Annotated in this window: 70 protein-coding genes and 1 tRNA gene; 62 read left to right on the forward strand and 9 right to left on the reverse strand. The window is 50.1% G+C overall.

Features of this window, described 5'->3' with window-relative positions; all coding sequences use genetic code 11:
- The first annotated feature begins 197 nt into the window (after positions 1 to 197).
- From KK083_RS20210 to KK083_RS20310, 21 genes are all read left to right on the forward strand, one after another.
- Complete coding sequence (locus tag KK083_RS20210) at positions 198 to 1,337, forward strand: AEC family transporter (protein WP_254167002.1); 1,140 nt, start codon at positions 198 to 200, stop codon at positions 1,335 to 1,337.
- A 324-nt stretch (positions 1,338 to 1,661) separates the two neighbouring features.
- Positions 1,662 to 2,003, forward strand: coding sequence for a PadR family transcriptional regulator (locus KK083_RS20215; RefSeq protein ID WP_254167004.1), 342 nt, complete (start codon positions 1,662 to 1,664; stop codon positions 2,001 to 2,003).
- 6 nt (positions 2,004 to 2,009) lie between these two features.
- Positions 2,010 to 4,688: an ABC transporter permease gene (locus tag KK083_RS20220; RefSeq protein WP_254167006.1), complete on the forward strand. Its 2,679-nt coding sequence runs from the start codon at positions 2,010 to 2,012 to the stop codon at positions 4,686 to 4,688.
- Positions 4,689 to 5,119: 431 nt separating this feature from the next.
- Positions 5,120 to 7,459, forward strand: coding sequence for a TonB-dependent receptor (locus KK083_RS20225; RefSeq protein ID WP_254167008.1), 2,340 nt, complete (start codon positions 5,120 to 5,122; stop codon positions 7,457 to 7,459).
- 10 nt (positions 7,460 to 7,469) lie between these two features.
- A complete protein-coding gene (locus tag KK083_RS20230; RefSeq protein ID WP_254167010.1) occupies positions 7,470 to 8,504 on the forward strand; it encodes a PepSY-associated TM helix domain-containing protein in 1,035 nt (344 codons plus the stop codon).
- Between the two features lie 163 nt (positions 8,505 to 8,667).
- Positions 8,668 to 9,813, forward strand: a complete 1,146-nt coding sequence (locus KK083_RS20235; RefSeq protein ID WP_254167012.1) for a hypothetical protein — start codon at positions 8,668 to 8,670, stop codon at positions 9,811 to 9,813.
- 704 nt (positions 9,814 to 10,517) lie between these two features.
- Positions 10,518 to 14,174, forward strand: a complete 3,657-nt coding sequence (locus KK083_RS20240) for a hypothetical protein (protein WP_254167014.1) — start codon at positions 10,518 to 10,520, stop codon at positions 14,172 to 14,174.
- 25 nt (positions 14,175 to 14,199) lie between these two features.
- On the forward strand, positions 14,200 to 16,827 hold the full coding sequence (locus tag KK083_RS20245; RefSeq protein ID WP_254167016.1) for a DUF8696 domain-containing protein: 2,628 nt from the start codon (positions 14,200 to 14,202) through the stop codon (positions 16,825 to 16,827).
- Positions 16,828 to 16,834: 7 nt separating this feature from the next.
- Positions 16,835 to 17,233 (forward strand): hypothetical protein, encoded by a 399-nt coding sequence (locus tag KK083_RS20250; RefSeq protein WP_254167018.1) that lies wholly within the window; start codon positions 16,835 to 16,837, stop codon positions 17,231 to 17,233.
- A gap of 8 nt (positions 17,234 to 17,241) precedes the next feature.
- Positions 17,242 to 22,407, forward strand: a complete 5,166-nt coding sequence (locus KK083_RS20255; protein WP_254167020.1) for a leucine-rich repeat domain-containing protein — start codon at positions 17,242 to 17,244, stop codon at positions 22,405 to 22,407.
- 4 nt (positions 22,408 to 22,411) lie between these two features.
- Complete coding sequence (locus tag KK083_RS20260; protein ID WP_254167022.1) at positions 22,412 to 23,095, forward strand: hypothetical protein; 684 nt, start codon at positions 22,412 to 22,414, stop codon at positions 23,093 to 23,095.
- A gap of 197 nt (positions 23,096 to 23,292) precedes the next feature.
- A complete protein-coding gene (locus KK083_RS20265) occupies positions 23,293 to 24,864 on the forward strand; it encodes an RHS repeat-associated core domain-containing protein (protein ID WP_254167024.1) in 1,572 nt (523 codons plus the stop codon).
- Positions 24,865 to 24,947: 83 nt separating this feature from the next.
- Positions 24,948 to 25,475 carry a hypothetical protein gene (locus KK083_RS20270; protein ID WP_254167026.1) on the forward strand — a complete coding sequence of 176 codons (528 nt, stop codon included), beginning with the start codon at positions 24,948 to 24,950 and terminating at the stop codon, positions 25,473 to 25,475.
- Positions 25,476 to 26,130: 655 nt separating this feature from the next.
- Positions 26,131 to 26,583, forward strand: coding sequence for an SUKH-3 domain-containing protein (locus KK083_RS20275; protein ID WP_254167028.1), 453 nt, complete (start codon positions 26,131 to 26,133; stop codon positions 26,581 to 26,583).
- 352 nt (positions 26,584 to 26,935) lie between these two features.
- Positions 26,936 to 27,088 carry a hypothetical protein gene (locus KK083_RS20280; protein ID WP_254167030.1) on the forward strand — a complete coding sequence of 51 codons (153 nt, stop codon included), beginning with the start codon at positions 26,936 to 26,938 and terminating at the stop codon, positions 27,086 to 27,088.
- Complete coding sequence (locus tag KK083_RS20285) at positions 27,088 to 27,516, forward strand: hypothetical protein (RefSeq protein WP_254167033.1); 429 nt, start codon at positions 27,088 to 27,090, stop codon at positions 27,514 to 27,516. Before KK083_RS20280 ends, KK083_RS20285 begins: the two co-directional genes overlap by 1 nt.
- Before the next feature lie 598 nt (positions 27,517 to 28,114).
- Entirely contained in the window at positions 28,115 to 28,393 is a 279-nt protein-coding gene (locus tag KK083_RS20290) for a hypothetical protein (RefSeq protein WP_254167035.1), read from the forward strand.
- Between the two features lie 5 nt (positions 28,394 to 28,398).
- A complete protein-coding gene (locus KK083_RS20295) occupies positions 28,399 to 28,842 on the forward strand; it encodes a hypothetical protein (RefSeq protein WP_254167037.1) in 444 nt (147 codons plus the stop codon).
- A 419-nt stretch (positions 28,843 to 29,261) separates the two neighbouring features.
- Complete coding sequence (locus tag KK083_RS20300) at positions 29,262 to 29,471, forward strand: hypothetical protein (RefSeq protein ID WP_254167039.1); 210 nt, start codon at positions 29,262 to 29,264, stop codon at positions 29,469 to 29,471.
- Positions 29,472 to 29,503: 32 nt separating this feature from the next.
- On the forward strand, positions 29,504 to 31,090 hold the full coding sequence (locus KK083_RS20305) for an RHS repeat-associated core domain-containing protein (protein ID WP_254167041.1): 1,587 nt from the start codon (positions 29,504 to 29,506) through the stop codon (positions 31,088 to 31,090).
- Positions 31,068 to 31,724, forward strand: a complete 657-nt coding sequence (locus tag KK083_RS20310; RefSeq protein ID WP_254167043.1) for a hypothetical protein — start codon at positions 31,068 to 31,070, stop codon at positions 31,722 to 31,724. Before KK083_RS20305 ends, KK083_RS20310 begins: the two co-directional genes overlap by 23 nt.
- A 169-nt stretch (positions 31,725 to 31,893) precedes the next feature.
- On the opposite strand, the gene KK083_RS20315 is transcribed toward KK083_RS20310, so the two are convergent.
- Entirely contained in the window at positions 31,894 to 32,286 is a 393-nt protein-coding gene (locus KK083_RS20315) for a winged helix-turn-helix transcriptional regulator (RefSeq protein ID WP_254167045.1), read from the reverse strand.
- A gap of 115 nt (positions 32,287 to 32,401) precedes the next feature.
- On the opposite strand from KK083_RS20315, the gene KK083_RS20320 reads away from it, so the two are divergent.
- The 17 genes from KK083_RS20320 (at position 32,402) to KK083_RS20400 (ending at position 71,471) form a co-directional block, all read left to right on the forward strand.
- Positions 32,402 to 32,863, forward strand: a complete 462-nt coding sequence (locus KK083_RS20320; RefSeq protein ID WP_254167047.1) for a hypothetical protein — start codon at positions 32,402 to 32,404, stop codon at positions 32,861 to 32,863.
- A 580-nt stretch (positions 32,864 to 33,443) separates the two neighbouring features.
- Complete coding sequence (locus KK083_RS20325) at positions 33,444 to 34,082, forward strand: TetR/AcrR family transcriptional regulator (protein WP_254167049.1); 639 nt, start codon at positions 33,444 to 33,446, stop codon at positions 34,080 to 34,082.
- 24 nt (positions 34,083 to 34,106) lie between these two features.
- A complete protein-coding gene (locus KK083_RS20330) occupies positions 34,107 to 35,444 on the forward strand; it encodes a TolC family protein (RefSeq protein ID WP_254167051.1) in 1,338 nt (445 codons plus the stop codon).
- Positions 35,445 to 35,462: 18 nt separating this feature from the next.
- On the forward strand, positions 35,463 to 36,593 hold the full coding sequence (locus tag KK083_RS20335) for an efflux RND transporter periplasmic adaptor subunit (RefSeq protein WP_254167053.1): 1,131 nt from the start codon (positions 35,463 to 35,465) through the stop codon (positions 36,591 to 36,593).
- Between the two features lie 32 nt (positions 36,594 to 36,625).
- Positions 36,626 to 39,775, forward strand: a complete 3,150-nt coding sequence (locus tag KK083_RS20340; RefSeq protein WP_254167055.1) for an efflux RND transporter permease subunit — start codon at positions 36,626 to 36,628, stop codon at positions 39,773 to 39,775.
- Positions 39,776 to 40,143: 368 nt separating this feature from the next.
- Complete coding sequence (locus tag KK083_RS20345; protein ID WP_254167057.1) at positions 40,144 to 40,440, forward strand: hypothetical protein; 297 nt, start codon at positions 40,144 to 40,146, stop codon at positions 40,438 to 40,440.
- Between the two features lie 690 nt (positions 40,441 to 41,130).
- A complete protein-coding gene (locus tag KK083_RS20350) occupies positions 41,131 to 48,639 on the forward strand; it encodes a beta strand repeat-containing protein (protein WP_254167059.1) in 7,509 nt (2,502 codons plus the stop codon).
- Between the two features lie 33 nt (positions 48,640 to 48,672).
- A complete protein-coding gene (locus KK083_RS20355) occupies positions 48,673 to 53,493 on the forward strand; it encodes a beta strand repeat-containing protein (protein WP_254167061.1) in 4,821 nt (1,606 codons plus the stop codon).
- Positions 53,494 to 53,794: 301 nt separating this feature from the next.
- Positions 53,795 to 60,214: a DUF8696 domain-containing protein gene (locus tag KK083_RS20360; RefSeq protein WP_254167063.1), complete on the forward strand. Its 6,420-nt coding sequence runs from the start codon at positions 53,795 to 53,797 to the stop codon at positions 60,212 to 60,214.
- Positions 60,215 to 60,217: 3 nt separating this feature from the next.
- Complete coding sequence (locus KK083_RS20365) at positions 60,218 to 61,153, forward strand: PorP/SprF family type IX secretion system membrane protein (protein WP_254167065.1); 936 nt, start codon at positions 60,218 to 60,220, stop codon at positions 61,151 to 61,153.
- A 6-nt stretch (positions 61,154 to 61,159) separates the two neighbouring features.
- On the forward strand, positions 61,160 to 62,800 hold the full coding sequence (locus tag KK083_RS20370; protein ID WP_254167067.1) for a tetratricopeptide repeat protein: 1,641 nt from the start codon (positions 61,160 to 61,162) through the stop codon (positions 62,798 to 62,800).
- 420 nt (positions 62,801 to 63,220) lie between these two features.
- Positions 63,221 to 63,502 (forward strand): hypothetical protein, encoded by a 282-nt coding sequence (locus tag KK083_RS20375; protein WP_254167069.1) that lies wholly within the window; start codon positions 63,221 to 63,223, stop codon positions 63,500 to 63,502.
- Between the two features lie 299 nt (positions 63,503 to 63,801).
- A complete protein-coding gene (locus KK083_RS20380; RefSeq protein ID WP_254167070.1) occupies positions 63,802 to 65,580 on the forward strand; it encodes a tetratricopeptide repeat protein in 1,779 nt (592 codons plus the stop codon).
- Positions 65,581 to 66,292: 712 nt separating this feature from the next.
- Entirely contained in the window at positions 66,293 to 66,997 is a 705-nt protein-coding gene (locus KK083_RS20385) for a DUF4114 domain-containing protein (protein WP_254167071.1), read from the forward strand.
- A gap of 98 nt (positions 66,998 to 67,095) precedes the next feature.
- Entirely contained in the window at positions 67,096 to 68,508 is a 1,413-nt protein-coding gene (locus KK083_RS20390; RefSeq protein WP_254167072.1) for an arylsulfatase, read from the forward strand.
- A 349-nt stretch (positions 68,509 to 68,857) separates the two neighbouring features.
- On the forward strand, positions 68,858 to 70,156 hold the full coding sequence (locus KK083_RS20395; RefSeq protein WP_254167073.1) for a PQQ-dependent sugar dehydrogenase: 1,299 nt from the start codon (positions 68,858 to 68,860) through the stop codon (positions 70,154 to 70,156).
- 271 nt (positions 70,157 to 70,427) lie between these two features.
- Positions 70,428 to 71,471: a 2-hydroxyacid dehydrogenase gene (locus KK083_RS20400; RefSeq protein ID WP_254167074.1), complete on the forward strand. Its 1,044-nt coding sequence runs from the start codon at positions 70,428 to 70,430 to the stop codon at positions 71,469 to 71,471.
- Positions 71,472 to 71,504: 33 nt separating this feature from the next.
- On the opposite strand, the gene KK083_RS20405 is transcribed toward KK083_RS20400, so the two are convergent.
- A complete protein-coding gene (locus KK083_RS20405) occupies positions 71,505 to 71,954 on the reverse strand; it encodes a pyridoxamine 5'-phosphate oxidase family protein (RefSeq protein ID WP_254167075.1) in 450 nt (149 codons plus the stop codon).
- Between the two features lie 97 nt (positions 71,955 to 72,051).
- Positions 72,052 to 73,449 (reverse strand): MBL fold metallo-hydrolase RNA specificity domain-containing protein, encoded by a 1,398-nt coding sequence (locus tag KK083_RS20410; RefSeq protein ID WP_254167077.1) that lies wholly within the window; start codon positions 73,447 to 73,449, stop codon positions 72,052 to 72,054.
- A gap of 123 nt (positions 73,450 to 73,572) precedes the next feature.
- Between KK083_RS20410 and KK083_RS20415 the strand changes: the two genes are divergently transcribed.
- From KK083_RS20415 to KK083_RS20485, 15 genes are all read left to right on the forward strand, one after another.
- A complete protein-coding gene (locus tag KK083_RS20415; protein WP_254167079.1) occupies positions 73,573 to 74,433 on the forward strand; it encodes a universal stress protein in 861 nt (286 codons plus the stop codon).
- 127 nt (positions 74,434 to 74,560) lie between these two features.
- Positions 74,561 to 75,694 carry a hypothetical protein gene (locus tag KK083_RS20420; RefSeq protein ID WP_254167081.1) on the forward strand — a complete coding sequence of 378 codons (1,134 nt, stop codon included), beginning with the start codon at positions 74,561 to 74,563 and terminating at the stop codon, positions 75,692 to 75,694.
- 268 nt (positions 75,695 to 75,962) lie between these two features.
- Complete coding sequence (locus KK083_RS20425; RefSeq protein ID WP_254167083.1) at positions 75,963 to 77,090, forward strand: hypothetical protein; 1,128 nt, start codon at positions 75,963 to 75,965, stop codon at positions 77,088 to 77,090.
- 296 nt (positions 77,091 to 77,386) lie between these two features.
- Positions 77,387 to 79,633: a heavy metal translocating P-type ATPase gene (locus KK083_RS20430; protein WP_254167085.1), complete on the forward strand. Its 2,247-nt coding sequence runs from the start codon at positions 77,387 to 77,389 to the stop codon at positions 79,631 to 79,633.
- A 249-nt stretch (positions 79,634 to 79,882) separates the two neighbouring features.
- The gene (locus KK083_RS20435) at positions 79,883 to 80,089 is read left to right on the forward strand and encodes a heavy-metal-associated domain-containing protein (protein WP_254167087.1); all 207 of its coding nucleotides are present in this window, start codon (positions 79,883 to 79,885) and stop codon (positions 80,087 to 80,089) included.
- Between the two features lie 141 nt (positions 80,090 to 80,230).
- Positions 80,231 to 80,638, forward strand: a complete 408-nt coding sequence (locus KK083_RS20440; RefSeq protein ID WP_254167089.1) for an HYC_CC_PP family protein — start codon at positions 80,231 to 80,233, stop codon at positions 80,636 to 80,638.
- A 94-nt stretch (positions 80,639 to 80,732) separates the two neighbouring features.
- Positions 80,733 to 82,016, forward strand: coding sequence for an efflux RND transporter permease subunit (locus tag KK083_RS20445; RefSeq protein ID WP_254167091.1), 1,284 nt, complete (start codon positions 80,733 to 80,735; stop codon positions 82,014 to 82,016).
- Positions 82,017 to 82,018: 2 nt separating this feature from the next.
- Positions 82,019 to 83,944 (forward strand): efflux RND transporter permease subunit, encoded by a 1,926-nt coding sequence (locus tag KK083_RS20450; RefSeq protein WP_254167093.1) that lies wholly within the window; start codon positions 82,019 to 82,021, stop codon positions 83,942 to 83,944.
- Entirely contained in the window at positions 83,928 to 85,181 is a 1,254-nt protein-coding gene (locus tag KK083_RS20455) for a TolC family protein (protein ID WP_254167095.1), read from the forward strand. Before KK083_RS20450 ends, KK083_RS20455 begins: the two co-directional genes overlap by 17 nt.
- Positions 85,159 to 86,463, forward strand: a complete 1,305-nt coding sequence (locus KK083_RS20460; RefSeq protein ID WP_254167097.1) for a heavy metal-binding domain-containing protein — start codon at positions 85,159 to 85,161, stop codon at positions 86,461 to 86,463. Before KK083_RS20455 ends, KK083_RS20460 begins: the two co-directional genes overlap by 23 nt.
- 2 nt (positions 86,464 to 86,465) lie before the next feature.
- Positions 86,466 to 87,689: an efflux RND transporter periplasmic adaptor subunit gene (locus KK083_RS20465; RefSeq protein ID WP_254167099.1), complete on the forward strand. Its 1,224-nt coding sequence runs from the start codon at positions 86,466 to 86,468 to the stop codon at positions 87,687 to 87,689.
- A 39-nt stretch (positions 87,690 to 87,728) separates the two neighbouring features.
- Positions 87,729 to 88,355: a DUF3347 domain-containing protein gene (locus tag KK083_RS20470; RefSeq protein ID WP_254167102.1), complete on the forward strand. Its 627-nt coding sequence runs from the start codon at positions 87,729 to 87,731 to the stop codon at positions 88,353 to 88,355.
- A complete protein-coding gene (locus tag KK083_RS20475; protein WP_254167104.1) occupies positions 88,352 to 89,818 on the forward strand; it encodes a multicopper oxidase family protein in 1,467 nt (488 codons plus the stop codon). Before KK083_RS20470 ends, KK083_RS20475 begins: the two co-directional genes overlap by 4 nt.
- A gap of 67 nt (positions 89,819 to 89,885) precedes the next feature.
- Positions 89,886 to 90,467 (forward strand): DUF2911 domain-containing protein, encoded by a 582-nt coding sequence (locus tag KK083_RS20480; protein WP_254167105.1) that lies wholly within the window; start codon positions 89,886 to 89,888, stop codon positions 90,465 to 90,467.
- A 2-nt stretch (positions 90,468 to 90,469) separates the two neighbouring features.
- Positions 90,470 to 92,620, forward strand: coding sequence for a copper-translocating P-type ATPase (locus KK083_RS20485; protein WP_254167106.1), 2,151 nt, complete (start codon positions 90,470 to 90,472; stop codon positions 92,618 to 92,620).
- 110 nt (positions 92,621 to 92,730) lie between these two features.
- Here KK083_RS20485 and KK083_RS20490 read toward each other — a convergent pair whose 3' ends face one another.
- The 3 genes from KK083_RS20490 to KK083_RS20500 all read right to left on the reverse strand — a co-directional run bounded on the left by KK083_RS20490 (position 92,731) and on the right by KK083_RS20500 (position 94,424).
- Entirely contained in the window at positions 92,731 to 92,991 is a 261-nt protein-coding gene (locus KK083_RS20490) for a hypothetical protein (protein ID WP_254167107.1), read from the reverse strand.
- Between the two features lie 205 nt (positions 92,992 to 93,196).
- Complete coding sequence (locus KK083_RS20495) at positions 93,197 to 93,709, reverse strand: hypothetical protein (protein WP_254167108.1); 513 nt, start codon at positions 93,707 to 93,709, stop codon at positions 93,197 to 93,199.
- 633 nt (positions 93,710 to 94,342) lie between these two features.
- Positions 94,343 to 94,424 (reverse strand) — tRNA-Leu (locus tag KK083_RS20500).
- Between the two features lie 289 nt (positions 94,425 to 94,713).
- Here KK083_RS20500 and solA point away from each other — a divergent pair.
- The 3 genes from solA to KK083_RS20515 all read left to right on the forward strand — a co-directional run bounded on the left by solA (position 94,714) and on the right by KK083_RS20515 (position 97,649).
- Positions 94,714 to 95,871: an N-methyl-L-tryptophan oxidase gene (solA, locus tag KK083_RS20505; RefSeq protein ID WP_254167109.1), complete on the forward strand. Its 1,158-nt coding sequence runs from the start codon at positions 94,714 to 94,716 to the stop codon at positions 95,869 to 95,871.
- A 97-nt stretch (positions 95,872 to 95,968) separates the two neighbouring features.
- Entirely contained in the window at positions 95,969 to 96,196 is a 228-nt protein-coding gene (locus KK083_RS20510) for a hypothetical protein (RefSeq protein ID WP_254167110.1), read from the forward strand.
- A 10-nt stretch (positions 96,197 to 96,206) separates the two neighbouring features.
- Positions 96,207 to 97,649: an FAD-binding oxidoreductase gene (locus KK083_RS20515; protein ID WP_254167112.1), complete on the forward strand. Its 1,443-nt coding sequence runs from the start codon at positions 96,207 to 96,209 to the stop codon at positions 97,647 to 97,649.
- Here the strand turns inward: KK083_RS20515 and KK083_RS20520 are convergent.
- Positions 97,646 to 97,939 carry a putative quinol monooxygenase gene (locus KK083_RS20520; protein WP_262899577.1) on the reverse strand — a complete coding sequence of 98 codons (294 nt, stop codon included), beginning with the start codon at positions 97,937 to 97,939 and terminating at the stop codon, positions 97,646 to 97,648. The genes KK083_RS20515 and KK083_RS20520 overlap by 4 nt on opposite strands.
- A gap of 151 nt (positions 97,940 to 98,090) precedes the next feature.
- Complete coding sequence (locus tag KK083_RS20525; protein ID WP_262899578.1) at positions 98,091 to 98,864, reverse strand: SAM hydrolase/SAM-dependent halogenase family protein; 774 nt, start codon at positions 98,862 to 98,864, stop codon at positions 98,091 to 98,093.
- A gap of 120 nt (positions 98,865 to 98,984) precedes the next feature.
- Between KK083_RS20525 and KK083_RS20530 the strand changes: the two genes are divergently transcribed.
- The 4 genes from KK083_RS20530 to KK083_RS20545 all read left to right on the forward strand — a co-directional run bounded on the left by KK083_RS20530 (position 98,985) and on the right by KK083_RS20545 (position 104,010).
- Positions 98,985 to 99,962 (forward strand): PhoH family protein, encoded by a 978-nt coding sequence (locus KK083_RS20530; RefSeq protein ID WP_254167118.1) that lies wholly within the window; start codon positions 98,985 to 98,987, stop codon positions 99,960 to 99,962.
- 143 nt (positions 99,963 to 100,105) lie between these two features.
- Positions 100,106 to 102,232 (forward strand): ComEC/Rec2 family competence protein, encoded by a 2,127-nt coding sequence (locus tag KK083_RS20535; RefSeq protein ID WP_254167120.1) that lies wholly within the window; start codon positions 100,106 to 100,108, stop codon positions 102,230 to 102,232.
- 92 nt (positions 102,233 to 102,324) lie between these two features.
- A complete protein-coding gene (locus KK083_RS20540) occupies positions 102,325 to 103,098 on the forward strand; it encodes an enoyl-CoA hydratase/isomerase family protein (RefSeq protein ID WP_254167131.1) in 774 nt (257 codons plus the stop codon).
- Positions 103,099 to 103,155: 57 nt separating this feature from the next.
- On the forward strand, positions 103,156 to 104,010 hold the full coding sequence (locus tag KK083_RS20545; protein WP_254167122.1) for a substrate-binding periplasmic protein: 855 nt from the start codon (positions 103,156 to 103,158) through the stop codon (positions 104,008 to 104,010).
- 52 nt (positions 104,011 to 104,062) lie between these two features.
- On the opposite strand, the gene KK083_RS20550 is transcribed toward KK083_RS20545, so the two are convergent.
- Positions 104,063 to 105,316 carry a hypothetical protein gene (locus tag KK083_RS20550; RefSeq protein ID WP_254167125.1) on the reverse strand — a complete coding sequence of 418 codons (1,254 nt, stop codon included), beginning with the start codon at positions 105,314 to 105,316 and terminating at the stop codon, positions 104,063 to 104,065.
- Positions 105,317 to 105,547: 231 nt separating this feature from the next.
- On the opposite strand from KK083_RS20550, the gene KK083_RS20555 reads away from it, so the two are divergent.
- Together KK083_RS20555 and KK083_RS20560 are read left to right on the forward strand one after the other, a co-directional pair.
- The gene (locus tag KK083_RS20555) at positions 105,548 to 106,042 is read left to right on the forward strand and encodes a hypothetical protein (RefSeq protein ID WP_254167127.1); all 495 of its coding nucleotides are present in this window, start codon (positions 105,548 to 105,550) and stop codon (positions 106,040 to 106,042) included.
- Positions 106,043 to 106,134: 92 nt separating this feature from the next.
- Positions 106,135 to 106,617, forward strand: a complete 483-nt coding sequence (locus tag KK083_RS20560; RefSeq protein ID WP_254167129.1) for a YqhA family protein — start codon at positions 106,135 to 106,137, stop codon at positions 106,615 to 106,617.
- The last annotated feature ends 200 nt before the right edge of the window (positions 106,618 to 106,817 follow it).

Genomic DNA, 106,817 nt, shown 5'->3' on the forward strand with positions numbered 1-106,817 from the left:
TCAATTCATTCACTCCGATCTTGCTTGTTTGAGGGGCCCCCGGTCCAATGGCGACGGTCCACTGCCGGTGATGGTAGGGGGCAGACGCTGGAATGCGCCAGGGTGGTGGTCCGACGACTAAACCCGGTCCGGCCGTGGACTGTGGTCTGTCGACCGTGGACTCTTTCCCTCTCAAGTCTCATATCTCAAATCTATCCATGACCTCAGCCATTACAAAAACAATATCACTGCTGCTGCTCATACTGATCGGCTACCTCTTCCGGAAAAAGATCGCAGGTAAAGATCAGCGGGAGGGAATAAAGACCCTGATCCTGAGCCTTGCGCTTCCGGCTACGATCCTGATCGCGCTGCTGCAGATCGATTTTGAGTCAGACCTGATCATCATTCCCGTGATGTCGCTCGGATTCAACATCATCATGCACCTGCTGATGGACAGGCTGCCGCTGCAACCGATCTTCAACATACCGGTGAACCAGTACCGTACACTGATCATGCTGATACCGTCCCTTGCGCCCGGGTTGTCGTGCTTTCCTTTCATTATGGAATACAGTGGGCAGGGACCGCTCGCCATGGCCGCGCTTGCCGACGTGGGCAACAAGATCTTTGTGCTGATCATTTCCTACACCATTGCCATGAAGTGGTACTACGAAGTGAATCGTGAAAATGCGCCCGGTGGTAAGACCAAGATCAAAGATCTGCTGATGGCCATGGTGAATGAGCCTGTGAACATCGTGATCGTGGTGGCCATCGTCATGCTCTCCCTGGGGCTTAACTACAAGGCGTTCCCCGAAGCGCTCACGCTCAGCATCGATCGCCTCAGCATCATGATGACACCGCTGATCCTGCTGTTCATCGGCCTGTCCATACGCCTTACGTGGGACCAGGTGCGCACCATCTTTTCGTTCCTTTTCTTCCGGTCAGGCATCGCCTTCGGTCTCAGCGGACTGGTGCTGCTGTTCTTTCCCGTAACAGACATCCCTACCATTTTGCTCATGATCGTTTTTCCACAGAGTGCCTGTAGCTTCTGGCCATACGCGCATATGGCAGCCGTTGGACAGATCGAGAACAAATTGCCGGGGGAGAAGCGGATCAGAACGTTCGACCAGGATTTTGCCATGAACGTGCTGGCCTGCTCCATGCCATTTTCCGTGATCCTGATCATGATCATCTATGCCTCCGGCGATGTGTTTGCGAAGACCACACCCGTGTTCATGTGCTCCGGCCTTTTCCTCCTGGCCGCTGCCGGCATCGTGCTGTTCTCGTCGAAGCTCTTGTCGGTTTATAAGGCTGATCCTATAGAGATGCCGGAGATAGGGGCGGAGAAACAGGCGTCGTAAGGAGATTAGTCCACGGTCCACAGACGACAGACCACAGCATTTCCCCTTCGAACTTCCTAACAACCCTTCCAGCGCTTTTCAAGAAGCACCGCTCTATAGAGCTTTGCTGCACTTGCATAACCTGGAAGGGTTTCTCTCTCGAACCAGTCACCCAGAGACCCACGCCGTACTGCTGTGGACCGTGGGCTGTCGACTGACCTGTCCGCATTTCTGTTCAGTTCTGAACAATCCGAAATAACACAGCACGCTTTTTCATCCGCCTGGTACTGTTTTCCACACTGGCATGATTATTAATACTACATTTAGGAATTAATTATTTGCCCTATGAAGAAATATCAGTTAGGTGAGTTCGAAGAGGTGGTGATGCTCACGGTGGGCATCCTGTACAACGAAGCTTACGGTATTTCCATCAAGAAAGAAATTGAAAAAAGACTTTCGCGCAAGGTGAGTGTGGGTGCGTTGCAGTCGGCGCTGAAGCGGTTGGAGGAGAAGGGATACCTGAAGTCGCGCGAAGGTGAATCCACGCAGGAGCGGGCAGGGCGGCCCAAACGTTACTTTACCATCACGGCGTATGGAAAGAAAGCCATGGAATATACCCGCAGCACACGCAATACGCTCTGGGATGCCATTCCCAGGATCGCGCTGGAATTAAAAACTGTTGGGTAGCCGCGTATGAAAAGAACAGACCAATCACCCCCGAGGTCCTTTCTCCGATTCTTCCGGTGGTTCTGTCACCCGGAGCTTCGTAACTACATCGAGGGCGACCTCGTGGAGCTGTACCGCGAAAGGCTCATGACGTCGGGCAAAAGAAAGGCCGACTGGCAATTTGTCTTCGACGTTGTGCTGCTCTTCAGGCCGTCGATCATCCGCCCCATGCAACCATCTCATTCATTCAACCAATTCACCATGTTCAGAAATTATTTCAAGGTAGGTGTCAGGAACATCCTCAAGTATAAGGTGTTCTCCTTTATCAATGTGTTCGGGCTCGCTGTGGCCATGTCGCTCTGCATGCTCATCGTGCTGATGCTGGCCGAGCAGAAAAGTTACGATCAGTTCCATGAAAAGAAGGAACGCATCTATCGCATTCTTTCTGACCGCGAGCATTCCAAAGCACCCTCAGCCACAACACCTTTTCCACTGCCCATGGCATTAATAACCAACTACCCGGCCGTGGAAGAAGTAACCCAGCTCACCCGCGGTGTAGGCGGCGATGCAACGTACAACCAGCGTGTGGTACAGATGCGCGGCTACTTCGCCGACGCATCCTTTTTCCGCGTGTTCGGCTATGCGCTCGCCAAAGGAAATAAGAATGTTGCCTTGTCGGCGCCCAACAGCATGGTGATCACCGCCGCGTATGCACGTCAGCTGTTTGGTGATGACGATCCGGTAGGCAAGACCGTTGACTTCACCAACCGTGGGTTGCCCAACGTAGGGGATGGAGAAGGCGGTGAGGCCACACCGTGGGGCAGCTTCACCGTTACGGGTGTCATCGCTGATGTGCCATACAAGTCGCACCTGAAGTTTGATGTGCTGGTATCGTCATCTTCCATGAAGGTGCTGTATGACTCCAAAAAGCTGGCAGACCTCAGGGATGACTGGAAGTTCAACTACAGCAGCTACACATACGTGGTGCTAGCGGCAAACAAAAGTGCAGAAGACCTGGAGGCTGCGCTGACCGACCTCACCTGGCGCAAAAAAGAAAACCTCGATGGCCTGAAGGGTTTTAAGCTGTCGGCCCAAAAGCTTACCGGCATCACACCGGGTATACTGGTGAGCAACGAGCCTACACAGCGCCTGCCCATGATGGTGTATTATTTCCTGTGGTTCCTGGCGGCGGTGGTGATGATCTCGGCTTGCCTTAACTATACCAACCTGTCAACAGCCCGCGCGTTGAGCAGGGCTAAAGAGATCGGCGTGCGCAAGGTGACCGGTGCTTATCGCAGCAACCTCGTGTATCAGTTCCTGAGCGAATCGGTGCTCACGGCGCTGCTGGCTTTGGTGCTGGCCACGTTGCTGATCGTGTTCATGAGGCCGGCCGTGACAGGGCTCTGGATCAACCAGTACCTGAACTTCGATCTGCAAGGCAACGTGCCGGTGTACCTGGTCTTTGTAGCATTCGCGTTGTTCGTCGGTATGCTCGCGGGCATTTACCCTGCGCTGCACCTCTCGAAGGCACAGCCCGTGAAAGCGCTGAAGAACAGCGAGGGCTCGCGGTCAGGAAAAATGGGGCTGCGCAAGGTGCTGAGCGTTTCGCAGTTTGTGATCTCCCTGTTCTTTATCACCACTGCCATTCTTATCTATAACCAGTTCAGGCATTACCTCGAATTTGAGTATGGGTTCAGCGCAGAGAACGTGGTGAACATTCCGCTGCAGGGCAACGATCATCATAAGGTGGCAAACGCTTTCGCGATGGTGCCGGGGGTGGTAGACGTGTCGGCGTCAGACATCGTTCCTTCCACGGGCACCGAGAACGGCATGAGCATCCGGATCGCCGGCACGGAAGATGAATATAAAAAGTTCGGCGTGCTGCAAACCGATGAACATTTTACAGGCAACCTCGGGATCAGCATCGTTGCCGGAGAGAACCTGCCAGCCGAAGACACTGCCGCGGGAGATTTTATCCTGGTGAACGAGGCAGCGGTGAAAGCATTGGGTTATACGAATCCAAACGAAATGGTAGGGCAGGTGCTCGACCCGGGGTGGGGCGGATCAACGTTAAGGGTGATCGGCGTCATCAAAGATTTTCGCTTTACCACACCGGCCAACGGTGACGGTATTGGCCCGCTGGCCATTCGCAACAACCCTTCCAGCTTCAGCTTTGTGAATGTTAAGATCGCCCAGGGTGATCTGTCCGGCACGGTGCAGCAACTGGAGAAGGCCTGGAAGCGTGTGGACCCGGTGCATGCTTTCAAATACGAGTTCTACGATGACCAGCTTGCGTCTGTATACCGGGGCTTCCTGGATGTGGTCACCATCCTTGGCTTCATCGCTTTCCTCGCCATTGTTATTGCCTGCCTCGGACTGCTGGGCATGACCACCTATGCTGCCGAAACACGCAAGAAGGAGGTAGGCATCCGCAAGGTGCTGGGCGCGGGCGATCTCGGCATTGCGCTGCTGCTCTCGCGAACGTTCCTGAAGATCCTTGCCATTGCTATATTCATCGGCGCACCGCTCAGCTACGCCGTCAACAACCTGTGGCTGCAGAAGCTGCCCAACCGTGTGGACTTCGGTTTCGGAACGGTGTTCGTATCGGTGCTCATCCTGCTGGCGCTGGGGTTGCTGACCATTGGCTCGCAAACACTGCGCGCGTCGAGGAGCAATCCTGTTAAGGTGCTGAAGAGTGATGGGTGAGTCCACAGTCCACAGCACGTCTCCCTCGAAGATCGTCATCCGGCTTTGGGGAGAACCAACCCTTTGAGGGCTTTTCAAAAGGCAGTGCTTATTTTAAAATAGCGCATCACTTTGTATAACCCTCAAAGGTTTGTGCGGCGGGGCAGTGGTGGTGTGAGAACGTCAAAATAACCCGGGCCGGAAATGCCGTGGACCGTGGACTGTTGACCGTGGACTCTTTATAACCATACCCTTCATAAGGTATACGCGCCCCTATCTACCCATAAAAATTTACCTATAAACTCACTCCCCGGCATTGCTCCTTGCAATAATTGATTACTTTCGCGCCGTGGATTGGTTATTTTTAATCAATCTAAATAACAATAACAGCAAATAAGTATCACCCCATGAGCTCCTGGTTTGCCCTGATTGGCAGCAAAAACACCGTTTTTTTGGCTTTCAGCCTCCTTTTATCCCTATTTATTGTCACAAGCTCCGTTTCTGCGGCTGCCCATAATGATAAGGGTACGGGAATCAGCGGCGTGATCATGACCAGCGATGGCCAGCCCGCTCCAGGGGTATCGGTGTACCTGCAGGAATTGCAGAAGGGTACGCAGACCAGCACCAGTGGCGAGTTTAATTTCAGGAACATTGCCCCCGGCGAGTATCACCTGGAGGTATCGATGATGGGTTTTGAAAAAATAAGCCAGACCGTGAGCGTCACCCAGGGTAATGTGACGCAGCTGACCATAACGCTGCAGGAGAGCTCGCTTACGCTGGATGAAGTAACCATCACCGGTGGCGGCAACCGGTTCGCCAAAAAAGAAAGCGACGATGTTTCAAAGATGGCGCTTCGCAACATGGAAAACCCCCAGGTATATACGGTGGTGAGCAAGGAGCTGATGAAAGAGCAGGTGGTCACGGATTATAACAGCGCCTTCAAGAACGTGCCGGGCGCAGGCGTCTCTGAGGTGAGGAACCAGGGAAGGTCCAGCAACATCTCCCGCGGTTTTGCCACACCTCAACTGGTGCGCAACGGCGTGGGTAGCTTCACCTTCACCACCATTGATCCTGCTAATCTTGAACGCATCGAAGTGATCAAAGGCCCTTCCGCTACTTTGTTCGGCAGCACGCTCTCGTCCTTTGGCGGCTTGTTCAACCGTGTTACCAAAAAACCTTTCGATACCTTTAAAGGTGAGGTGTCTTACTCGGCGGGAAGCTGGGACCTGAACCGCCTTACCTTCGACGTGAACTCACCGCTTACAGATGACAAGAAAGCATTGCTGCGGGTGAACGGCGCGCTGCACAGTGAGCGCAGCTTCCAGGACGCCGGCTTCAACCGGAACTTCCTCATCGCGCCAAGCTTTTCTTATGCCGCCAGCGACAGGCTCACGCTCATGCTCGATGTTGAGATGAGCGCTTACAAGGCAACATCGCCCATGCGGGTAGCGCCTTCCGTTAATGGCACCAAACATAACGTGCGCGACCTCGGCATGCCTTACAAGCTGTCATTCGCCAACAACACCATTGCCTACACCAGTCAGCAATACAATATTTTCGGCCAGGCCCGCTACAAGATCTCCGATAGCTGGACCTCACAGACCGTGCTCTCACGCACCCGCTCATCGTCAGACGGGTATGTGGTAGCCCTTACCATACTTACCGACAGCACGCTGCGGCAGACGGTAACGAGCCAGGAGTTCCCTTATTATGGAACCGACCTCCAGCAGAATTTTATTGGCGACTTCAAGATCGGCAACATGCGCAACAGGGTGGTAGCCGGTGTTGACATCTATAGCCTGCGCGGCAGCCGCAACGACGCATCCGTGAACATGCCCGCGCTCAAATTCAAAAAACCTGGTAAAGCCTACAACAACTTCACGCTCGAGAAAGTATCGCCCATGTTCGCATCGGTCACCTTCACCAACTTCGTGTCGGTGCGCGAAAATACCTACAGCGCCTATGTATCAGATGTGCTCAACATCACTGACCGGTTACTGGTCATGGCGAGCCTGCGCGTTGACCGCTATATGAACAAAGGCACCTACTATCCCAACCTGGACTCCATCGCCGGTAACTTCAACCAGACTGCGCTGTCGCCCAAATTCGGTGCGGTATACCAGGTGCTCAAAGACGAGGTGTCGATCTTCGCCAACTACATGAATGGTTTCAGCAATGTGAGTGGCGCTGATTTTTATGGCAACACTTTTAAACCTAACCAGGCCAATCAGCTCGAAGGTGGCGTGAAGGTAGACTGGAGCATGGTAACCGCCACGTTCAGCTACTACAACATTGAGGTGACCAACGTAACACGCGATGATCCCGAGCATCCCAACTACGCATTGCAGGATGGCACACAACACAGCAGGGGCTTCGAGGCCGAGCTGATCGCCAACCCCGTACAGGGATTGAACATCGTGGCAGGGTATGTTTACAACGATAGCCGGTACACGCGGGCCAACCCTTCTGTTGAAGGATTGCGTCCTACAACGGCGGGCCCTCCGCGCATGGCCAACCTCTGGGTAAGCTATCGCTTCAGCCGCGGTGCTGCACAGGGTCTGGGTATCGGCTTCGGCGGCATCTATGGCAGCGAGTCGTATCAGAGCAACACAGAAACATTTACGTTCATGATCCCGTCATACACCGTGCTCGATGCTTCCGTGTTCTACGATCAGCCCCGCTACCGTCTCGGCCTCAAAGCCGATAACCTTACCAGCGAAAAATACTGGTCGTACAGGCTGGCGGCGCAGAACCCGCTGCGGGTCACGGCCAACGTAACCTTTAAGTTCTGATCCTGCTTTTATGACCGTTCGCAAACTGATCCTGCGCATACACCTCTGGTTAGGTTTTACCTGCGGCACCCTGCTTTTTTTTGTTGCTCTTACGGGATGTGTGCTGGCCTTTGAAGACGAGCTCCGTTACGCCACGCAGCATCACCTGCTCTATGTTAATGCAGAGGACCAGCCGCGGCTCAGTGTGCAGCAGGTCATCGATGTGGTGAAAGCTGACAACCCCAAAGCAAAGCTCAGCCAGATCCGGTTCTATGGCGACCCATCGCGCACGGTACATTGTTATACCCGCGATAAAAAGATCGTATCGGTGAATCCTTACAACGGAAATATTACCGGCGTTCGCGACAACGAAAAAGACTGGCTCTCGCTGGTGTTGTCTTTTCACCGTACGCTGCTGCTGGGCGACATCGGTGAGCACATCATCCAGTGGAACGTGTGGATTTTTTTGGTGATGCTGTTATCCGGGCTGGTGTTGTGGCTTCCGCCGAAGTTCAAACTGTGGAAGCAGAACCTGGTCATCAAACGTGGACTGGCGCCGAAGAAACGTAACTATGACCTGCATCGCATTCTCGGTGTTTACGCATGGCTGCCATTGCTGCTCATTGCCATCACAGGTATCAGCATGAGCAGTGGCGGTGGAGAGAAAGGCCCTAAGCTGAAGTCGCTGTTCACCGCCAGCGCGCCGGATGCCGGCATCTATGACCATGTAGTAAATCAGATCGATCACCAGGAGCCCATCGATGTGCTGCGCGTCACCTTCCCGCAGGACAGCACCGGGGTGATCACCATCGGCGTCCGTTACGTCACCAGCAGCTTCAGAAAACAAAGCAGCTTCATGTTCGATCGGTATTCCGGCAAGCTGCTTAAGACAGAACTATATCAGCAAAAGTCATTCTGGCAACGTTTCTTCGGCTCGAGCTACGAGCTGCACACAGGCCGCATTCTCGGGATTCCCGGCAAGATCATCATGTTCTTTGCCGGCCTCATTGCATTGAGTCTGCCCATTACAGGTTTTTTGATCTGGTGGAACAAGCGGGGCAGGTGATCTGGCTCCCACTGGAACTGTAGCACAGCGTATTGGTAGTTAACCTAAAAATTCTATATTAGAGTCTGGAGCCCATCCGGTCACTGAAAGAATGTGATCGCTGGGCTTGTTTATTATACGGTAGCTACGACTGGCTATCTGCATCAGTGTCAAAATTCAAAAAATGATCTCAGGCGTTATTTTAATCATTGCAAGTACGGCAATCACACTGCTAAGCCTTTGGGAGAGCGAGTTTTCAAAAACAAAAACGAAGATCCCGGAAAATGAAACGGAAGAAGAGAAGCGGACCAGGCTGGAGGAGAAGTTACAACAAGCACGTACCATTCGCGTAAAGATCATTAGTTCTGTCTTCGTAGTGATCACCCTTGTTTTGATGTTGTGGGAGCTCGATGCGGCCGAAGATGAGAAAGAGCTGCAGCACCTGCAGGACGCCCAACGATATTCGAGGGATTCCCTGATCCATGTCAGTGAACGCGCCGCGGATTCAGCGGAATGGAAGAACTATGTAAATGAGCTGCGCTCGCGTTTCACCAATGAAGAGTCGAATTTTACCGTTGTCAATCAAAGCCTGGTAAAGAAGTCGAGGAGCGATTCAGCGCATTATAAAAAGCAGCAGGAGCTGTCTGATAAATTGATCAAAACGCAGGAGGTACTGATCGACTCGATGGTCGATCACTTTAATCAATTGAACTTACCCCTGTCACCCATGGAGCTCTCATACCAGATCCGGTTTGACGGAAAGCAACTGGGTAACAATTTTGCAAAGATTAAACGGCGGGCCCTGCAAATCGTTGATCAACATGCCAGGAATAATAAACAGCAGGATGGCACGCATACCGTAATAGAAGAATATGACAAATCATTCACCGTGATGTTTGAGTCTGCCGATGTTCTGGATTCAGTGATGGGCGTTACCTATGTTGACATGAGACTGTATCAAAAGCTGGATTACGGAGAGAGGATCCTCGATTTTTGTATGAACAGGCCAGGTTACCGCGCTACCTTCACAAACAAATATCCACACTGGACTATCAATACAAAAACGGATGAAGTCATTGTCAACTTTACTACCAGTAAGGAAGATTACATCACCACTGTCAATGGCATGTCATCCATCGGGCAGCTTCCAGGCTCATTTCTTTCTTTTGATTTCGAGGCACTTGAAAAATTCGAGCTTCACTCTATTGCCGTGATCTCCGGCGACACAAAGCGTGTTTTCTGCAAGCTTGAACTGGAGGCTTTTTATAATGATCCGGTTGTGAAGGAGTGTGGTGGACAATGGTATAAGATCAAGGGTATAGGTGAGTAGGGCAGACCTGGCAGTGGTGTTATTATGTTTTAGCTTCTCCAGAGGATTGATTTTTTGCAGGTCATAATATTCCATTCCGGAACGCGAATGCCAGTAATGCGGCGCTGTTCGGTACAACCGGCTCATGGCTGGGTGTGCCGCACATGGACTTGATTTTTTGATCCTCAGCTAAGCCTCAGGCAATCCTTAGGCAATCCTTAGAGAATGTTTGCCACCGTTTTGACCGTTTTCGACCGGGGATGGACTATCCTATTATTTATTGTTTCAAGATTGATATTGTTTGCCTACGGAGCTCTACAAGTGCAAATTCAAAAAAAACTTGTGTGTATTTCTGTTATGGAATTTAACATGTAATGTCATCATTGGAGCAAAGCCTTAGCGGATTTTGATTTTGCGCTTTAGTAAAAAAAATCTGACACAGATCGTTTATTGACAAAAGTTGTCAGTGTCTGGAGAATAATTTTATGACGTGATGAAGAAAATAAATTTCGGACAGATGCGGGCAGAGAGATCAGCGGGAGTGCCGTTCATCTCTGGTTGAATTTGAAGTCAAGTTCACAAAAGCCTGTTTTTACAACGTTTGCAGCATCCGGTATTTTTATTTTCTCTTAAATGAGAAAGCCGTTTGTTTTCTTGGTAAGTTTATCCCCCAATTTCAGTGACCACTTTTTTTTGGTGAAGTTCACTGCTATGAAACCACTAGTATGTCTAAGTATTGCTTTATTCTTCTCGCTCTCAGCTGCATAGTTGGTACGCTGAAAGCGCAGGGTACAGACCCTGTTCAACACGCTGCCAACATGCTTCCACCATCGCCTACGGCCAGTGAGCTCGGAAAATACGGGCTGGTGCCGGTGGGCCTGTCAACAGGTACTCCCAATGTGGAGATCCCGCTTCATACGTTCACTTCGCGGTACCTGTCAGTGCCGATATCATTGAGCTACAATGCCAATGGTATCAAGGTAGATCAGATCGCAACGTGGGTAGGTATGGCGTGGTCGCTGAATGCAGGTGGTGTTGTTACGCGCACCATCAGGGACGAAGCCGATCAGCCTGATCCGGTGCCTTATCCTGAGAATTTCAGCCAGACCAATCCTGAAGGTATCAAGTACCTCGAGTATGCAGGTAACAATGATTCGTTTGATTCAGAGCCAGACCTGTACGCCTTCAACTTCATGGGCTACAGCGGCAAGTTCATCTATGACCGTTCGGGAACACCCATTGTGATGCCTCACCAGAACATCAAAATTGAGCGTGTGATGGACTCGTCGCCCACCAACGGGTATTTCATGATCACCACGCCCGACGGCATCAAGTATACTTTTGGCGCGCCTGAACGATCAAAATCATACAGCATCGGTTGTGGTAAAACATTTGACAACCTGAAAGAAACTTCATGGTACCTGACCAGTATTGAACATCCCGCCGGTGATGTCATTCACTTCGAATACGAGGGCACCACCAGCACCAATACCGTGGAATACTACTACGCTGCTTCCATAACCCAGTCGGTAATGAAGAAGATCGGTGAAGAGGCCGGGTGCGAAGCTTCGGCTTCCGGTTGTGCGGAGTTTGAGACGCAGACCTGCAAGACGGTATTGTTAGTAAGGGGTGTTCGCCTGAAAAGGATCTATGCTAGCAACTTTGGTGAGGTGGAATTTCTGGCCACCAAAGACCGGCTTGACCTTGACGACTATAAGCTCAACGAAATAAAGGTTAAGGACAATAGCGGCGCATTGGCGAAGAGCTTTCAGTTCAGTTATACTTTTGCAACGGCTGCAACAGGTTATGGCAATGAGCTCACCAATCTCGATGATGAACCGCAGCTGGCGCGCAGAATGTTCCTGACCGGACTTTCCGAAAAGAGTAAAACTGGTATCATTGAAAAAACGCATGGTTTTGAATATGACGATATGAATGGCCTGCCGGTAAGGCTGTCATACGCACAGGATCACTGGGGATATTTTAACGGTGCACACAATACTTATTTTGTGCCTGTTGACAAACAGCGCATCGAAGACCAGAACGGAAGAAAGGTTTTCGAAAATATCGGTGGCAACCGCGAAGCGAACAGCGCTTTCAGCACGAAAGGCTTGCTGAAAAAGATCACCTATCCGACCGGCGGATCATCGGAGCTCTTTTTCGAACCTAATACATACTGGGATTACGCAACCGTCACCCCGCCGCCAACGCCCATCGATCTCTCCATCAGCGCCCAGTCCAACCACCAGGTGATGACATCCATGGATCTGCTCAACATTTACGAACAAGAGATCCAGATCACCACGCGTGCCATACACAATGCCAATTACGAGGAAGGTGATGACGACCAGGATCAGACCCACTATAAAGTTCAGGTATCTGTGATAGACATTACCACAGACAATCCGGTGTACAACAACTACGACATCCAACTGGGCACCGTGGCAACGGCTTACATCAAACTGGCAAAGGATCATCGGTACCGGATCATATTGATGGCTTCCGGAAGGATCGTAAAAGGAATACTTTCTTCGGCGTATATAAATGAACTGCCCTCGACCATGCAGATGAACCTTGAGACCGGTGGCCTGCGGGTTTCGAAGATCAAAAACTATGATCCGGTAACTTCAAAGTTCGAAGAGACGAACTATACCTATGCCAAGGTAGGAACAAGTTCGTCCGGTGTTGCACGTTCAATACCGCAGTACTATGGCCGGAGCTCCATCCTGACCACGATTCAATGCACGGGAACAAATGGGTCTTTTGATAGACAGAAGTTTTGTTATTACGGAACCCTGTATTCCTCCAGCCAGAGCACTTTGTATCCGGTAAACGGAAATAATGTCTATTACCAGTATGTGGTAGTAAGCCGTGGAAGCAATCACACCTACGGCGCCGAAGAGCATGAGTTTATGGTTCAGTTCGATGCGCCAGGCGCCCAGGTCTGGGGTGATGAAGACATCTTAAGCGCTCCTTACACCAACCTGGGTTGGAGCAACGGGCTTGAGAAATCGGCGAAATATTTTAAACGCTCCGGAAAATCGCTGGTATTGATCAAACAGATCGACAACCATTACGTTACCGATATACGGAATGAAAAAGAAACCAAGGGCCTGGTGGTGCGAAAAAAATACAACCCGGTATACACCATGGAGTCAACAATCCCCTGCAACGCTGAGAACAGGACAAAAACGTATGGCAGATATACGTGCCTCAATGAGAACGAAGATCATTTTCATATATGGCTTATTGGAGGGATTCCTTTTTTTGGAAACGGTAAAATTAAATGCATCGCTCCAAACGCTATCAACGGAATACGTGAGACAAGCCAACATCCCTGCTATCAAAAAAACGTCGAGTCTGTCGCGGTACCCATGGCACTCGACTACCTCGATGCCATTGAGTACAGGAACATCGCCTATTGGTTCTACATGGATTATTCCACCGAAACCAACTACGACGAGAACGGCCAGAATCCCGTAACCACAAAAAGAGAATTTTTCTATGACAATCCTGGCCATGCGCAGTTATCGCGGATCAAAACACAACGCAGCGACGGAAGATACGCGGAAAGCGCTATGAAGTATGTGGACGACTACACAGCGTTTCAGAATCTGGCAGCCCTCCAGGAGAAACACATTGTAAATGTTCCTATAAAAACGGAAAATAGCGTTGACGGCATGCTGACCGATGGGCAGGTGATCCAGCTCAATGACAAGGGACAGGCCCTGGAAGTATACCAGTATGAATCCGCTATACTGAAAGCTTCTCCGGTACATAACGGAGCGCAGCTTATACCCTCGGCGGATTACAAGCTCAAGGCCACGCTCACCTATGACGCGAGCGCCAATGTTTCAGAAGTGCAGACCACCAACCAGCCAAAGATCAGCTACAAGTGGGGGCACAGCGCAACGCGGGTGATCGCAAAAATTTCAGGTGCTGCTGCCGCGGATGTCTTTCATACAAGCTTTGAGGAAGATGGCGTAGCAGGAGCGGCCAGGACCGGCGAGCGCTTTCTGAACAGCGGCACTTATACCATCACCACGCAGGCTTTCAATCCTGTATCCACTACCGGCCTTGTGCTGTCGTACTGGTACTGGAACAACAACCAGTGGGTTTACAGCGGTGAATTACCTTTTACCCGCAACATCACGGCCGGCACACGGCTCGATGAGATCAGGGTTTATCCGAAAGGATCGCAGCTGACAACCATCACCTACAACACGCTGTACAATACCGTGAAGACGATGACCGATCACAACAACATCACTACCAGCTATGAGTATGACAACCTGGGCAGGCTGTTGCGGGTGCGTGACGACAAGCAGAATATTGTGACAGAACAGAAGTATCATTTTTATAACAATACATCCAATGAATAAGGCCGTAAAACTATTGTCTCTGGTTATGCTGGTAGTCTTTTACGGCCAGCAGTCGAAAGCCGATTGTATTAGTGGAAATCTTACGGCGTGCAGGGTGTTGGTGCCCGGGCAGGAGCAGAAACCCTACGCGGAAACCTACACGCTCAATCCCGGCGACTTCTCCAAGAAGTCATGGAGCTATTCGGGGGGAAGCAGGGCAGGTGGCGGAACGCAAACAGCCGACTTCATTACGATAGAATGGACCGAACCCGGCTGGCACTCGCTGACGGTTGCAGAGCTGGATCCCAACAATCCCAGGGAGCCTTGTACGATCACCATCTTCGTAAAAGAGGTTGCAGGCGGAACACTTTCCAATAGTACTGAGATCTGCCAGGGAAGCAGCACAACGTTAACTCTAACTGGTTACTCCGGCCTCATACAACAGTGGGAAAAAACCACGGATGGCTCGACGTGGGAAGTGATCAGCCATACCGGGGCATCTTATAACACCGGTGCGCTTTCCGCCGCCACCAGCTACAGGGTGCTGGTGAGCGAATGCGCGGAGAGCGTTTATTCGAATACCTCAGACATAACGATATCTGTTCCTACCCCAGGGAATGTTTCCGGTGATACTAATTTCTGTACAGGAGAATTGGCGAATGGCACAGCTTCTATAGCAAACTATGGAGGGTTTATTATGACCTGGGAGATGAGTGAATATTCGAACGGTACGTGGGGCGAATGGGTCGGTACGGGAAGCTTGCACGGTATCGAGTCCTACAATTACTCGGTTTCGGTACAAACCCGTTTTCGTGCAAAGATCTCGGCCGGGACCTGTGGTACCATTTATAGCGAAAACGTTGAGGTCATGGAGACGGCACCCGCGGAGGCGGGTTATATTTCAGGCCCATCGGAAGTGTGCTCCGGAGCGCCTTTTTCTCTTTCACTTGTGGGCGCCTCGGGCGTAGCAGAATGGTATATGAAAGACGCTCAGCATGACTATGGACCTATTGGCTCACCCACTGGCATCACCATTACGCGTCCTTACTGGTTTAAAGCCGTTGTTCGGGATGCGGGATGTAACCTTCCCGACGAAGCTGAGTTCTATGTCGCCGTAAAACCAACGCTGTTCGTTTCCGTCGGTCCCGCGTATCAGGAAATATGCCCCGGTGCCGCAGTAAATCTTATAACGCTTGAATCGTCAGGACTGCCTGTCAAGTGGGAGCGGAAAGATGAAAGCTCTTCCAGTTGGTCCACGGTGGCAACAGGCATTGCGCCCGGGTCATTCAAATTTTCCCCGGTAAATGTTTCGGGGCTGTGGCGTGCTGCAGTAACCAACGGATGCGGCGATATACCTTCCAACACTGTTGAAGTAAAGGTGCTGGATGCCATTCCTACACCACAGATCACGAATGTTTCGGTTTGTCCAGGAGAAACCGCCTTGCTCAGCGTAGGTAATCCGCAGCCTGCACCCACGCGGTATGTATGGTATTCCTTTTCAAATGGCCAGCACACTGTATTGACAACTACGGCACTGAATGAGTACCGGATCCCTGACCCAACAAACGCAACGTATTCAGTGGCTTTTGAAAGGGTGGGATGCATAGGCCCAAAAAGTTCTGTGCAGGTGGCCCTGCACAATAGCGCGCTGGTTCCTGCGGCACCGTATATAAACGTTACTACAACCCCGGTGTACAATGTGAAGATCTATAAAAATAATACTTCAGCGGGAGGTGTTTCCTACTACTGGCAAACGCAATCTGATGTAATAGATGTGACTAACCAGGCCGATGTGATCGACATGCCTGCCTCAGGCTTGTATTATGTCAGGTCCATGAATGCATCCGGATGCTGGAGCGGAGTCAGTGAACCCGTGGAAGTTGTTAACCATGTTCCATCACAAACCCAATACGCAGCTGCGCAGATCAACTATGCGCGAACCTATACCTTCCTTGAGCCTTCAACAGAAACGACATACCCGGCTGACCTCGACACCGAAAGTGATCCTTCGAAAATAGGCATCAACTCTACTTATATCGATGGCTTGGGCAGGCCCGTACAAAGCGTGCAGAAAAAAGCATCGCCCACCGGAAACGATCAGGTCACCGTGCTGGAGTACGACGAAGCCGGAAGAAAAGTGAGGGATTATCTCCCGTACATTTCAACGGAGGGAAGTGGCGACCTGAAGACAGCACCCTTCCCGCAACAGCGGAATTTTTATGGTACCGGCGGAGAAGTAGCAGCGTCTTATTTCCCGTTTTTGTATCAGCAGACAGAGCGCTCTCCTTTGGATCGTGCCCAGGCCTCTTATTCTCCCGGCGACGACTGGGCTGGCCTTGTGGGCAGCGCTCAAAGCAAAAAAGTAGCGCATCATTACCTGTCGAACACTACGGCAGACAGCGTGTGGCTCTGGCGGGTGGATGCACAAGCGGTGCCTTTTACGAACTCAAACTATACCGAGGGATTTCTTTTTCTCAATGAGACCCTCGATGAACATGGTTTCAGGGTGCGGGAATTCAAAACAAAAGAAGATAAGCTTGTATTGAAACGGGTGCAGGTGGCATCAGACACCTGGGCGGATACTTATTACATCTACGATGACTTCGGAAACCTGGTAGCAGTGCTTCCTCCTGAAGCTGTCAAGAAAATGAAGGCCATCATCAACGGGAATTAAGACATTCATGAAAACCATACTATTGATCACAAGTCTTTGCGCGGCAGCAATGTCATCTCATGCGCAAAACATCAGGACCTCTGCTATCTCATGGCACATCACACAGGCCTTTGATATCAACACGGGCACGACCACCGATGTTACTGACACCATCATTTCTATAAGCACCAGCCAGCTGCAATGGCAGACCAATGGCAGCACGAAGACCTTCGCCGTGAGTGAAGTGATCGGCCAATGGACAGACATAGACAACAACGGCGAGATCGTCTATGAGGCCGGCAATGAAAGCATGCGTGGTACCGTAACCTTTATACGTGCTGGCGGCGCAATGCGGATCAGGCTTATGATGACCGGCGAAACACTCATCGCCTATGAATTTACAATATCAGCGTACCAGGTTCAATGAAGCATAACATGAAAAGATTTATAAGGCATAGCGTTGTTGTTTTGGTGTTTGGCTTTTCGCTTTGCACAGGTATGAACAGCTTTGCGCAGACCAACCTGGTGCCTGATGACCAGGAGTTCCAGGCGCTGAAAGCATTATACGACAGTCTCGGTGGCCCCAACTGGACCAACAAGACCAATTGGCCTACGCCTGGCAACTGGCCGGCTACTGCCACCGCTGCCCAGATGGGAACGTGGTTCGGCGTTACTGTGCAGAGTGGCGACATCTTTAAAGTGATCCTGTCTGGCAACAACCTTACGGGTAAGGTGCCTGTGGCCATCTCGCTGATGTCGCAGGTAACACAGATCCAGCTCAACGCTAACCACCTGAGCGGTTCTCTTCCATCTTCACTGGGCTCATTGAGCAAATTGCTCTGGCTGAGGTTTGACACCAACCAGCTGACCGGTACGGTTCCCGCGAGCCTTGGCAACCTGCCAATGATACAACATCTGTATTTTGATGGAAACGCTTTAACGGGAACAATTCCTCCTGCGCTGGGTAACCTGAGCAGCCTGCTGGTGCTCTCGTTAAGCAACAACCAGTTTACCGGATCGATCCCCTCATCATTTGGTGGCCTTCAGAATCTGACAAGTCTTTACCTGCATGGCAATCAGCTCACGGGATCTGTGCCTGAATCATTGGGGAATCTTACGAACCTCAATAACCTGTATCTTCGTAATAATCAGCTGAGTGGTCCGTTGCCAGCTTCGTTGGGGAATCTTACCAAGTTGAAGGCGTTCTTCGCGAATGTAAACGCGTTGACCGGATCGATCCCTGCTTCGCTGGGAAACCTTACGGATCTTGAATATCTTCACCTGCAACAGAACCAGCTTACCGGCGCAATTCCTTCGCAGCTCGGCAACCTGTCAAAGCTACTGCAGCTTTATGTAAACCAGAACAAGCTTACCGGCGAGCTGCCTGCTTCCCTGGGCAGCCTGACCAAGCTTCAATATCTGAACACGTTCTCTAACCAGCTCACCGGTGCGGTGCCTTCTTCGTTCTCTGGCCTTACGAACCTGGTCTATTTAAACCTTTCAACGAACAAGCTCTCAGGCGATCTTCCTGACATGTTCGGGGCCATGACCAAGCTTGCGAACGTTGATCTTTCAGGAAATTATTTCACCGGTGCGTTTCCATCATCCATTGGCAGCTGCGCGCTGCTTACGTTTGTGAGTGTTAACACCAACAGGATCACAAGCTTTCCTGCGTCGGCATTAACGCTTCCAGTGCTGAACCTGGTCAATTTAGAGAACAATGAAGTAAGCGCCATACCTAATTTTTCCACGCACACCAATAAGGCGAACCTGAGCGTATGGCTCCGCAATAACAGGCTGGATTTTTCACAACTCGAGCCGCTGATCAACGCAGGCATTGCCGGTGTGGTCTATAACCCTCAGAAACCGATCAACGATGTAGTAACCCAGCCGTTGATCCAGGGGAGTGCCCTCGTGCTCACGGCACGGCCTGCCGGCGCGTTCAGCTCCGTGACCTGGGAGAAACAAAACCCCAACACTACCTGGGCAACACTGACCAACGATGAGGATACCAATCCCCTGACCTACACCCGCACAACGGCAACCCTGGCCGACGAAGGGGCGTATCGCTGGCGCGCAACCAATACAAAAATGCCTGGCGTAAGCGTTCAAAGCGAGCCCATGAACGTAAAAATACCGGCCCGCTTTGTGCTTGACGACCTGGCGTTCCAGTACAAGTACGATGCCCGCAGGCGCATGACCCATAAAAAAGTACCCGGTGCCGACTGGGTGTATATGGTGTATGATGACCGCGACAGGCTGGTGATGACCCAGGATGCCGAGCAGCGTAAGACCAACAAGTGGAGCTATACCAAATACGATGCGCTCAACAGGCCCGTGATGACGGGTGTCTATACACATAGTGCGTTTGTAGATCAGGCAGGTATGAGCGGGTTGATCAGCACCACTAATTTTATTGAAACGTACAATGGTGCGTCAGCCACACACGGTTATAGCAACGTTGTATTTCCAACTACAGGCACCGAAGTGCTCACCGTAACTTATTATGATGACTATGCCTTCAGGTCACTGATTGCCGGTGGTGGATTCGACTACAGGAAGAACGAGCTGGAAGGCCAATACCAGAATCCTGACAATGCCGCCACGGTAGCTTTTGAACGCGTGACGGGACAGGTTACCGGAACCAAAATAAAAGTACTGGGAACCACCACCTACCTTTGGCAGGCGAACTATTATGACGACCGGTATCGTGTTGTTCAAACCATTGCCAGCAATGATAAATCAGGGACCGACTGTATCACCAACATTTATGATTTTACAGGACAGGTGCTGAAAACACAGTCCAGGCACACCGCACCGAACATCGCGGCCGTAGGCACAGAAGGAATTAAGATCCTCCGCACGTTTAAATATGATCACGCAGGCAGGTTGCTCAAAACGTGGCACAAGACCGGAAACGGAGCTGACGTTCTGCTGGCCCAAAACGAATACAACGAGCTCGGCCAGCTGGTGACCAAAAACCTGTACAACACAGACCCGGTATCCGCGCCTGACGCAAGCCGCGCCTTCAAACAACAGCTCGACTATCGCTACAACATCCGTGGCTGGCTCACGCGCATGAACAACAGCGATGTTTCCATAACCGAGAACGGCCCCCGTGACTACTTTGGCATGAACCTCTTCTATAATGAGTCCGTTCCTGAACTCGCCGGCTATCAGCCGCAGTTCAACGGAAACATTTCTGCCATGAAGTGGAGCACCAACCTGGGTCTTGGCGCCAGCGTATCCTCGCTGGAAATCGATGCGTCGAAAGAAAACGCCTACGCGTTCCGTTACGACACCCTGAACAGACTGAAATCCGCGGCCTTTCACAAGAAGCCATCCACTGGCTGGACTGCATCAACAGCGTATCATGAAGATAACCTGAAATATGACCACAATGGAAACATCAAAGGCCTGAACCGCACCACAACAGAAGGCGCTCCGATGGACCGGCTCACATATGCGTATAGCGGCAACCAGCTGCTGAAAGTGAGCGACGCCTCAGACAAAACAAAAGGATTTGTTGACGGTCCCAGCCCCGATAACGACTACACCTACGACGCCAACGGCAACATGACGCTGGACAGGAACAAGGACATCACGGCCATCACCTACAACCACCTGAACCTGCCTGATAAGGTCACGAAAAGCACGGGTGACTACGTAAAATACACATATGATGCTACGGGCCGAAAGCTGAGCCAGGGTGTTTACAATGCCAGCAATGTATTGAAGAAAAAATCGGATTATGCAGGTGAGTTCTTTTATGAGAATGATACGCTGAAATTCATCAATCATGAAGAGGGTAGGGTAGTGATGGCCGGTACTGTGCAGGAGTATCAGTATCATTTGAAAGATCATTTGGGGAATGTGCGGATGACGTTCACTACGAAGGATGAATCGCAAACAGCGACCGCGACGATGGAACAAGCCAATGCGGCTAACGAGCAAAGTGAGTTCATCTATTACAACGAAGCTGTAAAAGTTTATTCGAAAATCTTTGACCACACCAATAACGGTCAGGTTGACAACGACGGCTATGCAATCAGGCTGACGGGAGGTAACACAAGCAAGATTTACGGCCTCGCCAAATCACTCAGTGTAATGCCCGGCGATACCATAAAAATGGACGTCTTTGCCAAATACGTAACAGGAACACCGTCCAGCAACACATGGGCAGGAGACCTGTTGAGCACGATGACAGCCATCAGCGCCAACGCCCCTGGTGTGGTGGTTGACGGTGGGCTGGCCGGAAGCATCGGCGGACAGAGCTTCCCGATGGAGGGCTACATGACCAGGAGTGCGGAAAATGAAACCGCTCCAAAAGCTTACCTGAACTGGCTTGTGTTCAACAGGCAAGACAGCCTGGTAGATTTCGGCTACATCCGTCTGACAACAGCTGCGCTGGAAAACGGATCCAACGGAGCACACGAGCACCTGGAAAAAGGTGACTTGTTGATCCGTGAGCCTGGATATGTGTATATTTACCTCAGCAACGAGAATGAAAACCCCGTTGAGGTGTTCTTTGATGATTTTGGGGTGGAGCATGTGAAGAGCCCTGTTATACAGATGGATGATTATTATCCGTTTGGATTGACGGCAAGCACCAGTCAGCGTGAGAACTCGCTCAAAAATAATTTTCTTTACAGTGGAAAGGAAAGGCAAGATGAACTTGACCTTGGCTGGCTCGATTATGGTGCTCGAATGTTTCAGCCGGAAATTGGACGATGGGGCACAATTGACCCTTTGTCCGGGAGTATGGAGGCCATAAGCCCATATGGTTTCGCTCTAAACAATCCTGCTACTCTAGTTGATGTTCTAGGGCTCGCGCCAGTATATAATTGGGAGAAAGAGATATATGAAGAAAATGGTAAGGAGGTTAGTTGGGATAAGGTTCAAAAAACACTCAATACCGACAAATCTGCCAATGTTCTCTTGATGTCAAACGATTTATCCAAAGACCCCGGCGGAGCGTTGCAAACTATGGTGGATGCTGCTAACGAAAATGGAAGTATAACGGTGATGAGAGTGTCTAATACCAAAGATGCCGCAGATCAGCTTGAAAAGTTGGGCGCCACGATCGACAACTTGTTTATAGGCAGTCATGGAAGTTATAGGACTGCTTCTTTTTCTATTGGAGTGACAAACTATAGTGGAGACAACCTTAGTAAGATAAAGAACGACAAAAATCTCTCTCGCATATCAAAATTGATGAGCGAAAATAGTCAGATAATTATACAAGCATGTCATGCTGGAAATCCGCAAAACAAAGGTGTTGAACTTCTCACATCACTGGCTGTAAAAATGAGGACAACCGTTTTAGGCAATCAGAGTTGGGGTCTGACAAGTCCTAATATGTTTGGCGGCTATTTCTTTGGAGCAATTCCGTACTATCAAGAAGCAGGCGATTCCCCGGGGAAACCATGTCAAGGTGGTAGTTGTGACACATATTCATATGAACAAAGAGCAAGAGCATTTGACGCCGCTGGCAAGTGGACAAAGGTCACATATTCGAACGGGCAATCGAAAGTCACAACCATCAACAACGTTTATTATACACGTTCGGGAGGCATAAGCTACAGCGAAGGTAATCAATAAAGTCATGAAGAAATTTACATTTATCATGGTCGTTTGGCTAAACTTTTTATCGTGTCGGCCGTCTGATGGCTCACCATCGAGTGATACAAGATTTTATTCTGATATTGAATTGTTTACGCTCGAAGGCGTCAATGAGATGCTACCCTCAGAATTGAAATATCCATATATTCAGATCGACTTCATTAGTGAAAATAAAAGAGATATTACTTATTACTTTGACAAGAATACAGTATACAGTAGAAAATACGAGCGGAGGGATTCTATATGGTCTTCGTTACATAAAGTAATCGACGCTGAAGAGGGTGCGACGTTTTATTTTTATGAGTATATCAGTGCTAATTGGAGGATGGTATTGGAATACAAAAATGATCCAAGGAAAAATGGATCGCTCAGTACTCTAACTTTACTTGATCGACAGAGAAAGGCCACGTATGTTTTCGAGGAGGATATGGTCCGTATCAAACCGTCCTCCGATATAGGACTTTATCCACTGCGAAGGAGCTTGCGAGAAGAATTGTATGACTGGAATATTCACGAAGGGATACTTATGTTAAATGAAACTTATATTAATACCCAGACTCGCGAGATCGAATATAAAGGTCGGAAGTGCTATCATGTTGGTTCGCTCTCCTACTTTTGGTGGACAATGGCTGGGCATAAACTGGCAAAAGTGGATTGTGCCAACTAATGTAAGTAGCCCTTTGTTGAGGTGTTCTTGAAAAAATATAGATTCACATAGCGACGGAGCGATTTTATTTTTAACTACTCTTCATTGTCAACATCACAAGTCCCTAATCAGATCCCCCGATATTAGTTGAAGTCGTTCACTGTGCAATGGTATGCCGTAGCGCTCCAGAATACTAGTATCATTTGGGGAATGTGCGGATGACGTTTACTACCAAAGATGAATCACAGGCAGCGACTGCAACGATGGAACAGGCTAATGTGCCTAACGAGCAAGGTGAGTTCATTTATTACAACGAAGCTGTAAAAGTTTATTCAAAGATATTCGACCACACCAACAACGGCCAGGGTGACGCAGACGGTTATGCCATCAGGCTAACTGGGGGTAACACAGACAAGATGTATGGTCTAGCTAAGTCACTCAGCGTGATGCCTGGCGATACCATAAAAATGGATGTATTTGCCAAATACGTGACAGGTACGCCTTCCAGCAACACCTGGGCAGGAACCCTGCTGAGCACGATGACAGCCATCAGCGCCAACGCCCTTGGTGTGGTAGTTGACGGCGGGCTGGCCGGAAGCATCGGCGGACAGAGCTTCCCGATGGAGGGCTACATGACCAGGAGTGCGGAAAATGAAACCGCTCCAAAAGCTTACCTGAACTGGCTTGTGTTCAACAGGCAAGACAGCCTGGTAGATTTCGGCTACATCCGTCTGACAACAGCTGCGCTGGAAAACGGATCCAACGGAGCACACGAGCACCTGGAAAAAGGTGACTTGTTGATCCGTGAGCCTGGATATGTGTATATTTACCTCAGCAACGAGAATGAAAACCCCGTTGAGGTGTTCTTTGATGATTTTAAAGTTGAACATATCAAATCGCCTATTGTTCAAACAGATGACTACTATCCCTTCGGTTTCGCCTTTAATAGTCATCGCAGAGAGAACTCAATCGAAAACAGATATCTCTATAACGGGAAGGAGCTACAGCATGACCTAGGTTTAGGATGGTACGATTATATTGCACGACAATACGATCCGATTACTGGAAGATTCTTATCGGTTGACCCTGCGGCTGATCTAATGCGCAGGTTTTCAACTTATGCCTATTCATTTGATAACCCTATTAGATTTATTGATCCTGACGGAATGATCCCGGAACAAGCTACTGGAGGAGATCAGGAAGACCCTAAAAAGAAGAATCAACAAGAACAACAGCAAACGAAGACATGGGATGATTTAGGCCCATTAGAAAAGTTTTTTGGCACATTAATCCTCCTTACAGAAGAGCTTGGTAGTCGTATTAATCAAGGACAAGGCAAAGAGAGTGGCGACTTTGACGATAATATTCAAACTGGGATAAATACAATTAATGATGTAGTTCTCACAGTTCAAGGCACTCATGAAATATTAACATCAGGACCAGCTAGTGGGAAAAATCTTGCGGACGATGCAGCAAGCAATGGTGCTAAGCTTTTAAATAAAGCTGATGATGCCGCAAATGCAGCGATAAAAACGACCGATGATATAGTGAAGGTTCGCCACCATACGTCTTCTGCTGGTTTGAAAGGAATCAAAAAGGATGGACAAATAAACCCGGCTAGGGGAAAGCCACCCGGCGTTGATGTGGAGATGGAACCATTTTCAAGGCCGTCACAGGTAAATCTAGGACAAGCAGGAGGAGGAAATAAAGGGGGAGGTGGTTATGTGGAGTTTTCTGTTCAAAAAAGTGATATTGTAGTTCGGCCAGGAACAGAGGGGGAAGAGTTGTAACCGGCGGAGTGCCACTAAAGCTTGAAAACACAAATCCTCGATTTGTTAGAAATTGGTTTTCATTCTAATAATTATAACCTAAAATGAAAAGGAGAAAATTTGAGTACGATTTTATCGTGTTTTTGTTCGCTTATTTAATACAAATTGATTTTTCTCTTGATAGGAGTTTATGGTCTTCATGGAAGGAATTACAGGAATACTATAGGACGGTGATTCCTCCAAGAAAAGTTGCTGACTATCTCCAGCTTTATTCAAATCTTGAGCAGGTTGAGGCTCAAGATTTTACTGTTAAAGAGATAAGTGCATTGAAGAAGATAGAACTCTCTATAATCAGGTTGTTCTCTGTAAATATATATTTAAGCGTAGATGAAGTTTCATATTGTATTAAACAGCTACTTACGTTTCAAGAATATCTTGCGAGTAGAAGTGAAGTAGATAAATTTGAAATTGAAAATCTAAGGGCTAAAGTTTCACTTTTTGCTCATAATATACTTAAATATAAGATTAGTAGAAGAGATCAAAAAAAGTGCTTTCGAATAGAACACTTTTTGTCAAATAACATGTTGGAGGTGATCAAGATTGAAGATTTTACAAAGACCTTAAAAATGTAGAGACTATTTTTCTCAATCGGCGCTGGTAGCCCGGAGCAATTTGTAGGGTCGAACATGCTGAGTCGGATCTGGCGTCGTAATTTATCGTTGTCTATGACGTTTTTGTGGTCGATTCATTGTTGGCAAAATCAATAAGTCTGGCGACCCAAGTGCTTGGGTCACCAGAAGGGTCGCCAGAAAATGCGAAATCAGGCTACAATACTGTCGTGACCGGTGAGGAAGTGGTGATCAATATTAGCTTTGGGCTACCACTCAGCGGTAATATAGAAATAAAGGCTTCCGAGGCCGATGATAACGAAAGCTCGCTCTACGATGACGATATAGTGCGTTGTACGGGCACAGATACGGTGTCATATAAAACAAGTTTTAGCCGTCCTGGGTATTATAAGTTGTCGTTTCAGTTTAAACATTCCAATCTTAAGCCCGGTGATACACTTACGGTGCAGAATGTCGTTCGAAATTACCCAATTGTAGTAATAGACTCTTTAATATCTAATCCCTCACATCTAAAAAAGAGTTAAATCCCCAGACCTAACCCTAACTAGTTCAAGTCTTCCGCCTGTGCGATGGCAGGTGGGAGACTTGAACTATCATTTATAAAGTTTTCAAACTAAAAAAACGCAATCAATCCAGAGACTTTTGCGTAAATAGATTTATGCATAAATTTTCGGACACAACTCAAAAGGCCTTATCAGAATCGGGTTGGCAGGAAGATAGGAAGATAGATATCCAATCCTTTAAGTTTGATCTTGTAAAGGAGGGATATCCTTGGTTCGGAAAAGTCGAATCCTTTCTGCAGGCTTTTGGTGGACTTAATGTGAAATTTTTAAGAAGTGATAGAAGCCAAGACTTCTTTCAATTCGACCCATCAAGAGCTGTGCAAGACATCGATGTTCGATGGGTCAAAGATGATTATTCAAAGCGCCTTCAAAACATAAATCTTTGTGTGGTCGGACAAGCCTTTGGCGGTCACATGACGTTGTTAATTAGCGAAGATGGTAAGATGTACGGAGGCTACGATGATAACCTTTACCTGATTGGCAATGACGGAAGCGAAGCGATCGAAAATATTTGCCTGAATAAGGAAATGGAGGCGATCCCCCTTTGAGTTGCTGTCAGTTTGTGCAACCTTGATACTTAACCATTCAATGTCAAGATTTAAATACAAAAGTCTAAGGACTTTCATCATAATGAGCACGAGTCTCGCGCATGCTATTCCGCAATTAGAAGACTGGTGCCAACTCGTGAACTTAGATTAAGCCTAACCAAGTTGTAAGATCAATCAAAGACCATCAACAAGCCTGATGAAATTGGTAACGTGATAACGGAAAAAATTTCCACGTCGATGACCAAGGCAACAACTCAACAAGTGGCTAACGCGTCAACTAAGCAGGCCTTAAAAGCAGTGACGAAAGAGGCCAAAGAAATATCCATCCCTTTCACTAAAAAATGTAAATAAATTGAGCAAGCAGATGATTGCCCAAAGAGTTTCTCGAATTGCAGCAGAAGGTAAAGCGAAAGCTACGGTAGTAAGGGTTGGAACTGAAACTACTCTAGAAACTGCAAGCGAGAAAGCTTCAGAAACAGCTAAGGATAAACTTAATAAGAAGTAATGAAGGCCAAAGACAGAGTTGCAGTTATTACGGTTCTGATAATATCTCTGGGGGTATTTATTTATTGTGGATTGGATTTAGTCAAAAGACTGTCAATCTTTTTTTCTTATGAAGAAGTTGAAGCAAATGTAATTGAATGGACAGACGAGAATGGGGAAATTTACCTTTCGTATTCTTATTTCGATAAGTATGATGTGAAAGATTACACAATAAAAAGAGAAGTTGGGAGACGGCATGTTAAACTCCTTCAGAATCTGTCAAAAGTTCAAATCAGATACTCTAAGATTTATCCTACCTATACAACGATAAATGGAATAACGGATTATTCATTTATTTTTGTTTTAATAGGGGTAGCATTAACTACTATATCAATTTATAGATGCATCAGGGTATTAAAGAAAAAAGTTCCGATTTCTGATTTTGTTTAATGACGCATCTTTCTTCTTCAAGTCTTTCGTCTGTAGCATGTTAGGAGACTTGGACTTAATAATTTAGTATATTTTAAGTCCATCGATTGCGCAGTAAGAACGTTGCACAAGTGTCTTAGCTTCTTCACGTAAACTTACAACAGGCAGAGCAACCTGGCAGATCTTGGTTATACCTGACTGATAGCGGCTGTCCTGGAAAAAGAAACAACGGACCACATGAGCATTTGCAAAAGGTAATTTTGATCCGTGCGCCCGGATATATGTAAATTCACCTCAGCAACGAAGCTTGAAACCCCGCTGCGCCCGCCGAAGTGACAACGAAGATGGGATGAGGTAGAAGATGGAGTCCATATAACTATGCATTTAATAATCCCATCAGATTTATAGACCCAGATGGAATGTTCCCTGGAGATCAAAATGAAACTATAAAACGGGAGAGCACTGTTGATATTTCGAAACCAAATGAAATACGTGTAAATGAAAGGACTGTCGAAGCTGGCCCAACAGACCGACAAACTTATACCCATGAGGATCGTTCTCAAGTAATAGTTGAGCAGACAAAATTCACGACAACTGAAACGCAGCTAGTCGTTATGGGTTGTATAAAATAAAAATAGATAAAGAACTCTATAAAATTGGCAAGGCTGATTTAAACAGAACTACCGCAAGTACGGGATTGCCAACTCGACTTCATCAACAATTGAGAAAACTACAGGCACTGAATGCAAAGAAAGCGGTGGAAGGCAAGGTCGTTAAGGATTTGGGTAACACGACCACAAAGAAGGCCAAAAAAGCAGAAACTGCCGAATTGCAAAAGGAATTTGATAAAACCGGAAAAGTGCCTGATGGAAACAAAAAGAGTTTTAAACCAAACTAACAACAATGACCTTCAGATTAGCAGTTCTTTTTCCTGAAGTTGGAGTAGACTTTCCGATTTCATATAAAGTAAATCAATTATTGCTCGATAAGTTAATTGACAAACTTCCGAAAGAACAGCAACAAGTTATAGTGGATAATAAGTCATTCTCATTAGGGGTCATTATTTCAACAAGAAAGAGCAAAACAGATTTATCAATTCAGGGACCTTCTATTAGCAAAAAATACAAAATGGTCGATTACACAATATGGATTCCATATCTGAAAGTGATTAAAAGCAGTAGTTTGTTGGAAACTTATCTTGACTTTATTTCGGAGGGTATTATTCTGGTCTTTGAAGATCTTGGTCGCGACAATAAAAAATTGATATCTAAAATAGTTGGTGCTGTAAAAAAACAGGTTTTGACTAATCCCTCTTATCAATATAATCCTGAAGATGATGAATGGTGATCTTATAAGACGCGTCTGAAAGAACACCCCTAGCTACTTCAAGGCTTCCGCCCGTGCGTTGGCAAGTGGGAGCCTTAGACTTATCATTCATAAAGTTTTCAAACTTATCTAACACCGCACGCAATCTCAATCCTAGCCAAGTCTTCCGGCTGTGCCATTGCAAGAGAGAGACATTACTGGTATACTTGGTGCATAACATTCCCGATACCAACGGCGAGAACATTTACAGGAGGTGTCTAACTAAACTTGCATTTCGATAAGCTGACGCTTTCTTTACCCTCTCTTTTCGAATCATTAATTTACTATGTCCATTTATATAAAAGAGAGTGCTCTGCACATACTCACAAGTACGCAATAATGACGGGTGAGTTGACGGTCCCAGTCCCGATAACGACTATACGTATGATGCCAACGTCAACATGACGCTGGACAGGAACAAGGATATCACGGCCATCACCTACAACCACCTGAACCTGCCCGACAAGGTCACGAAAAGCACGGGTGAGTATGTAAAATATACCTATGATGCTACGGGTAGAAAGTTGAGTCAGGGCGTTTACAATGCCAGCAACGTGCTTCAGAAGAAATCGGATTATGCAGTGAGTTCTTTTATGAGAATGATACGCTGAAATTCATCAATCATGAAGAGGGTAGGGTAGTGATGACCGGTACTGCGCAGGAGTATCAGTATCATTTGAAAGATCATTTGGGGAATGTGAGAATGACGTTTACCACGAAGGAAGAAGTAGATGACGCAAAGGCCACGATGGAAACTGCCAGCGTCACCACTGAGCACGGTCAGTTCCTCAACTACGACGAAGCTGTGAAGGTAAACAGTTCATTGTTCAACCACACCCCCAATGGAGCAACACACTACGCAACGCGTCTGCGTGGCAGCGCCAACGAGCAATACGGGCTTGCAAAATCACTCAGTGTAATGCCCGGCGATACCATTCGTATCGAAGTTTTTGCCAAATATGTTGATCCTAATACCGGAAACTGGCAACAAGCCCTTTCAGACCTGATGACGGCCATCGCCAACGGTACGGCACCTGCCGGAACCGTGGTAGACGGCGGACTTGCCGGAAGTATTGGCAACGCGACCTTCCCTTATGGGGGCCTGCTCGATAAAACGCCAGGTGGCACTCCGCCGAAGGCCTTCCTGAACTACATCATGTTCGACCGTGATGTTAACCCGATCTTTGACCCTGAACAGACCAACTTCATCCAGGTAAGCGAGCTGGCAAGGGAAACTGGCGCCAATGGCGATCATGAACGGCTCTACGCCCAGGTGATTGCAAAGCAGCCGGGCCTCATGTATATTTACCTCAGCAACGATAATGTTGAGCTTGGTGGCCCAACCGTTGAGGTGTTCTTTGATGATTTTAAGGTGGAGCATGTGAAGAGTCCTGTGGTGCAGATGGATGATTATTATCCGTTTGGGTTGACGTTTAACTCGTACGGTAGGGAAAACAGCGTTCCGAATCGCTGGAAGTTCCAAAGCCAAGAACACATTGATGACCTCAGTTTAGGTTGGGATTCGTTTAAATGGAGAAACCACATGCCTGACATTGGTAGGTTCTTCAATATTGACCCGCTTGCTAGCAAGTATGTTTATAACAGCCCTTATGCGTTCAGTGAAAACCAGGTGATCGCTCACGTGGAATTGGAAGGATTGGAGAAGTATCCAATTAATACCACCAATCCGCTTTCCACAATGGCTGATGGTATGCGGCAGTATTTTAAGGCTGCCGGAAGTCTTTTGGATAGGGCGTTTGTTAGCGTGTCGGCTACAACAACAAAAGTGATAGGGACAATGAAGGCAAACCTTGGCATTGGTGAACTTACAGTTACTTCAAGCGTTGAAAAAACTAGAACGATAACTGCTCGTCCGAATTTTGGAGAGTTTATGGAGTATAACAGCTCAAATAAGCCCACTGCTCCAATGTTTAAGATCATTAATGAATCGGAAGTAAATCAAGTTACCGAAGCTAAAGTTACAACTCGAGCAGAGGGCGTTGATCTTCAAAGCACAATAACTACCAAAATTAACCTTGAAACGAAGGAACCGACGGTTTCGGCCGATTTAACAGCAGGAAAGGATGGAAGCGGTTTATATGTCGAAAGTGAGGCAAAACTTAACTCTACAAAAGTAGATGCGGGTTTCAAAGCAGAGACATCAGGACCAACATTTAAAATTGGTTTTAAAGCAGGGGTTACATTATATGAGAATCAGACAAATAAATAAACTATTAGCAGGTCTTTTGGTACTGATCTGTTTTGAGTGTTCAAAAAAAGGCGATGAAGTTAATTCATCAGGAGAGATAAAAGTAGATGAGTTTCAATTTAAAGAAGGTGGAACATTAACTGATTGGCAGTGTATCAATGCAGCAGAAGATAAAGTTTGTATTCCGAATAAATGGAAAACATCAGCAAGCAAGGATTTTCATTTTTTTGCACACCTCAAGAGCCAAGAGAGCAAGAATAGCTTTTTTGTAGTAGTTAGGTATGATACAGGAGATGTAAAAATTGATTTGACTACGTACTTACAGGAAGTGGTCAAGCAAATTAAAGCAGACACAAATGAAATTTCCAATGAAGGTAATTTTAGGTATCTTACTTTTGAGAAGTCATCGCCTTGTTATTATGGTGAATTTATAACAGAAATTAATGGCGAGAAATACTATACGTATTCGATGTACACGATTCGATTTGGATATCTGTACGATTTTACGCTAAAAACGCAAGGAGTAGACAAAGATAATTCGTACAAGGATTTTCAAAATGTTTTGTTCAACTATCAGGTCGGAAATCAATACCTTTTTAAGAAAGAAGACCCAGTGGTATCCGTTAAACTGATCGATCCCAATAGCTTTTTATGAGGTCTCGTATTCTAAATACTTTACCTTCTCACTAGTACAAGGTTTGAAACCTGAACTAGCGTAAGTCTAATATTCAATAGGTACCTGCATAACTAGTTCAAGTCTTCAGCCTGCGCGTTGGCATGCGAGAGACTTAGACCTCTCATCCACAAAGTTTTCTAACTTGTATCTACGAAACACTCACTTCAAGCACACTCTTCTTATTCTGAAACTCCCTCATCATCTCCTCTGTATACTCATTCCTGAAGTGATTCACCCCCCAATCCAGCATCTGGTCAATAAGCACGCGTAGCGACGTGCCGCTTTCCGTTAGCCTGTACTCGATCACTTGTGGATAGGTTGCTGAGATAACCTCACGGGTGATCAGCTTATCCTGCTCGAGCTCGCGGAGCTGCTCGGTGAGGATCTTTTTGCTGATCTTCGGCATCGAGCGCTTCAGCAGCCCGAACCGGTTGATGTCGTTTTTGATCAGGTATAAGATGATCGGCTTCCATTTTCCGCCGATCATCGCGAAGATTTTCGTCATCACACACACCGATGCATCGTAAGTTCTGTATTCCATAGAATATTTTTTTGCTCAGTATCAGTCCTTTACGTTCGAAGCAGGCCGGTCACCGGATGGTAACTAATTGACCGCTGGCAGGCCCTGTTCCTAATATTACGGAAACAACGCAAAAATGATCGACCTGAAACAATTAAAACGAACAAGCTTGTGCAGCAACGCCTTGATGGTGCTTACTTCCATTCATCATATCTATGGCGCAGTGATCTACAGCACGCCCTGGAGACTGCATGTGATCTTCCTCAGTGCGCCGGTTCTGGTGGCGACCATCATCCTGGAATACCTGCTGAAGAAGAATGATAACAAGGTTTTATTCTGGTTATATGCATTTATCGTATTGATACCTTCCCTCAGTCTTATCGGCTTGTTCGAAGGCATCTACAACCACATCTTAAAAGACATCATGTTCTATGCAGGTTTCAGTGAAGAGACCATGCTGTCAATGTTCCCACCACCGACCTACGAAATGCCAAATGACTTCCTGTTTGAATTTACAGGTGTACTGCAGGGAGTGGCGTGTGTGCTGCTGACGGTTACATTCTTCAAATTGATCAGAGGAAGGTTGAAACAGGCGTAAGGGAAGAGTCCACTGTCCACGGACCACAGCAAGACTGACGCGCACCTTGCCCTCTCTTACACTCACTGGTTGGTTCACACTTATGTAAAAGAGAGGGCTTTACACTCGCTCGGAGCACTTCATGAAAATGGGTGAGTTAGGCCTTCGAAGGGAAGTGAACATAACCCTTCCAGGGCTCTTCAAAGGGCAGTGCTTCATCAAGTTGTATCGTCACTTGCATAACCCTGGAAGGGTTGTTCGTGAGGGGAATGCTGTGGGCTGTGGATCGTGGACTATAACCTCAACGCTGGCTGTGTCTTAAGACAAATTCAGTATCTGTGCCGGTATTTATTTTTTACAACTGATAAAATAACAAGCAGCTTCTTACGTCTACATCCCCCAATTGGGTATGTCTGTCCATAAAAATTCTTTGCGGTCCTTTGCGTCTTCTTTGCGCCCTTCGCGTGAACCCGCATTTCTGCAATCGTTGCCGAAGCTTCATATGCCAACGTTTGCTGTAAAATCTCAAAAATTTCTTTAGGAAAAGTCAACCCTGATGCGCTTACTTTGCGTTTAACAAAATTGTTAAACAAAATAGATAATGGGAGCAGAAGAGGCACAAACCGAAAAGCTGATCAAGGATACGGCCAAGGTCCTGTTCTTCCAGAAAGGTCTTTTGAAGGCTACTACGCAGGAGATTGCGGACGAAGCAGGGGTCAACCGCGCATTGATCCACTACTACTTCCGCTCACGCGACCAGATGTTGGATATACTGCTGGAAGAGACCATCCAGGAAAAAAAGGGCCGGGTAAAACGGATCCTTTCGTCAGAATTGCCTTTCCGTTTGAAGATCGCCCATTTCATCGATGCTGTTGTAGACTACGGGCTCACCTATCCATACCTGGAGAATTTCCTGATCAGCGAAATGGCCAGGCAGCCCGACAAACTGAAAGATTTCTGCGCTCGTGACCGGGTCAAATCCAGTGACCTGATCCGGGAACAGCTCGAAGAAGAGATTCGCAAGAAACGGATGGCACCTATCACAGCGGAGCATTTTATGATCAACCTCTCGGCCATGTGCAATTACCCGCTGCTCGCAAAGTCTATTCTGCAGACCATTCATGGTATGACGGACTCTGCCTATCGCAAGTTCCTGATGGATCGTAAACAGATCATTTACACCACCATCTTCAACGAGGATATGCCGGAGCTTACACACAAAAAAGAACTTCAATACTAGCGCCCTAAGTTTTACTAACCAATTATGCAATTTTCAACAACGAAACCACACACCCTGTTATGGGTAGTTTTGACACTTTTCCTGCCCCTCGCAGGTAGTGCACAGAACGCCCCCGCCGACAGCACACTGCAGACAGCCACACTCGATAAGGTGGTGCAGTATGCCCTGGCGCATCAGCCTGCCGTGCGGCAAGCGGAGATAGATGAAGAGATCACCAATAAAGTTATCAAAGGCAAGCTTGCTGACTGGTATCCGCAGGTGAACTTCGCTTTAAACTATCAGCGCTTCATAGACCTGCAAACCAGCGTGATCGGCGGAAACGAGATCCGCTTTGGCGTTAACAACACGTCATCAGCACAGTTCACTGCCACGCAGACCCTCTTCAACCGCGATGTGCTGCTGGCCAGCAGTACCGCTTCCAAAGTGAGGATCCAGTCGCAGCAGAATACGCTCAAGAGCAAGATCGATGTTACCGTAGCGGTGACCAAAGCGTTCTACGACCTGCTGGCCACCTCGCAGCAGATCAAGGTGAACGAAGAATCAGTGGTGCGCCTGCAGCGGAGCCTGAAGGATGCCCAGGCCCGGTATACGAGCGGTGTTGCCGACAAGACGGATTACAAACGCGCCACCATCCTGCTGGGCAATGCACAGGCTGCGCTGAAGACCAACCGCGAGCTGCTCGCGTATAAGGAAGAGTACCTGAAAGCACTGATGGGCTACCCGCTGGGACATGACCTGCCCATCCAGTACGACACGCTTCAAATGGAGAACGAGGTCGCCATCGACACGACGCAGGAGATCAACTTTACAGCGCACATCGATTACAAAATCCTCTACACCCAGAAGGAGCTGCAGCACGCCAACGTCAAGTACAGCTACTGGGCATTTCTGCCTTCGCTGAACGCGTTCGGTGCGTATAACATCAACTACCAGAACAATCAGCTGAGCGAGCTATATAGCCGTAACTTTCCGTACTCTTATGTAGGCGCCACGCTTGCGTTCCCGATCTTTCAGGGAGGCAAACGTACCGCCAAAGTGCAGGAGCAGAAGCTTGCCAGCCAACGCCTGGATCAGGGCCTCACCAACCTGGAGAACAACCTCAATGCGGAGTACACACGGGCACTTGCCGCTTACAAAAGCAACCTCGCAAACTATCTCGTGCAGAAAGAGAACGTGGCGCTGGCAAAAGAGGTGTATGACGTGATCCAGCTTCAGTACCGCAATGGCGTAAGGACCTATCTCGATGTGATCACCGCAGAGACCGACCTTCGCACCACCAGGATCAATTATTACAACGCGCTCTACCAGATACTCGCCAGCAAGATGGACGTACTGCGCGCGCTCGGCCAAATCAATTACTAACTCAGAAACCAACATTATATGTCACTGAAAAATGTATCTTCTTATTCTATAATCATATTGCTGGTGGCGGTTGCCTGCGGAAAGAGCGACCAGCGCGCCATGCAGGGGCCACCTCCGGTTAATGTGGCAGTTCACCAGGTCACCACATCGGATGCCGCTTACTATGATGAGTATCCCGCCATTGTCAAGGCACTGAACGAAGTAGAGCTTCGCCCGCAGGTGAGCGGCTACATCACCGGTATCCATTTCAAAGAGGGAGACAAGGTGCAGAAAGGCCAGGCATTGTACTCCATCGACCAGCAGCAGACCGAGGCTACTTATAAACAAGCCCTCGCCAACCTGTCGGTGCAGGAAGCCAACCTGGAGAAAGCAAAAAAAGACGTTGAACGTTACCGCGAGCTCGACAGGCAGGATGCTATCGCGAAGCAACAGGTGGATTATGCCGAAGCTACTTTCGCCGCCGCACAACAGCAGGTGGAAGCCGCGAAGGCCACCGTCAGGGCCGTGCAGACCAATGTGCGTTACTCCACGATAGTAGCACCTTTCAATGGAACCATTGGTATCTCGCTCGTGAAGCTGGGTGCATCGGTTTCTCCGGGACAGACCGTGCTGAATACCATTTCATCAGACGATCCTGTAGCGGTAGACATCACCGTTGACCAGCAGGAGATCTACCGGTTTACGCAGTTGCTGGCCTCGAACAAACCTTCGAAGAACGATTCCACTTTCCGTCTTGCGTTCAGAGACCAGTTGTATCCCCAGCCTGGAAAGATCAGTGTGATCGACCGCGCCGTTGATCCGCAGACCGGTACCATCAAAATGCGCCTGGAGTTTCCCAACCCGCAGCATACACTGCGCGCTGGCATGAGCGGCACCCTGCAAGTGGTGTCAAAAACACAACGCTCGGTGGTGATCCCGTACAAAGCCGTGAATGAGCAGCTGGGAGAATTCTTCGTATACATGGTAGACAGCGCCAAAGCAACACAGCGCAAGGTAGTGCTCGGCAAACAGGTAGGACGTAACATCATTATCAAAGACGGCCTGAAGGAAGGGGAGACCATCATCACGGAAGGTATTCAGAACCTGCGTGAGGGATCGGCGATCAACGTAGCTAAACCCGCTGCCGCCCCCGTTGCAGCAAACAAATGAGATAAGAGCAGATCACAATTTAAGAGAGAACAATGATAGCAGATGTATTTATAAAGAGACCGGTCACAGCCATCGTCACCTCGCTGGTGATTGTACTGGTGGGTGTGATTGCGATGGTGATATTGCCCATCTCGCAATACCCGGATATTACGCCGCCTACGGTGACCGTTACCGGAAATTATATCGGTGCGGATGCGCAGACAGTAGAGCAGACCACCACCACGGCCATCGAAGCCCAGGTGAACGGTACGCCGGGCATGGCCTACATGTCCAGCAACAGCACGAGCAGTGGTGTGAGCGCCATCACCGTTACATTCGATATCGGAACAGATATCAATATTGCCACGCTCGACGTTCAGAACCGCGTGAGCGTTGCCGAGCCTGCGCTGCCGGAGATCGTGAAGCGCCTCGGGCTGACGGTACGGAAACGTAACCCCTCCATCTTCCTGGCGCTGGGATTGTATTCGCCGAACGGCACACACGACGCCACTTTCCTCGGCAACTTTGCCAACGTCTACCTGAAAGACGCATTGCTGCGGGTGAAGGGCGTGGGTGATATCACCTCCGTTGGCGACGACTTCGGTATGCGGATCTGGCTCAACCCTGAGAAGCTGGCCAGCCTCGGCATCACACCGGCGGAAGTGAACGCTGCGCTTTCAGAGCAGAACCTGCAGATGGCTGCCGGGTCAGTAGGTGGAACGCCGCAGCCCCGTTTGCAAGCCTTCGAATACAACGTACTTACTAACAGCCGGATCAACAAGGTAGAGGATTTCGAGAACATCGTGGTGCGCACCAATCCCGCGCAAGGCAACCTGGTATACCTGAAGGATATTGCGCGTGTGGAGCTGGCCAAGTTCAGCTATGGCAACCACCCGTTTGTGATGGGCAAGCCCAGCGCGTTCATGCTGCTGTACCTGGCCCCGGGTGCCAACGCCCTCGAGACCAATGAAGGTGTGATGAAGACGCTGACGGAATTGAAGAAGAGCTTTCCGAAAGATGTAGATTACCTCGTTCCGCTGGAAACGACTTCCGTAGTGCAGATCTCCATCGAAGAAGTGGTGGAAACGCTGGTGGAGGCCCTCATCCTGGTGGTGCTGGTGGTGTTCCTGTTTTTACAAAACTGGCGGGCTACGCTCATTCCTGTGCTGGCCATCCCGGTGTCGCTGATCGGTACGTTCATTTTCTTCATACCGTTCGGGTTTACCATCAATACGCTGACGCTCTTTGCCTTTGTGTTGGCCATCGGTATCGTGGTGGATGACGCCATCGTGGTGGTGGAAGCGATCCAGCACAACATGGACCATTACAAGCTCTCCGCCAAGGATGCTACCATCAGGGCCATGAAAGAGATCTCTGCGCCGGTAATTGCCATCGCGCTCATTCTGGCTGCGGTGTTCGTGCCGGTAGGTTTTGTGCCCGGTATCGTAGGAAAGTTGTATCAGCAGTTCGCCATCACTATTGCGGTGTCTGTGATGATCTCGGCATTCGTTGCCCTCTCACTTACACCGGCGTTGAGCATGCTGCTGTTGAAACCTTCCGATGGAAGTGCAAAGAAAAACGTGCTCGATAAATTCTTCGATCGCTTCAACCACTGGTTCGGCCGTGTAACAGGATCTTATACCCGTGGTGTGAACACCTGGATCAAGAAAACTCCCTATGTGCTGGTAATGATGGTGTGCCTCTTTGTGGGGCTGGCCTTCATGTTCAAGAACAAGCCTACGGGATTCATTCCTACAGAAGATGAGAAGAGGATGTATGTGGCGTATGAGATGCCGGAAGGTACTTCTACGGCGCGCAACATCGACCTGCAGCTCGAGCTTCAGAAACGGATCCAGTCCATCCGCGCGGTGAACGTAGTAGGTGGCCTTGCGGGGTTGAACATCCTGACGTTCTCCAACAAGTCTAACGTGGGAACGGTGTTCGTGAACCTGAAGCACTGGAATGACCGCGACCTGAAGACGGAAAGTGTTCCGGCGATCATGGCGGAGATCCAGAAGCGTACTGCCGATATCAAGGAAGCACGCATCCTTGTGATCGCGCCGCCGGCCATCCCCGGCCTGGGGCAGTCATCGGGATTCACGTTCCAGCTGCAGCAGACCACGAGCACAGACGATATCAAGAAGTTCGAAGAAACGATGCGCAAGTTCCTGGGAGCTGTAAACCAGCGTCCTGAGATCGCCATGGCGTACTCATTCTTCTCTTCGCGCACGCCAAGCTACCATGTGGACCTCGATAAAGAAAAAGCGAAGAAGCTGGGTGTTTCAGTAGCCGATGCTTACAGCACACTGTCGACCCTGCTGGGCAGCAGCTACATCAACGACTTCAACATCTACGGACGTAACTTCCGCGTGGTGTCGCAGGCCGATACGGTGTTCAGAAAAGACATCAGCGACATCGGCAAGTACCGCGTGCGTAACAGCGCCGGCAACATGGTACCCTTGAGTGCGCTCATCACCACCAAGCTGATCGAGACACCTGCCGTGGTATCGCATTATAACATCTATCGCTCAGCCGAGATCATGGGTGTGGCCAAACCGGGCTACAGCAGTGGACAGGCCATCAAGGCGCTGGAAGAGGTTGCCGCGCAGGTGTTGCCTGTAGGATACAGCTATGAGTTCGGTGGCATGAGCCGTGAGGAGATCAAGGCGGGTAACAGTACTGGACTGATCTTTGCTATCTCCATCGTGTTTGTGTTCCTGTTCCTGGCCGCGCTTTATGAAAGCTGGTCTGTGCCGTTCTCCGTGCTGTTTGCTGTGCCGATCGGTGCCTTTGGTTCCATTCTTACATTGACGTTCCTGCCAGGTCTGACCAATAACATCTATGCGCAGATCGGGCTGATCACGCTGATCGGGCTTGCGGCCAAGAACGCGATCCTGATCGTGGAGTTTGCCAAGGAGCGCGTTGACCGGGGCATGGAGATCGTAGCCGCCACGTTGGAGGCTGTGCAGCTGCGTTTGCGTCCCATTATCATGACGTCGCTGGCATTCATTCTCGGTGTAATGCCCCTGGCGTTTTCGGCGGGAGCCGGCGCGGAGGCACGCAAAACCATCGGGTGGACGGTAGCAGGCGGTATGGTGGCGGCGAGCTCACTGGCCATCTTTGTGGTGCCCGTACTTTTTGTGCTGGTGACGAAGATCGCTTACCGTAATAAGGTTAAGACAGCTGAAATCAGTAATCAGTAATCAGTAATCAGGTAATCGGTAATCAGTTGAAATAGGAGGGCTCTCCAAACCGAATACCGGTTACCGAATACCGATTACCGGTTACCGTCTCACCGAATACCGATAACCAATTTAAAATAAAATGGAGTGCAAAACGTTCATGGATCTAAGAGGGCTGGCATGTGAAGAAGACAAGGTTTTATTAACCGCGATCAATGGACCGAACCACAAACATTCATCATTTTTGAAAGACAAACTCGCGCCGGGTAGCATCAATGGGTTACCGGCGACCAACTGATATGGCGCTATGGTGGCTCGAAAGATGAGAGGGGGAATCGGGTTGCTGTAGCGCTTTTTTTACTAGATGGGTTCTAAAAACTTTTCGAAGCATGGTCCAGCACAGAACAGTTGAAAACGAATTAAAAGAGTTTTTTCATCACCCGCCCGGGTATCCCGTACTCTACGGGAGGCATCAGATCGTGGCTATTTTATCCGCGGGCATGGAACGCGGCGAGATCAGGGACTTTGCATGGGACCTGCTCGATGAGGTAGCCGGCGTCCTGATAGGCATCATCAACCGGATCACCGAAGACCTGGTGATGGATAACCGCGATGAGCCGTTCTTTTTCCGCATGATCGATCAGGCTGTAGACCTGTTCCTGTTCGGCATTATGAGAAGAGCCTGACGGATCATTTCCGGCATGACCCGGACACCACAGCACACTGGGGCGGTTCCTTTGTTCGGGAAAAACTGTCACCCCGGAGGTTACTTGCGCACACCCATCCGGATGAACCGTTCAATCGCCACCGGTTTAAATTGCCACCGGTTTTAACCCGTGGCAAAAAAAATAGTCCCCATTGCTGGGGACTATCGGCTATGTTGGCTTGGATGTCTATGGGCAGGATCATTTGCCGTCTACAAACCCTCCTGCCAAATCCGTTGCAATAATTAATTTTATTTCTGAAGGAGAAAACTTTTACCAGGGTAACAATAGGTAAACAAGTTCGTGGTGCAACGCCGATCGCCGCCATTCATCACATGAAGCCGCCGATTCTACAAACCGACCCCTCAAAAATGTATTTCATCTCCACGATAAAAGTTCAGATCTCCCTTTAGTGCAATTGCACTGACCAGTGCACTGCCTGGCTTCTCCGGACTACAAACATTTTGTCATTTTTTGCCCGTTGTGAGGGCATCTTTTGTAACCAGCGCCCGGTTACCAGTAGACCTTTTGTTGGCCCCCCGGTTGATCATTCCTGCCGGCAATACTCCCACCTTTGTCCGGTTGTATTTATCGTTAACCTAAGTTTAAAATCCTATGCGAATTTTTACCGGTTTTAAAACTTGCTTCCCCCTTATTATAAGGAGTGTGGGTATGAAGGCCCCTTCACATCTTTTAATTGTACTGCTCTTACTGGCAAGCCTGAATGAGGCACTGGCCACCCCGTTGTCGACCCCGGCCTGTCCGATCATATCGGGCACCTTCCAGGGGCTGGCTGATGGTACCACTTCTAGCAATACCGCTATCGGATGGACCCTTGATGCTTCGGGGGTTCCTTCTTCACGGGTATACTTTGCTGTGAAATCCAGCCGTATCCACGCCGAAGACCTGGGCGGTGTGGGGATCTGGCGATCCAATGTGTATTCAACTGCCGGGTACGCCAACTTCAAGGTGGCGGTGAAGGTTCATTCAGAAGGTGACATGAACAGTAGCGAGTACGCGAAACTCTATTATAAGATCGACGGAGGCAGTGAGGTGCTGTGGGATGAGCGAACCGGTAACTTCGGAACCATTGACTTTATCTCGCCGGAGCTTACGGGGAGTAATGTTCAGCTGATCGTCAAGCTCTATAATTATAATAACGGCGGATCACAGACCTCGAAGTACCATATAGAGGAGTATCGTGTTTTTAAAGAAGCGGGACCATGCTCGGGCTCGATCTCTGTTTCGGCTTCGACCAACAGGACTGTGCTTACCTGCAGCAACCCTTCGGCTACCTTGTCGGCAAGCTCAACCGCTTCAGGGGTGACTTATACCTGGACAGGCCCGAATGGCTTTTCATCCACATCGCAAAACCCTGGCACTGTTACCGCTGCGGGCACCTACACCGTTACAGGTACAAGCTCGTCGGGTACCGGTACAGCTTCTGTTACCCTCACAGAAAACAAAACGGCCCCAGGTGTTACGGCAACGGGAGGATCGCTGGCCTGTGCTTCAACGGTTACGCTCACGGCGAGCTCTTCGACATCAGGGGTTAGTTACAGCTGGAGCGGACCGAACAATTTCAGTTCTCAATCCCAAAACCCGGTGGCAAGCACGGCGGGCACGTATACGGTAACCGTTACCAGCTCGGCCAACGGTTGCACAAGCCAGCAACAAGTAACCGTAAGTTCATCCGGAAACGCTACCACCTTCTGGCTTGAAGACTTCTCCTTTGGTAATGGCACAACCGGCGATACTGGTACCACCAGCTGGACTTCTACCAATTCAGGTTCAGGAACATTTTCAGTGCAATCCAACGAGTTTAGGGTATCCGGTATCGGCACCGGCGGACAAGGTGTCTGGACATCGGGTGTTATCGATATTTCAGGCAGGACCAATGTGAGCATCGCCGTAGATACGCGAAGCAGTGGTGAACTGAACAGCACGGGAGACTACTACGATTACCTTCGTGTGTACTACAAGCTGAATGGTGGCACAGAGGTGATGTTCAATGAGCAGTTCGGGAATATCAGCGGCGTAAATACCGTCACCGCGGGAACATTCAACGGCGCTACCTTGCAGATCATTATCAGGGCAAGGGCCTCGGGAACAGACGAATTCTATTATTTCGATAATGTGAGGCTGACGGGTACCAGCCAGACGGTGACAGCGACCGCAGGTGTGAATGGCACGCTTACCTGCGCCAATACGTCGCGGCAACTTTCCGGAAGTGCGAACATATCCAATGCCACTTACAGCTGGACAGGCCCTGGCGGTTTTTCATCCACGGCGCAGAACCCCACGGTTACCACGCCCGGAACGTATACGCTTACCGTTGCCAACAGCTCCGGATGTTCGGGCACGGCTTCTGTGACGGTGAGCCAGGACATCACAGCACCGGGAGCTTCTGCCTCCGTGACAGGATCGCTTTCATGCGGATCTTCTGTTACGCTCAACGGCAGCTCGGGTACCTCCAATGTTAATTACGGCTGGACGGGTCCCGGTAACTTTTCATCCAATGCACAGAATCCTGTTGTAAGTGTTGCAGGAACTTATACCCTTACGGTGACCAACCCCGCCAACGGTTGTACCAGCACGGCCACGGCGCAGGTCACATCCGCTGCCACTACTTCAACGCTCTGGCTGGAGGACTTCCCAACCAACGGCGCAACTTCCGACACCGGAACCACGCCCTGGACTTCATCCGGCTCGGGTACTTTTTCCGTGACCAACAACGAATTTAAAATGTTCGGCGCCGGCACCAGCTCCCAGGCGGTATGGACCTCCGGCACGATCGATATCTCGAACAAGGCCAACGTCACCATCTCGGTGGGTACACGCAGCAGTGGTGTGAACATGAATACAAGCGGCACCTACCTTGACTACCTGAGGATCTATTACAAGCTCAACGGTGGCTCGGAAGTGTTGTTCAGCGAAAACCTCGGTAACGTCAACAATCACAGCACCACCAATACCACTGTTTCCATCGGGTCGCTCAGCGGCACCAGCCTGCAGGTGATCGTGAAGGCGCGGGCTACGGGGACTGATGAATTCTATTATTTTGATAATGTAAAAGTTACAGGAACGTCGATCTCCTCTTCGTTCACCGTTTCGGCTGCGGCATCGCGATCCATTACCTGTACCAATGCCGATGCCACCCTCACGGCGACCGGCTCTGTTTCGGGACTGAGCTACAGCTGGACAGGTCCGAATGGATTTACCTCGGTGCAACAGAACCCGGTGGTGACTGCCGGAGGGCAATACACCGTTACCGCTTCGCAAGGTGGATGTGCTGCAACAGCTTCTGTTACGGTAACCGAAAATAAAACGGCACCCCAGCTCACGGCAACAGGAGCAACGCTTACCTGTGCCACCAGCGGTACCGTGTCAGCCAGCTCAACCGTGAGCAACGTCAGCTATAGCTGGACAGGACCGGGTGGATTCACATCGACATCCGGCAGTCCTACGGTATCGACCCCGGGAACTTATACCGTGACCATTACCAATCCGGCCAACGGATGCACCAATTCACAATCGGTGACCGTGACCACCAGCACGGGATCGGGCACCGCGACAGACTTCTGGGTGGAGGACTTCACTTTCAGCAACGGCACTACGGTTGACAACGGCGCCACAAGCTGGTCGTTGCAGAATGCCGCGGGTACATTCTCTGTTCAGAACAACGAGTTCAAGGCATCTTTTGCTTCGGCCAACGAAGGCGTATGGCTCTCGGGCGTGGTTGATATTTCCGCGAAAAGCGATGTGATCATCTCCGCGCTCCTGAAAAGCGGAACCACGAGCACGAACGACTACCTCGAAGAAGATGACTACATCCGGGTATACTACAAGCTGAACGGCGGTGCCGAAGTGCTCGCCTACCAGAACTTCGGCGGGCTGAATGACAACAACAATACAGCACAGTCATACACGTATACTTCCACTGCACCGCTGAACGGCTCCACGCTGCAGGTGGTGATCAGGGTCAGGAACTCGAACACAACGGAGCTGTATTATTTTGATAACGTGAAGCTGAACGGAAAACCTTCTCCGCTCGGGGTGATCACCACAGCTGTCAACGGGGCGATCTCCTGTACGAATGCTTCGGTACAATTATCGGCCTCTTCTACTGCTACGGGCGCAATCTATTACTGGATCAGGCCCGATGGCACTACCATCAATCAGCAGAACCCGACGGTGACAATGCCTGGTAATTATACCGTTGTGGTATCGGCCAATGGCTGCCAGGCCACACAGACTGTTACTGTCACCGGAAGCAAAACGCCGCCTGACGTAAGCATCATCGGTAATAATTTCAGCTGCAGCGGAGGCGCGTCCACGGTGAACCTCACGGCTTACACCTCCGTTGCCGGAGTTACCTATGCATGGACCGGCCCCGGCACGATCACGAATGGCACAACAGCCACGGCTTCGGTGAACAGCGCCGGCACTTATACCGTAACGGCAACCAATCCCGCGAATGCGTGTACCAGCATGGCTTCTTTTACAGCGGGCTACAGCGATGGCACTACCACCGCCGTGTGGAACGAAACATTCGACGAGCTGACGGACGGAACCACGTCTGAGAACGGCGCCACGGCCTGGAGCGTGGATAACTCGAAGATCCATACCGTTAACCTCAGCGCCTACTCTGATGAAACGGGTACACCCTATTACCAGGAAGTGCGCGGCGGCAACCTGACCGTGAAAACAACCCGGGGTGAGGTGGTGTGGACCTCGCAGCAGATCGGCATCACGGCGCATGGACAGGTGCAGCTCAAGGTAGACGTAACAGGGGAGGGATCGCTGAATGATGAGACCGACTGCGGCACCGACTGCTTCGACTACGACTATGTAAAAATATACTACAAGCTCAATGGCGGTGTGGAGACACCTTTCACGACCAACGGCTCCTTTGCCGGCAAGCTTGCACTGAATGGCCTTACAGCCTCCACCGGTATTCTCAGCGGAAGCACGGTGCAGATCATCATCCGCTCTTATAATACAGGTAACAACGAGATCTTTCATTTCGACAATATCAGGGTGTTGAAGGTGGAAGCGGGCTCCTCTACCGTCAGTACTTCGGTGAGTGGCCCGGTTACCTGTACCAACACAACGGCAACGCTATCGGCCACACCGGTGCTGGCCGGGACCACCTACACATGGACCGGGCCTGGTAACACAAGCTATACCGGGGCATCGGTGAATGTAACGGCAGGAGGAATCTATAACCTGACGGTATCCGGCAGCGGCGGATGCCTTTCCGGTGCCACTGCCAGTGTGGTGGTGAGCGAAGACAAGGTGGCGCCCATCGTCAGCGTCGGTACTCCGGATGTGCTCACGTGCACGCGTACCTCGCTCACATTGACGGCGGCATCATCACCTGCCTCCGGTGTGAACTACCTCTGGACCCGGCCCGATGGCTCTACGTTGTCATCGACAGGCCTTACCGTAACCACGCCCGGAAATTATAGCGTGAAGGTGACCAATCCTGTGAACGGATGTTTTGCCGTAACGCCCGTGACTGTATATCAAAATAATACACTTCCCGATGTCACCGCTTCCGCCAGTGGCAGCATTACCTGCAGTGTTCTGAGTGTTGACCTTGTCAGTAATTCAAATACATCCGGTGTAACCTATTCATGGAGTGGTCCCGGGGCGATCACCAACCCGACATCCGCTACAGCCACGGTAAGCACCGCAGGCACATACACCGTAAAAGTGACCGATCTCTCTACAGGATGCGAGGCCACAAAAGATGTGGTGGTTGCACTGAACAATACGCCGCCCGGCGCCGGCGCTTCGGTAACCGGTCAGATCACCTGCAACCCGGCCTCTTTCGCTACACTGAGTGTTACCCCTGTTACAGGTGCCATCTATGCATGGACTGGTCCTGGCACGATCACCAATCCGACATCGGCCACAGCCACTACCAAAACGGCGGGTACCTATACCGTTACAGTGACCAATACGTCTACAGGCTGCCAATCAACGGCAAACGTGACGGTGACGGAGAACAAAACACTTCCCGGCGCGAATGCTTCGGTAACCGGTCAGATCACCTGTGACCCGGCTTCTTTTGCCACGCTGAGTGTTACACCAGTTACCGGTGCTGCCTATGTGTGGACCGGCCCTGGTACGATCACGAATCCGACATCGGCCACAGCCACCACCAAAACAGCGGGTACCTATACCGTTACGGTCACCAATACCGCCACGTCATGTCAGTCTACGGCAAACGTAACGGTGACGGAGAATAAAATACTTCCCGGTGCGAACGCTACGGCAACGGGCCAGATCACCTGTAGCCCCGCTTCTTTCGCTACATTGAGTGTAACGCCTGTTAATGACGCTACCTACGCGTGGACCGGCCCGGGCACGATCACCAACCCGGCATCGGCCACCGCTACCACCAAGACGGCGGGTACCTATACCGTTACAGTGACCATTACTGCTACGGGTTGTCAGTCTACGGCCAATGTGACCGCGACAGAAAATAAAACCGCGCCGGTTGCTACAGCGTCAGTGACGGGTGTCTTTACCTGCGTGGTGAACAGCGTGACCCTGAACGCGATGCCTGCCACCGGCGTATCATATCAATGGAGCGGCCCACAAAGTTTTACCTCTCCGCTGCAGCATCCTGTGACCAGCGTTCCAGGAACGTATACAGTGACCGTCACCAGCCTGGCCAATGGTTGTACGTCTACCGCGTCAGCTACAACCGTTGAGAACAAGACCCCTCCGGGCGTGACGGTTTCTCCGGCAGCAACGGTAACCTGTGATGTGCCTTCGGCTACGCTTGGCGCGACTTCGGTTCCCAATGCGTCATACGCCTGGAGTGGTCCCGAGGGCTTCGCTTCCAATGAGCAGGCTCCGAACACTTCGGTGGGAGGGACCTACACGGTTACTGCTACGGATCCGGCCAACGGATGCACGTCTCAGGCCAGCACTTCGGTGATATCCAATAAAGTGGTGCCGACCAACGTAACGGCTACCATCGCTCCCCCTGGCATGCTGAACTGTGCTAATAATGTGGTGACGCTGAACGGCGCATCTTCTACGACAGGCGTGAGCTACGCGTGGACCGGCCCGGAAGGCTACACGCGATCTGTACAGAATCCCACGGCCACATTGCCAGGCATCTATGTACTCACCGTAACAACCACTTCGAATGGATGTAAGGCTACGGCTGAGGTAACGGTCACGCAAAGCAACACCGCGCCCCAGGGCGTGACTGCCACAGCGCTGAACATGCTGAACTGCACAACGCCCGGCACAACCATCAAGGGAACGTCAACCACAGCCAATGTTAGCTACAGTTGGACTGGCCCCGGCACCTTTACTTCGCCGGCTCCCAGCTTCACCACAAACATACCCGGCACCTACACGCTGACGGTGACCGATGCCTCGAACAACTGCAGCGCGGCGCCTGTGTCCGTGACCGTTACGGAAGACAAGACACTGCCGCAAGTATCCATCGCCAACCCTGATGGCACACAGCTCACCTGCTTTGTGAGTCCTGTGCGACTGTTGGGAAGCTCCAATCCTTCGGCAGGCGCATCGTACCGCTGGACAAGCACCACGGGACTTGATGTGAACACGCAGAACATCCAGGTAACTGTTCCCGGCACTTACACGCTTACAGTGACAGGCGCCAATGGATGCCAGGGTGTTGGCAGCCGTTCCATCTCGCAGACCCTCACTACGCCGACGGCTTCTGCCAGCGTGAGCGGTGTGATCAGCTGTCGCACGCCATCGGTGAGCCTGGACGGTGGCTCTTCTGGCGCGCCGGTAACCTATAGCTGGACAGGGCCGCAGAACTACACGTCAACCGTGGAGAATCCCAACAACATCACCGTGCCGGGAACTTATACGGTGACCATTCTTACACCCGGCGGTTGCACCGACAGCGAATCTGTCACGGTGGCGCGGAACATGGACGAGCCACAAGGAGTCACGGCTACGTATGATGGCGAGATCACGTGCGGTGTCGGCATCGTGATCCTGATGGGAAATTCGGATACGCCCGGCGCCACCTACAAATGGGAAGGGCCTGGAGGTTTCGAAAGCACCGAGCCTGAAACCGTGGTGACAAATCCCGGAACCTATACCCTTACCGTTACACATCCCGACAGCGGTTGCGTGATCGTCAAAAAGATCACCATCGTGGACGGAGGATGTTAAGATCATGGACCAAAAAAATCTAACCATATACCTATGAAACTTTCCGTAAACCCCATAAGGGTAAGATGTCATCTGCAGGCAGCACTTGGCATGTTACTGTTGTTCTTATGCCAGGTTGCATGGGCGCGTGCACCGCTCGACGAACCTGCGCTGCAATGTACACCGCCGGGAGCCTCCGTTCTGCCCCCGGCCAGGCTTACGTGCAGCGCCACGTCCATCACGCTGCAAGGCTCGGCAACGGCACCCTCGGTGACCTACCTGTGGTCCGGTCCCGGAGGTTATTCGTCCATGCTGCAGAACCCCGTGGTGTCGCTGCCTGGAACGTATACTCTTACCGTTACTAACAACGCGGGCGGATGCACCTCTTCCACGTCGGTGGAGGTGATCCGTGACATTGCGCTTCCGGGTGCCATAGCCTCTGTCAGCCATGCCCTGGATTGTGCACACTCGTCTGTGACCCTGCAGGCTACCACATCGATCACCAATGCAACGTTCCGCTGGATCGGCAGTAACTTTATTTCACTGGCGCAGTATCCGGCGATCACCGCGGGAGGAGGTTACACGCTGAACGTGACCAATCCTGACAATGGTTGTACGTCTACAGCTACGGTCAATGTCACGCAAAGCACGCTCAAGCCGGGTGTGACGCCCTCTGTTTCAGGACCGATCACCTGTGCGAACCCATCCGTTCAGCTGGGTGCATCGTCACCTACCGCAGAGGCGACCTATAGCTGGACGGGTCCTGAGAACTTTTCAAATAACACGCAGGATCCTTCGGTCATGGTAGCAGGAACATATACGGTAACCGCCACCAATCCTTCGAACAGCTGTACTTCCACGGCCTCTGTCAACGTACAACGGAATGTGGATGCACCGGGCGCGAACATCACGGTTGCCGGCCCGAACCAGATCACCTGTGTTAACGGCTCAGTAACACTGTCAGGAAGCTCGCCCACAACGGATGTGTCTTACCAATGGACCGGCCCGTCGTCTTTCAGCTCAACTGTACAGAACCCGGTTGCCAGCGCGGCAGGCACCTATGTGCTCATCACCAGGCGTACATCCAACGGCTGTACCTCGCAGGCGGATTATACGGTAGTGCTGAACAACACCCGGCCTGGCGCCACGGCGTCAGTGTTGGGCCAGCTGAACTGTATCAACTCACAGGTGACGTTGCTGGGCGCTTCGCAGACCTCCAATGTTACCTACCGGTGGATCGGCCCGACGAACTCAGGCTTTACCTCCAACGAACAAAGCCCTGTTACTTCCGTCAAGGGAGGTTACACGCTTACAGTAACAAACACTTCCAACGGATGTACCTCTACTACGGCAACGAGTGTGATCCAGAGCATCACCCTGCCGGCCAATGTGAGCATCACGCCGTCTACGCCCTCGGTGCTGAACTGCAGTAACCAGCGTGTGACATTGAACGGCGCTTCTACCACCAGCGGTGTAGCGTACAGCTGGACGGGTCCCGGCCCGATCACCAATCCGTTGCTGGCCAGTGCCAGCGTTACACAACCTGGAACCTACACGCTGACGGTGACCAACCCGGCCAATCAATGTATCGCCACGCGGAACATTACCATCGAGCAGAATATCGATAAGCCTGAAAATGTGCAGATCCAGACTCCTGCGATCCTGACCTGCGATGCACAAAGCGTTGCGCTGGTGGCCTCTTCCGGCACCGCGGGTGTAACCTATAGCTGGAGCGGTCCTGGACCCATCACCAATCCGAACATGTCGAGTGCAAGCGTTAGCCAGCCTGGTGACTATTCAGTTTTGGTGACCAACAATGCGAATGGCTGCACCGAAACCCGTACCGTGGCGGTGCTCAGGAACATTGAAGCACCCGGCAACGTGGTTATTGCTGCCCCGGAGATCCTGACCTGCAGCAGGCAGAGCGTAGCCCTTGCGGCTTCTTCTCAAACCAGTGGTGTTGGTTATCAGTGGAGTGGCCCCGGTACAATTCAGAACCCCACGGCCTCCACGATCAATGTCGGCGTCCCCGGTGTATACAACCTCGTTGTGACCAACAACGCGAACGGCTGTAAGACACCTGCCAGCGTTACCGTTGCGCAAAATATTGTAACGCCTACAGTAACCACTTCCGCATTGGGTGTATTCACCTGTAATGTGAGCACGGTGACCCTGAAGGCCAATCCGTCTACCGGTCTGCAATATCAGTGGACCGGCCCCGGCGCGTTCTCTTCTACCGTATATAACCCCTCTGTAAATGTTTCTGGCACCTATGCAGTAACGGTAACTGATCCCGCCAACGGATGTACCTCGACCTCCAGCGTTGCCACGCAGGAGAACAAGACCGAACCCGGTGTGGATGCAGCAGTATTGGGTGGCACGCTTACCTGCTCGCTGACAGCGGTGTTCCTCGAGGCAAGCTCGGGCACCGGCGGCGTGCAGTATAGCTGGACCGGCCCTGACAACTATTCGTCTGACGAGCAATCGGCGACCACGAACGTGCCCGGCCCTTATACCGTTACGGCTACCAACACTGCGAATGGTTGTACATCATTGCGTGTGGTGGTTGTGGAACAGGATATTGCACGTCCTGAAAATGTGCTGGCCTCTTCTTCGGGTAATATTACCTGCGATGCGTCCAGCGTTAACCTGTATGGTGACTCAGACACGCCTGATGTAACCTACGGATGGACCGGCCCTGATACATTCACCTCCGGTCAGCGGAATCCCGAAGCATTTCTGCCGGGCATCTATGTGCTGACGGTGACCAGCAATGCCAATGGATGTAAGGACTACTCGGAAGTGACGATCCTGCAAAATACAACGGCACCGCAGGGTGTTACGGCCACGGCTTCGTCCAGGATCACCTGTGAACATCCTTCGATCACGCTCACCGGCACCTCCATCACCCCGGATGTTACCTATAGCTGGGCAGGACCTGGATTCTCCTCTTCCGACGCCATCACTGCTGTATCGACTGCAGGGTCGTATACCCTTACCGTGAAAGACCTGGTGAATGGCTGCGTGGCGAGCAAAACTGTAACCGTGGAGCAGGACCGTGTGCTCCCGGGTGTGACAGCCGGCGTATCCGGACAGCTGAACTGCGTGATCACAGAGGTTACGCTCAACGCGCATTCTGAAACCGCTGATGTACTCTACAGCTGGACGGGCCCGGAAAGCTTTGTATCGAACCTGGCCAATCCGGTGACGGCTGTGCCCGGTTTATATACGGTGATTGCCGAGGATCCCGATAACAAATGCACATCTACCTCGAGCGTCACCGTGGTGCAGAACACAGAGGTGCCTCAGAATGTAACGGCGACGTACGCAGGCACTGGCATCATTACCTGCAGCAACCCGAGCATCGGCATCATGGCGGGCACATCCACCGGTAATGTCACTTACAGCTGGAGCGGCCCCGGTACCGTCACCAATCCGAATGCTTCTAACGCCAGTGTAACAACACCGGGTCTGTATACAGTAACGGTGACCAATCAATCGAACAGGTGTTTTGCCACCGCAGGTGTGAACATCGACCGGAACATCGTAGCGCCGCAGAATGTGGTGATCGATGCCCCCGCAACCATTACCTGTGCGAGCCCGAACGTTCAGCTGCGTGCGACGACCAGTACCGGTACCGTTTCATACCTTTGGACCTTCACGGGAACAGGCTCGGACCCGATCGTGAACCCTGCAACGTCTACGCCTTCCGTATCAGTAGGAGGAACGTACCGCCTCGTAGTGACCAATACGACGAATGGTTGTACTACCACACCTCCGGATGTTACCGTACCGTTCAATAAAACAGCACCCAACGTCACCATTGGAAACCCTGACGGAACCGACCTCACCTGTTTTGTAAGCCCGGTGCGGTTGACTGGTCCCGCCGGAGCGTTTAGTTACCTGTGGACCAGCCCTCAGGGCTTCAACGCCACAACACAGAACATTTCTGTGACGGCGCCCGCTGAGTATACGCTCACGCTTACGAGCAATGCCAACGGATGCTCGCGCAGCGCCAGCCGCAGCGTGTCGCGTACCATCACTACGCCGTCTGTTCAAGCCAACGTGAGTGGTACCATCAATTGTACGAGCTCGTCTGTAGCCCTCTCTGCAGTGCCATCGGCATTCCCCGTAACGTATAGCTGGACAGGCCCCGGTACTATTTCGAACCCGAACGCGCAGCAGCCCACCGTGTCTACTGCCGGACTGTATACGGTTACCATTACAACGCCTGGCGGTTGTACGGCCACGGCCAGCAGGCTCGTGGAGAGTGATTTTGCAACGCCGGAGAACGTGACTTACGAGGTTATCGGAACGCTGAATGACTGTGGTTCTGACATTGTTCAGCTCCTTGCTGAATCGTCTACACCCGGTGCATCTCTTGTCTGGACCGGAGAGAACTATGAATCGCAGGAACAGCCATCAGTGACCACGGCAGCCGGTGACTATACACTGACAGCGACGCATCCCACCAGCAACTGTAAGCAAACGTATACTGTCACCGTTGTGTTCGAATCGTGTGAAGGCATGCAGGGCGGCGCTGGCGCACGATCTGCTACGCATAGGGAGGGAACCCCGGTACAGGCACAAAGCACAGCGGAAACGGAGAATCCCTTTACCGTGGGCGTATATCCTAACCCGGCCCGTGACTATGCCAGCATCGAGTTTACACCGGATGGAAACTACCACGCCGTGGTGGAGGTCTATACGCTGCTGAACGTAAAAGTGGCGGAACCTTACAAGGGTGCGGTATCGGCCGGAAAGACCTATACGGCCCTGTTCAGCTCCGGCAACCATAGCAACGGCGTGTATATCTACCGGATCAGGTATGCCTCAGGCAAAATCCGTGAAGGAAGGTTTGTGGTGCTGCACTAGCAGATTTCTCTCCAACATGAGGTTAACAAAAGGAAACAAACAGGACAAAGGTGGCGTATCAAAGCCACTTTTGTGCCTTTCCTTCACCCGGTGTTATGCCGATGAGATGTATTTCAAAGCTGTTCAATGACCGTGAAGGGAAGTCGAACGGTTTTGCGGATGACCGATACTTTTTGATACCAGTAGCCATAGCGTAGTTTAACCTTTTGTAACACGTTTTTGAATGAAGATCCTGCCGGCTACGGGATATTGGTAGTGGACTGAACAACCCAATTGTCAGCATTTACCTAAAAGGCAGTTTATGAACGATTCAATACCTGACAGGCGCAACCGCACGGCAGCCTGTAATATAGGTCCGGTGTTTTGCAAGGCCGGCCTTGTTTTGGCCTTTTCGCTGTTAGTTACTACGTTGTTTGCACAGAACTGGTATCCGGACCTTGATGGTGATGGATTCGGTGATGGATTTACCACACCAGTGGTTTCACCGACACAGCCTCCGAACCATGTGCTCAACCCGCTGGACTGTAACGATGCCCTGCCCAACAATTCGATCTGGAGCTGGGTGGGGGCGAGTCCTGTTTCGTCCGCTTCCATTACCATGACCAAGCTTGCGCTTGCACCGGATGGAACACCGTTCGCCTTATACCAGGATTTTGCCACCACAGACAAATATGTTAGAAAATTCAGCGGCGCTGCGTGGACGGCCGTTGGAGGCAGTCCTATCACCACCACCATCGATCCCATTGAGATCCAGCAGCCTGATATGGCGGTCAACAGTCTCGGCGAGCCTTATATATGTTTCCTGGATTTCGATGCCGGTGTTGCCAGCAATAACAAAGCTACTGTGCTGAAATTCGACGGCACGCTGGGCCAGTGGGTACTGGTGGGAAGCCGGCGGTTTTCGGCCGAGCTGGAGCCTAACATCAACATACGCATCATGCTGCACAACGATGTGCCGTATGTGATCTTCGGAGAAGGCGCGGCCCGCACCATGACGGTGATGAAATTTGACGTGGGCACAGGCAACTGGGTAAACCTGGGCGGCACCCTGATGGGTATCGTCAGTGACTACGTGCCCGCCTTAGCCGCCCGAGGCAACATGCTGTACGCCGCCGTGGTGGACAGGAACGCTTCGTTTGACGCCAACACCTTGAAGACGATCGTGCTCAGCTGTGATATCTCGGCCCCGGTGCCGGCGTGGACGCAGGTCGGTACGGGCGCGTTTCCTTATTATACATCGTCTGGTAATGAAACCCCCAGGATCGCGGTCAGCAGCACGGGCATTCCGTACGTTGCCTATTATGACGATGACCTGAACCAGGTGATCGTGCAGAAGTATGAAAGTGGTGCATGGGCGCCGGTAGGACCATCGGGTAACGCTTACGTACATTCGGGAACGGCCTCTTATGTTGACCTGGCGGTCGATAACCAGAATGTACCGGTGGTAGCATTCCAGGATAATGTGGCAGGGAAAATTGCATTGAAGAAGTTGAGCGCTTCCGGCTCCTGGAGTGTGGCATCTACACCTTCGATCAATGGTATTCGGCTCTCCCTTGCCATCTCCGCTTACACCAACGCTCCGTACCTGGCATTTAAAGACAGCGGCTCTGAAAAAGCGGTGGTCTACTCCGTGGCGCCGCAGATCGATCTGCCCGTGATCTCCAGCATCACCAGCCCGCAAGCGTTCCTGTGTACGGGAGAGAGTGCTATTGTTTCACTCACCGGCAACCTGAACCACGCTGCCCGGTGGAAGTGGTATAGTGGTACCTGCGGCGATGCATTGTCGGAGGTTACACCCATCGATCCTGTTGCCAGAACATCGATCAGCGTGTCGCCTGGTGTTACCACCACTTATTATGTAAGGGGTGAAGGCAATTGTATCAGCGCGTCGGCCACCTGTACGGTGTTCACCGTAGGCGTTACACCAAAACCTACCTGGTACCAGGATAGCGATGGAGATGGCCTGGGCAACGCCACCGCTTCCACGCTGATCGATTGCGGCCCACAACCGGGCCACGTGATCAACAATGCCGACTGCAACGATAATTCGGTCAACGCGTCATCGTGGGATGTGGTGGGCGGCGCAGGTTTCGCCACAGGCCCCAACGCTGCGGGTGCCCCGAACGTTGTGGCGATCGCTTTCGACAACAGCAACGCGCCATTTGTGGCCTACCGCGATGCTTCAACCACACCCACCGCCGGCAAGGTTACCGTGATGAAATATGACGGCATACAATGGGTGCTGGTAGGCACAGCAGGATTCTCTTCAGGTGCTGCCACCTTTGTGAACATCGCCTTTTACGGCAGCACGCCCTATGTGGCTTATATCGACGGCGGTAAGGTGAACGTTAAAAAATTCGACGCCGGAAGCTGGGTGACGGTGGGTGCCACCAACTTTTCAGCTGGAACAGCCACCAGCCTTTCCATGGCCATGAACATCAATGACGGAACACCCTACGTTGTTTATACGGATGGCACAAGCTCGCCGGCCAGCAGGGCTACGGTGATGCGGTTCAACGGCACGCTTTGGGAGGTTGTAGGTGTTGCCAACTTTACCACAGCCGCTGCCACCAGTAACGCCATCGCGATCGACTCACGGGGCACACCTTATGTTTCTTTTGCAGACGGCACTGTTACCACCAGGCTTAGTGTGATGAAATTCAATGGCGTAGCCTGGACGGTTGTCGGCGCCACAGGTATTTCAGTTTCGGCTGCAACCTTCACTTCCATCAAAGTTGATAGCCGCGGCGTTCCGTATGTAGCTTACCGCGATGCCGGTGTGAGCAGCGGCAGGGTTGTGGTGCACAAATACGTCAGTGGAACAAGCTGGACTTTGGTAGGGCCTGCCGGCGGTGTGTCAGCTGCGGCAGCAAGCTTTGTAAGCCTGGCCCTCGATAAGGGCGGCGCGCCTTATGTGTCTTACACGGAGGGCTCGATTGGTAAGACGATGAAATACAACGGTGCAAGCTGGACTGCTGTGGGCACTTCCGTTTTACCAACGGGTGTTACGCTTGTCGACGATATGTCTATCGGTGTGAATGCCACCGGCGTGCCTTACGTGGTGTTGCGATCACTGACACCCGCGGCTGTGGCGAACAGGATCTCTGTGATGAAGATGGGGCCGGCGGCGAACCTTCCCGTTGCAACAGACATAACCTCCACAAGACCGCACTTTTGCCCGGGCACTATCACCAGCGCTACATTGACCGTTGTAGGGAGTCTTAATGATGCTACAGAATGGAAGTGGTATAAGGGCGCATGTGGTGGCGGCACCGCGCTGACACCGGCCTCGGCGACTACAGTTGACATCACGGCAGAAAGTACACCGGGAACCGATGTTACATATTATGTACGGGGCGAAGGTGCCTGTATTGCTTCGGTTACCTGCGCCAACAACCTGATGATCCGTACCAGGGTCAACCCATCGATCACCAGTGCGCCACCGCTGGCCGACCGGGAAGTATGTGAAGCAGTCACGGGCGTGACGGCCTTTGCCATTACGGCGATAGGAGATGGCGTGAGCTACCAGTGGCAAAAAGATGGCACCAATGTCGGCACCAACGCCAACAGCCTGAGCCTGCCCTCACCGATAGCCATAGGCGATGCTGGCATATACAAAATAACAGTGACGGGTACCTGTGCTACACCGGCGCCCGTGACAGATGATGCTGAGCTCACCGTACGCGCGTTGCCGCGGATCGTGAGTGCCCCGATGAGCGATAAAGAAGTTTGTGAGAATGCTACGGGTGTAACTGACTTTACCATTACCGCTGCCGGTTACGATGTGCATTACCAGTGGGAGAAGAGTGGTTCGCCCGCGGGTACCGATGATCACACTTTCGATCTGCCTGCAACGATGGCGACGGGCGATGCCGGTACTTACAAGGTGACCGTCACTGGCCACTGTGCTACGCCCGCCCCCGTGACGGACGAAGCCACGCTGACCGTGCGTGAGCTGCCGCGCATCACGGGCGGTCCGATGGCCGACAAAGACGTTTGTGAAAATGCTACCGGTGTTTCTGACTTTATGATTACGGCTACCGGTTATAATTTACATTATCAATGGCAGAAGAACGGAACACCTGATGGCATTGACGCGAGCAACTTCGATCTTCCTGCAACGATGGCAACAGGTGATGCTGGCACTTACAAAGTAACCGTTACCGGTTTCTGTGCTACGCCGGCTCCGCTGACGGACGAAGCCACACTCACCGTACGTGAGCTGCCGCGGATCACGAGTGCCCCGATGAGCGATAAAGAAGTTTGTGAGAATGCTACGGGTGTAACTGACTTTACCATTACCGCTACTGGTTACGACGTGCATTACCAGTGGGAAAAGAATGGTTCACCCGTGGGTACCGATGACCATTCCTTCGATTTGCCTGCAACGATGGCGACGGGCGATGCCGGTACTTACAAGGTGACCGTCACTGGCCACTGTGCTACACCCGCACCTGTGACGGACGAAGCAACGTTGACCGTGCGCGAGCTGCCGCGGATCACGGGTGGTCCGATGGCCGACAAAGACGTTTGTGAAAATGCCACCGGTGTTTCTGACTTTACGATTACGGCTACCGGTTATAATTTGCATTACCAATGGCAGAAGAACGGAACGCCTGATGGCATTGACGCGAGCAACTTCGATCTTCCTGCAACGATGGCAACAGGTGATGCTGGCACTTACAAAGTAACCGTTACCGGTTTCTGTGCTACGCCGGCCCCGCTGACGGATGAAGCCACACTAACCGTACGTGAGCTGCCGAGGATCACGAGTGCCCCGATGGGTGACAAGGATGTTTGTGAGAACGCCACCGGTATCGCTGGCTTTACCATTGCGGCCACTGGTTACGACCTGCATTATCAATGGCAGAAGGATGGCGCACCCATTGGTACCGACGATGATCACTTTGATCTGCCCCCAACAATAGCAACCGCGGATGCCGGTACCTACAAGGTTACTGTTACAGGCCTTTGCGCGACGCCAGCTGCTGTGAGCGACGAGGCTACGCTGACCATTCGTGCTTTGCCGAGAATCACAAGCGTACTTTCGGACGTCACACAATGTGAAGGAACTGATGTGACCTTTACCGCGACTTTTGGCGACGCGACTACCCAGGGGCAGTGGCAGAAAAACGGCACCGATCTCGCCGGTGCCGTAGGGAACACGCTTACGCTGACAAACCTGTTGCCCGCCGATCAGGCTACCTATACCGTTGTTGCAACAAATGCATGTGACAACATCACGGGAGCCCGCCGATCTGCTGCGCTCACCGTTGAGGCAAAACCTGTTATTGTTACAAGCCCTGCAGACCTCAACGCCTGCGATGGCGCTGCCAATGTTACTTTTTCCGTATCCGCTACGGGCGCCGGCGTACGTTATCAGTGGCAGACCAACAACGGCGCTTCCGGGACATGGCGCGACATTACAGGAGAGAACGACCGGCAACTGGTAGTGAACAATGTCAATAATTCACTGCATAACCGTTTGTACCATGTGCTGGTCGGTGGTACCTGTGGCCCGGATGTGACCTCAGCCGATGCACGACTGCTGATCAGCGCCGTGGGTGCTGTTACGTTGCACCGGGAAAATCCCGCCGCAGCCAATGACCCCGCCGCTACGGTCGTGTGCGCGGGAAGTGAAGCAACCTTTACAGGAGTCGTCACCGGTACGGCTACGGGCTACAGGTACCAGTGGCAACAGAACAATGGCAGTGGCTGGACTGACATCACCGGAGAGACAGGCCGTTCAATGACTCTATCATCCATACCCCAGGCGGTCAATAACACCAGCTACCGCGTGGTGGCGGGTAATCCCGGTTGTACACCGGTACCTTCTGCTGCAACGCTCATCACGGTGAATGCCCTGTCGAACATCACTGCCCATCCCACCGATGCTGTTACCTGTGAAGGTGGCTCGGCCCGGTTCACTGTTTCAGTCACCGGCACCGCATTGGCGTATCAATGGCAAATGCACAGTGGCGCCGCATGGGAGAACCTGCCCGGTGCCGTTAGCCCGGAGCTCAACCTGCTGCACGTTTCCAGCGTCATGAACGCATATCAGTACCGTGTGATCGTGGATGCTGCGGGCTGTACCCCCGTCACTTCTGACATCGCCGATCTGACGGTAAGCCGTTTGCCGGACATGATCGCACCACCAGCCCCCGCTGAAGTATGCATGGACCAGAATGCCGTATTCACCGTGATCGCCGAAGGCAGTGACATCTCATACATCTGGGAAGAGAATCGCGGTAGTGAATGGACAGCGCTGAGCGGTGAAAACTCGGCTTCATTGCTCTTGCGCAGGGTGCCGCCCGCTATGAACGGATACCTTTATCGCGTGCGGGTGATCAGCCCGGGCTGTACGCCCATTACTTCAGGTGGCGCGCAGCTGATCATCAACACACAACCGGGCCAGACGGGATGCTCGCAATCCCTGCTGATCTCCGAGGGTGTATCGCCGAATGGCGACGACCAGCTGGACCGTTGGATCATCGAGGGCATCGAGCTGTACCCGAACAATAACGTGAAACTTTATAACGTATGGGGCGACCTCGTCTTTGAGCGCAAGGGATACGACAATGAGCTCCATGCGTGGCGCGGAGAGACCAACAAGGGGTTGAAGATAGGGCAGGAGGCGCCTGACGGAACTTACTTCTATTTTATCGACCTGGGTAACGACAACGACTCCGTGCTGAGAGGATTTGTTGTACTAAAACGCTGAGCTATGATTAAAACAACACGGCTTGTACTGCTGCTGATCTTTTTCCAGGCCATGGCCCAGGCAGGTTATGGCCAGCAACGGGTCAGTTATGCGCAATACATGTTCAACGGCCTGATGCTGAACCCGGCTTATGCCGGCACAGACAAATATCCCAACATCACGGCGCAGGGAAGGCAACAGTGGCTCGGTGCCAAGGGTGCCCCCAACAGCCAGATGCTTTCGGCGCACATGCCCTGGCCACGCAAGCGCATAGGGGTGGGCATCATCCTGGAAAAACAGGGGATCGGCGTCACCGATATCTACAACGGCTATGTGATGTATTCTTATAAAATAAAGGTGAACCGGAAGAACGTGTTTTCCATGGGCATTCAGGCGGGTGTTACCACCTATCGCGAGCAGCTCACGGACCTGACGCTGCCTTCAGGTTCACAGGATCCTTCTTTTGCAAAAGACATCACCTATACCTTGCCCAACTTCGGTGCAGGTGTATACTACTATTCCAGCAGCCAGTTCTACGTGGGACTTTCGGTGCCGTCTATCGCACAGAATACACTCAAACGCGGCAACCCGCTCACCAGCAAGGAAGCGCGGCAGTACCTGCTCACGGGGGGATATCTCTGGAACCTCAGGCCCCATTTAAAGTTCAAGCCCAACTTCCTGCTGAAGGTGGTGAACGGCGCGCCCATGAACCTCGACATCAACCTGAATTTTCTCTTTGACGAGGTATTGTGGCTGGGATGTTCGTTTCAGCTGAAGAACGCTGTGAACCCGATGGTGGAGCTGCAGGCAACCCAAAAGCTTCGCATCGGTTTCTCCTATGATATTCCTGTGTCGAGCCTTACGGAGTCGGGCTTTCGCTCGGGCTCCCCGGAAGTAATGCTGAACTACAGGTTTGTGAAGCTGCTCAAGAACAGGGTGGTATCACCAAGGTATTTTTAACAGGCTATGAAATATTCCGTTGTGCTTGTGCTGTGCAGCCTGGCCTTTATGGCTCCGGCCCAGCAAAAGAAGGTATCTGAAAAACAAAAGGCGCGGTTGTCCAGGGCGGACCAACTGTTTGAACACGGACACTACGGTGAAGCTATTACAGCCTACGAGGAAGTGCTGGAAGGAGACCGCCGCAACATGGAGGTGATGCTGAAGATAGCGGAGGCCAGCTTCAGGTTGCCTGACCTTGAACAGGCCAGTGGGTGGTATCAAGACGCCTTCGCGCAATCGGAGACCGGACTGCCCGAAACGGTGCCGGCACATCATCTCTATAACTATGCCGAGATCCTGTTGTCTGAAGAACAGTATGACGAAGCGCTGCGCTGGTTCGGTTTATACAAGCAACGTGTACCGGAAGACACCCGCAGCGAACGCAGGATCCGGGGTATTGCAAGCTTGCACGAGCTGAAGAAGGACGCCTCACAGTATAGCATCAGCGTTGTATCCTTTAATTCAGCGTATCCCGATTTCAGCCCTTCATTTTATGACAGCGGGCTTGTATTTGTTTCCGGCAGGCGAGAAGCCGCAGCTGAAAAAGAAAAGAAGGACGCGCGTGGCACCTACCTCGACCTTTATTATACGAAAACGTTGCCCGACAGCACCTTCTCGTCTCCCATCCGCATCAGCAACGCGCTGAACACGGATTTTCACGAGGGGCCCGCTGTGTTCTATGATGATGGCCGCAAGGTGATCTTTACCAGGAACAACCTGAACGACAAGCTGCGCCGGAGCGAAGAAGCGATCGTGATCCATCTCCAGCTCTTCGCCGCCGAAAAAGATGCCTCGGGTAAAACGTGGAAAACACCGGTGCTGCTCGCCATCAACAACAAGGATTACTCCATCGGCCACCCCGCCATCAGCAGCGACGGCCTTAACCTGTATTTTTCATCCAACAAACCCGGAGGTTATGGCGGCACAGACCTGTACGTGAGCCGGTGGGTAAACAACACCTGGAGCGCCCCTGAAAACCTGGGTGCCGCCGTGAACACCGAAGGCAATGAAATGTTTCCCTTCGTTGCGGCAGACACCACGCTTTACTTCGCTTCCAACGGCCATGCCGGATTCGGGGGGCTGGACATCTATCGTTATAACCTGGCGGGAACAACCGAGGTAAAGAACATGGGCCACCCCGTCAACAGCAGCAAGGACGATTTCGGCCTGATCCTCGATGCAAAAACGAACACGGGTTACTTTTCGTCCAACCGCCAGGACATCAACGGCGATAGGAATGACAACATATATCGCCTCAGCATTGATCTTCCCCTTCCGCAGGCCAGTCCCGCGCCCGTGGTAGTGCAGGCTGAAACCGCAGATCCCGATGCCGATGTATACTACACCATACAGATCTTTGCGCTGCGGAGAAGCGAGGTCATCCGCAGAAGCCTTTTACAAGATCTGAAGCAGGTGCTGCTCCATGAAGGCAAGGATGGGTTCAACCGGTATACCTATGGCAAGTACAGCTCCATCCAGGGCGCCATCGAAATGTTGCAAAAGATCAGGGCCATGGGGTACAACGATGCCTTTGTGAGGCGGGAAGCACGGTACACGGAACTCTCCAAGAAACCCGGTATTGAGGTGGAAAAACTATACAAACACTGACCGGGACACATCTTTTAAGAGAAAAAAACAACTTTTTTCTGCGCCAGTTCCGCACGACGTTTTTTGACAGGTTATCGGCAATATGAAACCCTTTTGTTTCGGGTTAGCAAGCCTGGGTGGCTTCGGCGTTAACCATTGAACTTTGCACAATGGCCACAGAAATAGGTGTTTTAAAGACATTTATTTTTTCAAATCAAAGGACTGGTTTGAAAAAATACGTCGTGTAATGCAGCATGAAACCTTTTGTTACCTCATTTTTTGGTAAAATCCGAATTCTGATCGCTGTAAAATGCGTCGATTCGGAGGCATGTATACCTATTGTTAATCCAGTTTATTGTTGAAACAACGATTATGTCATTATTTTCGTGAATCCAAACCCCGTAAATTCAAGAAGAATGGCTAAAGTAACCACCCGATTTTATGGACGGTTTTAAGATCGCAGGATCGCCTGGCCTCTCAGGCATCTTTCCCGGCAACGATACGATCAAGGATTATCCGAGCCTTTTTAAGAATTCTCTCACCGGTATTTTCAGGTGCCGGTTTTCCGATGGCACCTTCTTCCTGATCCACCAGGGCGCCCTGAATATCCTGGGCGTCGCGGCGGTCGCCACAGGGTCGCTGTATAACAGGGTTGCAGCTTCGGGCAGAGGTTCGGAGTTCATTGTGAAGATCCCGGATGCAACGCCTTATGCCGGGTCCTGATTTATATCCACCATAACAGACAGATCTAAGAAATACGATATGCTTATGCAACAAACAGATACAAAACCCCGTCATGAAAAAATGAAAACGCTGAACACTATGGGAAAGCCTTTCGCCCAGGATCCACCGCAATAGCAGAAGGAGCCCTCCAAACCAATCACCCATTTTTAAGAGCCCATCCAAACAGCCATTGTACGAAGTACCTTGAGTTGAACTGTATTGCCTTTATTAAACGGATACTGGATTCTTTGGCGCCGCTGCGCCGCATAAAAAAGGAGATTCACTTACCTATTAAAAAGATGACCCGTAACCTTAACCTTCTCGCAGTAACACTGCTTCTGGTCAACAGCTGTATGCTGGCGCAGCAGACCGTCAAAAAAACACAGGGTGTTCGTGAGGGCAGCCTGGATGAACCTCCGCAGATCAGGTCATTATACCGTTTTGTGAATGAGCACATGAACAGCAACACGGCGCTGGCACTCGAGTATGCCAAGCTGGCGCTCTCCCTGGCGGAGAAGATGCACAGCGACAGGGATATTGCTATGTCGTGTTACCTGCTCGGCAGGATCTATGGCGACAGGCTCGCCGACTTCGAGAAGGGGATCCTATACCATGCACGGTCTATCGCGGCGGCGGAGAAGCTGAACGAATACGATCTGATCGCCCGTAATTATTTCAGCTCCGGCATCTTTCATTACAAGCTCGGTTTGCTTACCCGATCGCTTGACGAGTTCGGGGCCAGCCTCGATCTTTACAAGAAGACAGGCAATACATTGTATGAGTCGCTGGTGCAGATCAACATTGCCGCCATCTATGCCGAAGCGGGGGCCACTACTTACTCCATGGCGTTGCTCGGTTTCCGGGATGCGCTTCGCAAAGCTGCCGAGCTCAAAAGCGATTCACTTTATGTGATCGGCGCAACACATTACACCACAGCCCTGATCGCGCACGGAGAGTTCTCCGAAGCAGAAACGTACCTGAAAAAAGCCCTGCTCATGGCCAAAGATGACGACGCTTATACGGACTACCTGTACATCCTGCACCTGAACCTCGGCGAGCTATTGTTACAGAGGAACAACACGGCTGCCGCCATCAGTCATTTCAAGATCGCGAAAGAGATGAGCACCAGGCACAAGATCAGTTATGGCATGGCGCAAAGTGAACTGAAGCTGGGAAAGGCCTATGCCTCGCTGAACGAAGCACGCCACGCGGAAGAATGTTACCTGGAGGCCCTGCACGATTTTATGCAGATGAAAATGAAGATCAAGATCGCGGAAGTATACGGCGAGCTCTCCTTGCTGGCCAGTCGCCGGCAGCAGTTTGAAAAAGCGTTCAATCTCCGCTCGCTGCAATTGTCGTTTGCCGACAGCCTCTACCACGACCATAACAACCTGCTGCTGGAGATGCAGGCGAAAGCCTCCCGCAACAATACGCTGGCCATGTCTAAAAAAGATGAACATATCAATACCCTGTATATGAACCTGCTCGCCCTTGTGCTGCTGATCGCATTGTTTCTCGTATTACTGTACCTGAACCATCACCGGTTGCGCGCCGCCAGAGATAAGGCTACCCTTGCGCGTGAAAAGCTCGAGCTTGAAAAAGAGCTGCTGGACAAAAGCCTGCATGAGGAACAGCTGAAACAAAAGCTGGAGTTCAATGCCAAAGCCCTTACGGCCAACACCCTGAACCTGATCCAGAAGAACGAGATCCTGGAAAAGATCAAGGTCACGGCAGAAGAGATCAGGAACGCATCGCCCGCAGACCTTTCCCTGAAGATCAGGAACCTCGTGCACACGGCAAACTTTGCCCTGAACATCGACAAGGACTGGGAGCATTTCAAAGTGCATTTCGAGCAGGTGCATAACAATTTCTTCGAGCACCTGAAGACCAAATATCCTAACCTCAACTCGAGCGACCTCAAACTCTGCGCGCTGCTGAAGCTCAACCTCGATACCAAAGAGATCGCCACCATCATGAACATATCCCCACAAAGTGTAAAAGTGGCCCGTTCACGCCTGAGGAAAAAGCTGAAGCTGGATATCTCTTCGAACCTGAGCTCGGTGATCACGCAGATATAAGGAAATTCAGTCTCGTTAGTGACGACATATTGGTAGCCCTGAAGGGGCTGAATATCAATAGCGTCGGGTGCAGCCCGACGCTATTGTGCATTGGTATTCACGTGCCACAGGTAATCCAGATCGGGGTACGTTTTCTCTGGCACGTAATGCACACGCCAGATCAGGGTGTTGCGATCGATGCGCCATGAACAAGCAACGCCCGATTACTATCGCACGTGGCGCATTTCCCGTCGCATTGAATAGCCCGCGGCTTCACCGCGGGCTATTCATATTGCGCCCCTTCGGGGCTTTAATGCAGTAGTGATATAGACTTCGCTTCCTTAACTTAAGGACATTGCTGTAACGGGACTTAATGTCGTTACCCACTGGCATTCATTTGGAGTCACAATGCGCATTTTGTATCACAGCTGCTTCACAAATCAGATACAGATTTGTATCTAAAAATCTACAATGCGTGGATTCGAACATCCCTACACACGGGGCATTTGCTTTTCTCAGGAACTAATGGGTCCGTACATTTTGAAGCTGAGCGTGTTGCCATAGACCTGCCAGCCTTTAATTTTTCATTTTTTGGCCTGTTGTGATCCGAAGCGGCAGCCAGTAAACGACGCGAACGTCAGCATAACGGCATTAACCAAGGGAGCAGGCAGGTATTACCCGCTGTGGCATCAGCTTTATTGGTTCATTCAGCATAACATTATTCTTTAAGGCTATGAAAAAAGTGATGATCAGGTTCATTGGTGCAGCGGCCATGCTCTCCCTTACGTTTTGTTCAAACGAAGGCATAAAAGAACGGCCAGACGATATCGAAGCGACAGGAGAACGCACGGAGATCTACAATAAGATAATGGCAGAGTTTCCGGAGTTTAAAAACGTTAAGAAAACCCAACCGGCATTGTTCGAGGGTACCGCAGCCAAACAGGTTGTGCTGACAAACGAATCGGCTGTATATGTGACCTATATTTCTGAAGGTGCCAGTTATAGCAACACCTTCGGCTGGTATTCATACAATATCAATGACAAACCCGAGCAGCGTTCCGATCTCAAGCTGAATGTTCTGTTTCCACATGTATCCTATCGCGTCTTAAAGCAAGGTGACAGGCTGCAGGTGGGCGATGGGACATTTCCTGCCGGCACGGTCATAGGTTTTTTTCTGATCATCAATGGCTGGGGCGGAGGAGAGATCCACTATGACCGCGAAACATTTTATACAGATTATACGCTGAACACGGATGCACAACAACAGCACGTGCTGTTCAAACAAAAAGAGCTTGGCGACATCGTGCTCACCTTTGAAGACGACCTGACCTCACATCAGAGTGACCAGGACTTCAACGACATCATCTTCACCGTAACAGACAACAAAGAGAATAAGGCAGCCACCAATTTTGATCTGACCAATGTGGTGAACCTTTAACCAATATTGTCATTAAGTTATCAATAGCCCCGACGCCACCCGGGGCTATTTTATTTTCGTTAGCCACGGAAATACTTATCTTGATCAAAATTTTGATTATGGCGATCAACACCGTTTTCAGGCGCATCACTTCCGTATACAGGCTTGTAGCACTTTGTACGATACTCTTCACGGTGCACGTGTGTCATGCCCAGAAAAAATCCGGCAGCCCGAACATCATCTACATCATGGCCGATGACCTTGGTTATGCCGACTTGGGATGTTACGGTCAGAAGACCCTTCGTACACCACACCTGGACCAGATGGCAAAGGAAGGCGCGCGGTTCACGCAGTTCTACGCCGGGAGCACGGTATGCGCACCCTCGCGCTGTGCCCTGATGACAGGCAAGCACATGGGTCATGCCTACGTGCGGGGCAACAAGGAGATGCCCCTGCGCCCCGATGACATGACGCTGGCCAAGCTGATGAAGAACAAAGGTTATGTGACGGGCATGTATGGAAAATGGGGCCTGGGCCTTGAAGACAACACAGGTTCGCCTGAGAAGCAGGGATGGGATGAGGTTCTCGGCTACCTTCACCAGCGCGTGGCACACCGTTACAATGTTGACTACCTCTGGCAGGTCAACGCGGGAAAGTTGTCGAAATACCCGATGGACACCAACACCAATACCCACACCGTTATTATTCACAAAGCAAAGGATTTTATCCGGCAACAGCAGCACAAGCCGTTCTTCCTGTATCTTCCCGTCACTATACCACATGCCGAGATGCGGGCGCCAACGCCTGAGTCGCTTGCTCCGTTCCTGAAGCCCGATGGCAGCAGCGTATTCGATGAAAAACCTTTTGTGCGGCCACCCAACGGCTCGTATCGCTCGCAGCCTATGCCCAATGCAGCCTTCGCAGCCATGATGAAACAGATGGACGAAGACGTTGGCAGCATCCTCGCCTTGTTGAAAGAGCTTGGCATCGCTGACAACACGTATGTCTTCTTCACTTCGGATAACGGCCCGCACCAGGAAGGCGGGCGCGTGGTGGAGTTCTTCAACAGCAATGGCGACCTGAAAGGATACAAGCGTGATCTTTACGAAGGAGGCATCCGTGTGCCCATGATCGCCTGGGCCCCGGGCAGGATCAGGGCGGGTACTGAAGTGCACGAGCCCCTCGCTAACTGGGATGTGCTCCCTACGCTGGCGGAGCTGACACAGCAGAAAGCACCGGCAGGCATCGATGGCCTCTCGTTCGCAGCGGTGCTCGAAGGGCGATCGCTTAAAAATAAACATGACTACCTGTACTGGGAGTTCTTCGAGCGTGGCTTCGATCAGGCGCTGCGGGCCGGCGACTGGAAGATCGTAAAACGAAAGAGCAATAATTCGAAAACCGAGCTGTACAATCTCAAAGATGATCTCGCGGAGAGCAACGATCTCGCAACACAATTCCCCGATAAAGTAAAAGCGCTCGAGAAGCTGATGGAAAGTGCGCGTGTAGACTCACAGGAGTTCCCTGTAAATTAGATATGAGATATTAGTCCCGATAGCTATCGGGATGAAACTGAGACAATGCCGGTCTCGTGCATGAAATCTTGCCTCATTCCGATGGGTATCGGGTCTCATATCTCATATCTCACATCTCAAGTCTCTTATCTCAAATCTCACGTCTCAAATCTATCATCTCCCGTCTCATAATCGGTTACGGGTGTCATACATGCAGCCACCGGCGGGAGCGGAGGAATAAGAATTGTTCGTTATTGGTCCAGCCCATACGTGACATGATACGCGGCAATTTCAGCCGTAGTGTTGATGGATTGAAAGCTGCAACAGTGCAGTATTAACATTGTTTCTGGATTCAATAACAAACAATAGCATGAAGTATCAAAGTATTCTAATGATCGCATTGGTGGTGGCGGTGAACGCCTGTGACGATGACGATGAGAAAGAAGACCTGTCGGTGAGCCTGAACCTTGTAGCGGAAGGCTTTACATCTCCTGTGTTGCTGACGGAATCTACCGACAATTCGGGAAGATTGTTTATCATAGAGCAGCTCGGCCAGATCTATATTGTTAAGAACGGACAAAAGGTAGCCCAACCGTTCCTGGATATTCAAGGTAAGCTTACACCCAGAAGTGGCCCTCAGGATGAGCGCGGGTTGCTGGGCCTTGCATTCCATCCCAACTATGCCTCTAATGGACGGTTCTTTGTTTATTACAGCGGTCCCCTGAGAGCGGAAGGCCCGGCAGGCTGGGACCACACCAACTATGTAGCAGAGTATAAAGCTTCCGCTAATGCCGATGTGGCCGATGCCGGGTCGGGGCGGATCCTGCTGGCGATGGACCATCCGCAGCCTAACCACAACGCTGGCACTATTGCTTTTGGCAGTGATGGCTTTCTCTACATTTCAGTAGGGGATGGCGGTGGCGGAAATGACAATCAGCTGGGTCACGTAGAAGACTGGTACACCGAAAACGCAGGAGGCAATGGCCAGGACATCACCCAGAATTTATTGGGCAGTGTTCTGCGCATAGACGTTGCGCCAGCAACTGGTTACGGCATTCCGGCAGACAACCCGTTTGTAGGCAAGGACGGCATGGACGAGATCTACGCCTACGGACTTCGAAACCCTTACAGGTTCTGCTTCGATCCCGAGAACCGCATCATCCTGGCTGACGCAGGACAGGAGCTGTACGAAGAGATCGATCTTGTTGAGAAGGGCTCTAACTTAGGATGGAACATCAAGGAAGGACGCCACTGCTTTGATGATGCCAACCCTGAAACACCGCCGGGCTCATGTCCTTCGGCAGCTCCGGATGGAACGCCACTCACAGATCCCGTGATCGAATTCAAGAACGCGAAGAACTTCAGCGACGGCCTCGGCAATGTATCGGTAGGCGGTTATGTTTACCAGGGAAGCACCGTCATGTCGCTGAATGGAAAATATATCTTCGGTGTGCTCACGCAAGATCCTGACGCCGCCAACGGTGCCATCTTCGCGGCAGACCGCGCAGGCACTACGTGGGACTACCATAAGCTTTCCCTCAAGGGCATGAGCAACAACGACCTGGGTATGTTTGTGCTTGGCTTCGGCCAGGATAAAGCAGGAGAGGTGTATGTGACCACGAGCGCAGGTACGGCAGGATCGGGTAAGGTTTATAAGATTGGGCAATAATGTTCATTTTTTTATATAAAGCCTCTCGGAGAAGATCTGAGAGGCTTTTGAAAATAAAGCGCGAAGCGTGATGTTTACGATTTGCAGGTCACTGGCTGATCGAATTCAGTACGCAACGTCTTCTGCTATGCGAAAAACTTTCTGCTGGAATTAAAACGCCCACAGCAGCTTAACCAATTTATGAGTTAAGTCTTGTGCGAAGATGACAATTGTCAGGAGCGGACTGCCTCCGACGATCTTTATTGCGCCATGATTTAGGTTATAATAGATTATGAAAGTTTTTGTATATAGTGCAAGGTCATATGACAAACCTGCGCTTCAACTGGCGGCCGGTGGTCATGCGTTGCAATTCACGGAACAAAGGCTGAAACGGGACACGGCGCAGCTGGCAGCGGGTTGTGAGGCAATAGTAATATTTACGTCTGATGATGCTTCTGCGCCGGTGCTTGATATTCTACATTCACTTGGGGTCCGGTATATTTTACTGAGGTCGGCCGGATACGATCACGTCGATCTGAAGCGAGCGGCAGCGCTTAGCATCCGGGTAGCGAACGTGCCAGAGTATTCACCCAATTCTGTAGCGGAGCAGGCCGTAGCAATGCTGATGGCCGTGAACAGGAAGCTCATTCAGGGACAAAGGCTGATGCAGCTCCAGGACTTCAGGATTGATTCTTTGCAGGGGTTTGACATCCACGGAAAAACGGTGGGCATCATCGGCACCGGCAAGATCGGGATGGCGTTTGCGCGGATCATGCTAGGATTTGGCGCAAAGGTGATCGCGTATGATCTCCAGGTGAATCCGGAAGCCATCAGCGCCGGCATAAAATACGAGTCGTTGGAAGCATTGCTGAGACAAAGCGATGTCGTGTCACTGCATTGCCCTTTGACGGCAGCTACGCGGCATCTGATGTCTGAAACACAATTCAGCTGGATGAAGCCGGGTGCCATCCTTGTGAATACGTGCAGGGGTGCCGTGATCAACACAGTAGACCTCATTAAAGCATTGGATTCGCGCCAGTTGGGTGCGGCATGCCTGGATGTTTATGAGTTCGAGAAGGGGTTGTTCTTTGAAGACCACAGCGGTGACATTATTCACGACGCGAATTTTGTGAGACTAAGAAGTTTTAAAAATGTTCTGATCACCGCCCACCAGGGATTTTTAACCACCGACGCGATCAAAGAAATAGCAGAAACAACGATCAATAACCTGGATTGCTGGCAAAACGGAGTGCCCTGCAAAAACGAGTTAACGGTGAAACCGGGGATTGAAACCGATGCCCTGGAGAGAAAGCCGCGCATTGTAGGTTCCATTTAATGTGCGAAGCAGCAAAGTTTGCTTCCGGAATGGTCACATCTTTTCGAACCGGCCGGTTTTTTCAGCCGCCTTAATTCTGTAGACAACAGCTTTTAAACTTTTTTCAACCACCTCGGGGGCATGCGCAAATTCATGCGATGGTCTGACCGTCTCGCTCATGATGAAAGGCGCAAGGCGATCCATGATGATCTTCAGTGCCGCCTGTTGCTTCCTGTCTTTCAGCTCTTCGTATTTGCCCCAGACTATGATGCTTCTCCAGTTTGTCATGTTCTCGATCGAGTCCACCTGGAAGCAGACATCCGGATTCTGGCGCATCATTTTGATCTTTAAGCCCTCGCGGGAATGTGCGTAGATATAACCCTCATGATATACGTACGTGACCGGCACCACATACATCTTGTTGTTTGAGCGACACCCGATCCTGCCCACAAATTGTGTGTAAAGAACCTGGTCGATTTGTGCTTCAGTTAGTTTGCCCAGCATACGGATCTTTGTTGTTTGTTTCAATACCATAAAATAAGTATGAACTGAGTGAACCGCTACGAGCTACGTCAGCCAACGGCATGACCGTTGTCACTTTCTAAATACCTCTAAACAGGCTTACCGATTCTAAATACGCCGGCTGAATGACATTCCAGTTGAAGCGGGCTTTGATCCCTTTTGCATAGGCGTCTAAGCTGCTCTTTTCACCATGCACCGGGAAGACCATTTTTGGCGCAGACTTGAAATGACTCATCCACAGAAACAGCTCTTCTTTATCAGCGTGCCCTGAAAGAGAAGTCATATTCTCTACCTTACATTTCACGGGTACTTCTTCTCCAAAAATCCTGATGGTGGGCTCCTGATCTACAAGCTTCCTACCCCGGGTACCTTCAGCCTGGTACCCTGCTACCACAACGGTGTCTTGTGGATTGGGCAGACGGTGATAGAGATGGTGAAGGATGCGCCCACCCGTCATCATACCACTGGAGGAGATAATGATGGCGTTAGCCTTGATCTCATTCAATGCTTTAGAATGTTTTGACGTTTTTACAAACAGCAGCATGTTGGTTTCAAGCTTTCTGGCAAATTCACTTTGATTGAATTTTACTTTATGATAGTCCGGATACCGGTAGTACAAATACGTGGCGGAGATGGCCATCGGGCTGTCGATATAAACCGGAACATCTGGAATTTTTCCGGTCTCCATTAACTGATGAAGATAATAAAGCAGTACCTGCGTTCTTCCTACGGCAAATGCGGGGATCAGTACAACGCCACCCCTGGCGAAAGTTTCCTTCACGATCCTTTCCAGGTCACCCTCGGGGTCGGGCGCGGGATTGCTTTTATTGCCATAAGTAGACTCTACAAAGAGAATATCAGCGCTTTCGATCATGGCGGGCGGGCGCAGCATGGCGTCGTGGTTTCGTCCAAGGTCTCCCGAAAACACTATTTTCTTTGACTGGCTGTCACCTTTGATATAAAGCTCGGTGATGGCTGACCCGAGCAGATGTCCCGCATCCTTATATATTATTTCGATGTTGTCTGCCAGTCTGATGCTTTCGTCATAGTTATATTTTTTCAGTAGCGGGAAAACCGCTTCAGCATCTTGTGTGGTGTAGAGCGGTTGAGGGTTGGCATGTTTTGAATAGCCCTTTTCATAGGCAAACGAAGCCTCTTCTTCCTGGAGCTTGGCAGAATCGAGCAACATGATCTCCATCAGGTCAGCCGTTGGACGCGTGCAATAGATGGGACCTTTGTAACCTTCCTTGACCAACCGGGGTAAATATCCCGTGTGATCGATGTGTGCGTGGCTGATCACTACAGCATTGATCGAATCGGCCTTTACGGGGAACGGCTCCCAGTTTCTTAACCGTAATTCTTTCAAACCTTGAAACAACCCACAGTCAACGAGCAGCCGGAAGCCGCCAATATCGAGCAGGAACCTTGAACCTGTAACCGTGCCAGTTGCACCTAAGAATTTCACTTTTACATCCATGCCGGAAAACTGGTAAATGCTGGTAAAGCACAATATGACATAAATCAGGGTTTTCGATGACCTTCTTCAAGATACAGCTTAACATGATCGTTTACTTTTAATCTATCAACAAATATTATCGCCATGAAGAAGATATTAGTTCCCTATGATTTTTCCAAGCCGGCACAATGGGCCCTGCAGACCGCGATCGGGGTCGCGAAAAAAGCCAAAGCGCGCATCATCCTGCTGCACATTGTGGAGCAGCCCACGTCGGAGTCGTTTAATGTTGAAGGCCAGATCAATAATGACGGAGGATGGGAAGATAAACTTTTTACGCTGAAGCTTATCGAGAAGAATAAAGGGCAGCTGGAGGACGCGGCCAGGCTTGTTGAGGACGAGGGTATTTTCGTGACCTGCGAATTGCGACTCGGTAATCCTTTTCATGGGATCAGAACGGTGATCACCGATTCCCAGGCCGACCTGGTGGTAATGGGAACGTCGGGCCGGTCAAAACTGGAAGAGATGATCGTTGGATCGAATACCGAAAAAGTGGTTCGTTATGCCAAATGCCCGGTGTTGACGGTTCACGAAGAGCCTAACGGAAAAGATTTCGTCAACATTGTTTACGCGAGCTGTCTGAGTGAAAATGAAACTGAATTTGCTTCAGTAGTGAAGAACGCCCAGGAAATGTATAACGCCACCATCCACCTCGTGCGGATCAACACGCCTATGAACTTCCGTTCCGACCATGAGGTGAAAAAAGTCATGCGCGATTTTGCCCGGAAGCTCAAGCTCGAAAATTATACCATCAACGTATTCAGCGACAGGAGTGAAGAGGAGGGCATCCTTCACTTTGCCTCCAGCGTCAATGCCGACCTGATCGCCATGGCCACGCATGGAAGAACCGGGTTCGCGCATGTGCTGGTTGGAAGCATTGCCGAAGACGTGGTCAACCATGCCCAGCGACCTGTGCTGACGTATGTTACCCCGGAGCTGTATCGATGACTTTTTTGTTTCAGAAGGAATACCTGGGCGGATAATTATAGATAACCCAATGATTAAGATCACACTTTGGAGACGTTAAAGTATCGAATTATTTCGCAAATGGTAGTTGTTTTTGTATAATACTGCTATGAGTGATAATGACACCAATCTGTTCAACGAAGCCATGGCCTCGTTTGATCTACAGTCTGTTGATCGTCAGTACCTTGTTTTTCGCGGCCATTACATTCATGCACGAGACAAAATAAAAAAGGTATTAAGGCATTCCGGTTCCCCCTTATTGAAGCCTTTTAGTTCGAAGCTTATTTATGAACAAGCACTGAATCCAGACTTTGACGCATTTGCATTCAAGTATTCAGGTAATTATTTCATTAACATATCGGACGGAACTCATCACATATTGCACGAATTGTACAATCGACTTCTTTCCAATCCTACTATCTTGCCGCAGTTTGGTGACATTTCCAAAGAGGTCACAGCGGTCAATCCAATTAAGGGTTATTTCCTGAACGCTCTAGTTATGGTAGAGGAGTCTGAAAGACGTGGTGGTTTGTATTGGCCACGAGATGAAATGCGCAGGAGGTATGCAATATTTCTTAGCAACTTAGCTTTGGATTGGATTTTCGAGCATGAACTTGCACATATCACTAATGGCCATGTGGACTACGAAATTGCTAATTATGGTGTTTGTCGTATTCAAGAAAATGGTACAGTTGGTTTGCAAAGCCAACATTTATTAGATCGGCAAACAATGGAAATGGATGCTGATGGAGCCGCATTCGGCAACTGTTGTGGTGTGCTGATTCGAGCTTCTATTCATCCACAATTAAAGAACATGAGTGAATTTAGTCAAATTGTCTTTGGCGATGTGTATAGGCTACTTGGAGATTTTTATTTTGCATTGCTGAATTTGTTTAGACTTTTCGGTGATGGGGACTTTCGAAACATGATTGCTGGAACAAGTACTCATCCTGAAGCACCGCATCGTGCATTGATGCTTCTTAAAACTTTTGAACCAATGATGGAGCATATGAACCGAAAGTATCATGCAAATCTTAGCATGGACCGACTTTTGACGAGTTGCATAGAAGCTCTAAGAATGGGCGGAATTTCTTACAGACTAATTACTGATAAGGACCCAAAGGAAGCTTTTATAGGATCCCACGGTTATGATAATCCAATTCATGAGGCGTTGATAAAGAATTGGCAGGATCACCTTTTTTACAAGTTGAAACCATTTTCATACAAGGATTTGTATTACTAGCATGATTGTGGCCTCCAAAAGGCGGGGACATTAGTCAACCACGCGTAGCGACCCTGTGCAGAAGCGTTATCCCCAAGTCACTAACTAGCAATTCAAAGTGTACGTTTCGCGGGCTTGCAAATAATGATGATCAAACTAGAGTAAATAAAACAGAATTCAAAGGAGGGATGATGTTTGGTAATGTGCTAGTAAAGGTTAAGACCTCAGCTTTGATTGGAGTATCGAAAGCGATTTTTTTAAATCAACAGACTTTTTCGTATAATAAGTCATGAATGACAACGATACCAATCTATTCAACGAAGCCATCGCCCCGTTACATTCTGTTAGCCATCAATACCTTGCTTTTTCCGGCCATTACATAGACGCACACAAGAGAATCCAAAGGTTATTAGGGCTTTCCAGCCCTCCCATGTGGAAACCATTTAGCTCGAAGCTTATTTATGAACAAGCGCTGACTCCAGATTTTGACGCATTTGCATTCAAGTATGCAGGTAATTATTTCATTAACATATCAGACGGAACTAATCACATATTGCACGAATTGTACAATCGACTTCTTTCCAATCCTACTATCTTACCTCAGCTTGGTGACATTTCTAAAGAGGTAGCAGTGGATAATCCAATTAAGGGGTACTTTCTGAACGCTCAAACTATGATTGAGGAGGCTAACAGACGTGGTGGTATGTATTGGCCACAGGACGAAGTACGCAGAGGCTATGCGACATTCCTAACCAACTTAGCTTTAAATTGGATTTTCGAGCATGAATTGGCGCATATCACGAATGGCCATGTTGACTACGAAATTGCAAATCACGGAGTTTATCGCATTCAAGAAAATGGTACGGTTGGCCTGCAAAGCCAACATCTATTAGATCGGCAAACAATGGAAATGGATGCTGACGGAATGGCATTCGGCAACTGTTGTGGCGTACTGATTCGAGCGACTATGAATCCTCAAATAAAGGATCGGAACGAATTTACTCAAATGATCTTTGGTAATGTCTATAATCTACTTGCAAATTTTTATTTTACATTGTTGACTCTGTTTAGACTTTTCGGTGATGGGGATTTTCGAAATATGGTTGCTGGAACGAGTACACACCCAGAAGCACCTCATCGTGCCTTGATGCTCTTTAAAACGTTTGAAACAATGGCGGAGCTTATGAACCGAAAGTATAATGCAAATCTTGACCTTGACCAACTTCTTAAAAGTTGCATAGGCGCTCTAAGAGCAGGAGACATTGCCTACAAATTAATTACTGATAAAAATCCGAAGGAAGTTTTTGTAGGCCCCCACGGTTATAATAATCCTATTCACGGAGCGTTGATTGAAAATTGGCAGCATCATCTTTTTCACAAGTTGAAGCCATTTGCATATACGGAGTTGTATTACTAGAATACCAATGGCCTCGAAAGCCCCGGAAGCGTCTCAAACTTCGGTTTCTTGTGTAGGCTGTAGGAGAAAATTGAAGCATATATTATATGGCTGTGGGGCTGTCATTCGGCTGAGACTCTCTATTTTAAGATAAAATTAAGCCATAATTGGGTATCAGATAACTGCGATACGAAATGATGAAAAGTGGAAAAGCCACCCTATTTCTGTTTCTTGGAAATCTGTAAGTCTTTCCGGCAATTATATAACTCTCCGGCGGCATCATTATACGTTATTTGAGGTAGAAAACTTAATGATTTATGGCCGCTGAAGTGCTGACAAGGAATACCAATGGAAAATATATACGCGAAACATTTCCGGTATTGGAGATGACCTGTGCCGCGTGCGCAGTAAGTGTGGAGTCAATGCTCAAGGCTACGGCAGGCGTGAAAGATGCAGCCGTGAACTTTGCCAATCAGACGGCAACGGTTGAATATGATGCCAAACTCGCAACCGTGAACGACCTGCAGAACTCCGTACGATCCATCGGATACGACCTGGTGGTAAATGTAGAAGATCCGCAGGCGGTTCAGGAAGAAGCACAACGGAAACACTATGAGGCAGTGAAGAACAGGACCATCTGGTCGTCGGTCCTTGCTTTACCGGTGGTGATCATCGGGATGTTCCTGATGGACATGCCCTATGGAACGTACATTTCCATGGCGTTGACAGCACCGGTTGTATTTTACTTTGGCAGAAATTTCTTTGTCAACGCGTGGAAACAGGCAAAACACCTGAAAGCAAACATGGATACGCTGGTGGCATTGTCTACCGGCATCGCGTTTGTATTCAGCGTTTTTAATACCTTTTTTCCTGAGTTCTGGCATGCCCGCGGTTTACATGCGCATGTGTATTATGAAGCTGCCGCCGTGGTCATTGCCTTTATTTCACTCGGAAAACTCCTGGAGGAGAAAGCCAAATCCAATACTTCTTTGGCGATCAAAAAATTGATGGGACTACAGCCGAAAACCGTACGGGCCATCATCGATGGTGTGGAGCAGGAAATTCCAATCGCGTCAGTAAAGGTAGGGCATAAGATCCTTGTGCGTCCTGGCGAAAAGATTCCCGTAGACGGCGTTGTGATCAGCGGGTCCTCCTATGTGGATGAGAGCATGATCTCGGGTGAACCTGTGCCCGTGGAAAAGAGCGCGGGAGAAAAGGTCTTCGCCGGCACGGTCAATCAAAAGGGAAGTTTTTACTTCGAGGCCCAAAAGGTTGGCGGCGACACTGTACTCGCACACATCATCAAGATGGTTCAACAGGCCCAGGGAAGTAAGGCGCCCGTACAAAAGCTGGTAGATAAAATTGCCGGGATCTTTGTTCCGATCGTGATCGGCATTGCCATCCTGACCTTTATTACCTGGATGGTTCTTGGTGGAGACAATGCCTTCACCCATGCGCTGTTAACCTCCGTTACCGTGCTGGTGATCGCCTGTCCGTGCGCCCTTGGGCTTGCAACGCCAACGGCCATTATGGTAGGCGTTGGTAAAGGCGCGGAGAATAATATCCTTATCAAGGACGCTGAAAGCCTCGAGCTTGCGCACAAAGTGAATGCCGTGATCCTGGACAAAACAGGCACGATCACTGAAGGGAAACCGGTGGTCACCGACCTTGTTTGGAAAACAGCGGGCATCTCATCTGAATTGAAGGACATCTTATACACGCTGGAGGCACAGTCTGAACATCCATTGGCAGAGGCGGTAGCTGGCAAGCTCAAAAATGACGGTGCAAAATCGCTGTCCCTGGAAAAGTTCGAAAGCCTCACAGCACGTGGTGTAAAGGGAAGTTATAACGGTACACCATACTTTGTTGGAAACAGAAAGCTTGTTGCTGAAAATAAGATCAACGTTTCCGAAAGCATTTCTGCAACGGCCGACAGGCTTCAATCGGAAGCAAAAACGGTGGTCTATTTCACCAATGGCGAAAGTGTTCTGGCTGTCATTGCCATTGCTGACAAGATCAAGGCGACCTCACGTGCTGCCATTGAATCATTACAAAAGAAAGGTATCGATGTTTATATGCTGACAGGTGACAACGCCCAGACGGCAAAAGCGGTAGCCGGTCAGGTAGGACTGAAACATTTCAAAGCCGAGGTCCTTCCATCCGACAAAGCAGACTTTGTTAAAAAGCTTCAGTCCGAGGGCAAAGTGGTTGCCATGGTTGGCGATGGAATCAACGACTCGCATGCGCTGGCACAAGCCGATGTGAGCATCGCGATGGGCAAAGGTTCAGACATTGCCATGGATGTGGCGAAGATGACTTTAATTACTTCCGATCTGCAATCCATCCCAAAGGCGCTTAACTTATCAACCAAGACCGTTCGTGGCATCCGGCAGAACTTGTTCTGGGCATTTATCTACAACGTCATCGGTATACCGGTTGCGGCCGGCGTCCTGTATCCGTTAAACGGTTTCCTGCTCGATCCGATGATTGCCGGCGCAGCGATGGCCCTGAGCTCGGTGAGTGTCGTAGGCAACAGCTTGCGACTAAGGTCTGCGAAAATCTAGCGGTCAAGACAAAATCCTTACGGCTGATATGTAACTGTGTCTGTTGATGCCAGTCATACCTTTGATCATCGAAAGTAACATGGTAAAAAACAGTGAAAAGATAGTCTTGCTTGTGTTGGGGATTGTGATCGCCGTTGTATGCATCGCCGTTGTTTTCTGATACATGGTGTAATTATATAAATCTGTCTGGTAATTATATAAAGCCGAAAAACATCCGAAAGCGTTTATTTGTATATAAGAATAATAATCATGGAAACAATTAAATTCAAAACAACCATAAAGTGCGCTGGCTGTGTAGCGAACGTAACGCCCTTCCTGAACGAAGCGCTTGGTGAAAATAAGTGGGAAGTGGATTACAACAACCCGGCAAAAGTGCTTACTGTAGTCGGAGAAGATGACAAAGCGAAAGTAATCAAGGCTGTTGAAAAGGCTGGCTATAAAGCAGAAGCACTTTAGTTCCTAACCCTTTGAGGGTTCTTAACCCTCAAAGGGTTGGTAAAAACAACTGATTTAAACCCGCTTTCATGGAATTCTATAACAGATTAATCTTAAAGTATAAATCCTAAATCCGGAAATTCCGTTAGATTTGAACAGTCAATGAAAGTGCTCCGAACCATATCGGCCGTTATTTTAGCCTTCCTGGTGCTGGTCTCATCCACCAGCTTTATCGTGGGCATGCACATTTGCATGGGCGAGGTTCAGAATGTGGCGCTGTTTGGTCATGCCGACAGCTGTCAGAAAGAGAAGGCACTTCCACCTTGCCATAAACACATGAAGCCGGCCTGCTGTGAAGATGAGACCGTCTCTCATGAAGCAACTGACCTCAAGGCATCGGCAGGGCAAGTCCAAATAGTGGCGCCTGCTCCAATGGACCTTGAACAGCCCCTCGTGCTGATCTCAGAAGTGATCCCTGCAGCCGACATCTCCCGCACACAATATTACAATTACGATCCGCCTTTGCGATCGTTTGACCTCACCGTCTCCCTCCAGGTTTTCCTGATCTGATCTCTTCATGTCTTGAGGAGTAAACACTCCTGTCTTGTCGCGCTGATGCTCAAGCGCCTGTAATTCTCTATTACTCCTTATTTCTACTGAAGACATGATAGAAAGACTTATTTCTATATCATTAAAAAACAGATTCCTTGTGCTGCTGGTGGCCGCAGGACTTTTTGCCTGGGGTGTCTATTCGGTGCAGACCAATAAGATCGATGCTATTCCCGACCTGTCTGAAAACCAGGTGATCGTTTTTACGGAATGGATGGGAAGAAGCCCGCAGATCATCGAGGACCAGGTGACCTATCCGTTGGTGACAAACCTGCAAGGTCTGCCGCAGGTGAAATATGTACGCGGCAGTTCCATGTTCGGAATGAGCTTCGTGTATGTGATCTTCGATGATGAAACAGATGTTTATTGGGCGCGTGAACGGGTGCTCGAACGTCTCAACTATGCCACGCGCCTGCTGCCGGAAGGTGTTACGCCCACGCTCGGGCCCGATGGTACCGGTGTCGGTCACATATTATGGTATACCCTCGATGCGCCCGGTATGGATCTCGGCGAACAACGCGCCGTCCAGGATTGGTATGTGAAGTTCGGCCTGCAGAATGTGCCCGGTGTGAGTGAGATCGCTTCATTCGGCGGATTTCAGAAACAATACCAGGTAACACTTGATCCCAACAAGCTCACCTATTACGGTCTGTCCGCTCCCGAAGTAATTCAGTCCATCCGCGCCAACAACAACGAGGCCGGTGGAAGGAAGTTCGAGATGAGCGACATCGGCTACATCATCAAGACCACCGGTTATCTGAAATCGGTTGAGGAGATCGAAAACATTCCTGTAAAGACCGTCAACACCGTTCCCGTCAGGATCCGCGATGTTGCCTCCGTTCAAATGACCGGTGAAACCCGCCTTGGAATATTCGACGTCGATGGCGAAGGTGAGGTGGTAGGTGGTATCGTGGTGATGCGGTATGGAGAGAATGCCGATGAGGTAATTGGCAATGTGAAAAAGAAAATGGAAGAAGTGGCCAAAGGATTTCCGCAGGGAATGAAGTTCAACATTGTTTATGACCGCAGCGAGCTTATCGAAGAATCGATCTCGTCGATCAAAACCACGCTCATTGAAGAAATGATCGTGGTGTCGCTGGTGGTTATCATCTTCCTGTTCCACTGGCGAAGCGCGGTCAGCATCATCATTCAAATACCGATCACCATCGCCACAAGCTTTATTTTATTGAATGCATTCGGTATCACGTCAAACATCATGTCGCTGACGGGAATTGCGCTGGCCATCGGCGTGATCGTGGATAACGGTATCATCATGGCGGAAAACGCTTATAAGAACCTTTCCAGCAGATATGCCGAATTAAACCCTGGAGAGAAGTAGTTATGAAATTGTTCAGGAGAAAAATATATAACAAGATAGAAGAAGCCGAGCGTATGGCGATCATCGAAAGATCTTCCAAACAGGTGTCGCGCGGTGTGTTCTATTCCACCATAATTATTATCACATCGTTTCTTCCCGTGTTCATGCTCACGGGGCAGGAGGGCAAGCTTTTTCATCCGCTGGCGTATACGAAAACGTTCATCCTGATCGTCGATGCCATGCTGGTGGTAACACTGGCGCCCGTGATCATCTCTTTCTTCATGAAGGGAAGGTTTAAGGACGAAAGAAGTAATCCGATCAACCACTTCCTTGAAAAAATATATGAGCCGGTGATCCGCGCCTGTATGAAGTGGCGCAAGACAACGATCGGCGTAAACATTCTGGCCCTGGTGATCAGCGTTCCATTGCTCATCAGCCTTGGCAGCGAATTTATGCCGCCGCTGGATGAACAATCCATTCTGTTTATGCCGGTGACGTTGCCTGATGTTTCAAACGAAGAAGCCAAACGCATTCTCCAGGTGCAGGACAAGATCATTAAATCGGTGCCCGAGGTCGACAAAGTTCTTGGCAAAGCCGGAAGGGCCAGCACGGCCACAGACAACTCGCCCATCAGCATGATCGAGACGATCATTATGCTCAAACCGAAAACGGAATGGAGAGAAGGCATCAGCAAGAACGATATCATCAATGAGCTGGATGCTAAAATGCAGATCCCCGGTGTTGTGAACGGCTGGACGCAACCGATCATCAACCGTATCAACATGCTGGCTACCGGCATCAGAACCGACGTTGGTGTGAAGGTGTATGGCCAAAACCTCGACAGCATTGCTGCGGTGTCAGAACGTGTGAAAGCTGCGCTGGAAGGTGTGCCGGGTATAAAGGATCTTTATGTGGACCCGATCACGGGCGGGAAATACCTGACCATCGATGTAAAGCGTGATGCGCTGTCGCGGTATGGGCTCTCGGTCAATGACGTGAACACCGTTGTGGAATCTGCGATCGGCGGAAGCCCTATCGGGCAAACCATTGAAGGAAGACAACGGTTCACGATCAGTGTAAGACTTGCCCAGGATTATCGTAACAGCATCGAACAATTAAAACGGATCCCCATTAAAACCGCGTCATTGGGAACGGTGCCTTTGTCTTCCGTAGCCGACATCAGGTTTGAGAACGGACCGCCCATGATCGTATCGGAAAATGCTCTGTTAAGAGGCGCTGTTTTGTTCAACGTGCGCGACAGAGATTTGGGCAGCACGGTTAAAGAAGCAATTGAAACATTGAATAAAAATCTCGGTGGATTGCCCAACGGCTATTACCTGGAGTGGAGCGGACAATACGAGAACCTTATTCGCGGCAAGCAAACGCTGATGATCATTCTTCCCGTTGTGCTGTTGATCATCTTCATTTCACTCTACCTGGCTTTTCATTCTATCCGTGAAGCGTTTTTCAGCCTGATCACAGTACCCTTCGCGTTGATCGGCGGCGCCTATATGGTTTACTTCTATGGCGTGAATCTTTCAGTTGCCGTGGCGGTGGGATTCATCGCGTTATTCGGTATCGCAGTGGAGACCGGTGTTGTTATGGTGATCTACCTGAACGACGCCATGCAGCAGTTGGTGAAGCTGCGCGGCAATTCAAGTGAGACAATTTCAAGGGAGGAGCTTAGAGAATACGTGATCGCGGGAGCAGCAAAACGCCTGCGTCCCAAGCTGATGACAGTGTGTGTGGCTTTGTTCGGCCTGATCCCGGTGTTGTGGGCGACAGGTGTTGGCAGCGACGTGATGAAACCCATTGTGCTCCCGATGATCGGGGGGGTGCTCACCTCGTCAACACACATTCTGCTGGTGACCCCACTCATCTTTTTGATGACGAAAGAATATGAATTAAGAAAATTCGGAAAAATCGAAGTTTATGAAGTTAAGCATTAGGACATCGGTTTTGTTTATAGCATGCTGGCTCAGCCTGGTCATGAAGAGCAACGCCCAGGTGATCAGTCTTGACAGTGTGCTGCAGATCATTGACAGACAGAACCCGATGCTTCAGGAATATGACAATAAGGTAAAAGCGCTCAACACCTATGCGGAAGGCGCAAAAAGCTGGATGGCTCCCATGGTTGGCGCTGGAACATTCATGAAGCCTTATCCAAATCAAATGTTGATGGATGAGCGTGATAAAGGCGCGTGGATGTTCTCTGTCGAGCAGGAGATCCCTAACCCGGCCAAATTGAACGCCAATAGAACGTATCTCTCGTCGCGGGCAGCGGTGGAAGAGCAAAACAGGTCAGCACAATTCAACCAGCTGCGCAGCGAGGCAAAAGCGATGTACTATCAGTGGCTCGTGGCCGAGGAGAAGCTGAAGATCCTGCAGGAGAACGAGCGCATTATGGAATTGATGCTGAAGCTTGCCAGGATCCGCTATCCCTACAATCAAGGAAGTCTCGGCAACATCTACAAGGCTGAAGGCAGGTTGAGCGAAGTTCAGAATATGATCCAGATGACCAGCGGCGATATCGAAGAAAGCGCGTTCAGACTGAAGGGTCTGATGAACCTTCCCGTGGAAACGAAGATCATGGTAGACACAACTACTCGGGTGCAATATGAGCCGGATCGGGTGATCTATGACACGGCTGCGTTAAGCGCGCAACGAAGCGATATCAGGCAGATCGACAAGACCATTGAAACCATGCGTCTGAATCAACAGCTCCAGCGGTTTCAGGCCAAGCCCGATTTCAAGATCCGTTTTGATCACATGCAACCTATCGGCAACATGCCGACCCAGTTCACAGCGATGGCCATGGTATCCATTCCAATTGCCCCCTGGTCTTCCAGGATGTACCGGTCGGAAGTGAAAGGAATGCAGTATGACATCGAAGCCATGAAAAAAGGCAGGGAAGCCATACTGGTTGAAACCAGGGGAATGCTGGCAGGGATGGCGTCACAGCTGACGAGGATGAAGCACCAGCTCGAGAACTACGATACGAAGATCGTTCCGGCACTGCGGAAGAATTACCAAACGTTGATGCTCGCTTATGAAGAGAACCGTGAGCAATTACCGATGGTGATCGACGCATGGGAGGCGCTGAACATGGCGCAAATGGAATACCTCGAAAAGAACCAGGAATATTATAACATGATCGTGCGCTATGAAAAGGAATTGGAAAAGTAATATAGTCATGACGGCGCTGTTCCTGCTTCTGCTGTTTGCAGCGGCTTGTAACAAGAACGGAACGCATGCGGAACACGATACCTATACCTGCCCGATGCACCCTACTGTGATTCAGGACAGGCCAGGCACATGTCCTGTTTGCGGAATGGACCTTGTGAGAAAGGCGCGCCCGGGTGAAGCGGTTGAGATCACCGAAGACCTTGCACGCCTGATCAAATCACCTAATGAAACGGTAGTCGCCTCCATCAGGACAATTAAAGGAGAATACAAGACAATGCCGGTGCGCATCGAAGCACAAGGTGTTGTTACTTATGATACGCGTAACATTTTCACCATACCATCAAGAACAGGTGGACGGTTAGAGCAGGTATTCATCAAATACCCCTTTCAGTCAGTGAAAAAAGGTCAGAAGGTGGCCGAGATCTACAGTCCTGAATTGCTTACCGCGCAACGTGAGCTCCTCTTTCTGTTAGAGAACGATGCACAAAATGAGCCGCTGATCAATGGCGCAAAGCAGCGACTGCAATTGCTGGGTGCCACTGAGTCGCAGATCAAAACGCTTATTCAACGGAAGGAGCCTCAAAACACCTTTGCGATCTACAGTCCATACGATGGTTACGTGATCGCTGAAACCCAACAGGCCCCCGTCGCGCCAACCGCCGCGCCCGTTTCATCAACCGCCGCGCCAGGAGGCATGAGTGACGGAATGGGGTCAACATCGGCCAGTTCGTCAACGCAGTCTACAACAACTACCGCTGCTCCCGGAAACCTCATCAGGGAGGGGAGCTATGTTACATCAGGCCAAACATTATTCAAAGTTGTGAACACTTCCGCGCTTCTTGTTGAATTGAATCTTCCATCAGCGATGGCTAACGCGATCAAGAAAGGCACGGATGTGAAGCTTGATTTCGGAGATGGTGAGGTGCAACAGGCAACAGTCGACTTCGTTCAGCCTTTCTTCAACGAAGGCCAGGAATTTCTTACCGTGAGGGTTTATACAAAGCGATCAGATAAGCTCCACATCGGCCACCTGGTAAGAGCGAGGCTTGCGGGCTCCTCCGTGGAAGCCCTGTGGATACCCAGGGAAGCATTGCTCGACCTGGGTGTTGACAAAGTGGTATTCATCAGGGACAAAAAAGTGCTGAAGCCTAAAAAGGTTGTTGTTGGCGCCCGTACAGGCGATGTGGTGGAGATCAGGCAGGGGCTTTCTTCTTCGGATGAGATTGCTGCCAATGCTCAATATTTAGTAGACAGTGAAAGTTTCATCAAAACTCAAAAGTAGCAATGAAGCACATATTAATTATATCCGTGCTCTCGATCTTTGTGCTCGCCTGCTCTAACGAAAAGAAAGCAGCTGAACATGAAGGCCATGCTCACGCTAAAGAGGAAGCAGGCACAACGAAATATACCTGCCCGATGCATCCGAATGTTGTGAAGGACGGCCCCGGAAAGTGCCCGGTTTGCGGGATGGACCTGGTGCCCGTGAACAAAACACCGGGAGGAGGGTCGAATGACCTGATGTTGAGCGATAGCCAGATCAGGCTCGCCAACATCACCATACAAAAAGTGATCAGCCAACCCATCGGGCAAACGGTTGTGGTGAATGCAAAATTGACCGTGGATCAAAACTTATCAGAGATTGTCGGTAGCCGTGCGGCCGGGAGAATTGAAAAGCTTTACGTGAAGGAGACGGGCAGAACCATCCGGAAAGGTGAGCCGCTTTACCAGCTCTACAGCGAAGCGCTGTTGACCTTGCAGCGGGAATTTCTGCTTGCAAAAGAGCAATACGAAACGTTGGGATCTTCGGAAAAGCGATACAAGGCATTTTATAATGCGGCCAGGAGAAAACTTCTCCTTTATGGATTAACCGAAGGCCAGGTTGAAGAGCTGGCGCAAAACAAAGCACCCCGGAATTCAATCACGTTCCTGTCTCCTGCCAGTGGTGTTGTGACGGAAATATCAGCAGCGGAAGGTCAATACGTTTCGGAGGGAGCAAGCTTGCTGAAGATAGAAAATATCGCGAAGCTCTGGCTGGAAGCGGAGCTGTATCCGAATGAAACGTCATTGGCCAAAGTTGGTGACAGGGTCAAAGTGCGCGTAAGCGGATCTGGCAATGAAAATGTAGAGGCTACGATCGACTTTTTTAGTCCTGAGTACCGGGCTAACACACAGATCGTTGTGATGCGGGCTTCGCTTCAAAATCCTGATCAGCAATACAAACCGGGAATGCAGGCGCAGGTTTTCTTCAGTCACTCGTCAAAGAAGGCACTGGCCGTTCCGGTGGACGCTGTGATCAGGGATGGCAAGGGAGCACATGTTTATGTACAACGCGGCGTGAACACATTCCGGCCGCAGATGGTAAAGACCGGCATTGAAGACTTCGATAAAGTTGAGATCACGGAAGGGCTGGTGGATGGCGATACGGTTGCCGTTACCGGTGCTTACCTCCTCTACAGCGAGATCATTTTGAAAAAAGGAACAGACCCCATGGCGGGGCATAACCATTAATAGGAAACCAATTTTTAACGAAACCTTAAACAACGTAGTATGAAGACCAAGTCGATCTTATTTTCTCTTTTATTCGCAGCAACCGCTTTTGCATTCCTGACAAACTGCTCCGGCAACAAAAAAGAGGACCTCGCAGAATCTCATGAAGGCCACGACGGGAAGGAGCATGCCTCCGGATCAGCCGTCGCTGCGGGAGCTGCTGAACCCCAGTTCCAGGTTGATGGTAAATTCCAGGAACAGCTTGCATCTGTGTTTACTTCTTATGTTGCGCTGAAAGATGCATTGGTTACATCAGACGCAGCTAAAGCAAAAACAGAAGCTGCTGATGCAAAAGATGCGCTTGCTAAAGTAGACATGAAACTATTGTCCGGCGCTGCCCACAACGACTGGATGAGCTACCTGTCTCCCATTGAAACCTCACTGAAGGAGATTGGATCATCCACAGACCTCGAAGCGCAACGCAAGTCCTTCAGCACCCTTTCTGACAACCTGTATAAAAGTATAAAGGCGTTCGGACTTGGCGGAAAGCAGGCGTTCTATGAATTCTGCCCGATGGCTTTCAACAACGAAGGTGGCTACTGGCTCAGCGACCAGGAACAGATCCGCAATCCTTACTTCGGTGATAAAATGCTCACCTGTGGAGAAGTAAAAGAAAAATTGAAATGAAACGCAGGGAATTTATAAAGTCTTCAGGTCTCAAAGCGATCACTGCACTCGCGGGTACGTCTTGGTTCCTGAAGGCTTGCCACACCGAGGAAGATATGATTGGCGAGCCGAACTGGATAGTGGAAGGTTCTTTCGACAGACCTTTGTTCATCCCATCAACGGTCTCCAATGGCGTTACATTGAATGCGCAATTTGGAACCAGTGAACTGCTAAAACGGAAATCGAGCAACACGCTTGGTTATGGCAATGGTATCCTCGGCCCGACGATCAGAGCAAATACCAGTGAGACCATCAATGTGCTGCTGCAGAATGGCCTGTCAGAAGAAACAAACATTCACTGGCATGGCCTGATACTCCCCGAAAATATGGACGGCCATCCAAAAGATGTTGCGTCACCAGGTGGTTCTCTGCAGTATACTTTGCCCATACAACAACGCGCAGGCACGTATTGGTATCATCCGCATCCACACGGGTCTACAGCCAGACAGGTTTTTATGGGCCTTGCGGGAATGTTCATTGTCAACGACTCCGAAGAAGCTGCATTGAACCTGCCTTCCGGCGAATTTGAGATTCCGTTGATCATTCAGGACAAACACTTCGATGGCGCCAGCCTTGACTACTCGCCCAATGAAGACGAGATCATGACGGGTTTTCTCGGTGAACAAATACTCGTGAACGGCATTCATGCGCCCGTGCTCGATGTGGCTTCGGGTTGGTACAGGCTCCGGGTGCTGAACGGATCTACGGCAAGGGTATACAATCTCGCTTTGAACGGTTTGCCCCTGCACATCATTGGCGCTGACGGTGGTTTGTTACGAGCACCGGAGACAGTTTCCAACATCCTGCTCGGACCCGGTGAGCGCCTCGATCTGCTGGTAGATTTTTCCAGTCAGCCTATCGGGAAAGAATTTTACCTCGTCAGCAACAAGTTCAGCCAGTACAACGCACAGGGCCGGCAGGCATTCAATATCATGAAGTTCAGGGTTGACCGTACCGCATCGGGTTCCTTTACGCTGCCTTCGTCTCTTTCCACCATCCCGGTATTGGATCACCTGCAGGCTGTGGCTACAAGAACCTTCGACATCGCGGCGATGACCGGCGGTGAAGGTGGCCACAGTGGCATGGGCAGACATTCTATCAACGGAAAGATCTTCGAAATGGATCGTGTTGATGAAACCGTACAGGCCGGCACAACGGAAGTGTGGGAGTTCGATAACATGATGGGCGATGAGATCCACCCGATGCACGTTCACGGTGTACAGTTCCAGGTGCTGCACAGAATGGGCGGACGAAACCAGGTCATGCCCGCGGAAAAAGGTTGGAAAGATACCGTGCTGGTGATGCCCGGCGAAAAAGTAAAAGTGATCATGACCTTCCCTCAATATAGAGGTGTCTTCGTATTTCACTGCCATAACCTCGAGCACGAAGACGATGGCATGATGCTGAATTATCAGATCGTTTAATAATAATTCAGGTTTTACCCTGTACATCGTTTCATCACGAACCCTAAAAAAAACAGCTAGCTGATTTATGAAATTGAATATTCTCATTGCCCTCGCGTTAATCATCTGTATAGGAAGCGCATGCACACAAAAAACCGGAACCAGCGAACATCAGCATGGAACACCTGCGTCCACCGAGGCACCTGCTGATACAACAAAGAAGAGCATTCCGAAGGAAACACATGCCCAGGTTGGCAACGCCCATGTGATGATCAAATACCATGCGCCTGCAGTGAGAGGCAGAACCATCTGGGGCGGCCTTGTACCCTACGGTGAAGTGTGGGTTACAGGTGCCCATAGCGCCACCTCTCTCGAGTTTGATAAAGATCTCATCGTGGCAGACAAAGCGATAAGTGCCGGAAAATATGCGCTGTTCACAATTCCAGGGCAGGAGAAATGGACCGTTATCATCAATAGAAACTGGGATCAGCACCTTGCTGATGAGTACGATCAAAAAGATGACATCATCAGGCTCGAGGTTACGCCGCAACAGTTGCCCGGTGTTCAGGAACGATTGAAATATACCGTGGTGGCTCATGAGAACACAGGTGGATCAATTGACATCCGTTGGGAAAAAATTAAAATATCAATGCCATTCAAAATAAAATAGTTATGGCACACGAACATCATCATCAACAATACACATGCCCCATGCATCCGGAAGTGATCAAGGATGCACCGGGACAGTGCCCCAAATGCGGGATGAACCTGGTGCCTGTTAAAGCAGATCAACCTGCTAAAGCCAATATGAGCCATGAACACCATGGCCACATGGATCATGCAGCAGCTGGAAGTCCAAACCAGGGACATGATCATGGAGGAGGCGGACACGCCCATCATGCCGGGATGATCGATGATTTCAAGAAGCGATTCTATGTTGTGCTGGCGTTGACCGTTCCTATTATGGCCCTTTCTCCGATGATCCAACATTGGTTGGGGATTGACTGGTCATTTCCCGGCTCCAGCTATCTGCTGCTGATCCTTTCTTCAGTGGTGTTCTTTTATGGTGGCTGGCCTTTCCTCACCGGACTGGTGAATGAAGTGAGGTCCCGGTTGCTTGGGATGATGACATTGGTGGCTGTAGCCATAACGGTTGCCTATGCGTATAGCGTGGCCATTGTACTGGGGCTTCAGGGAATGGACTTCTTCTGGGAACTGGCAACACTGATCCTGATCATGCTCTTAGGCCACTGGATTGAAATGAAGTCGATCATGAGCGCATCGCGGGAGCTCGAGCTGCTCGTTCAGTTGATGCCTGCTGACGCTCACCTCGTGCATGGCGACCATATCATGGATGTAAAAACAGATACACTCAAAGCAGGTGATGTGATCCTGGTAAAGCCGGGTGAAAAGATCGCGGCAGACGGCGAGATCGTGGAGGGCAGGAGCTTCTTAAACGAATCCATGCTTACGGGAGAATCGAAGCCGGTTGAAAAAGATAAGAACGATAACGTCATTGCCGGATCGATCAATGGTGAAGGCTCTCTGAAAGTTAAGGTGACGCACGGCAGCAAAGATTCTTACCTGGCGCAGGTGATCAAGCTCGTGCAGGATGCGCAGGATTCAAAGTCCAGGACACAACTATTGGCAGACCAGGCCGCCAAGTGGCTTACGATCATCGCGCTGGTTTCAGGCGCGGCTACGTTTATCGTTTGGCTCATCATCGGCAAAGATCTCGCCTTTGCCATGGAACGTATGGTAACCGTCATCGTGATCTGCTGCCCTCATGCATTGGGGCTCGCAGTGCCACTGGTTGTCGCCAGGTCAACCGCCATTTCCGCGCAAAGCGGATTGCTGATCAAAGACAGAACTGCCTTTGAAAATTCGCGTAAGATATCCACCCTCGTATTCGATAAGACAGGCACGCTTACCAAAGGTGAGTTTAATGTAGTGCGTTATGAATCATCAAGCCCTGCATTTTCCAGGGATGAAATACTTTCCCTGGCGGCAACGTTGGAAGGCAACTCCGAACATCCCATTGCCACCGGAATTGTGAAGAAAGCAAAGGAAGTCAATCTCAAGCCGCTGCCAATGAGCGATTTCAGCGCCATTACTGGCAAGGGTATTCAGGCGAACGTGAACGGAAGGAATGTAAAAGTTGTGAGCCCCGGATACCTGAAGGAGAACAACCTTCAAGCAGAAGTGCCGTCATCGAAAGCAGAAACAATTGTATTCGTGGTCGTGGAGGATTCTGTTGCCGGCTTTGTATCACTGGCAGACGAGATCAGGCCCGAATCATCAGATGCCATCAAGGTGCTGCATGCCCAAAAGATCAAAACACTGCTGCTCACCGGAGACAATCAGGAAGTGGCAAAAACCGTAAGCGACTCTTTGGGAATGGATGGCTTCATGGCCGAAGTGCTTCCGCATCAAAAGCTGGAGAAAATAAAAGAGCTTCAGTCGCGGGGCGAATTTGTAGCGATGACGGGGGACGGCGTGAACGACGCCCCGGCCCTGGCCCAGGCCGATGTTGGGATCGCGGTGGGATCGGGTTCAGACATCGCAGCAGAAACATCCGACATTGTGCTTGTCAACAGTAACCCGAAGGACGTAGCCAATCTCATCCTCTTCGGAAAAGCCACCTATCGAAAAATGATCCAGAACCTGGCATGGGCAACAGGATATAATGTTGTTGCGCTACCGCTTGCAGCCGGCATTCTTTACAACGCAGGTGTTATGCTCAGTCCGGCGATGGGGGCTGTTCTGATGAGTGTCAGCACGATAGTGGTCGCTATTAATGCCAGAATGCTGAAGATCAGGTAAGATGGCAGGCGTCGCAGTCTTATTGAATTTTAAGACATAACAATTATCATTACTATAAATTCAAGAGCTGCCGATACTGGTCAAGCAATTGTTCTTTCTCAGATAGCAAATCACTTTTTAACTTGTTCCGCATCGTGATTCTGTTTCGCCATCAACGTCAACCTTTCTTGGCGCTTACGTTGATCGTCTTTCGCCGTCCAAACGAAATACATAAATGCAGCAACAATTGTCGCGTTTAAGCCGATGCTTGCGAGTAAGATGGTCGTGCTATCCAAAGGTCCGTAAGCGAAAAGTATTGATTTATCTGTCGAAGCCTTGGACACTGAAAAAATGATAAAAGCTGGCGAGAAAATAAAATGATACTCCGCCATTAATGAAATAAAACCCCACCCTTAATGGATCGTAGCTGTCGCCATCTGTAAGAAATACTTTACACTCATCGCGATGATGAAAGCACTTTGTAACGCCCTGGTGATCTCTGTACTTGCAACGAAGTAATATTTTTACTTGTGGAGCAGGATAATTATGCATCCGTAATTTACCAAAATCGGGAAAATGAGCAGTGAGAGTTCGCCTTTAGCCTCCCATTATAAGTTTCGTAAAGTAGCTGTCTAGATCTTTTTGCTCGAATGTTTTATGATCATCCAATAACTTAGTAAAAAGTCTCCGGGCAATATTGTCAATGTTAACACATACTTGCACCAATTCCCTAGAAAGAGTGGACGGGAGCTTATCCCCGTGTTCTGGACAAGACATGTGAATCATGCTTGTGTAACAAGCATTGTCCTTGACTAGCCAAAGCCAGAATAATTCGAATTGAAGATTATCTTGTAGTATATGCATCAAGGCATTGGGAGAACCTGCTTGATGCTGCTTTGCAAGAAATGCATAGTCTTCTGTGACATATGCATAGGTGGAATGATTAAACACCTCGAGAAAAGCAGTGCCAAAGTGGTTTTCAATAGAAGGCTCAGCTATCTTAAACGCATTATAAAAATCGACCTTTGAAGTAATGTAGTAGATACCGTTGTAATGTGCTAACGCATCTTGAGGAATCGAGAAATGCTTGATTGGTAAAAGGGCGGTCATACATCAAGATACAAAAAAAGCGAAACCTTTTAAATAGGCTTTTCCTGTATTTTCATCAATTCTAGTCTAGTAATCTTAATCAGTGGATTCAGCGAAGAGATGTCGAAGTTGTAGTCCTTCCGTCCGATCCTTAATCAAAGGAACTTCCTTCTCTGCCAGAACACGGCTCCGGTGAGCGGAGCTACTGTGTGCAAATCGAGTGTAGGCTTCAACGATAAATCGTTTTTGAAGATCAAAGTCGCGCTGTTGTACTGATCGGCGTATCGATGACGTATCTGAATCTGACGTAAGCTTGAGTAACGTATCAACCTCCGCTGTAATGTGCGTTACCTGACTAAATGTAGAAGTCATCCCGGCCAGCAATAATAATAAGGTGATTAGTACGACCCGACCTCGAAACCGTCATGAATCATTTCATCTTGGAGAGTTATAAAATCGCGTAAGTTTGCAGACTTCCGCTTGGTCTTGGTGGCATGGGCAATCGGAGAAATTACAGATGGAATTTTTCTTTTGTTGCAAGAACGTGTGGGCTTTATCTGTTGCATAGGTCAAGTTTTTTCTCTGCACCAGATGGCCAATAAAAAAGCCATCTGAAAGATCAGATGGCTCATAAATCCTTGGTACTAAGGGCTGTACCTAAGGCCGGAATCGAACCGGCACACCTTTCGGTACACGATTTTGAGTCGTGCGCGTCTACCAGTTCCGCCACTCAGGCTTGGCTTCGCTAAAGCTTCAAAAAGCATGGCGTGAACAAGGCTCTGTTTTTGCCCTGCCCCTCAAAGCCCTAGCGAAGGAGGTGCAAATATGGGTAAAGTTTGTTTTTTGCACAACCTGCGGCCCCTTAATTAATTATAGCCGCTTCGATGCTGAAATTTGCCCGAAATCTGTTCGTTAGGCATCAAAATCCTTTCATAGCTCCCTGGATAGTGTTGTAACACCTAAAATATTTCCCCGCGGACTAATTTTACCTTTGCGGGAACATACCGGTTCCGCTACTTTACAACATGCCGCAAAAAGATCACTTCGACGTAATTGTCATTGGCGTAGGTTCCATGGGATCGGCTGCGTGCGCCTTCCTGGCACAACGCGGTCACAGGGTGCTGGGCCTGGAACAGTTCACCATTCCACACGATCAGGGGTCTCACTCTGGCCAGAGCCGCATCATCCGCAAAGCGTACTTTGAACATCCCGACTATGTGCCCTTGTTACAGCGCGCATACCACAACTGGGCCCAGCTGAAACAGGAGGCCGGTACCGATATTTACCACCGCACAGGTATTGTTTATTTCGGACGCCCCGACCATGATACCATGAAGGGCATCAAAAAATCATCAATCCTCTATAACATACCGGTGGAGACGTTGCCGCCAGGGGAGTCAAAAAGGCGATTTCCTCTGTTCCAAATTCCTTCCGACTTCGAAACACTCTATGAACCCGATGCAGGTTTTGTTACACCTGAGCGCGCCGTGCTGTTGTATACCGAGCTGGCGTTGAGGAACGGCGCCGTGATCCGCACCAGCGAAAAAGTGAACACCTGGAAGCAGGAGGCAGACCAGGTGACGGTGCACACTGATAAGGGAGTCTACACAGCAGGCAAGCTCATCATCACCGCGGGAAGCTGGGCATCGAAGGTGATCCCTACGCTCGGCACCGGACTGAAAGTTACGCGGCAGTTGCTGGCCTGGGTAAACCCTGAAGTCTGGGATGTTTTTTCGTTGGGAAATTTTCCCTGCTGGTTCATCGAAGATCCGGAGCGTGGCATGTACTACGGCTTTCCGTTGCTGCCGGCGGGAAAGTTTGGTGGCCCGATAGGTCTGAAGCTCGCCCACCACAAGCCGGGTGAGACCGTTGACCCTGACCATGTTGACCGAAGCGCGCCTCGGGATGCTGAAGAAAACGTCCGTTACATTTTATCAAAGTATCTCCCTGCGGCCAATGGTGCGGTGCTTTCCATCAAAAGCTGCCTGTATACGTATACCAGCGATGAGCATTTTATCATCGACCATTTGCCCGGTTCTTCAAAACGCGTTACCATCGCCTGCGGATTCAGCGGCCATGGATTCAAATTCGTTTCGGTAGTAGGAGAGATCCTCACAGACCTTGCCATCAAAGGCAAGACCGATCTCCCTGTGGAATTTCTGCAACTGAATCGCTTCCACTAAACAGCCGTAGCGCTACGCCGAATATTTTTCAGAGCGCTTGTATGATCGTTGGTTGAATAAGTGCTAATTTCGTTCACTTTAGTCAGCACGATCACGCATGCCTTTCATCGACTTCCATAAGCTCGAGGGCATTACCGTCGAAGATCTCAAGAATGCCCACATCGCTGATCTCACAGCGCAGGATAAATACGGTCTCATAGAACAATTATTGATAGAATTTCTTAACGTAAGATTCCACTTTGAGCGAAGTACCATCTTCGATCAGGACGCCACGTACCTCGTACTCCGTACCTCGTACCTTTTCAGTGTCTCATCATTAAACTAAATTTCTACTTATGGCCACAGCAACCCTTAACCAAGTTTCAGATGTCGCGAAGGCAGTTGACCTGGATCTTCCCGATTTCAGAATGAGTATCCGCGGCCTGGTGATCACGAAAGATGATCTACTGTATGACGAAACAAGAAGTGTCTACAACGGAATGATCGACCGGCATCCGGCGGTGATCGTTAAATGCAGGGATGTTGCCGATGTCATCACTGCAGTGAACTTCGCCCGCCTGCACAACCTGCTTACGGCGGTGCGCGGTGGAGGCCACAACGGCGGAGGCCTCGGCGTGTGTGACGATGGCATGGTGATCGATCTCTCCATGATGAAAGGGATCAGGATGGATTCAACATCGGATACCATTCGTGTGGAGGGTGGATGCACGCTCGGTGACATTGACCATGCTACACAGGTGTTCGGCAAGGCTGTGCCAACCGGGATCCTGTCGACCACAGGCATTGGCGGTCTTACCCTGGGCGGCGGACTGGGCCACCTGTCGCGTAAGTACGGTCTCACCATCGACAGCCTGCTCGAAGCCGACGTTGTTCTTGCTGACGGCCACCTGATCACGGCCAGTGAAAAAGAGAACAGCGACCTCTTCTGGGCCATTCGCGGTGGTGGCGGTAACTTCGGCATCGTTACCTCATTCCTGTTCACGCTGCACGATGCGGGTACTGTTTATGGTGGCCCCATGCTTTGGCCGATAGAAGACGCTGAAGAGATCATGCGACAATACCGCGAATTTATTCTGAACGCCTCCAACGATCACTATTGTTATTTTGCGCTGCTCACCGTGCCGCCCGTGGCAATGTTCCCGGCGGAGCTGCACCTCAAAAAAATGTGTGGCCTGCTCTGGTGCAACGTAGGCGATGCTGAGAAGAGTACCAAAGCTGCCCAGCGTTTCCGAGATCTGAAGAAACCGGCTGTTGATTTTTGCGGCCCCATACCGTTCAATGCGCTGCAGGGAATGTTCGACGCGCTGTATCCCAAAGGACTGCAGTGGTACTGGAAAGCCGATTTTGTGAAAGACCTGACGGACGAAGCCATCAAGCTGAACGTTGAATATGGCCATCAGCTCCCGACACCACATTCTACCATGCACCTGTATCCGATCAACGGCGCCTGTCACGACAAACAAAATAATGAGACAGCGTTCAGCTACCGCGATGCGAACTGGGCACAGGTTATTGTAGGCGTGGACCCGGATCCGGCCAATAAAGAGAAGATCTCATCATGGGCAAAAGCCTACTGGGAAGCGCTGCATCCGTTCTCGCTGGGTGGCGCTTATATCAATTTTATGATGGAAGAAGGTGAGGCCAGGGTAGAAGCATCGTACCGCGACAACTATCGGCAGCTGGCGAGGATCAAACGTAAATATGATCCTGATAATTTCTTCAAGGTAAACCAGAACATCAAACCCGTCACTGTTGCCGAGAAGGAGCTCGAGCATTAAAGCTCGATGAATTTCAGAAGAGAAAAAGCCTGGGTCCGTTCTGCGAACAGCGTCTTTACACTACCCCAAACAGACCCGAACAACGCTGAATTGCGGTACGCGTCCAGGCTTTGCTCATCCTGCCAGTGGCTGAGCGTAGTGTAGGTAAAAGGATCGTTGGCATCTTTCAGTAATTCCAGGTGCGAGCATCCCTGAAAGTTGCGGATGGCCACCTTGTTCCTGTCAAAGATCTCCAGGAATTCAGCCACCCCGGCTTCAGTAAATTTCATCCGTACAATGCGGATTAGCATGGCGGTGCGTTGATTTGAGATTAAGTTATATCAGTTCTTTGTGCTTCGAAGCCACGGTTAGTTTAAAGTTTGAAATTTCAAGTTTAAAGTTCGCTATCCCGATAGGGACACCCCTCAACTTTAAACTTTTAACTATTAACTTTAAACTTTTCTACTCTTCGAACATAATATTCACCATACTATCATACGTCAACCCCAGTAATTCAGACGCATTCCCTTTGTAGATCCCGATCTCCAACAGGTCGAGGCTGTTGAACAGGATGAAGCATTCGCCCTGTTCGGCCTGGTGGTATTGGGTATGGATGCGCCTGAACTTCTCTCCGCCGAACTGCACGGTGAACGCTTTGTCGCGGCTCAGAACATCGAAGGCCTGCTTCGGGATATTGGTGATCAGGTTGCCTGCGCCGTCCACGTGAATGACCTGCCCGGTGATCTGTTTTTTGGTGGCTTTCACCTGCCGGTCGATCATACGTTTGAACGAAGCGAGCGGTTTGCCCAGGTCGGTGATCGAGACCCCGCTGGCCAGTTTGGCGGCTGCCGGGGCCAGTACATCGCGTTCGGGAAAAGTAGTGCTGATGGTATTGATGCTGTTCAGCTCCACGAGATACTGGTGCGACTTTTCACTGATCAGTCCGAAGAGGCCATTGTCTGAACCGACAAAAAAATGGTCTTCCAGCTGCATGGCGATGGCGACGTCGCCCCGGTTGCCGGTGGCATCCACGCCTACGAGGTGAACGGTGCCCTTGGGAAACTCGCGGAAAACCGACCGGAGCACGAAGGCTGCGTGCCCTATATCGCATAATTTAATGGCATGGCTGATATCGATAATGCCGATCCCCGGATTGGTGCTGATGATCCTGGCTTTTATGGCTGCCACGTAATGATCACTTTCTCCAGAATCCGTTAAAAGCGTAATAATCGGCATCGCCAGGTAATGATTTTTTAAGGTTTTGGTTAAAATTATTGCACTGGTTGGTGCTTTTTATTTGATTATTTTTGTTGTGCTAAAAATAAAGTTTTAGCAGCATTTAAACACCATTGATCATTGTTAGAAAAAGTAGTAACACTGGAGAACATATCCCTGATTGATTTTCTGGGAGTAGAAAACAAGAATATCGATTCGCTGGCTGCCGCTTTTCCCAAAAGCAGGATTGTATCGCGTGGCAACCAGATCGTGTTGAAAGGAAGCACCGCTGACCTGGTTCAGATCGATGACATCCTGAATTCCCTGATCGAACACTACCACAAATACGGAAGAGTGACCGAAGAGAATGTACAGAACTACATTACGAAGGAAGCTGAGACCATGCTCCCGGAAACGGCTGACGGTGTTTCTTCAGACGATGTGATCCTCTATGGCACCAAGGGAGCTACCATCAAGGCTAAAACCATCAACCAGCAGCGGCTGGTAGACCAGGTAAAAGATAATGACCTCGTTTTTGCGCTGGGTCCTGCCGGTACCGGTAAAACCTTTATTTCCGTGGCCATGGCGGTTAAAGCACTGAAAAACAAGCAGGTAAAAAAGATCATCATCACCAGGCCCGCCGTGGAGGCCGGTGAAAATCTCGGTTTCCTTCCCGGCGACCTGAAGGAAAAGATCGATCCGTACCTGCGCCCCATCTATGATGCCCTGGGTGACATGATCCCGTATGAAAAGCTTCAGTACTATATGGAGCGTGAGATCATCGAGATCGCACCGCTGGCCTACATGCGCGGTCGTACCCTCAACAATGCCTTTATCCTGCTGGATGAAGCGCAGAATACCACACCCATGCAGATGAAGATGTTCCTCACCCGTATGGGACCTGACTCCAAAATGATCGTGACCGGTGATACCTCGCAGATCGACCTTCCCCGCAACCAGCGCTCCGGCCTCAAGGAAGCCATCCGCATCCTGAACGATTTAAAAGGAATCGGGTTCGTGGAGTTATCCGAGAAAGATGTGGTGCGGCACCGGCTCGTCAGAGACATCATCGAAGCCTATCAGCGCGAAGCCAATCCTGACGAAGCGATCAAAAGCTAAAACACCGTTGCGATAATTCGGGATCAGCCTCTGCTTGTGAAGATGAATAGAATTTAGGAGTTAGAGTTTACAATGGTCCGGTATTCTAAATGCTAAATTCTATATTCTAAATTCTTCTAAAAGAAAAAAAGCTAACTTCCCTTATGATTCGGTGGTTGCCTTACACCTTCATAAGGATCGTGTTATGTTTTGCCTGTGGCATTGTTGCTGGCATCTATCAGCCTGAAATTATTCCGCAGTCCATCGGTATAATGCTGCTGATAGCATTCGTCTCCGTTTACCTGATCTCTTTCATCCTGTTCCGGAGACTCAACAGGTCGTTGTTTAACCTTGGTTTTATCGGATTGCCTGCCATGGTACTGGCTGGGTATGTGCACACTTCATTGCAGAATGAATCAGCCCAACCCGATCACCTTTGTTCCGTCACAGAACCCGTGCACTATTACAAAGCGGTGATCACCCAAAACCCTGAAGAGAAACAACGATCGTGGAAAGCGGAGGCCAGAGTCTCGGATGTGTTCACCGGCACCTGGCAGCATAAAAGCGGGAAGGTAATTCTTTATTTCTCGAAGGCAGCGTTTAGAACGCAAGATGGCACGTCTGTGGTCCGTCGACCGTGGACTGTGGACTCTTCGAAAGTACCTTTTCACTACGGTGACGTATTACTCATCAAAGGTCAGCCGCAGCCCGTTGCCCCCCCCGGTAATCCCGGCGAGTTCAGCTATAAGCAGTTTCTCGCATTTCGCAATATTTATCACCAGCACTTTCTGCAATCCGCGGATGTACAATGGCTGAAGAACGATCCGCTGCACAAAGTAATGCACTACGCCATCTGCGCCAGGTTGTGGGCAGACGAGACCCTGAAACGATTTGTGCAAGGCTCGCGTGAGCAGGCTATCGCCTCGGCGCTGGTGCTGGGTGTTACCGACGGACTCGATAACGAGCTGCTCAATGCCTACGCCGCCACAGGAGCGATGCACGTGCTGGCGGTATCCGGACTGCACATCACCATTATATACATGATCCTGCTTTGGTTGCTCAAGCCCATGCTGAAGCTCCGGCACGGCAACTGGATGCTGGCTGCCATCAGCCTGGCCGTGTTGTGGGGTTATGCCTTCATCACGGGTTTGACGCCGTCGGTGCTACGGGCAGTGACCATGTTCTCGTTCATCGCTGTGGCAAGACCGGCAGGGCAACGCACCAACATCTACAATACGCTGGCGGCATCGGCTTTTTGCCTTCTGCTCTACGATCCGTTCCTGATCATGTCTGTTGGATTTCAGCTTTCTTACCTGGCCGTGCTTGGCATCGTTTACCTGCAGCCTGGACTGTACGGATTGTGGGAGCCCCAAAGTAGACTCTGGGATGAAGTGTGGAAGATCACCTGTGTTTCTGTAGCGGCACAGATCGCCACCTTCGCGTTGGGACTGCTCTACTTTCACCAGTTTCCAAACTACTTCCTCCTGTCTAACCTGCTGGTGATACCGGGCTCGTTCGTGGTGCTCATACTCGGCATTGTGGTGCTGGCGGTAAGCTTCGTTCAGGTCCTGGCCGGTGTTATGGGTTTGCTGCTCACATGGTCCATCAAGCTGCTGAACCTGGTGGTGTTTACCATGGAGACCTTTCCCTTCGCCCTTACCGATAACATTTATATTTCACCCGTACAGTGCTGGCTGCTCATGGCCCTGATCGGCACGCTGATCTTACTGGTAAAGTATAAACGTTTTTACTACTGCCTCGCGGCTTTCGCGTTCACGGCCCTGTTCGCGGCATGTCAATGGCTTCACTACGTTGACAACATCAACGTGCAGAAAATAACCGTTTACAACATCCGCGGCCACAGCGCCATCGACCTCATCGACGGTGGACAAACCTACTTCCTGTCAGACTCCATACTGCAACAGGATGCTGGCAAGCTCCGTTTCCACGTGCAGCCTAACCGCCTCTTCTCGGGTGTTGGCAACGTGGTTGCTCATGAACAGCAGCCCTTTATAAGAAAAGTAAAAGGAGGGGAGGTGATCTGCTGGAAGGGGAAGGTCATCGTTCACCTGATGCAGCGGGATTTTATATGGCCAGAAAAACTTCCGGCTGACTGGATCGTGGTGAGCAACAATGCCGTGAAAGATCTATCCCGGCTGGGTACAAGGGCGGAAATTATTTTAGACAGCAGTAATTCCTATTTTTACACGGAACGGATACTGGCCCAGGCTAAAAAGCAGGGCATCGAGGTTTATTCGGTGATGCATGAAGGGGCTTTTTGTTCCCACTGATCACGCGGATTGACGCAGATCAGATTGTACTTTTATCTGCGTGCATCTGCGAAATCTGCGGGAAATGCATTTGACGACCAAATGAAAAGATGATGAAATATATTACGTACGATGTCCTTGACAGGATAGCTTTTATTACACTGAATCGTCCGGAGAAAAGGAATGCGATGAGCAACCAATTGGTGACGGAGCTGAAGGAAGCTTTTATGGAAGCGGAAAAGGATGACGGTGTGAAGGTGGTGATCCTGAAAGCGATTGGTGAAGCGTTTTCGGCCGGGGCAGACCTCGAATATCTCCAGCAGCTGCAGCAGTTTTCGTATGAGCAGAACTACGCGGATTCCAATCACCTGAAAGAGCTCTTTCTGCAGATCTACAGTTGCAAAAAGGTGGTGATTGCGCAGGTGCAGGGCCACGCCATTGCCGGCGGATGCGGCCTCGCCACTGTATGTGATTTTACCTTTGCGGCGCCTGAAGCGAAGTTCGGTTACACCGAAGTGAAGATCGGTTTTATCCCAGCCATTGTGATGGTGTTCCTGATCCGGAAGATAGGGGAGTCACGCTCGCGGGGATTGCTGTTGAGCGGTTCCCTGATCAGCGCAGACCAGGCAAAGAAGATCGGGCTCGTCAACGAGATTGTTGCCAAAGAAGAGCTGGATGAGGAAGTGATCCATTTCGCGGCGCAGCTGGTGGTATCCAATTCGGCGTATTCCATGAGCGTTACCAAGCAGATGATGGCCAAGGTTCAGACTCTGCCATTAGAGGATGCGTTAACGTTTGCAGCGGAAATGAATGCGAAGGTGCGTGAAAGCGAAGACTGCAAGCGGGGTGTGTCCGCTTTCGTTCATAAAGAAAAAATAACCTGGTAGCGCCGGTAATGTAACCGGAAAATCATATACTCATGGAAGATTTAATAACCCTAACCCATGAGAAAGTACTTGATTTTTTTACTGACAGTGGCCACGCTGTCGGTGAGCGCCCAGACGTATACCGGTGATACCTGGGCCAGCGTGAAGGCCGGTAAAAGCGGGAGCATTTCGCTGGCGTACGTAGAGACACCCAGCTTTGTGTACAAGGATAAATCCGGCAACCTGACGGGGATCTGTGTAGACATCATGGATCACTTTGTAGACTGGGTCAACACCACGAAAGGTGTGAAGCTCACGACAAAGTTTGCCGGCGATGGCTCCAGCTTCCGTGGCATGTATGACAAAACCCGCGCATCGAGCGGTGGCGTCTTCGGCCTGGGCAACATTACCATTACGGATGAACGCAAACGTGAAGTGAAATTCAGTTCGCCCATCATTACCAATTTCGCCATCCTCATCACCCAACCCGGTGTGCCTACGCTGGCCAAGCTGGAAGACATCTCCAAGACATTCGCCAACCTCACCGCGTATGCCGCCAAGGGAACCACCAACGAAAGACGGATCCTGGAGCTGAAGCAAAAGTACTTTGCAGACATGAAGGTTGTTTCAACCACCACAAGCCAGGAAACGCTTGAGAAGGTCTTCAACGACCCCAACGGCTTTGCCTACCTCGACCTGGCATTCTACATCGAAGCGGTGCAGCTTAAAAAGAATGTAAAACGTCACCCTGTAGGCGACAAAGCCGCAGAGCAGTTCGGCATCATCATGCCCGCTGCCAGCGACTGGGCACCTGTGATGGATGAGTTCTTCAAAGCCAACGGAGGTTACACCAACTCAAAAGAATACAAGGCCATGCTGGTGAAACACCTCGGAGAATCCGGTGTGAAATTGCTGCAGGCTTCCGCTAAATAGTACTATCAGGGATGACATCCTTCAAAAGGATGTCATCCCTAAAACCTGCAAATTACAGGAATCGGCAGATGTCAATGGTCGTAACACCGTCTAGCGTGATTAGTTCGCCCAGCGTTGACTTCATAAAACTTCTCGCATTTTGCTTCCAAAGGCTCATGACCTGAACATTCGTATACTTCCTGAAAAGTGTCTCGTCTTCTAGGGCGATCATTACGTGATAAAGCGCTCCCTCCAGTATATCATTTTTGTTATAGATGAGGATGTCGTTGCGCTGAATAAGTGGCCGCTCGTTATTATCATTTGCGTTGCCTATCGAACCTACTTTCCTGTCGTAAAAAACCGCCTTGAGCTTGTTCGGATCATACGCTACGATATTGTTTGCGTTGTTAACCTGGTTCTGCTTCTGGAAGTAAGTCCTGGCAACTTCTTCCTTTGTTAATTTTTGTGCATCGATCAAGGCGACCAACGTTGCTTCCCAGCAATTTATCCTGGCTCCGACCGGCAAGTCGTTCGCGTTTTCATCATTAAGCCACTTATAAAAATCATCATGGCTTTTATCCCATTGATAACCACCCTCGCGGGAACGTGCAATGTCAGCAACAGAAAAGTCGTGCTCCTCATCAAGTGGCGATTTTACGTTGAAATGTTTTTCATACAACTTAAGCGTTTCGATGACCTTGCTCCTGGAAATGTACTGGTTTTCAAGTGTCTTTAGCGTATTCAAAATAACGCCTTCGTATTTCGCCACATTTTTTTCACCATACCGGTTTTTGACCACATCAATGAACAGCAAACTATCAATGACATCACGAACCCGATCTTCATCAGCCAGCTCGAATGCCAGGTTTAAGTCCAGGGTGTTAAATTTGACGAACCCCATAATTTTCTCGGTTATAAGTTTGGAATCCTTTTCGCGGACGTCAGCTGATTTTTGCGTATACCATTTGATCACATCATCATCAACAATCTCCTCTACCGTGCCGGGATCGATGTTGACGATCTGTGACTGTACGGATTGATCGTTGATGGCATCCATCATGTATTTTCTGAAGCGGGGGACCGCCCAGATGAGTCCCAGGGAAAACAGTGTGGCTGCAACACCCACGGCAACCTTTTTCTTTTTCACGCGCTGAATCACCGGCGTGGTCTGAGCGATATTTGTCCTGGAAGCATCCGTGCTGGTCTGGTTCATGCCTGGACCGAAAGCCTCTGTAAAAGCCTGCTGCTGCGCTATTGTGCGGACTCCGTGCATCATTTCCTTCATCTCCTTCAGCTGCATCGAATCGGGCCTGGCATCGGTAACCACGGGTTGTTTTTGACCGGAAGAACTTTTATCAGGTCCGGGGTGGAGGGAAGTGTTTTTGGTGCGGGTAGCCACATCGTGCATAACAGCCGGTTTTACAAATGAAAATAGCGCCCCCGTTGTGCGGAAACAATTGATTTATCCCGGCCACTGGGATTCTTGAGCAAACATGTGGTTTGATTGAGGGAACAGCGGGTTAACACCACGATGACATTTTTTTAAGTATGTCCTAACTTGAAAATGCAACATTGTTGCATTTTAGTGATCTATGCCTATCTTTGCTTCAAGTCCAAGACCGCCATGAACTTTGCCGCCATTTTTATTTCTGTTGTTCTTTTCCTGTTTCCCCATGATGATGGCTGGGGCATTCTGGGTAGAGTGAAATTCACGTCAAAGTTCTACAAGCAGCATAACGAATACTTCCTCACGCCATTCCTGGACTCGCGCATCCGGGCATACGAAGGAAAAGCGTTTACCCTCAAAGGGCATTACCTGCCGTTTGACCTCGAAGACAAGAACACCATCATTGTTTCTAAGTATCCTTACTCCGCATGTTTTTTCTGCGGCGGCGCCGGCCCGGAATCCGTAGCGGAGATCCATTTCAAAACCAGGCCACCCCGTTTCAAGGCAGACCAGGTGATTACCGTAACAGGCATTTTAACCCTCAACGAAAAAGACATCACCCACATGAACTTCATCCTTCGCGACGCCGAAGTGGTAAGGCCCTGATGCGGTGAGTTAGCGTATGGTTTAACCGTGAAAGGCGATGGATCGAAACTTATTTTCCACGCCGGTGTAATGGAAGTATAATCCATTATATCATGAAAGGTATCACGGGGCTTCTTCGAACAATTATTGCCGTCATTGCCTGGTTTGTATTCGCTTGCGGTATTGTGCTGGCTGGTATAGGCGTGTATGAGTTTATGATCGTCTTTACACACCTGGACGACGGGGTTCATCACACGCCCTCCCTGATGATCATCGGCTTGCTGCATGCCGTTGACCTCTTTTTGATAGCCATCGTGTTTTTTGTGATGGCCCTCGGTTTTTTTATTCTTTTCAGCGACCCGGACGCGCAATTACCCGTGCGGCTCCCCGAATGGCTGCGAATAAAAAACTTTACCCAACTAAAAATAATCCTGTGGGAAGCCATCCTGACAACACTTGTGGTCTTATGGCTGGCCAGCCTCGTAGAACGACGGATCAAATTCGACACCCTGGACTTACCATCATCACTCTATGTACCCGCCGCCGTACTGCTGATCTCCATAAGTCTGTTCCTCTTAAAAAAAGGCGAGCACTAGACAAGTAACTTCTTACTCCGGAAGGCAGCCGCCAGGCATACACACGTTAGGATCACACCCACTCCACTCAACCCTATCCCCATCACTTGAGCTCCCCCACACCCTCCTTACTCCTTACTTCTTCTTGTCCGTCCCTGAAATAGGTTGACCATAAACGGTTAACTTATGACAAGGAAAATTACAGTAAGAAGCTGTCGAGT

It is taken from the genome of Chryseosolibacter histidinae (assembly GCF_018598225.1).
GTDB classification, from domain to species: Bacteria; Bacteroidota; Bacteroidia; order Cytophagales; family Cyclobacteriaceae; genus Chryseosolibacter; species Chryseosolibacter histidini.

Coding starts and splice junctions, on each gene's coding strand:
- KK083_RS20330 (WP_254167051.1), top strand. CDS start 34,107: ATGCAATTTTCAACAACGAAACCACACACCCTGTTATGGGTAGTTTTG.
- KK083_RS20475 (WP_254167104.1), top strand. CDS start 88,352: ATGAAACGCAGGGAATTTATAAAGTCTTCAGGTCTCAAAGCGATCACT.
- KK083_RS20350 (WP_254167059.1), top strand. CDS start 41,131: ATGAAGGCCCCTTCACATCTTTTAATTGTACTGCTCTTACTGGCAAGC.
- KK083_RS20335 (WP_254167053.1), top strand. CDS start 35,463: ATGTCACTGAAAAATGTATCTTCTTATTCTATAATCATATTGCTGGTG.
- KK083_RS20430 (WP_254167085.1), top strand. CDS start 77,387: ATGGCCGCTGAAGTGCTGACAAGGAATACCAATGGAAAATATATACGC.
- KK083_RS20455 (WP_254167095.1), top strand. CDS start 83,928: ATGAAGTTAAGCATTAGGACATCGGTTTTGTTTATAGCATGCTGGCTC.
- KK083_RS20210 (WP_254167002.1), top strand. CDS start 198: ATGACCTCAGCCATTACAAAAACAATATCACTGCTGCTGCTCATACTG.
- KK083_RS20320 (WP_254167047.1), top strand. CDS start 32,402: ATGATCGACCTGAAACAATTAAAACGAACAAGCTTGTGCAGCAACGCC.
- KK083_RS20255 (WP_254167020.1), top strand. CDS start 17,242: ATGAAAAGATTTATAAGGCATAGCGTTGTTGTTTTGGTGTTTGGCTTT.
- KK083_RS20540 (WP_254167131.1), top strand. CDS start 102,325: ATGAAATATATTACGTACGATGTCCTTGACAGGATAGCTTTTATTACA.
- KK083_RS20345 (WP_254167057.1), top strand. CDS start 40,144: ATGGTCCAGCACAGAACAGTTGAAAACGAATTAAAAGAGTTTTTTCAT.
- KK083_RS20395 (WP_254167073.1), top strand. CDS start 68,858: ATGAAGTATCAAAGTATTCTAATGATCGCATTGGTGGTGGCGGTGAAC.
- KK083_RS20315 (WP_254167045.1), bottom strand. CDS start 32,286: ATGGAATACAGAACTTACGATGCATCGGTGTGTGTGATGACGAAAATC.
- KK083_RS20265 (WP_254167024.1), top strand. CDS start 23,293: ATGACGTTTACTACCAAAGATGAATCACAGGCAGCGACTGCAACGATG.
- KK083_RS20400 (WP_254167074.1), top strand. CDS start 70,428: ATGAAAGTTTTTGTATATAGTGCAAGGTCATATGACAAACCTGCGCTT.
- KK083_RS20385 (WP_254167071.1), top strand. CDS start 66,293: ATGAAAAAAGTGATGATCAGGTTCATTGGTGCAGCGGCCATGCTCTCC.
- KK083_RS20470 (WP_254167102.1), top strand. CDS start 87,729: ATGAAGACCAAGTCGATCTTATTTTCTCTTTTATTCGCAGCAACCGCT.
- KK083_RS20230 (WP_254167010.1), top strand. CDS start 7,470: ATGACCGTTCGCAAACTGATCCTGCGCATACACCTCTGGTTAGGTTTT.
- KK083_RS20390 (WP_254167072.1), top strand. CDS start 67,096: ATGGCGATCAACACCGTTTTCAGGCGCATCACTTCCGTATACAGGCTT.
- KK083_RS20370 (WP_254167067.1), top strand. CDS start 61,160: ATGAAATATTCCGTTGTGCTTGTGCTGTGCAGCCTGGCCTTTATGGCT.
- KK083_RS20425 (WP_254167083.1), top strand. CDS start 75,963: ATGAATGACAACGATACCAATCTATTCAACGAAGCCATCGCCCCGTTA.
- KK083_RS20375 (WP_254167069.1), top strand. CDS start 63,221: ATGGACGGTTTTAAGATCGCAGGATCGCCTGGCCTCTCAGGCATCTTT.
- KK083_RS20560 (WP_254167129.1), top strand. CDS start 106,135: ATGAAAGGTATCACGGGGCTTCTTCGAACAATTATTGCCGTCATTGCC.
- KK083_RS20235 (WP_254167012.1), top strand. CDS start 8,668: ATGATCTCAGGCGTTATTTTAATCATTGCAAGTACGGCAATCACACTG.
- KK083_RS20365 (WP_254167065.1), top strand. CDS start 60,218: ATGATTAAAACAACACGGCTTGTACTGCTGCTGATCTTTTTCCAGGCC.
- KK083_RS20250 (WP_254167018.1), top strand. CDS start 16,835: ATGAAAACCATACTATTGATCACAAGTCTTTGCGCGGCAGCAATGTCA.
- KK083_RS20510 (WP_254167110.1), top strand. CDS start 95,969: ATGCCTTTCATCGACTTCCATAAGCTCGAGGGCATTACCGTCGAAGAT.
- KK083_RS20285 (WP_254167033.1), top strand. CDS start 27,088: ATGAAGGCCAAAGACAGAGTTGCAGTTATTACGGTTCTGATAATATCT.
- KK083_RS20420 (WP_254167081.1), top strand. CDS start 74,561: ATGAGTGATAATGACACCAATCTGTTCAACGAAGCCATGGCCTCGTTT.
- KK083_RS20520 (WP_262899577.1), bottom strand. CDS start 97,939: ATGCTAATCCGCATTGTACGGATGAAATTTACTGAAGCCGGGGTGGCT.
- KK083_RS20215 (WP_254167004.1), top strand. CDS start 1,662: ATGAAGAAATATCAGTTAGGTGAGTTCGAAGAGGTGGTGATGCTCACG.
- KK083_RS20485 (WP_254167106.1), top strand. CDS start 90,470: ATGGCACACGAACATCATCATCAACAATACACATGCCCCATGCATCCG.
- KK083_RS20260 (WP_254167022.1), top strand. CDS start 22,412: ATGAAGAAATTTACATTTATCATGGTCGTTTGGCTAAACTTTTTATCG.
- KK083_RS20380 (WP_254167070.1), top strand. CDS start 63,802: ATGACCCGTAACCTTAACCTTCTCGCAGTAACACTGCTTCTGGTCAAC.
- KK083_RS20355 (WP_254167061.1), top strand. CDS start 48,673: ATGAAACTTTCCGTAAACCCCATAAGGGTAAGATGTCATCTGCAGGCA.
- KK083_RS20240 (WP_254167014.1), top strand. CDS start 10,518: ATGTCTAAGTATTGCTTTATTCTTCTCGCTCTCAGCTGCATAGTTGGT.
- solA (WP_254167109.1), top strand. CDS start 94,714: ATGCCGCAAAAAGATCACTTCGACGTAATTGTCATTGGCGTAGGTTCC.
- KK083_RS20450 (WP_254167093.1), top strand. CDS start 82,019: ATGAAATTGTTCAGGAGAAAAATATATAACAAGATAGAAGAAGCCGAG.
- KK083_RS20310 (WP_254167043.1), top strand. CDS start 31,068: ATGAGAATCAGACAAATAAATAAACTATTAGCAGGTCTTTTGGTACTG.
- KK083_RS20220 (WP_254167006.1), top strand. CDS start 2,010: ATGAAAAGAACAGACCAATCACCCCCGAGGTCCTTTCTCCGATTCTTC.
- KK083_RS20360 (WP_254167063.1), top strand. CDS start 53,795: ATGAACGATTCAATACCTGACAGGCGCAACCGCACGGCAGCCTGTAAT.
- KK083_RS20465 (WP_254167099.1), top strand. CDS start 86,466: ATGAAGCACATATTAATTATATCCGTGCTCTCGATCTTTGTGCTCGCC.
- KK083_RS20415 (WP_254167079.1), top strand. CDS start 73,573: ATGAAGAAGATATTAGTTCCCTATGATTTTTCCAAGCCGGCACAATGG.
- KK083_RS20435 (WP_254167087.1), top strand. CDS start 79,883: ATGGAAACAATTAAATTCAAAACAACCATAAAGTGCGCTGGCTGTGTA.
- KK083_RS20525 (WP_262899578.1), bottom strand. CDS start 98,864: ATGCCGATTATTACGCTTTTAACGGATTCTGGAGAAAGTGATCATTAC.
- KK083_RS20325 (WP_254167049.1), top strand. CDS start 33,444: ATGGGAGCAGAAGAGGCACAAACCGAAAAGCTGATCAAGGATACGGCC.
- KK083_RS20295 (WP_254167037.1), top strand. CDS start 28,399: ATGACCTTCAGATTAGCAGTTCTTTTTCCTGAAGTTGGAGTAGACTTT.
- KK083_RS20515 (WP_254167112.1), top strand. CDS start 96,207: ATGGCCACAGCAACCCTTAACCAAGTTTCAGATGTCGCGAAGGCAGTT.
- KK083_RS20405 (WP_254167075.1), bottom strand. CDS start 71,954: ATGCTGGGCAAACTAACTGAAGCACAAATCGACCAGGTTCTTTACACA.
- KK083_RS20440 (WP_254167089.1), top strand. CDS start 80,231: ATGAAAGTGCTCCGAACCATATCGGCCGTTATTTTAGCCTTCCTGGTG.
- KK083_RS20495 (WP_254167108.1), bottom strand. CDS start 93,709: ATGACCGCCCTTTTACCAATCAAGCATTTCTCGATTCCTCAAGATGCG.
- KK083_RS20340 (WP_254167055.1), top strand. CDS start 36,626: ATGATAGCAGATGTATTTATAAAGAGACCGGTCACAGCCATCGTCACC.
- KK083_RS20460 (WP_254167097.1), top strand. CDS start 85,159: ATGAAAAGGAATTGGAAAAGTAATATAGTCATGACGGCGCTGTTCCTG.
- KK083_RS20270 (WP_254167026.1), top strand. CDS start 24,948: ATGAAAAGGAGAAAATTTGAGTACGATTTTATCGTGTTTTTGTTCGCT.
- KK083_RS20305 (WP_254167041.1), top strand. CDS start 29,504: ATGACCGGTACTGCGCAGGAGTATCAGTATCATTTGAAAGATCATTTG.
- KK083_RS20490 (WP_254167107.1), bottom strand. CDS start 92,991: ATGGCGGAGTATCATTTTATTTTCTCGCCAGCTTTTATCATTTTTTCA.
- KK083_RS20410 (WP_254167077.1), bottom strand. CDS start 73,449: ATGGATGTAAAAGTGAAATTCTTAGGTGCAACTGGCACGGTTACAGGT.
- KK083_RS20535 (WP_254167120.1), top strand. CDS start 100,106: ATGATTCGGTGGTTGCCTTACACCTTCATAAGGATCGTGTTATGTTTT.
- KK083_RS20545 (WP_254167122.1), top strand. CDS start 103,156: ATGAGAAAGTACTTGATTTTTTTACTGACAGTGGCCACGCTGTCGGTG.
- KK083_RS20245 (WP_254167016.1), top strand. CDS start 14,200: ATGCTGGTAGTCTTTTACGGCCAGCAGTCGAAAGCCGATTGTATTAGT.
- KK083_RS20275 (WP_254167028.1), top strand. CDS start 26,131: ATGCATAAATTTTCGGACACAACTCAAAAGGCCTTATCAGAATCGGGT.
- KK083_RS20480 (WP_254167105.1), top strand. CDS start 89,886: ATGAAATTGAATATTCTCATTGCCCTCGCGTTAATCATCTGTATAGGA.
- KK083_RS20300 (WP_254167039.1), top strand. CDS start 29,262: ATGACGCTGGACAGGAACAAGGATATCACGGCCATCACCTACAACCAC.
- KK083_RS20445 (WP_254167091.1), top strand. CDS start 80,733: ATGATAGAAAGACTTATTTCTATATCATTAAAAAACAGATTCCTTGTG.